The following is a 115,343-nucleotide window of genomic DNA, read 5'->3' on the forward strand; positions in this document are numbered from 1 at the left end:
TTTAAATAAGATTACAAAATCTTAGAAACTTCATTACAAAGCCATTCCAGCAATTCTAAATCTTCTTTCGTAAAAGGATCAATGGTGTGTGAATCGATATCAATCTGACCGATATTTTCTCCATTTTTAAAGATAGGAACTACAATTTCTGCTTTCGTGTCGATTGAACAGCTCAGATAATTATCCTGCAAATGTACATCGGGAACGATAAAGGTTTCATTGGAAACAGCAACCTGTCCGCAAATCCCTTTTCCGTAAGGAATAATAATATGATCCGTCTCTGCTCCTACATACGGACCTAATTTCAACTCATCTTTATCACCGTTTTTAAAATAAAAACCGGTCCAGTTGAAATAAGCTATTTCCTGATCCAGTAGATGGCAGACTTTTTCAAGTTTCTCCTCAGTATTATGTTTTGGACTTTCCAGGATGAATGAAAGTCGTTTTTTTAATTCAGACATTTTAAATTTGTTTTAAGAAAATTGTTTTAGAGAAAGTTCCTGCTTATACCCGAACATTCCTCTTTCTTTTATCATTTCAGCAACACCTTCCGGCACCTGATTTTCCCAGCCGCTGACGTTGCAGGCTATTTTCCTCAGTATTTCCCGTGAATAGATTTCCAAAAACTCCGGATCATAATTTTTAATATCTACAATACGGTTGTTAAGTTTGAAATATTTATATAATTCTTTAAGACTTTCTTCAACTTTAAGATTGGCAGAATCCAGCAGTTCGTGGGTTTCAGGATCTTTATAAGGATAGAGGTAAACTCTCATTCCGTTACGGAAGAATTTACCGAAAGCCTCCAGGATTCCTCCTGACAGGTCTTTATAATATTTCTCATCGAATACCATCAGCATATTATTTACCCCCATTGCTACTCCGATATCACCATTCGTGTAATGGGAGAAATAATCAATCAGTCTGTAATATTCTGAAAAGTTTGAAATAATTACGGTATATCCCAATTTACCCAGAACATCTACTCTATCCAGGAAATCCCGCTCGTCAATATCTCCGTCTGCACGAAGGTTGGAGATGGTGATTTCTATCAGAACTTCTGTCTCTTCATGGGTGCAGATAGCGTCTTTCAGGAACATATCCATCCCGTTTCTGAGCATATCAATATTTACTCTTGTCACCGGTCTGAAACTCCCGCGAACAGCAAAAATATTTTTTTTGTATAAAACGTCAGCCGGGAGCATATTGTTTCCCTGAGAATTGAAGATCACAGCATCAGTCATGTTATTCTTCACCAACTGCAGAGACATCAGCCTGTTGTCGACATAAGCGAAAGCGGGACCGCTGAAATCAATCATATCAATCTCAAGATTGTCCGTAGCCACATCGTCATAAAGTGATTCAATCAGTCTCCGTGGATTATCAAAATAGGTGAATGCCCCAAAAATAAGGTTGACACCAAGATTCCCCAAAGTTTCCTGCTGCAGGGTGGCATCATTTTCTTTGAATTTTACGTGAATGACAACTTCGTTATAATCCTCGTTTTCTTTTACCTGAAAACGGATTCCTACCCATCCGTGACCTTTCACTGTTTTGTCGAAGTTAATGGTAGTTACCGTATTGGCATAAGAAAAAAACTTTCTGTTCGGACTGTTTTCTCTGGAAATCCTTTCTTCAATCAACGAAACTTCATAGCGAAGCATTTTCCGAAGCCTGTTTTGTGTTACATACCTGTTTTTTACCTCTTTTCCGTAGATGGCATCACTAAAATCTTTGTCGTAAGCCGACATTGCTTTAGCAATCGTACCGGAAGCTCCTCCTGCTCTAAAAAAGTGTCGTACAGTTTCCTGTCCTGCTCCAATTTCTGCGAAAGTACCATAAATAGTAGGATCTAGATTAATTGTTAATGCTTTTTGTTTAGGAGTTAGTTTCTGATACATTAGGACATTAAATTTTTCGTAAATTTACCAAAATTAAACCAACCTCAAAACAAATGAAGTTGAAATTTTTAGGAACCGGAACTTCCCAGGGTGTTCCCGTTATCGGGTGTACCTGCGAAGTCTGCACCTCCCCAAATCCGAAAGACAACCGTTTCAGAGCATCTGCAATGGTAACCACCGATGAAAATAAAAAAATCCTCATTGATTGCGGTCCCGATTTCCGTCAGCAAATGCTGATCAACAAAGAAAATAACATCGACATTGCACTGCTGACCCACGAACATAACGATCATGTGATCGGACTGGATGATATGAGACCCCTGATTTTTAAAAGCGGAAAAAACATGCCGCTGTACTGCAGCGAAATAGTAGGAAATGAAGTTAAAAACCGTTTTCAGTATGCTTTTGCAGATGAAAGATATCCTGGTGCACCTGCATTTGACCTGCACACTATTGACAACAGTCCATTTGAAGTTTTAGATGTAAAAATCACCCCTGTTGAAGTGATCCATTACAAAATTCCTGTTTTGGGATACCGGTTTAAGAATTTAGCCTACATCACAGATGCCGGTTTTATTTCTGAAACAGAAAAACAGAAATTACAGGGTCTGGATGTCCTTATCTTAAACTGCATCCGTAAATTTGATCCACATCCTGCCCATTTCATATTACCGGATGTTATTGAGCTCTTCGAAGAACTCAAACCTAAAAAATTATTTCTGACCCATATCAGCCATCATTTTGGTCTGCATGATATTGAAGACAAGTTACTTCCTGCAGGAATCCACCTTGCCTACGATGGTTTGGAGATTATTTTTTAATCAAAATGTTTCAAAAAGTTTTTGAAGATTAAAAAAAGTTCCTATATTTGCACACCAATTAAAAACAAGCCCAGTTGGCGGAATTGGTAGACGCGCTAGACTCAAACTCTAGTATCGAAAGATGTACCAGTTCGATTCTGGTACTGGGTACAAGACCGGAAAGAGGTGATCAATCACTTTCTTTCCGGTTTTTTTGTTAATAACTTTATTGTTAACCTAATAGATACAAGACAGTAAAACGCTTGTTTAAGTAGTTTGATAATGATCTTAAAAAAATATCAATTTTTCAGAGAACATCGAACTTATTATTTGAAGTTTTAAAGTAATTACACACTTAAACTATCATTTAATAATCCATTTATCCTCCTAAATTCTGTTAAAAAAAGAGTTTTTCAGATAAACATAATTAGCTAATGAACTTTATAAAAATGCACACATGCAGATCACTAAGGTTTAACTTAAAATTTAAACTTTAATTTTGGCAACGAATTAAGAGTTGCTTTTAAAATCATATCACCACTATTTACCGGTCCATATTTTCCAATATTTCTTAGTAATTCATTAGTTTCTCTTGGTCTGTATTGTACTTGATTATCTATTGTCGGCAGAGTTTTTTGATATACATCGACCTTAAAATCCTTGCTTCTCGTTTCAGCAAGGTCAGTAAAAATATTTTTTTTCAAACAAAAAGAAGTTGACTCTGATTTTGGAAAAACCTGGTTTGAGTTATTCTGAACTTCTGATTGAGCAAACAAAGTATCTAAACTGTTAAAAAGAAGTATACTGATAATAATTTTTTTCATAAAACAAAGATGATAAAAAAATGCAAAAATAAATATGATTCATCTTAATTCTTTAATTTTTTTTTACTATATCCTACCAAATGCTTAACAATCCTTTATAAAAGTTAACGAATTTTAATCTATTGAATTAATCAAAATTTGTATTTGCATTTTTATTTTTAAAATAAGAGTAAATCTGATGATTTCTGTAAATCACATCTCATCATTTTCAGTTAGAATTCTATTGACCTTAGTCTGATTTGTGAGAAAAGCAAAACAATACAGCTTATTTCATCAGGATAAGAATATAGATCAATTAACATTTAATGATTCTTGAATTAAAAATGACTAATTTATAGGAAAAACAAATCCCTTTTCCGTAGAAAAGGGATTTGTTTTTCCTATAAATATTTGCCTAATATAATTAAAGCAAAAGAAAAATCTTTCTTCAAATTATATAAAAGACAATCACCTTTTTTCTAAGAGTGGTATGATTTTTCTTTTGATCATTGGCATAGCATCTTTCCAATCGGGATCATTTTCATTATCCTTGTAATTGGTAACCAATACAGTTTGTCCTTCCTTATTGATCAATATAAATTTAGAAAAATCAGCAATATTCTCAAACTGGGGAGGGGTGATATCCGTTACAAATTGACGATTTCTCTTTTTAACACCTCCCTCATAAACTGCGTCTTTCAAAACTAACATTTTTGCATCAGGTGCATATTTTTCTATATAATTTATTCCATTAATGATCTTCCGATCAGATTCTCCTTCCACTAAAACAATATAAACATTGGTTTTAAAAAATTTCTCTAAATAAAGTGCCTGTAACAGATGCATTCTGCATGGTGCACACCAACTTGCAAATGTATAAAAAACAGTAATTGGTTGATCGGAATTTTTTGCAATACAAATCAAGTCCTCTTTATCCACTTTTTTAATGTTCAGAGATGTTGATTCAATTATTTCACATTTCTCTTGGGCAGTAAAAAATCCACTAACTAAAAAGAAATAAATTATATAAAAAAATTTCATAATTTACAATTGCTCAACAATGATTTTATACCCTCCATACTCACCTATAGAATTATCCAGTTGGTATTCTCCGGCTTTCAGAAGATAATTTTCTCCTGCATTAAAATCTTGATCAATGTAGAAAACAGTGTCATATTGATTAGGATCAACATTTTGATTTAAATAAATCAGCGCACTAAATTCATTATTTGGATTCTGGATAATGTCACCCACTAACGGTGTACTCTTTGGTGCACTAGTAGGAGGAAGGTCAATGATATCAATACTAAAAACAACCAATCCACAAACACCGAAACCTGCACATTCCTTTGAAACACGACCTAATGTAAATTCAAAACTACCAACAAATCCAGATGGAGCTCTTCTATCTGCGCTAGAAGTTTCTCGAGCTCCACTTCCCAAAAAACTTGCATTCAACTCCTTTTTTTCAACCATTGCATCATCAGAGTTCGCACATGAATTCAACGATAATGACATTCCAATTACTGCCGCAGCAAATAAAAATTTTTTCATAGTATTAGTTTTTGTTATATTTTTTTAACAGTGCGAATATAATTGTAAATGTAGATGCACGCAAGTGAATAGCATTAAATTTGTAAAATAAATCAAAAAAATATGAATAAAAATAATCAAATGGCTCTAATCATATAAAATCAAAAAAACTGATTTATAAAAAATTAGATAACCTCATCAGAGCAAGCATCACTTTTAAATTTGGCAATCCTATTTCAGGAAATTGGATAGATGCTATGGAAACTGTACAATGTCAATCGTATCCAGTATTGGTTTGTAATTGAAGATTATTTTTTAAAGCGTGAAAAATTATTACTTTTGATGAGTAATGAAAATGGAGAGCCTATATCATGACAAACGAAATTAAAATATTAGTTGACTTTGTAGAAGGAGTATTATCCGGAAATTTACAGCATCAAAAAATCGAAAGCTTTACTTTCAGACAAAAAAACTGGTATTAAACTAGCTCAGTTTTTTCCATATCAAGTAAACGAATCAAACCTATATATTTTCCAAAAATACAGTGGCAGAATAGCATATTTCTATTTGCGTAATGCACAAATTTGAATATCTTACGATATTTACAACATCTTCATGGAAAAGATCATCATATCTATTTCAATTATGTTTTCATTAACAGTAATCCCACTATTCTGGAACCAGCCCATTTTCAAAACAGTAAAAAAGTAATACTGATTAGCGGTTCAGAAACAGCTTCTATTATTAAAAATAATGAAAAAAGCCGGAAAAAATTTTACAGGAAATTTCAGGAATCGCAGGGATTATTAACTGTATCAAAAATTGGTTTCGACAATAAAAAAACTCAGGCTTTAGTCTATTATGGAAATCATTCTCATTATTTAGCGGGAGCAGGATACTTAGCTTATATCAAAATAAAAGGAGAGAACAGTTGGAATTAATTTCCTTAACTGAACTTTGGATATCCTGAAAAAACGTTGTACAGCAAGAGTTTCAGCCAGATTGATTCGAAACTGCAAATTCAGCTTTACTGACTTTTCCGGTATTTTACCTACCACGATTTTAGGTCAGTAAAAAGACTTTTGTATATCTTTACACAATTTATGAGTATGCAAGAAACTTTGTCCGATAAAAGCTTCAGCCTGGATTTAATTATCCAGGCACTGGCTTCGTCTCCGGCACCTACATCTATTTATTCAGGCAATGATATGATCATCCGTTTTGCAAACGAGGGCATGTTGGCGCTGTGGGGAAAAGACTCGTCTGTCATCGGTAAACCTTTGATGGAGGCAATTCCTGAACTTGAAGGACAACCTTTTTTAGCTTTATTGCAGGAGGTATGGCGTTCCGGAAAAACATATTCTGTCCATGAGGCGCCTGCCAGACTGATCAAAAACGGAGTGGAAAAACTTGATTATTTTGATTATGAATACAAGGCGCTGACTGATGAGAATAATAAGACATGGTGTATCCTCAATACGGCACTTGAGGTAACTTCACGCAGGGAATTTTTACAGCAGATAAAAGAAAAAGAAGAAATAGAAGATGCTCTTAATGAGGAAATGGCTGCCACACTGGAAGAGCTGACCTCCACTAATGAAGAGCTCAACAATTCTATAAAGCAGCTTGACCAGAGCAGAGAATATATCCGAACAATCATTGAACAGGCTCCTGTTGGAATTGCGATGCTGAAGGGGGCTGATCATATTATTGAAATCGCCAATCCTGCCATTTTGAAAATATGGGGCCGTACAGAAGCGGAAGTAATCGGCTACCCGCATGAGAATGCTCGTCCGGAACTGCATGGCCAGTCTGTAAACAGGTGGCTAAAAGAAGTCTACAGAAGCGGAAAACCAAAAATCAACACTGAGTTTGCGGTCAGACTGCATCATCCTGATGGATTGAGAGAAGCAATTGTCAATTCCATCTATCAACCTATTTTTTCTGATCGCGGCGAGATTTCAGGTGTTCTTGTTATTATTGAAGAAATCACGCAGCAGGTCCTGGCACGGCGAAAGAATGAAAACGACCAGTCGATGCTTGCCCTGGCGATCGATGCAGGAGAACTTGCTACTTTCTATTATCAGCCGGCAACAAACCTTTTTTCCGGAAACAATCTGCTTAAAAACTGGTTTGGCCTGTCTTCCGGGGAAAGTTTAGATCTTTCTCTTGCACTAGCGTCAATCTTACCGGAGGATCGGGATCGGGTTATTGCAGCGATCACGAAGTCGCTGGATAAAAATTCTGACGGTCATTATTTCATAGAATATAAAATACAAAACAAAATAGATCAGCAGATCAGGCTGCTACAGGCCAATGGCAGAGTTTTCTATGATCAGGAAGGCAATCCGCTAAGCCTTAATGGCACCTTGAGGGATATTACAAAACAAAAGGAAGAGGAGGAGCGCAAGGATGATTTCATGGGTATGGTCAGTCATGAACTTAAAACCCCGCTTACATCGCTGAAAGCCTACATTCAGATTTTACAACGAATGGAAGTAGGCCAGGATCACTCCAGACAGCAGAATATACTGGAAAAATGTCTGAAACAGGCGGATTATATGAACAGCATGATTAATGGTTTTCTTAATGTATCAAGACTTGATTCCGGACAGCTTCATTTGGAAAAAACATCTTTTGATTTCCATTTATTATTCTCGGAAGTTGAAGATGAAATACTTTCTGCCAACCCCAGCCGTAACTTTATTTTTAAGCCTTCCGGAACCGCATTCATACTTGCTGACCGTGAAAAAATATCACAGGTACTCCATAACCTTATTGGAAATGCGATCAAATATTCTCATTTCGGAACGCCTGTCACGGTAGAGTACATGAGCATTGGCGATAACGGTCTGAAAGTTAACGTTCAGGATCAGGGAATAGGAATATTGGCCGATGATCAGCAGAGAATATTCGACCGGTACTATCGGGTGAAGGATATGGACAGCAGATCCATATCTGGGTTCGGTATCGGACTTTATCTCTGCAAAGAAATTATTGAACTCCATAACGGTACTATTCAGGTACAGAGTTCCAAAAACGAACGGACCGTATTCTCATTCATTCTGCCGACAGATGGGCAGAATCTAATCGACTGATATAAGCAAAAAGGCTAAAAGCATCAAAAATGAAAGAAATACCTCCCGTTTTCCTGAAGGTATTTGCCTGTATAAAGATCAATTCCAACTACAGTTTGTAATCAAAATTCTGATCAGAAAACAAATCTGTCTTACTCATAATACAAGCGTCTCAAAATTCCAGACGCTTTTTTTGTTTAAAAATGTAACATTTTCTGTTTATCAGACTCTAAATTTCAAAACAAGACAATGCAGGTTTTAAACTTCGAAGAGATATACCATGATTACTGGAAGAAGATATTTCGTCTCTGTATGGGTTATGTGAATGATAACGATGCGGCAAAAGACCTCTGCCAGGAAACATTTGTGGCGGTTTTCCAGCAATTACCAAAATTCAGGCAGGAAGCTGCAATCGGTACATGGATTTACAGAATTGCCACCAATATCTGTTTAAGACAAATCAATGTTGAGAAACGGATGCCGAAAGATGAGCTGCCTTATCAGATCAATGATAATTCCTGCAGGGATGATAAGACTGAACAGGATAAAATGACCGATTTCCTTTATCAGTGTATCTCAGAATTACCCGAAATGGAAAGAATTATTATATCTCTTGAACTGGAAGAAATGAAACAGACTGAAATTGCTGAAGTTGTAGGAATTTCACCTGCAAATGTAAGAGTCAAAATACACAGGATTAAAGAAAAATTAACCCAAAAATTTAAAAATTATGCAGACAGATAACATCAATTTCACAGATATATGGAATAAGAAAACAATACAGATTCCTAATATTCACGAAATAAAATCCAAAGCTGACAATTACAGAAAAAAACAACTGAAAGCTACAATCTGCCACATGTCCGTTCTTCTTGCCACGGCTTTTGGGATAATTTTCATCTGGAATGTCATTGATTTTAAAATGATCAGCACCGTTGTCGGTATTGTTCTGATTCTCATCGCTCTAGGCATGTACATTTTCTTATCTTTTCAGAAAATCAACGTGATCCGAAAAATAAATCCTTCTATGAGTAATCAGCAGTATCTTGCTTCACTGAAAAAATTACATCTTCAGCAGAATTATATGCATACGAAAGGAATTGGTATCTATTATATCCTGCTGACTGCGGGTTTTGCCTTTTATTTTTATGAATTTGCACTGAAGATGTCAGCTTCAGCCAGAATTATGGTTTATGGATTAACGTTTTTATGGTTGGCAGTTACATGGTTTTTACTGCGTCCAAGACAGATCAGAAAGCAGAATGAAAAGATTATAAAGATTATCGATTCTTTGGAAACCATTGAAAATGTTCTGGAAGAGTAAAACAGGAAGGATCACAAAAAACGTTTCACACCATTTTGAATTGGATTTATTTTCGGTGCCCTGATGTTTAAAAGATCGGATGGAGAAGTTTTTTGGAAAATCAGGTAATAACTGATCACTGGTTAACCTGACTTTTACAGGTCGGCACAAATTATGGATAGATACCGTAAACTTTTTATCGGGGACATTGACCCATCGTTGCTTTTACAGCATGCTCTCTGCCTCCATAAAATAAAAACAATCCGCATGAAGTTAAGGATTGGTAACTTACATAAGGCAGCAAAAAAAGTTTATAATTAATCTTATACGAAATTAAAAAAAATGAAAGCAATCATTATTACAGAATTCGGTGGTCCTGACGTACTAAAATTTCAGGAGTCTACGATTCCGGAGATCTCTGGAGATGAGGTACTCATTGAAGTAAAAGCAGCCGGAGTTAACCGGCCGGACGTATTTCAGCGTGAAGGCGGTTATCCTGCACCTGATGGTGTTGCCGCTGAAATCCCGGGACTGGAAGTTTCAGGAACAATTGTAAAATGTGGACCTGATGCTGTAGAGTTTAAAGTCGGTGATCGGGTTTGTGCACTGTTGACCGGAGGCGGTTATGCAGAATATGCAGCAGTAAGAGAAGGTCAATGCCTTCCGGTTCCTGAAGGCCTCAGTTTTGCCGAAGCCGCAAGTTTACCGGAAACGGTATTTACGGTCTGGTCAAATGTTTTTAAAAGAGGAAAACTTGCGTCCGGAGAAACATTCCTGCTACACGGCGGCAACAGTGGGATTGGAATAACAGGTATCCAGATTGCCCGTGCTTTGGGATCAAAAGTGATTGTTACCGTTGGTTCGGATGAAAAAGGTCAGAAATGCCTTGAACTTGGTGCAGATTCTTATATCAATTACAAAACACAGAATTTCGAAACCGAATTGCAAAATGAAGGCGTTGATGTTATTCTGGATATGATTGGCGGTAATTATTTATCTAAAAACATAAATATTCTGAATCCGGATGGCAGATTGGTTCATATCAATGCCGTAGATGGCAGCCGGGTAGATCTTGATATACGGAAAGTAATGACAAAACGCCTGACCATCACAGGAAGCACTCTGAGAAGCAGAGAATATGCTTTTAAAAAACAGGTGGCCAAAGAAATCCGGATGAACGTATGGCCGCTGATAGAATCAGGGAAATTCAAACCAGTCATTTATAAAACATTTCCGCTTGCTCAGGCTGCCGAAGCGCACCGGCTCCTGGAAGACGGTTCACATACCGGTAAAATTATTCTTGTAAGATAACATCTGATACAAAGAGATCTTTTTGCGGGCGAAGCCGGAATTTGCCGTCTTTAAATCCAATACTTACAGATCAGAAATAAATACACCAGAGTAAAAACATTTTTCCTCTGATGTATTTATTCTTACAGGATTTTATTTTCAATATTTGCTCTACCCAAATCATGTCGGACTTAAAGTGAATTTTTAAAAACTGAAGTTGTATTTTATCGGGTGATCGCTAATAATCCGTTTTACCATAATCCGGTAATATAATCTCTTTTTTATCGTCTTTATTATTTCCTGAAAAAACACCCATTAACCATCTGACAGGCTTACTTCCGGCAATCGTGACTAATTTATTCAGCAAAGCAACTCCCCACTTTGATTTCGGATATACGATCCCAGGAATACCCGGTGGCAGTTTCTGGCATTCTTCTACGTATGGCCTCATTTTTTCTTCATAATTTCTGAGGGCTTCCTCATAATCTTCTGCCATTGAAAGCTCGCCGGCAAGAATGTATGCTCCTGCCATCGCCAGATCGGTACCTTTTCCTGCAATAGGAGTAGCACACCATGCTGCGTCACCGGTTATCACTACCCTTCCAATGCTCAATCGTTTAATTTTCACCTGGCTGACCCTTTCAAAATAGAGATCATTGGTGTTCTCAATTTCTTTGATAAGCCTTTCAGATTCCCAGCCTGCACCATTTATGCGATGGATAAGCGCTTTTTTTTGCTCCTGATCATCAAGGTCTTTAAATTCATTTTCCTTCGCCAGAAAAGTAACAGAAGCTCTTGTTTCACCGTAATTGTCCGGACGTAACATAAATACAATACCTTCCTGAGCATTATACCATCGTGCCCACCGACTGTCGGTTTCTTTTTTTGGAATAGTAAGATAGGCAGTATATAAGCCTAAATATTTAAAATCCGGACGATTGCCGAAAGCAAGATCACGAGTAGAAGAGCCTATGCCTTCAGCAGAAACGACTATATCATATATATCTTTCTTTCCGCTTGCAAAATTAACTTCTACCTCATTTTCTGTTTGCATAAGTTGGATGATATGATCTCCAAAAATATACTCAACGTCCTTTGCGGTATGATCATAGAGTATTTTAACCAAATCGCCACGAAGTATCTCAAGTTCCTGAGTCATGCTCATTGAACTCCCGGCTGGAAATTCTGCCAGAGTACGGTTACCTGAATCAACGAAGCGAAGCCCGATCTCTGTAGTATTGAGCGCGCGGATCTCTTCTACGATTCCCATCTTAAGGGCAACTTCTTTCGCAGGACCTTTCACGTCAATATTTTGACCGCCCAGCCTTAATTCAGGGGAAAGCTCTATCACAGTGACCTCAAAACCGTACTTATACAGCCAGTATGCTAAGGTAGGACCTGCAATGCTTGCACCTGAGACTAGTATTTTTTTATTTTTCATAGATTACTTAATTTTTTGTGACAGAATGTTTTTCTCTGTAATTTTAAGACAGATCAGTCAGAATGGTTTTTTCAGAGATATAACAAAATTCCATTCCGTTGTACGACCAAACCTTAACAGGAACCTGCTTTGCTTTACAGACCATGATATATAATTATTTCTTTTTACTGTCTGACCGCAGTTGTTGCACTTCTTTCCGGAACACGGTAGGAGATTTACCTGCAACTTTTGAAAAGAGCCTGATAAAATACTTCCAGTCAGCAAACCCCAGGCTGTACGCAATTTCCTTCACACTTCCGGTCGTATAAAGTAACTGACGCTGCGCCTCGGCTATGATCTCCTGCTGAATAAAATCAGTAGACGGAAAACCTGTAGTTTTTTTGACTGTGTCATTAAGATAGGTAACTGAAATGTTAAGCTTCTCTGCATATGATGCAGGCTTTTTCAGTTCTCTAAAATGCTTTCGGACAAGTCTTTTAAAGTCCTGAGTGATTTGTACAGGTCTGGAAGTGTAACTATCCGGAATATTCGTTCTTGCAGACCAAAACATCGTTGCTAACTTATAATAAACAATATTTACCATTCCGTACAACAGCTTCCTGCCAAAGGGACCATCTGATTTTTTGTCCGTACAGGTATATATACTGTCAAGAAAATTATTTAAAAAAGTCATTTCTACACCATTTACCGGAGAAAAACAAATCTCCTCAGTGGAGCATTCCAATGAGATTACTATTTCAGGATCGAGGATCTTCTCATCGAAAACCATTACCCATCCTTTGATATCGGTACTATCCACCGGCTGGTGAATCTGGCCTTTGGCAATAAGCAATACAGAAGATCCGGTCATGATCACATATTTATTATCAACCAGCATAGTTATGGAACCTTTTTCCAGCAGAAATAAGGAGATGTAATCATGTCGGTGTGCAACAGAAGTATCAGGCTCGCTTTCTGAAGGATTATATGACATCGACATTGGCGATATCATCAGGTCATCATTTTCACCGGAAAGCAAATGCAGCTGTATATTATCATTAAGCATCAGATCTATAATTTTCAATACAAAAATATTGTAATTTCACGGTTTTAAGTCTACCAATATGCTGCAATAGGTTCACAAATCACATGATATCATTTTGCTGCTTCTCTATATAATTTGCGGAGCATATTATTTTACATTTTTTATCTCCTGAATAAAAAAAGTGCAGATTTTCTCTCTGCACTTTGATTTTTTAAGAAAAAAACGGAGCTAATTAGTTGGCCATATCAATGACATAACGAAAGCGTACATCTTCATTTTTTATATGGTCAAAAGCATCGTTGATATCTTCGATTTTTGTCATTTCCACTTCCGGAGCAATACCATGTTCGGCACAAAATTCCAGGACTTCCTGCGTCTCTTTAATACCGCCGATTAATGATCCTCCCACAGACCTGTTGAATTTTGCTACTTCCATATTATCAAGCGGCTCCTTATATGCTCCAAGAAGTCCTACGGTTACCAACGAACCTTTAACACCTAAAAGCGGTACATACAGGTTAATATCAAAACCGTAAGGAATGGTAATTAATATAAAATCAAAGGCCAATTCACTGGCTTTCATCTCCTTTTTATTTTCTGAAACAAGCACCTCATCAGCACCCAGCTTAAGTGCTTCTTCCCGTTTTTCCTGCTTTGTGGTGATGGCAGTTACCTTTGCTCCCATCGCTTTTGCGATCTGCACAGCCATATGGCCTAAACCACCAATACCTACGATTGCCACAGTTGAGCCTTGTCTGATACCGGCATTCTTAAGCGGACTGTAAGTTGTAATGCCTGCACAGAGAATAGGTGCAGCGCTTGAAAGCTCTAATTTTTCGGGAATTGTCAATAAAAATTCTTTGTTTACAACAATATGGCTTGAATAGCCTCCAAAGGTATTATAATCAGATTCCGGATCATTGAAATAACCGTTATAGGTCATTGTAGCCCCATGCTCCCCTAAACATAACTGCTCTTCCCCTTTAGTACACGATTCACAATTCTGACAGCTGTCAATCATACAGCCTACCCCTACAATCTGGTCTATTTTAAAATTTGAAACTTCAGAGCCCGTCTCGATTATTTTACCTATCACCTCATGACCTGGTACGCAGGGATATCTTGTATTTTTCCAGTCATTATTCACCTGATGAATATCACTGTGACATACCCCACAGTACAGAACTTCAATGAGCACTTCATCAGATTTAGGTTTGTTGCGTATGATGTCCATCTCTTTTAATGTTTTACCATTGATAAAATCTCCGGAAGCGCCGAAGCCTTTCACACTGAACTTATTGTCATTATTCACAATACTTTTTTCCATAATAAATACTATTTTTTGTTTGGCATTAAATCTGAAATTATTTAAAAATATTTCTTCAGATATTTTTGACATCACAATTTTCAGACCAATACTTCATTCGCTTTATCTTTTCAGTTCAGGTGAATAAAGGTAGGGCAGTAATGACAGTTTCATCATCAAATTGGGTAATACAGTGCATCCGTTACCTGTAAACCGTCTTTCAAGTGCTTTTGCAGACACATCATTTACTCTGATTGGAATGGGCTAAAACATTTATTTTATTGTCTAATAATTTTTTTTTGGAGGAGGGGCAATTTCTTCGTTATGTTAATTGTAACTCCTAAGGAACCGTTATGTTTTCCTCAAACGGGTCAATACGGACGATAGAAGGAGCAGAAAACTTTCTGTGAGAAAAGTAGCGAAAAATGCTAAATTTATCTCTTAGTAACCTTCAGTATTACTACAGGGATTAAGATATGCTGTTGATTGCCAAAGTGGAATTTTATTTTGGAAGCTGTAAAAAAGAACTTACAGAAGCAATAAAACTTTTGACAGCGGACAGCACTCCTTATAAAGATGTTTTTCGCAAAAAAGGAAATATAGACTTTGGCATCAAGAAACAGTGAACTGAAAAAGCTGTTAAACCCTATTGCCTGTAGTCAATTAATCTCGCATCATTATTCTGCAAAAAGTCTGATGAGATCGTAAGTTTTCTTATCCCATTTGTAGAGGGATAATTCATTGTCAGTAATATTATTCCTCTGACGAAGGAAATAATTGAAATGATGGTAAAAGTCATTTCTATAGTGGAAAAGTAAAAGACAGGATTAAAATAAAAGAGGCAACAAGATTACCACAGCTAAAGACCCTATAGTCCCCCAAACGATTTCATAGAATACGGTCGGAAAAAACCAAATCTATCTACTTCCGACTTTTCCATACACCGGGGAAAGCCAAGATGATTTTCAGTGTTTTTGAATTATAAATTCTGAAAAAATCATTTAACATTTCTGTCACAGAAGAAATCTAAAATAACACACAGAATCTTAAAAATCTTAATCCTATCAGTCTTCAATCTGGATGAGAGAAAGCTTATCTGTCTGTGCTGAACGGGTTTTCGGATTTAAAAATTTTAATGAAAGTTTTGTTATCCTGAAATTATCCTCAGAATGTAATTTTTTAAATTGATGTTTCAATTTTCCTAAATGCTCGTCATAGATAATCAGAAATGCACCTGGTTTTAATTTATCTTCGTCTATTCTCGGTGTATTTCTCCGGGTATAAAAATCAAAATTCCAGGCCTCATAATCTGTCAGCATGTAGACGTTTTGCTTATTCAGCTTGTTTTTATTGACAAACTCTGCCATTTTCAGACTCGCCTGATACTGGGTAAGAACAGGATAAAACTGTGTATTAAGGAAAATATTTATGGAAATTGAAAAGATGAACGAGACCAAAATATACTTTCTGAAGAGATCCTGTTTTCTGAAAACAGTGCTAAGAAGAAAGATAAAAAGAAAACAGTACAAAGTATAAAAAAACATATTGTATATGCCTGTAAAAAAATAGGTCAAAAGCCCCACAGCTAGTGGAGAAGCAAAGACTAAAACTAATTGAATAACATACAGAATCTTCAATGTCCTATATAATTTATTTCTGTACAGATCAAAAAGATAGGCTGCACAAAATACAGAAAGAACAGCGATGAGCCCATTCAGATAATGAGGAAGCTTAAATTTTGAAAGTGAAAAAATAAGCATTACCATCCAAAAACCGCCTAAGGTGAGAAATTCGACCCCTTGAATCTTTGAAAACCTGTTTTTAATGAAAAAAACGGTCTTCTGTACAATCCCGAAATAAAATCCTAAAGAAAAGGGTAAAAATGTCCAGAGCAGGGTATGAAAGAAGAACAGGTAATCCGGGCTTGTCTCTTCAAAACCGCTCGCTGTGAGCCTGTTCATACTTTGGTTAAACAGGATAAACCTTATACCCTCCTCTCCAAACTGATGATGATAAGCATATAAGACAGGAAGAATTCCGACACTAAAACTGAAAGCAGCTAAGATAATTTTAAGATTAAAAAACTTTTTCCATTCTCTGGAATACAGAAGATATGCTAGAATACAGCACCCTATAATAACTACAGCCATCAGTCCTTTTGAAGAAAAAGCAAGGGCAGTTCCCAGTCCTGCCAATAAGGCATTGCTGCTTTTCCCGGCTTTTATGAAACCAACCAACTGCCATATAGAAAATATGATCAGCCCTGTAAGCACTGCATCTGTTCTTACATCATGAGCAGACAGGATAATGGTTTGCGCAGACAAAAAAATCAGGGAAGCGAAATATCCTATATTTTCTTTATTATATAAGATATCCGTCAGTTTTTTCGTGGAAAAAGCACCCAATGCAAGGGCAATCAAGGCAGGAATGCGATACGCAATTTGATTGATTCCAAAAATTTTCATCGAAAGTGCAGCGAGCCAGAAGTGTAGATGCGGCTTATCTAAGTAAGGACTGTCCCCTTTGTAAATATTGAAAAAATCATTGTTCAGGGCCATTCGCATAGCCATGGAGGCATGCTGTGCAGAATCATTTTCCATCAAAGGAATAAAAAGCCCTGATAAATAAACAATAAAAAAGCCGATATATATAAACAGAATTTCTCTCTGAGAAATTGGTAATATTTTGTTCATCTAAAAGTGCGTATTTTTTTATATTTTTACAATAGATAACGACACAAATCTAACAAAATATTACAATACAATAATGGATCGCGACAAATTTTATTCATTGGTCATTCCGATGTTTAATGAACAGGGAAATGCAGGACTTCTTATTGATAGAATTCGCGCCGCAATGAATAATTATTCCTATGAGCTCATTATTATTGATGACTGTTCCAGCGATCAGACTGTTAAAGAAATAATAGCTAAAAATGATCCGCGGGTTGTTTTGATCCAGTTAAAAAGAAATTATGGCCAGAGTTCTGCCATGATGGCGGGTTTTGATTACGCTTCAGGAGATTATATCATAACATTAGACGGAGATCTTCAGAATGACCCTTCGGATATTCCTGCAATGGTAGATCTTCTTGAAAATGGAGAATTTGATCTTGTTGTGGGGAAACGAGTTAAAAGAAAGGATTCTTCTTTGAAAACAATTCCTTCAAAAATAGCAAACCTGATCATTAAGAGTACCACCAAACTCAATATTTCAGATCAGGGATGTGCGTTGAAAGTTTTCACTTCCGAAACGGCTAAAGATCTTAATCTCTACGGTGAAAACCATCGTTTCATCAGTCTTATGGCTCATCTTAACGGAGCACGAATTGCAGAAATTCCTGTCAGGCATCATGCAAGGCAGCATGGAGAATCAAAATATAAGATTAACAGGACTTTCAAAGTCATCAATGATCTGCTCCTGGTTCTGTTTAACCAGAAGTACCTGGCAAAACCCATCTACCTTTTCGGAAATATGGGACTTCTCGTTTTTACGCTGGGAATGATCATCAATCTATATCTCTTAACGATAAAGCTTATGGGTCAGGATATCGGCACAAGACCTCTGCTGATTCTTGGAGTCATTCTAGTCTTTGTCGGTATCCAGTTTTTCATCACTGGTATTATTATCGATATGCAGATGAAAACCTATTACGAATCACAGGATAAAAGAGCCTTTAATATCAGAAAAACAATAGCATTCAGTGAAAAGCAATTGGAAAAAAGCATCTCTTAAAGGACTTAAAATCGTCATCAGTGCAGCCCTGCTCTATTTTGTCGTTCGAAAAATCCCTTTTAAAGATATTATTCAGATCTGGTCAGCCTTAGATATTTTTTATCTGATTATGGGTGCCGTTTTTTTTCTTATATCACAGATTATATCTGCCAAACGACTTGAGTTTTATTTTAATGCTCATCAGTTTAATTTAAACTTTTCAAGGAATCTTACGCTGTATTTTTTGGGAATGTTTTATAACTTTTTTATTCCCGGCGGAATTGGCGGGGATGCTTATAAAATTTATATACTCCATAAAAATCATGGCTGGAGCGTTAAAAAGCTCACTGCCAGTATCTTCAATGACAGACTTAGCGGTTTACTGGCAATCTGCTGTCTCATTCTTATTTTTTCAACCAGCCTGTTATCAGGAAAATGGCTTTTAATCAATCTGGCGTTACTGGCTTCCGGAGTTATTGTCGGTTACCTGATGTTGAAAAAAATATTTCCTGTCTACCGAAGAATTTATTTTAAAACGCTCTCTATCTCGTTTTTAATCCAGCTTTTGCAGTCTGTAAGCTTTGTATGCTTGTTAAAAAGTTTACAGATAACAGAAAATTTCACAGTTTATATCATTGTTTTTCTCTGTAGCTCTATTCTCAGCCTGATCTCTTTTGCTGGCATCGGAGCCCGTGAATTTCTTTTCCTCAAAGCATCTGCAATGTTTCATTTCAGTTCTGAAATTTCAGTTTCCGCTTCTCTTCTTTTTACGTTGGTTACTGCATTTTTTTCCTTGACGGGATTATTTGTCATGCTGCAGAACCGAAAATTATGACTTGCTGATAAATATTCTCTTAGCAACAGCTGAGAGAAACAGTGTTTGGCTAATATCAAATGTTTCGGGTATAAACTGCGTAATTATTTACATAAACTATATAATTTTGCATACCCGTGCATAATGATTAACTTTACTTTTGACCAAATTAATCATCTCATGAAAAAAATCTTCTTTTTTATTTTACTGACCTTAATCTTGACAGGTTGTGCTGAAGATTGCTATAATGCTCCTCAGCCGATTGTTTTTGAGTTCGTGAATGCTGCTGATGAAAATCTGATTACCAACGGAACACTCACTGTCTTCTCTGTCACCGATGAAAATCAGACAGGCGTAAAGCTGACCAAAACCGATGACGATAAAGTTGTTTTAGAAAATGTAGGAGCTTATAACGGTACAAAAAACTATACCTTTTATTCTTCGGTTAAAAATTTTGATTTTTCAATACAGTCGTCCGAATTCAAGGGAGGATGTGATGGCTACCAGATTAATAAATTAACATTTACCGGAATAGGAATCGATGTAACTGATGAAAAAGGATTTTATAAAATCATACTAAAGTAAATAAAGGGAATATTTTCACAGACAGTACCGCTGCGTGAAAGCTGACCTTTAACTTTTACTGATTTCCCTGAATTTACGCTGGTTCCATTTCCTCCTGAAAGCTTTACCTTCTTCGAACCTGTAAAAATAAGTTTCTTTTTCTCTTTCGTTGGGCCTGATCAATGTAAAACACTCCCCCTCAGGAAGTTCGACAATCTCATGGATGGTGTCTGCGGGTACAAAATGAGAAGTTCCTTCTTTTCTGTGGTGTTCTGATGTATGATAGGTTCCGTCTTCAAAGATTTCATAAATCCTTTCAATGTAACTGCCTTTCAGGATATGTGTTGTGAAACTGAATGGATGGTCATGAATATGTTCATTCTGATCTTTTTCGCTGAAATGGTGAATGACTGCATCGAAAGGCAATCCTTTCAAATGATGTTTCATAAATACGGCATTCATTTTCTCACGTCTGATCTTTATCGTAATCATTTTTTCTAAATTTCTGGATAGGACCATTTAAATTTCTAAGAAGAATTTCTTATTAATTTTAGAGCTAAGATGGTAGGAATAAGAATGAATACAAAATTTTCGCTCCTGATCCGGATTATATCCTATAAAAATAGTAAAAAAATAAGAGTAAAACCAGTGACCGCATTTTTTGTTTAAACATAAACAGTCAATGTGCAGCTAGAATACTTTTTTCAGCTGAGCTCCCGGCGGGTACTAAATAGTATAAATAGAAAGACAGTAAAATTACATCTCAGATACCCTGTAAGAAACCAGTGCAGATGTATTGCTAAGCGGAATAAAAAAATAGAATAATAATAATAATAATAATAATAATAATAACAATAATAACAATAATAACAATAATAATAATAATAATAATAATAATAATAATAATTTTAATTCCTTGTTTTATACTGCTTATTGGTATCAGAATTGCAAATATCTGACAACAGTTTTCTTTCTTATAATAAGATTTCATCGATAACCAACAAAGTAATATATCAACGAAAACTTTTAAAATACAGTACATGGCTGACTCTACAGAATATTCTCATAATTCCTTTTTCGCAGAATTTAAAATTTTACCTGATGTTAAATCAAGTATTGTCATTCCTGTAAAGGATGAGGAATCTTATATTCTAAACACACTTTCGTCATTTGCTATGCAGGTTGATATTTTTGGTGAGCCTTTAGATCCCGGGAAATTTGAGATCTTAGTTTTTGCCAATAACTGCTCCGATCAGTCAGTAAAATACATCAAAGATTTTCAAAGAGATCATCCTGACCTCAACATTTATTTACAGGAGATTATGCTGTTGCCTGATCAGTCTAATATTGGGTATGTACGAAGAAAACTAATGGAGTGTGCTTACAAAAGACTCTGTAATAATGGCGGAGGTATTATTCTGACTACAGACGGAGACACCATGGTAGAACCGGACTGGATCGCACAGAATCACTGGGAAATTAATAACGGAGCTGAGGCCGTTGGGGGGAGAATACTGTTATATGCAGATGAGCTTGAGGGCTTAGATGAGTTCACTTATTTGCATCATTTCAAAGATGAGAAATACCAGCTGTTAATTGCTGAACTTGAAGGACTCATCATCGATTCGAATTATGATCCACTTCCCAGGCATCATCAGCATTTTAACGGTAGTTTTGCCATTACCACTGACTGTTATGCCCGGTCAGGGGGAGTTCCTGTTGTAAAGTATCTTGAAGACTGTGCTTTTTTTGAACGGCTTGAGAATATTGACGCAAGAATACGGCATAGTTACAGAGTGACTGTACAGACTTCTGCAAGATGCATAGGACGTACTGAGGTTGGGCTCTCCTATCAGCTGAACGTCTGGAAAAATTTAGGAGACAAAGCAGAAAAATATTTTGTTGAATCCTGTGATTCCATTGTTACCAGGCTCATCGAAAAGAAAAGCCTTATGAATCTTTGGAAATTAAAAGATCAGAATAATCCGGACTTCTTTTTGATGATAAAAAATAGGGTTCCTGATCTTCTGCTCACTGAAGAAGTTTACAGTTCAATGCATCGGACGCCTTATTTTGGAGAGTGGTACAAAAAACTAATGAATCTTCAGACAATAAGTTATCGGGAAAGATTTCCGGATGTGGGTATTGATACAGCTATTAAGGATTTACAAATAAAGCTTGAGGAGATCTCAAACTATGATTTTTCCCAGACATCAATTCTATAATTTTCAGCTCTGTCGGTGAAAACTTTTGTCAGTTTATCCTGCATCAGTTTTTCAAAACTGTCATGGACCTGATCGCCTGTCTGTGGATAATCATGAACTTCAGGCAGCCAGTGAACCAAAACAATATTTGCGTTCGTTTTCATCATATTGTACAATTTCTTTACTGCAAATTCCCAGTCAGCAGATGAAAGATAATAAGCCACTTCGGAAATCATAATCAAATCGTACTGATCTTCCGGCAGTTCTTTTGGAAAACTGAGCTTTTGAAAAGATATATTATTTAAATCACTACATCTTATAGCAGCTGCATCCAATGCTTTCTGTGAAACGTCAGTCGCAAGCAGATGACTGCACCTCTGTGCAAGTCTGCGGGTAAGAACTCCAATGGAGCAACCAACTTCCAAACCATTTTTATAATGATTTACCGGCAGTGCAGCGATCGTTTCATCGTATTTTGCCGCCTCGTATTCGCTTGTTTCAAAGTTCCACGGATCATCATTAGCATCATAGACATCCTTGAAGTATTCAGAATCTAAAGATTGTTTCTGTTCCATTATTTTGAGATAAAGAAGGTTTCGTAAGGTACATTAAAAGAATTCATCATTTCCGGGGAAAGCTTGAATCCTTCAGGATCGTCACTGATAAGATCCGAAATCTGAGAAAGGTGTTTTGATACAGCATCATTTTTTTTATCAAGCACACTGCTTATATTCAGACGAAAAGGCATCGACTCTTCAACAGTTGGCAGATCTCCGGCTTCTCCAAGCGCTCCAAGCCAAACTGGATATTCATATATTTTTGCATTCAGGGTATCAGCAGCATTGATCAGCTGAAATGCTGCCTTATGATCCGGATGTGGATCTCTTCGCCAGGGAACAAAAATACTTTTAGGTTTAAGCATATTCAGCATTTTAGATATATTTTCTACGGAAGCTTCGAATGCTTCAGCCTTAATGGAAGGCACATTACGATCTTTAAACCTGCAGAAAATAATATTTTCTGCAGATACTCCAAGCACATCTGCCGCATCAATCAATTCCTTTTCCCGCAGATCTCTCAGCTTTTCAGCAGGGTATTCCAGGCTGTTCGGGTGTGACAGTGTTCCGTCACTCAGCAAAAGGATATATACTTCCTGCCCGTATTTCCGCAGCAATGAAATCACCCCTCCACATCCCAGACTTTCATCATCGGCATGCGGAGCAACGATGAGCGTAGTTCCGAATCCCGTCACGCATTGCTCAGGAGCCAGTGGAATGGTGTCAAAATTTATTTGATTCATTTTTTTTATTTTTATCAGCGTTTAAATTGAAAATATTATCTGAAGAAGAAACAGGCTTCAGTACATATCCCCCAACATCAGCCAATGCTAAATCAGGTGCAGGTTGACGCAGGTACATACTGAGGTCCCTGATGATTCTTTCAAAATGATAAGGGGAATTAAGCCCGCGGGCACCGATACATTTTTGACAGAGTGACATTACTTCGGTACAGATCTGTTCGATGGCTGTCCGCATCATATTGATATACATAATGAGATCTTCGCACATGCTTTTCTCAGGTTGTTTCATATATCTGTCCATTCTGTCTGCTGAAGCGTATAACCATTGAATTCCTGATTCTACGGCAATTGCCATTTGGCCCAGGCGCATTTTCTGAAAAGGATCCTGTGTACGGTTCAGACTGATCAGATATTTTTTTGTTTCATTAAACAGCCTTTCAGCTCCTCCCAGTTGTACTGCTGCAAATCGTACGGCACCGCCACTGAAACCAGGCTGCTGATAATATTCTCCTGCCGATCCTAATAAATTAATTTTGGGGACAGGAATATTTTCGAAGTTTATTTTAAAACTTCTACTGGACTTCATCCCCATCGGATTCCACCATACGGACTCAATTTTTACATCTGTATTATTTAAAGGTACAACGCACATCTGCCATGACCCATCTTTCATTGCAGCAGTTACGACCGGCCTGGTTACATAGCCGGTTCCGGTTGCAAAAATCTTTGCACCCGACAAATGATGTTTACCTTCTTTTTTCCGCGACAATAAAGTACCGTCTTGAGCCTGGGTATTCCAGACACCAAACAGGTGACCTTCAAATGCTTCTTCCGCAAAAAATTTCTTCTGCGCCTTACTGCCAAACTGGTTAATCAGAATCTGAGCATTGATATGTCCCTCCAATACTCTCCCCATTACTAAATTCCCGCTACCTATGTTTTTAAGAATAGTCAGCATCGCAAGATTTGTACCCGGTACAAGTCCTAAGTTCATACCTCCATATTTAACCGGAATACTTGCTGTAAGAAGATTTGCGGACTTCAACTTTCCAAGGGTTACTTCAGGAAATGAGTGCACTGAATCCGTATCAGCTGCTTCTTTAAGAGATGTTTTGCCAATATCTTCAGCAGATATCACTAAATCCGACAGTCTGGATTTATTTAAAGTATTACTGTTTCGCTTCAAATGTTTGCTATAAGTATTATTAATGTAAAAAGAATGTCAGTTGTCCTGTAGGGCCAAGTTAGTTTTGAAGCTCCTATCTAATTTTTGTCATAAGACCGCTGAAACACCAGATTTAAAATCATCATTGTTTTTTTCTGTAATATTTAAAAATCTTAAAATATATGCTTAGTGCTTTCATATCAAAACCAAATGATTGAAAGATTTAAATGAGATAACAGACTTTATTAAGATTACAGAAGACTTATATATCAAATAGAATAACTTACAAAAAACGTAACATTAGGTCGTATCCAAAAATAACTTAAAGAAATACCAATTGTTATGACTGAAATCACAAAAAATTGAAATATTATTCAATTAATTATCAATAAAAAATTTAATAATAAGATTGGCTACCGTATGAAACAGATATAAATTGTAATTTTTTCCGGATATACTGATTTGCTGTTTAAAAATTAAGCAGAAGCAGATCTCTTATTCGAAGTGTTCGCACTGTGGAAATTGTTGTAGGTATGGTAAAGATCTTTAAAATAAATATCAGCATCCATTTCAGATGTTTCGGGCTGTATCGGAAATAGAGTTTCTTTTTGATTCTTACCTAATGAAACAGTCCGTAATGAATTTGCTTTTTTAAGACAATTACAATGCCGGTGATCATTTGCCTGATGCTCTGAAAGCTCTATAATTCTGATTTCAGTATTCAGAAACTGAGTGTTCTCTTCAAATGAAGTTTTGCATAATGTGAAATGAGGCTCACCATGATAAAAATAATGATCAATTATCTCAGGATGATTAGAATCTTCCATTTTATCAGGAGTTGCTGCATAATATCCTTCACATTCTGTACAAAAAGCCACCTTAACATTGATCTGTTCCATATTTTTATTTTTTGATGATTATGTATTTTGTATTACAGAATTTATGCCATTGATCTTTTTATCCTGTAAAAATCTGTTATCATTTAAATACGGTAAGAGGAAATCCACAAACGCATTCATAAATTAATGAAAATCACCCTTATAATCTATGATAATTACAACTATTGAATAAAACAGAGGTTTTACAAGAATTTACAGGAGATGATATGTGGAATAATCTTTGACTCATTCCTCAAAATATAAATTTAAATCCGTATCATGAAAATAGCAACCTATAATGTTAATGGAATTAATGGAAGGCTTCCTGTTTTACTCAAGTGGCTGAAAGAATCAAAACCGGATATCGTCTGTTTACAGGAGCTAAAATGCCCACAGGAAAAGTTTCCTGTTCAGGAAATCAATGAAGCGGGATATCAGGCAATCTGGAAAGGACAGAAAAGCTGGAATGGGGTCGCTATTCTTTCGAAAGGCCATGAAATTCAGGAAGTACAGAATATACTTCCGGGTGACTCTGACGATCTTCAAAGCAGATATATTGAAGCAATTATTGATCAAAAAGTAATCTGCTGTATCTACCTTCCCAACGGAAATCCTTGCCCGGGTCCCAAATTTGATTACAAACTTGCATGGATCAAACGCCTGAAGAGAAGAACCAATCAGTTAATCAAAATGGATCTTCCTGCGATCATCATAGGCGATTTTAATATAATCCCGACTTCACAGGATGTATACAAACCTGAAAAATGGGAAGATAATGCACTTTTCAGAAAAGAAGTAAGAAAGACCTACAAGGAATTTATAAAAAAAGGCTGGACAGACTCTGTACGCAAAATTTTTCCTGAAGATCAGATTTTTACCTTTTGGGATTATCTATATCACTCTTTTGACAGAAATGCCGGGATGAGGCTTGATCATCTGTTGCTTAGTCCTTATCTTAAAAATGATCTGATTAATGCCGGAGTCGACAGATATGTAAGAGGATGGGAAAAAAGCAGTGATCATGCACCTGTCTGGATTGAGCTTGAGTAAATCACAGAGGTTTATTCTGATTTTTATTATTTCTACAGATGTGGTATAAACGAATTAAGTCCCGCAATTGCGGGACTTAATTCGTTTATTAATTGAAAGCTTTAATTATTTTGCTTCAAAATATACTCTTCTGTTTGCTCTGTTTTTCCATTCAGGACATTTTGTAGCAGGATCACATTCAGGATATTTCAAATCATTCTTACCTTTTCCTTTTGCATCTAACTTTGTAGATTCAACTCCATTTTTGATAAGATAATTTTTTACACTGTTTGCTCTCTTCTCAGATAAATTCTGATTGTAACTTTCAGAACCTCTCGTATCTGTAGTACCAATTACAGTATAAGCTCCGTTTGAAGAATTGATGTAATTTACAGCGTTGTTTAGAATTGGTGTATTTGAAGATAAAATTCTGTCTGAATTCAAATCAAATTCGATTCCGTCCAATTTCGTTTCAGCTTCTGTAACTGCGCCAGAATTTGCTGTAGTTAACGGACATCCGTTATTTTCTACCGGTCCCGGAACGGTAACACACTTGTCATATAAATCAATTACTCCATCCAAATCAACATCTAACGCAACACCTGATCCGTCAACTCTTGCACCTGCAGGAGTATCAAGCTGTCTGTCCCAGTCATCGCAAACTCCATCATTATCAGCATCTCCACTTTTACAAACTTCAATATCTTCGTTTTTAGCTGCCAATACATCTAATTTGTAATAGATTTCCTGTAATGGGTCATGCCACATTAAATGAGAGTCATGTTTTCCTAACTTAACAGATAAACCTAAAGTTGCATTAAAGAAATTATCTGAAATCTGATCTTCTCTTCTGTTGATAGCGCTGTATTGGTCACCACCTCCGTCAAACTGATCATCTGTAGTAACAACATACATTACTCTACCTTCAAGATCCAATCTGTTGTTGATCTTATACTTTAAACCTGCACCTGCCTGTCCAAAGAATGAATTTAGTTTGAAAGGTTTTATTTCCGTCATCAGTCTCTGACCAGACTCATCTTTTAGATATGATCTGTATGCAAGAGTTCCGATACCAGCATAACCGTGTAATGCCCATCTGTAAGGTGATTTGTTATCAACACGTCTCATTAGGTTTGAGAAATTGATATCCCCTAAAATTGAGATCGCATCATACTGTGTTCTCGCACCTTCCATTCTATTTGCAGATGCGTTAGCCGATGCTGCATCTTTGGTATTAAACCATCCCTGTCTCGTTTCTCCCCTGTCATACTGAAGATTAATTCCAAATGCATGAGTGATTGCTTTATCAATACTTACGTAAGCAGAATAACCAAAAAGATTTTTCCCGTTTCCGTTTTTGATAGAAGTCAAATCTGCAGACTGTACTAATGGTACCCCTGCACCAAAAGAAACTGACCAGTCATTGAATCTTTTAGACTGTTGAGTGAAAGGACTTACATTGGCAGAACCTGATGTAAATGTGTTTGGGTATTCACCATTTGATACTTTTAATGTATCCTGTGCCATTACTGAAGCAGGCAAAGCTAAAGCTAATGAAAAAACTGCTAAACTTAATTTCATATTTTAATCGTTTTAATTTATTATTAAAGTATTGTTACTTCTTATAAAAGTTCCCGGAATATCAATTATTCCCAAACTGTCTTCTGCAGGACATTTTCGTACGTGCCTACTTACTTGCAACTTGCATACCAATAAATAAATTATGTTAAATTAAATTATATTTACATAAGAATACAGATAGAGATTATCAATTTTCTGACATCTTAGTAATCTGATAAATAGTTTATTACAGCTTCATAATAATATTATGCTAAGAATAATAATATTTTTAATTTTTAAGAATTGTCCACCCTTTATTTTTGAAAATATTAACTATAATCAAAAATTCATGGTAATTTTTAATCTGATATACGCATAAACAGGTAAAATCACACTGATAATGCCCTCGCTTTAGCACCAGTTTTTTTGATTGCAGAAATACTTTCAGCATTACCCTTATCTGCAAATATTATTCTGAAACAATGACTGTACGCATTAGTAAATGTAAAAGTATCTCCGGGAGTAAATCTGATTTTCTGATTTTCACAGAAGCCGTAAAAATCAGACATGGTAATATTGTCCGGCAGTTTTCCCCAAATACTGTATCCTCCATCCGGCTTATGAAAATAAGAACCGTCCGGAAAATGCGCTCTAAGAAGATTCAGAAATCCTACAGCCTGTACTTCCAATTTTCTCCTGACCGTTCGCAAATGCCTGTCGTAGGTATTGCCTTCTAAAATTTTTATCATCAGTTCCTGATACAGAGGAGAAACAGATCTGCCTAAAGAAAATTTAATTCGTTCTGCCTTTTGAGAAAACCTTCCGGCGCAAAGCCAGCCAAGCCGTATTCCCGGCGCCAAGGTTTTAGAAAATGATGAATAGGTAAGTACCCAGCCCTGAGTATCAAAACTGCCTATTGTTGAAGGTCTCTCATCCCCGAAATAAAGATCTCCATAGATATCATTTTCAATAACAGGAATTTTATAATCTTTAGCAATTGATGCGATCTCCTTTTTCGACTTGTCCGACAGAAGAATACCTGTCGGGTTATGAAAGTTGGGAGTAATCAGCACTGCACAGATCATATGCTTATTGATGGCCTCCTTCAAATAATCTATATCAAAACCATCTTTATAATGAACGGGAATTTCCACTATCTTCAGTTTTAGATTTGAAATTACCTCCAAAACAGAAAACACACACGGACTTTCTACAGCGACGATATCTCCTGCCTCAGTAACAGATGACAAAGCAATATAAAGTGCCTGTAACGCACCATCGGTAATAACCATTTGCTCTGCATCCATTCTGGAACCCAATCTTGATGTGCGGGAAACGATCCGGGTTTTTAATTGTTCTGAGCCGTTTGATGGATAATATCTGAGTATCGCAGTTGATTTCTCCCGAATCACTTCCTGCATTTTTCTCAGAATTAATTTTTGGGGAATCATTAAGTCACCGGGAGCAGCAGCGCTAAAGAGAGCATGTTCAGAACCTCCGTCCATATCTGAAGTCAGCATTACTTTTCTGTCAAAATCTGAATCACGGATTATGAAAGGGAATTTAGAAATATTTTCAGGGATAGAATCATTTTTTTTGAAAAGAACAAAATAACCTGACCTGGGCCGGTTTTCGACATATCCCTGTATAACCAGATCATCATAACCTCTCTGAACTGAACTGGTACTCAAAGCATATTTCTCCTTAATTTCTCTAACTGAGGGCAGCCTCTCCCCTAAGCTGAATGCTCCGCTCTCAATCTGTTCTTTGATGACTGATGTAAATACTTCATACTTATATTTCTGCATATTTTTTAATCTGTTCTGATCAAATTTACAAAATTTAAATCTGTACCGCTCTAAGTATTACCGGCTGTACTGATAATGACTCCGACAAATCATATACCTTTGAAAAAAATTAAAATGGAAATCATTTCAAAATTTGTTATAGGCTCAGATCAGGGTATTGATGAGCTTTTTGAACTTAAGAAGGCATATATCCGGCATTCATACAGTAGAGCCGTTTCGTCAGAATTGATAGAAAATTATATCAGAGAAAATTTTGACAGCAGAAAAATGATCAATATTCTGAATGATTTTTCCAATCAGGTCATTATGGTGTATGCTGATCAACAGCCGGCAGGTTACTGTTTTTTTAAAAGCGGGTCATCTTACAGAGAAGATACTGAGCAGAAAATGACAGAAATCACAGAACTGATAATCCTCAGTGAGTATGATCTACCGGAAGTAAAAAAATCTCTTTGGAATAAAGTAAAAACGGCCATTCAATTCACAGAAAATATATGGATTAATTTGTATGATCTTGACAAACAGATTCCCTTTTTAGAAGAAAATAAATTTCTATTTGTTAAAAAGGCTGTTTCAGAACCTTTCAGCCTTCCATCATCAGTTTATGAGCTTACAATAAAGAATAAACATTAATTATAGATCCACATTAATACTGGTTTTTTTGAGTTTTGAATAACAGGATCCAATTCACGCATCGCATTATTTGAAATTGTAGGACATCCCCAACCTTCCGGTGATCCTTTGGGAAATACTTCTCTATCACTCATAAGATTCCATGAATTGAAAACGATGAATCTTTTCAATGCATTACTGTTGGTTGGTTCCAAACCATACATGAGATATTTAACATTGATTCCCCAATCGCTGTGGCCCCGTCCTGACAGTTTATACTTTCCCAATGCTGAAAGATGGCTTCCGTCATCGTTACTGAACTCTGGATTTTCTTTGGATTCATCGCTGCTCCAGGAATTTGTTCCACAGCCATGACCCACGAGATAGGTTTTTGAAATTTTATTTTTTCTGAAATCCCAAACGGCAAAACGGTTACCCCTGAATGAAGGCTCATATCGATCAGAATACAGAAATCGGTATTCATATTTCTGCTTTTACAGAAAACCATGGCCTCTTCTGCTTTTTTCTCTGTCCTTTGCAGGTCTAATTCCGGCTTTCTGATTTCAACACTCTCTCTGTTTCCTGAAAAAACAGCATCAAATGATATCTTCGGTTCATTCTTGCATGACGAAAAAAACATTCGCAATCAAAAAAAGATAGAAAAGTCTCACTTTATTATTTATAGTGAATAAAAATCCCATAGTCGGTAGGGGTCCACCATGCTGCTTTTTGCCCCGCAGATTTAAGGGCATCATTTGACCATGTATTACAGGTATTCAGAAAGCTGTAACTTCCCTTTGCATCATAAAATGCATCGTTATCACTATATATCGCATCGGTGGGAATCAACTGATAATTACCGATGGCGTCTTTATCAAATTTAGCATCAATAAACCTGACAAGATCCAGATACTGTTTTTTGCTGATCATTATTTTCCGGCAGTCTGAAGCCTCAGTCATCGTCTTATAATAGGAACAGTGCATAGCAGATTCGCTCATCCAGAAGGCAGCCTTTACTGCTGTGGAGAATTTAAGGTCTGCCCATGTAGGGGTGTCAAGATAAAAACCTTTATCCCCCCATCCGATTCCTACAAAATTGTAGTCAGTTCTTTGAGACGTTGTATTGGAAAATGGAATTTTAGAGCTCCAGTCATGAAGTTCATTACGTACCGGCATTACAATATCGGTATGCACCCCGTTAGTATAAATGTAGATAGGAATTTCCTTTTTTTCACCATCGTCTTTTGCAGACACTTCAATAAAGGGAAGCAAAAATCCCAAAAGTGCATACAGCACCACAATTCCTACAAGGATTCCAATCGCCTTAAGAGCATAAATTAATATTGTTTTTGCAGTCATATTTTTTACTATAGGTGAATAAAATTTAATAATCAATTTTTCGTAAAAGTATTTGTTTTATTCGGAAATATCAGTAAATTTAATCATCAAACCCTCACAAATATGCACAAAAATACGAAATCGCAAAAAAGATTTAAAGTAAGAGTAAAAACAGCTCCTAAAAGAACTCAGAAAAAACGATGATTTTCTTAAAGATTTAATCTTTTAAAAGTCATTTTTCTTTAGCAGAGTTTGCTGGTAGATCTTACTGATTAACTTCTTTTATTTCTTTAAAATTATAATTTTAAGGAACGGTATCATAACCACTTTATTTTTGGAAAGTATAATTTCTGAACAGTTCTTTTGTCCTTTAAGTTTTATCAATTACTATTTTTGCAATCTTTATTTTAATTCAAAAAGCAATCCCCAAAATATTTACTTCAATTTCTCTGATGACTGATTTAAAAATTCAATATTCCTTTTCAGGCCTGTAAACTTTGTACGCTTAACAGGTGATTTGCGGAATATTTCCGAATATATTTCCTGGGTAAGTTCTTTCCATTCTCCTTTTTTAAAATTTTTAAGATAATCATTAGGCTTAAATCTGTTTTGCATGTTTGGAGCGGAAAAACGATTCCAGGGACAGACGTCCTGGCAGATATCACAGCCAAACATCCAGTCTTCCATCCTGTCTTTAAAATGATCAGGAATTTCAGTTTTCAGTTCAATGGTTGCGTAGGAAATGCACTTGCTTCCGTCAACAATTCTTTCAGAAACGATAGCATCTGTAGGACAGGCATCGATACATTTTCTGCAACTTCCGCAATGATCACTTGTAACATCATCCTGAATTAAATCAAGGTCACAGATAATTTCAGCTAAAAAATAAAATGAACCACTCTGTTTCGTGATCAGATTGGCATTTTTCCCCACCCATCCGATTCCTGATTTTTTGGCCCAGCTTCTTTCCAGAACAGGTGCAGAATCTACAAAAACACGAAATCCAAAATCTCCTATTTCATCCTGCAGTTCAGCAACCATATCGCGCAGGATATCTTTCACCACTTCATGATAATCTTCAGCATAGGCATATTTTGAAATTTTAAAATTTTCCAGGCTTGAAATTTTCTCTTCCGGAAAGTAATTGTAGGACAGAGAAATTACAGATTTAGAACCTTCCACCAATAATCTTGGATCAAGACGTTTATCAAAATGGTTCTCCATATATTTCATCTCACCATGGAAGTTATTTTTCAGCCATTTTTCAAGATGATGCGCATCTTCTTCCAAAAAATCAGCCTTCGAAATTCCACAATTCTGAAAACCAAAACTTATAGCTTTAGCTTTTATCAGTTGAGAATATTTTTCGGCGGCAGTATTCATGATTTTTACATTGCAAAACTAAGATTATTTTATAAATTTGTTGGGACTTGGGCTGAAGAAAAAATTCACGATCCAATTTATATTTTTAACTTAAAATAATTAAGACTATGTCATTAGCAGATGTACTGAAAGCAGGAAATTACCAATTGATCGACGTTCGTGAACCAATGGAACTTGAAATGGACGGACATATAGAAGGTGCTAAAAATATCCCTCTGGGTGAAGTAGAGGACCGGAAAGAGGAGATTCTTTCTGTTGAAAAACCCGTAGTTCTGTTCTGCAGAAGCGGAAACAGAAGCGGAAAAGCTTTAGACTTTCTTCAGTCTGAAGGTTTAAAAGATGGCTACAACGGTGGCGGATGGGCTGAATTGAAAGCACATCTGGAAGCAAATCAAGGAACTTTTTAAGTTCCTTTTTTATTATTTTAAATATGGATTTAAAAGATCTGTTCTTCCAGCGATGTTCTCACTTTAATATAGATGAAATTCTTGTCAAAGGTTTCTGGTATGAAATTGAAAAAAGATATTCACAAAAAAACAGGTATTACCACAATCTGACTCATTTGGAAAATATGTTTTCTGAACTGAAGTCGGTAGAGAATAAAATTTTAAATCTCGATGCTATTTCATTTTCAGTTTTTTACCACGACATCATTTACGATGCAACTTCAAAATCGAATGAAGAAAAAAGTGCTGAATTTGCAAAAGACAGACTTGAAAGAGCCGGTTTAGACGCACATCAGATTAACGAAATCTCAAAGCAGATCATTGCAACAAAATTACATCAGGCATCGGAAAACAGTGACATTAACTATTTACTGGATGCTGATTTATCAATTCTGGGGAAAGATGATGAATCTTATTTAGTGTATACCAAACAAATAAGAAAAGAATATTCCATTTACCCTGACTTTCTCTATCAGCCGGGAAGAAAAAAAGTCCTGCATCATTTTCTGAATCTGGACAGTATTTTTAAAACCGATTATTTTAAGGAAAAATATGAAGTGCAGGCAAGGAAAAACATCGGGATTGAATTGAAAACTTTTTGAGTATGGCCTAATATGATACTGATTACAAACAAAAAGCAATATCGTGTTCCTGATTTTTTGAGGTTTAATACATTTTGAAATATTTTAAAGCAATTCAATCAATTTTTTTTGAATTTTCTCCATCTCTCCTGAAAAAGAGATTTTAACATACTACTCTATTACAGAATGTATAAATTGAATAGATTTGTGCAAAACAATCTCCGGAGACTCTTTATGTGGCGTATGTCCGGTATGGGGAATAATGAACTTTTCTGCAGTACCGCTCACCTGACTGATCGTTTGATTTACCTGATCTAATGTTCCGTAGTCGTCATTTTCACCTTGAATAAACAAAAGCGGACTTGTAATGTTTTTTAAAAGATATTCTATATTCCAGGTTCTGAATTTCTCGCTCAGCCAGATTTCCGTCCAGGCTTTTACAATTATTTCAACTTTATCTCCATGATATTTTTGGAGACGTTCAGGGAGATTTGTTGTTTTATAAGCCGTGAAAGTTTTATTAACTCCTCTAACGGTAATATCTTCAACAAATATATGTCCTGCTTCACAAATAACAGCTTTGATTTTTTCGGCATATTTTGACGCTGCTATTAAAGCGATTGTCCCTCCATCACTATGTCCGAAAAGAATAGCATCATTTATATTTAATTCTGAAAGAAGATCATTTAATACATCCGCTTCCGCTTCCATGTAATTATTTTCTCTTTCGTGAGTAACCATTGGAAAAGATTTTCCATAGCCCAAACGGTCATAAACTAAAATATTACATTGTGTAGCTTCAGCAAGATTTTCAGGAAAATCTCTCCAAAGCTGAACTGAACCTAAACTGTCATGCAAAAATACAATCGCAGGCTTATTTTTATATGAAAGATTATACTTTACAAATAACTTTTTCCCTTTGACATCAATGACTTCTTCTATCATTATTTACAGGGTGGGATTATCGGTTTCATCAAACTCTTTCAAAAGTTGTTTAAACACCGTCTCTACCGGTAAAACCTCATTAATCAATGCTGAAACCTGGCCGATCTCAAGTTCGCCTTCTTCCATATCCCCTTCAAACATTCCGCGTTTAGCTCTTGCCCGTCCTAAAGCTGCAACGAGTGATTCGGAATTTCTACCGACATTATAAATTTCTTCCAAATCATTGAAAAATTTATTTTTAACCAACCGCACCGGTGCAAGTTCTTTCAAAGTCAGATGTGTATCCCCCTCCTGCAATTCGGTTATTTTCTTCTTCCAGTTATTGTGAGCGCTTGCTTCTGTTGTTGCAGCAAAACGGCTTCCAATCTGCAGTCCGTCAGCCCCTAAAATCATGGCCGCTTTCATCTGTGAACCTAAAGCAATTCCGCCAGCCGCAATAAGTGGTTTAGAAATATGTTTTTTAACATTGGGAATAAGGCAAAAAGTAGTAGTTTCATCTCTTCCGTTATGACCGCCCGCTTCAAATCCTTCTGCGACAACAGCATCTACCCCGGCATCTTCACACTTTACAGCGAATTTTGTTGATGAAACGACATGCGCAACCTTTAATCCTTCTTTTTGGAGTGTTTCTGTATAAGTTTTAGGATTTCCGGCAGATGTAAAAACAATTTTCACCCCTTCTTCGAGAATAATCTGAATAATTTCATCTACATTAGGATACAGCATGGGTACGTTCACTCCAAATGGTTTATCCGTCGCTTTCTTACATTTCTGAATATTCTCTCTCAGGATATCAGGATACATACTTCCTGCACCAATTAAGCCCAAACCTCCACAGTTTGAAACAGCAGAGGCCAACCTCCAACCGGAATGCCAGATCATGCCCGCCTGAATAATAGGATATTTAATATCAAAAAGCACGGAGATCCTGTTTGTGCTTTGCTGCATCTCGTGAAGTTTTTTTGCTGAATTGAAATCTATAAAATTACTCATCCTGTAAAAATACTAAAAACGCAGATTTTAATATACATCAAAAAAAAAATTTGCATAAAAAAAAACCTTCAGAACTTTCTGAAGGTTTTTAAGTTATTTTTTCATGGATTCTTTTTTCCAGTTTCCTTTAAAGTTACATGTATCGTAACGGCTGTCAATCGAAATAAATGTCGTTGAAAGTTTTGAATTTACAAATTTCTCAACCATTTCTCCCTGTTTCTTTCGCAGAGCCATCTGCTTTATTCTGTCATAGTCAGTTTCCAGAGTAATCTGATGCGACGGAATTACATCTTCAATCTTCACAATCTTGATGATTTTTCTTTTTCTTTCATCCTCATCATCAAAAGCAGTTGTAATGTCTCCTTTATTCAATCCTGCCAATTCATAACTGATTGTTCCCGGAATACTTTCTCTTTCGATTTTGTTAGAACCGTCGCCTCCTGAAATTACACCAGCATTAAATTTCGTCTTCTTATCATCTGAATATTTGAAAGCGGCATCTTTAAAAGTTATTTTTTCAGCCAGAATAAGACCTCTGATACTGTCTAATTTCTTTTTTGCTGTTGTGATTTCTTCTGCTGTAGGAGTTGCCATCAAAAGAATATGTCTTGCATCGTATGCTTTTCCTGATTTTTTCACCAACTGGATAATGTGATATCCAAATTCTGATTCTACAGGATCAGAGATCTCTCCTTCCTGAAGGTTTAAAGCAGCTGCCTCAAACGGTTTTACCATCTGGCCCTTAAAAACATTTTTCATTAATCCTCCGTTCGGGGCAGAACCCGGATCTTCAGAGTAAATTCTTGCCTGGCTTTCAAAACTTTCTCCCCCTGCGATATCCTGTTTTATTTTCTTTAATTTATTGATCAACTCGTCTTTGTGAGCTTCTGTCAATTTCGGATTCATAACAATTTGCGAAAGAGATACTTCATCCTTGATTTCCGGTAACTGTGATTTGTAAAGGTTATAAAAATCTGTCACTTCGTTAGGAGTAACATCAGCTTTTTCGGTAATTCTCTGATATTTTGCCTGACCGTAATAGGTATCTGTATCGATCTTTTCGATCGCATTTTTCATTTCATATCCGGTTCTGAATTTGTAAGCTGTCAACATTGATTTTTCGTCAGGAAACTGGGAAAGCAACTGACTGTATTTTGCATTCGCCTGCTCTTTGATTGCAGCAGAACGGTTTTCAATCATTGTATCTTTTTTAGCTTCAAAAACAAGAAATTTGTTATTGATAAGATTTTCAAGAAAGTCACATTTGTCGGTAGTACCAGCACCCTGCTGCTTCCCGTAATTCATCTGTTCCTCAACATCAGATTCCAGCACAATTTCATTGCCAATCACTGCTGCGATCCCGTCAATTAACTGACCCGGTTTCAGCTGGGCATTTACTTTTGTTGAAAACAACAAAGTAAAAATCCCAAAAAGAAAAGCAATACTTAATTTATTTATCATTTTACTATTTTAAACGAGTTGCAAATTTATAATTCTTAACGAATTACACTCAATTTTTTATTATAAATATTTCTTAAAAAAGCCTGTTTGATTACAACTCAACCGTAAAAGTGGTCAATTCTTTAAATTGATTGATTCTCTCCAGCATATCGGCTTCGCTAATCTCTTCAATTCTTTCTGTTCCGAATTTCTCCACCGTAAAGGACGCCATTGCAGAACCTACAATCAACGCAGATTTCATCGTTTCAAAATCGAATTTTCCTTTTTTAGCAAGATAAGCAGCAAATCCTCCTGCAAAAGTATCACCTGCACCGGTCGGATCAAAAACATCTTCTAACGGAAGTGCCGGAATGGCAAATATTTTATCATCATGGAAAAGAATAGCACCGTGCTCACCTTTTTTGATAATTACAAATTTAGGCCCCATCGTGTGAATCTTCTTCGCAGCTTTTACCAAAGAATATTCACCGGAGAGCTGTCTTGCTTCTTCATCATTGATACTGATCACATCAGTTTTAGCAATCATATCTTTCAAAATCTCCAACGCAGAATCCATCCAGAAATTCATGGTATCCAAAATAACCAGTTTAGGACGCTGGTTCATTTTTTCAAGAACAGACAGCTGAACACCGGGATGAAGATTTCCCAATAACAAAATCTCTGCATCCTGCATAGATTCAGGAATTTTTGGGTCAAAATTTTCAAGAACATTAACTTCAGTTGCTAAAGTATCTCTTGTATTTAAGTCATTATGGTATTTTCCCGACCAGAAGAAAGTTTTTCCCTCTTTTACGATTTCCAGGCCTTCGATATTAATATCTCTTTTCGTGAACATATCCAGATGTTCCTGAGGAAAATCCCCTCCTACTACAGAAACAATCCCTGATTTAACTCCCATTACGGATGAGGTGATCCCAATATATGTGGCTGCTCCTCCCAAAATCTTATCCGTTTTTCCAAATGGTGTTTCTATTGCATCAAACGCAACACTTCCTACAACTAAAAGTTTCATATGTATTTTATATTTCTTTAACGGTCATATGTAATCTTAATGATTTCATATGTATTTTATATTTCTTTAACGGTCATATGTAATCTTAGCGATTTCATATGTTTTATATTTTTTCTCAAATGCAATCTTACTGATTACTTATAATGATCAGTCTATTTAATATTAATTTTTCCACTCAAAAGTATCCAGCATATGCAAAATATCTTTTTTGATATAGTCAACTGCGGGAGCAAGAGAGTCCGGTTTTGGTCTTGTATCAAAATACAGATAGGCCGTTACAAAATGCTTTGTACTGTCTGTTGCGTAAAATTGCAGATTGGAAGCACTCTGACCTTTGAGTTCATAAAAGTTTCCATATACTTTTCTGTCAGGGTACTGAAAAGATTTAGCTTCAATGGAACTTGCTTTTATCGTATGCTCATAAACCATTTTTTCAGATTCTCTGACGTGATCAGCAAAATCACCTTTCACAGGAAAGTAAGTTATAAAAACTTTCGCTTTCATTTTCGGATACGTCATATAGTACCAGCAAGGTCTTTTTGCATCAACAATTTTAGCAAAATCTGAATATTCAAAATCGTACGAACAGTTTTTATCAAATTTCTGATACTTCGGGGTGGGATATTCTAATCTCAATTCACCAAAAGGTTTTGGTTGAGTCTCTTTCTCACAGGAAATCAGAAGCAAAGAAGCAAAAATAAAAATGACTTTTCTAATCATTTGGCAAAAATACAAATTACATTTTAGATTTTGGGACACAAATTTCAGCATTTCAACGAGTTTACAATTGAAATTTATAGTTCTGTAAAAGATTTCAGTAAGGCCGCTAAGAAAAATATTATTTTCAAAATAAACTTTTAGGCTCCCAAAACTTTTATTTCATAAGATAAATGGCAGGCATGAAAAATCTCTTTCAGATCCAAACATTAAAGAATTCTGTATGCAGTTTCATAATTCTGAATATAATTTTCCAGTGGTTTTGGAAATGATTTTCCGGAAGAACCCTTAACATCAGTAATGAGGTAGTCATTTTTTCTATTAAAGTTTTCCCATATTTCCTCCGAATTAACCTCAACATTAAAAATTTCTATGCTTAGGTTTTTGTGGGTTAATTTATGACTGACAGTTTTAACACTTTTAATAAATGGTATTAAATCATCAGAAATTTCAGACGGGAACTCGAACAGTTTTTTCCAGATGAAATCATCTCTTCTCTGCTGAATTAAAAATTTCCCATCTCTGTGAACGAAATAATATTTCAAATCCAGATCCTTCGCACTTACTTTTTTTGTTTTAACCGGAAAATCTGAAATCTTATTAAGAGAAAATGCCAGACAGTCTTTACTGACCGGACATTCTACACACAGAGGATTTCTCGGTCTGCATATTTCAGAACCCAAATCCATCATTGCCTGATTGAAATCACCTACATTCTCAGGCATGATCAAATGTGCCAACTGAGAAAAATAGTTGAACGCTCCTGAATTTGTAATATCAAAATCATCAGCAAAAATACGGCTCAAAACCCTGTAAAAATTTCCGTCAACAGCCGGCATTTTCCCATTAAAACAAATGCTTGAAACAGCAGCAGAAGTATATTTACCTATCCCCCTAAGTGTTAGAATATCTTCATACTGATGAGGGAATTCCCCATGATGGTCATTCATGATCTGCTGTGCAGCCTTATGAATATTAATAGCTCTTGAATAATAGCCTAAACCTTTCCAATATAACAAAACCTCATCTTCCTGAGCGTCTGCTAAAGTCTTGACGTCAGGAAATCTTCTGACAAAATTATTATAGTGATTTAATCCCTGAGCAATTCTGGTTTGCTGAAAAACAATTTCGCAAATCCATATTTTGTAAGGATCTTTTGTATTTCTGAAGGGTAAATCCCTTGCATTTTTATCATACCATTTCAGAAGCTTGGTTCCGATGTGAAGAAAGTCTGATGCTGTTCTGTTCTTTTCCAAAAAGCCGTCTCATTTTATCTGCAAAGATAATTTATTATTTGTCCTGTTTTATTCTTTTCTAATCATAATCAGTCAAAAGGGACGATAGAATTTCATTAAAAAAAAAGTAAGATAATTCTTTTCTACTTTATTTTTCAGAGAAAATTGGTTTTCAATACCACTTAACCTACAACTTGATTTCACAAAAAAGCCGATATAATTTATACATCGGCTTTTTGTTATTTTTAGAATGATCAGTCCTGAATGTATTCAGCATCCCACTCATTTCCGTCATCTCCTTTATGACCGTCAAGTTTGATAACAAAACTTTTGGTTGGGAAATATGGAGTTAGGCGAATATCCAACCATACTCTATCTTTATTTACCTTATCCTGTTCGAAACGAACAATTTTAAACTTTTCTATCAGCTTATCTGCACCTTTAATGCCATCAAGAAATGTAACAATCTGCCTTCTCAGATCATCTTCATTTCTTGCATTCCAGTTCTCAAAGGCTCTTCTGTTCAAGAAATCCAATAAAACTTTAGTTACATAATCGAATACGCGAACTACAGAATAAGTCTGAAGGCCAATGTTATCTCCTGTAAACAATGTTTTTGCTGAGAAAGCCATGATCTTACCATATTCATTCACCATGGGAACAAGACCCATTTTTTCCAATTGAGAAATTTCACTCTTCTTCAATTCGAATTTTACAGCATCTACTTCGTTGATATTACCGTGTTTTTTACCTGCAGCAACCTGAGACATTAAAGTCTTATGAATTTTACCCGCCAATGAAGTGGATGGTGGAAGTTCTACATTCTCTTCCTCACCTACCTCTTCCGCTCTTCCACGTCCGACTAGCCAGTTACAGGTCATAATGACATTACTTCTATGCAGTTCACCACCCGTAAGATTTGCGGAATGGAATAAATCTACCACATCATCCGGTTTATCTAAATTGGCAAAATCAGTAACCATCATGACTTTATTTTCATTACAGATTTTCGCCCACTTTTCGATTACCTTATTGGACCCCAAATATCCGGGAATCGCTAAAATCGAATAGTTATCACGGAGATCCAGACGGTCATAATACTGCTTGAACTCTTCAGCAACGGCATCAATAAACAGAGGATTATCCAGGTCTGATACCTGTTCCAAAGTTGCATTGACGATGCTTACGTTATCAACTTTATCTAATTCTGTATTTTTATAAAACTGTGCAACCGTTCTGTAACTGGTCTCAAGCTGACGAACGGAGTCAAGTGTATTTTTTAAATTTGTCTTTAAATTCTGATCTGCAGCCTGTGCTTTTGTTTTGCACGTATCTGCCATTTTTTCTGCAGACTCGTTGCTTCCTAAAAGTTCAACCCACAAATTTATTTTCTGAAGCAATTCTTTTCTTTCTTCAGTTTTATTACTGTCAGTAAGGAAAATTTCTTTTCTTGCTTTTCTCGTAGGGTTCATATTGGCAATTCCGTCAACAACCGATTCGATGAAGGCAAAACCGCCAATTTTGCTTAATTCCTCAACGGGATTACCTTTTGGTTTTCCGGATTGCTGCTGTTGATTATGCTGTTGGCTTTCTGCAGCCTGTAATTTACTATCCATAATATTTTGTGTAGGTTCTTAGTTTATTTTTCAAGTTCTTGTGCTACATCCTTTAATGCTTCGATAAATGCAGCTCTGGTCTGTTCATTTTCCAGCATGTTGCGCAGAATTTTATTGGTTTTCAGCTGACGCACAATTTTATTGTACTGCTCCTGCTCCATGCTGAGCTGCTGAAGATAATCTGATTTCTGCACAAGATTTTTGGGAGTAAAGTCTGCAAGATTCTGAAAACGGAATTCTTCTTCTACAACATTTCCGTCTTCTGTCTCATGCTGTACAGCTACAGAAGGCTGAAAATGCCTGAAGACATCTTCTACCGTTTTTAGTCCTGTTACAATTTCGGGAACATATGATTCATCTGTGGTAAGCTGGCTTACAATGAGTGATTTGTTTTCCTGAATTTCCTGAATAGCTTCATTAGCGTCGACTTTGACTTCGTTTCCGCCAACACCATAATTAAACATTGCCATATTATTATTATTTTGAGATTGTTGATTTTGGTTTGGATGAGCAAATTTTTGACCAATCCATTGTTTAAATTTATAAAAAAACTGTTACATAAAAAATTTTGCGATCATTTTTCTTAAAATTAATCAATTTACCCATTCTAATCAAATGATTATTAATACTTTTTGGTATCACTAATCTATGAAAAATAAATAAAAAAACGCATCAAATGATGCGTTTTTAATATTACGGTTTTAATAACTTTCTTACCAGATTTTAATTCTTTCTTCCGGTGCTTTATACAGTTTATCTCCGGGTTTGATATCAAATGCTTTTATAAATGCATCCTGATTGACCAAAGGTCCGAATGCTCTGAAATATCCCGGCGAATGGGCATCCGTTTTTACCTGATTTATCATATACTGATCTGTAGATTTTGTCCTCCAAACTGTCGCCCAGCTCATAAAAAACCTCTGATCCTGATTAAATCCGGATATTAATCCTGGATTTCCCTTATCTTTCAGATACATCTGAAGTGCATCATAAGCTACTGCTACTCCGCCCAGATCACCAATATTTTCTCCGCTTGTGAATTTTCCGTTGACAAAACTTCCTTTTACAGGCTCGTAAGCATTGTACTGGGAAGCCAACTGCCCTACTTTTGCATCAAAGTTCTTGCGGTCCTGCTCTGTCCACCAGTTGTTCAGGTTTCCGTCTCCATCAAATCTGGATCCGCTGTCATCAAAACCGTGAGAGATCTCATGTCCTATTACCGCTCCTATCCCACCGAAATTAACTGCTGCGTCAGCTTTAGGATTGTAGAAAGGCGGCTGAAGAATAGCTGCAGGGAAAACAATTTCGTTGTTTGAACCGCTGTAATATGCATTAACAGTTTGTGGAGACATTCCCCACTCCGTTTTATCAACAGGCTTTCCTACTTTTTCTAAACTTTTCTGATACTGCCATGCTGATACATTCTGTAAGTTAGAATACAGTGTAGCTCCCTGAGCCGGAGCTTCCACTTTCAGTTTTGAATAATCTTTCCACTCATCAGGATAAGCAATTTTCACTGTAAATTTAGAAAGTTTTTCCTGTGCTTTCACTTTGGTTTCATCAGACATCCAGTCCATCTCGGTAATATGGTTTTTAAATGATTTTAAAATGTAATCAATATATATTTCCATCTGCTGCTTTGATTCTGGAGTAAAATATTTATCTACGTACAACTTACCGAATGCTTCACCCAAAACACCATTTACCAGTGCCAGACCTCTTTTATCCATGGCACGCTGCTCCTTCTGTCCCTGAAGATATTTGGAATAAAAATCAAAACGGATGTTGTCTAAACTTTCTCCCAAATTGCTTGCATTACCGTTAACCACATGGTATTTAAGGTAATCTTTCAGCAGGGGAAGATTTTTTTGGTTAATGAACTGATCCATATTCTGATAATATTTCATTTCACCAACAATTACTTTATCAGTATTGACTCCCGCATCTTTAAGATACTTTTCCAAATTTACATTTTTGACCAAACCTGAAAGTTCAGATACATTTTTAGGATTATATCTTAAATTCGCATCCCGGTTCTGCTCCAATGTCAAAAGATAATTGGCCAGCTGTTTTTCAAAATCAACGACATTTTTCGCAGTGGAATCACTGTTTTTATATCCTAAAACGCCGAATAACTGTGCTACATATTTTTGGTATTCAGCTAACGTTTTGGTATTCGCTTCATTCACTTTCTGGTAGTAGTCTCTTCCTAATCCAAGATCGGGACCGCCAAGATACACTGCATTCATTTTAGAATTTTTCATATCAGCACTGACTCTCCATCCGTAGAAAGAATTATCCCCGAGTTTTGTAGCTTCAAGAAGATACTTCTGCAGGTCATTTACATTTTTAATGGCATCAATTTTTGCCAGATCTCCTTTGATCGGATTCAGACCGTCTGCATTTCTTTTGCTGACATCCATAAACGAAGCATATAGATTCTGAATTTTCTGACCTTCTGACCCTTCAGCGTATTTTTCAGTTAAAATCTTATTTAAGATCCCCAATGAAGCATCATCAACGTTTTCTCTTAATGCATTAAAAGACCCCCAGCTTGCCTTATCAGAAGGAATCTGAGTATTTTTGACCCAGTTTCCGTTGACATAACTGAAGAAATCATCCTGCGGACGAACACTGGTATCCATGTAGGATAAGTTGATCCCTTCTTCTTTAGTTTCTTTCACAGGTTCAGCACTTGCTGTAACAGCAGGTTCTGCTTTTGAATTTTCAACGGTTTTTCTGGCTCCGCATGAATTTAAAAATACAATACCGGAGAGCGCAAGTACCGCAATATTTACGTTTTTCATTAGATTAATTTTGATTTGTAAAACAGTTAGATCAAATATAGGGAAATATGTTAAAAGAGATCTGGTGGCTTCGAGAGCCTCAGCCACCATTCGAGAGCCTCAGCCACCAATTTGAGAGATTCAGCAAACAATTCGGGAATCTCAGACACAAATTTGAGAGACTCAGACACAAATTTGAGAGACTCAGACACCAATTGGGGAACCGTAGACACCATTTGAGAGTTTCAGCCAGCAGTGAGGTTTGGTGGCTTCGAGATCCTCAGCCACCAATTCGAGATCCTCAGCCACCAATTGGGAGCCTCACACACCATTCGAGAGCCTCAGCCAACATTCGAGAGTTTTAGCCACCATAGTAATCAAGAGTTTCAGATCACCAGTTCGGGGGCTCAGCTGTTTATTAAAAAACACCAATAACTGTTTAAATCCTATTTCTATTTTGAATGAGAGATCAATATAAAATAAAAAAAACCGCTCATTTCTGAACGGTTTTGATATTGATTACCAGATTTTAATTCTGTCTTCCGGTTTTTTGTATAATTTGTCACCCGGTTTTACATCAAATGCTTTATAAAAAGCATCAACATTGGTCAAAGGACCGAAACTTCTGAAATATCCAGGAGAGTGAGGATCCGTTTTTACCTGGTTCACCATATATTTTTCACTGGATAAGGTTCTCCATACGGTTGCCCAGCTTAAGAAAAATCTCTGATCCTGTGTATAACCGCTGATTACTCCAGGATTTCCCTTATCTTTCAAATACATCTGTAATGCATCGTAAGCAATATTTACACCACCCAAATCTGCGATGTTTTCACCGTTTGTAAAAGTTCCGTTCACGAAAGTTCCTTTTACCGGCTCATATTTATCATACTGCGCTGCCAAAGCTTTAGTTGCTTTTTCAAAGTTGGCTTTATCTTCCGGTGTCCACCAGTCCACCAGGTTACCTTCTGCATCAAACTGAGCTCCTGAATCATCAAATCCATGACTGATTTCGTGACCGATTACAGCACCAATTCCACCAAAATTAACAGCAGCATCAGCTTTTGGATTGAAGAACGGAGGCTGAAGAATAGCTGCAGGGAAAACAATCTCGTTAAACACCGGATTGTAATATGCATTTACAGTCTGTGGAGTCATTCCCCATTCTGTTTTATCAACCGGCTTTCCTATCTTAGCCAAGTCTTTATTATACTTCCATTCTGCAATATTCTGAAGGTTTGAATAAAGGTTTCCTCCTTTCGATTCAGGAGTGATATTTAATTTGGAATAATCTTTCCAGGTATCAGGGTAAGCAACTTTTACTGTAAATTTATTCAGTTTGTTCATTGCTTTCTCTTTCGTTGTAGAAGACATCCATGTCAATCCGTTAATGTGAACTGCGAAACTTTTCTTTAAGTAATCGATCAATTCTACCATCTGAGCTTTTGCTTCAGCCGGGAAATATTTCTCTACATATAATTTACCGAAAGCCTCACCCAAAGAACCGTTGATCAGCTCATATCCTCTTTTGTTCAAAGCTCTCTGCTCCTGCTGCCCTCTTAAATATTTACCGTAAAAAGCGAATCTTGTATCACCCAGTTTTTCACTTAAATAAGATGCTCCGCCATTGATCATGTGAAACTTAAGATAATCCTTGATTACAGGAAGATTTTTTTCATTTACCAGCTGATCGAAGTTTTTGTAATACCCCAATTCACCGATTATGACTCTGTCTGTATTCACCCCTACTTTTTTAAGATATGAAGCAAGGTCTATATTCTTCACCAAAGATGACAGCTCAGCAATCGTTTTTGGATTGTACTGCAGCGTATTGTCACGGCTCTGTTCATTGGTCAGCAAATTTTTAGCAATACTTTTTTCATAGTCAACCACTCCTTTTGCAGCAGCATCAGCATTTTTGTATCCTAATTCTTTTAACATTGATGCAACATATTTCTGATACTCCGCCAGAGCTTCAGTGTTTTTTACATCCACCTTCTGGTAGTAATCTCTTCCCATTCCTAATGAAGCATCCCCTAAATAGACTGCATTCATATTTGAATTTTTAAGATCAGAATACACTCCCCATCCATAGAATACATTATCTCCTTCTTTAGTAACAGAAGTCAGATAATTCTGCAGGTCGGTAAGATTTTTAATTGCATCAATTTTATTGATATTTTCTTGAATAGGCTTGATCCCATCTGCATTTCTCTTCTGCATATTCATGTACGTTGCATACAGGTCCTGAATCTTTTTACCTTCACTTCCGTCTGCAAATTTATCCTTCAGAAGAGAATTCAAAATGGTCATCGAATTGTTATCCGTATCGTCTGCCAGTTTATTAAAACTCCCCCAGGTTGGTTTATCAGAAGGAATTTTAGCAGTTTTCATCCAGGTTCCGCTAACATAATTATAGAAGTCATCCTGTGGACGAACAGATTTATCCATCAGGCTGATGTCTAAACCTTTATCGGCTGCAACTATAGTTTTTGCAGATTTTGCCTGAGCGTTCAGTGTGTTTTGCGAACAGATTCCTGCAAGTAAAAACAAAGAAAGGGTTAATTTTTTCATATAGAAACTTTTTATTTTTGTCATAAGCAATTGCTTCTGTTTTCATAGCTTTTCTGCCAATGCCAAACACTGCAATTTCATCGTGATAATTATTTATACAATAAGTATATCTTATTTACATTTTGTTACGCTAAAGTTAATTTTTTTTATAAATCGGATTGTCAAAAAATATAATCTGTGGAATGAAAAAAATTTGACAGTTCTTTTTATACGCTGCAGTTTTAAAACCAGCAGAGAAATTGTCATCAGAATATAAAGAATAAGGATTTATTTATTAATTAAAATTCCAACAAGATCCTGAATAATTTTCTGTGAAACAAAGTAGATAAAATCCTGCCTGTCCAAATGAGGAAGATGAAGTTTAAATGTTTCTGATTCATTACGGACATTGATTGTATAATATACCAGACCGACCTCTTTGCCATCCTCTCCTTTTCCGGGTCCGGCTACTCCTGTTGTGGAAATAGAAATATCAGATTTAAAAAGACTCTGGCACCCGTCTGCCATTTCTCTTGCGACTTCCCGGCTGACTACGGTAAATCTTTCTATAGTCCCTTCAGAAACATGAAGAATATCGGTTTTCTTTTGTGTGGCATAGGCAACGACTCCGCCGACAAAATATCTGGAACTTCCAGGGTTGGAGGTCAGCAGCTGTGCGAGTTTACCCCCTGTACAACTCTCAGCTGTAGAAACCGTCAATTCTTTTTCATTTAAAATTTCACCTAAAATTTTCTCAATTTTATCTTCTGAAACGGCGATGATATTATCGCCAATAATCGGAAACAATTTTTGAATTTCATTTTCGAGCTGGCTCTGCAGGAATTTTTCATTACTCCCTGTTGCGGTGAGTCTCAGCTTGACTCTTGTTCCAACCGGAAGATAAGACAAAGCGAGATTTTCTGGCAGTTCAAGTTCCCAGCTTTCAATTTGGTCAGCCAGAATACTCTCCGGAATTCCAACTACAGAAACAATTCTTGTGGAAATATAATTGAGATTAAATTTATCTTTCAGATAAGGAATAATCTGGTCTTTCATTAAAGGTTTAACTTCATATGGAACACCGGGAAGACTGAAAGAGAGTTTACCGCTATTTTCAATCATCATGCATGGAGCTGTTCCGTAATGATTCTGAAAAACAACAGATTTTTTAGGTACAAAAGCCTGTTCGCGGTTCCTTTCCAGAATTTCGATGCGCCCACGTTTTTCCATATAGGCTTTAAGATGTTCGAAGGTAACATCATCCAAAGCGATTTCATCATCAAAAAATTCCGCTAAAGCTTTTTTAGTCTTATCATCTCTGGTGGGTCCCAAACCTCCTGTAGTAATCACCAGATCTCCCATTTCGAAGGCATATTTCAGCGTATTTTTAATAATTTCTATTTCATCCGAAATAGTAAAAATCTGCACTACTTTAATTCCGATATTTTTGAGTTCGGCAGCAATGAAATTAGAATTCGTATCTACGGTATTACCGGAAAGAATTTCGTCACCAATGGTGATAAGAACTGCATTTTGCATTTGTTTAATTTTGAATAAAATCCAATACAAATGACGTGAAAATCTCTGTAGTGAACAAAAGAAAATGATTTTTTATATCTTTGGTTTGTATATAATATTTTTACACCGTAAAGGATACAAAAGATGTTGTTCAAATTTTAAAATTTCAGACGCTGACGGTAGTATCTGCTTTATTTTAAATATTCATATAATAAACTTTTTAACTTTGTTTTCACCATTTACTTTTTTGAAAAAAATCATTTATATAATTAAAATAAGAATATGACTAAATATGATGATGCTTCCTGGCATTACGGAGGTGATTTCCCGGAAGGACTTTCAGAAAAAAACGGCGCAACACATACCGGAATGTTTTTAAACTGGTGTATCACCAATGATATGATTTCGAGTGAACTGAAGGAAGAAACTTCTGATGACATTGAAAAACTGAAACGTCAGGAACTCACCGGTGCAGAATTCATAATGAATATACTTGACGGCAAGTTTTCTGAGTATGAGCTGAATGATCTTGGAAATGCTTTTGCAAAAGATTATTATGCAGATGAAACGCATTTCGCCAATCAATTCAGTTCATTTGCAACGGATTACATCAATATTTTTGATACCGTAGCAGAAGAAAGTTATTTTGAATATGAAACTTTTTATCACATCGAAGATAACTACGAAAATTACAATATAATGAGGCAGGTGATTGATTATCGTTTTGAGGAATGGAGGGAATGGCTTCGAGGGCCTCAGCCACCAGTAGGTAGCCTCAACAACTATTAGAGAGCCAGAACCAGCACTAAAGGGTTTTAGGTTACGGATTGTGGCTTCGAGAGCCTCAGCCACAATGAGGAAAACTCTGCCGCCATACTAAAGCCACTGCCTGCTTTAATATAATATCAAAAGAGTTGAGATTCTAAAATTTTTACTATAAAATCGATATCACAGTTGGTAGTTGAGGTTCTCGAAGCCACCATTAAGACAATATCACAGAAAGCTGAGGTTCTAAAAATTTCATACTAAAACTGATATCACAGTTGGTGGCTGAGGTTCTCGAAGCCACCTTACATGTAAAATCTAATTTTGTTTTACCCAGATGAGTTCATCTGTTTTGTAACCTAATTTTTGTGCTTTTGCCAAAAATCGTTCTCTGATGCTGTTTGGGATTTCTTTGTTTCTTGATAAAATCCAAATATATTTGGTGCTGTTACCGACAACTAAAGCATTCTGATAATCATCATCAATATCAATAACATTATATCCCGCCCAGATAGGTTTAAAAAATGATACTTTTAATCTTGCTTCTGATTTATCGTTAACAAACCTTGCTTCTCCAACTGATTCTTTCCATTCTTTTTTAACGTAATTATAACCTCTGTTCTGAACACGGATTGTTCCATCAGGATTTAATGAATATTCAGCCGTTACCTGATCCATATTTTTCTCGAATTTATAATCAAAGCGGGCTATTTCGTACCATTTTCCGAGATATTTTTCTGAATTGAAGCCCTTAATTGCTGTTGCACCCTCAGGAATTCCCACTGAACAGGAATTGAAAAGAAATAATCCAATGATCCCTAAAGAAACAGGGATGGCTATTTTCTGAAACGTTTTCATAATGATTTATTTAATATTAAGAAAATTCAAAAATGATGCCTAAAGCAGGACAGGTGTGAGGCCTACCGTTATCAACAGCTAAAAAGCCAACCGTATATCACGAAAAGACTTTTAAAAACTGTTCTTTAAAACCTGCGGAAACCTCTACTTCTGTATTATCCGATAAAGTGGCGGTACCACTTTTATGATAGGATTTCACAAAAAACGTATTGATAATATGCGACCTGTGAACCCTCACAAAAGGATTTTCCAGTAAATCATCAAAATGTTTTAAAAACCGGCAGACCATCTTTTTCGAACCGTCCGTAAGGTAAACCTGAGTAAAGTTTCCATCAGCCTGAAGCCGTACGATATCTTCTGTTTTTACTACATCAAAACCCTGAAGTGTCGGCAGAATCAACTGCTGTTTTTCCGGTTTTAGTTTTAGATTCTGCAAAAGAATTTTATTACGATTGAGTTCGTCTTTCTGTTCTATACTTTCCGCAACTTTATTCACGGCTACAATTAGCTCCTGAATATCTATAGGTTTCAGGATATAATAACTGGCAGATTTATTCAGAGCCTGCAGGGAATATTGAGAAAATGCCGTAATAAAAATGGTTTCATAAAAAAACTCCGATGTCGCTTCCAGTACATCAAACGCATTTCCGAAGGGCATTTCTACGTCCAGAAAAACGAGCTGCGGCTGCATTTCTGCAATCAGAAGAACAGCATCCTTACTATTTTCAGCTTCGCCTAAAATTTCGATCTGCGGACAGTATTTTGTAAGATAACTGCGAAGAACATCTCTTGCAATTTTTTCATCGTCAACGATTACAGATTTTATTTTCATGCCTGCAGATTTTAATTTTTAAGTTGTAAATTAATTTTTCAGCGGATCAATTTGTACGTGATCTCTACCAAAACACCATTTTCAGAGTCTTTTATGAGGCAGGTGATGTCTTTTTTATACAAATCATTCAGCAACCTGATTCTTTCCAGCGTATTTTTCATTCCGCGGCCTTCACGGTTCTTCTGATGTACCGTTTTCTGCTTTTTACTTTCCTCAATTCCGATTCCGTTATCCTGAATGCTGATCTTTAAATGTTGACTATCTTTTTTTAAACTGAGTTTCAAAAACCCTTTTTCACTTCTGTAGCGCAGTCCGTGCCAAATGGCATTTTCCAGGAATGGCTGCACCATCATTCCCGGAATCTGAAGGTTTTGCTGATCTAAATTTTCATCAACCTTAATTTCATAATCAAATTTATCTGCAAACCGTGTCTTTTCCAAAGCTAAATAATTCTGAAGCAGATCCAGTTCCTGCTGAAAAGATATAAAATCCTCAGCAGAATTTTCCATTACGCCACGCATCAGTTTTGAGAATTTGGTTAGATACTGATTGGCTTCCAATTCATTATTGGTTGCGATAAACTGATTTACGCTGTTCAGACTGTTAAAAATAAAATGTGGATTCATCTCCCGTCGAAGCGACTGCAAAGCAATTTTTTTATTTTTAACCTGTACTTTTTTCAAGGTGAGGAATATAAAAATCACTAATGCAGATAAGAGCACCAGAACTGCAATCAGACTGTAGTTAAAAATATTTTTCTTGCGGATCAATTCATCTTTGAGCTGTTTTTCTTTTTCAAGCTGTGATATACGCTGTTCTGTATCTTCAAGAATTTTATTATCCACTAAGCTTCTGTCTTTGGAAACCAGATCAGGTAATTTTCCCAGAAAATCACGGTATAACTGTACTGAAGCATCTGTGTTTTGAGAAATTGCGTATAAACTGTCGAGTTTTTTTACACTTATCTGGGCTTCCAGCGTGTGTCCTTTGTTTAATGCAATATCATAAGCATTTTTTAATAATACAATTGCTTCTTCAGGATCATTTTTTTTGATGTATATATCAGCGAGTTGCTGAATCTGCTCTACTTTTTTCTGAGAATTATTTTTGACGAAATCTTCACTTAAAACTTCTTTTTTAGCGGCAATCGCTTTGTCAAAATTTTTATTATCCACATAAAGATCTGTCAGTTTCTGATTGATTGCCAATGCCTGCTGCGGAGCATTTTCTTTAGAAATTTTATACGCGTTGCTGTAGTTTTCCTCCGCTTTGGGAATATTTCTCTGTTCTATATTGACATCTGCCATCTGGCTGTAGCCAGCCGCAAGATCTTCCTTATTGTTTTCTTTCTGACTGATCTGAATATTGCTCTGGATAGCTTCAGCCTTACTTTCCGCAGCGGGTGATGCCAGTCTTGAGGCATCGTTTGCATTTAAAACTCTTTTCGATTTGGTAGATCCGATATTAGATGCTTTTTCATAATTGTTCAGTGCTGATTTCAGTTTATTCTGATTTTCCTGGGACTGCGCTAATTTGCGGGTTACTTTTTCAAGGTTCTGCGTATCATTCAGCTTTTCGTAGATGTTTTTAGATTTAATAAAGTATTCTTCACTTTTCGGGAAATTCCCGCTATTGAAATAGGTTTCTCCAATATTATAATACGAATCTGCTTCTGCAGATTCGTTTTTGGTATCGACCGCTTTTTTAAGCTTTGAAGACTCGGCTACAATTTCTTTCGTATCCCGGCTGCTCTGCGAATACAAATTATTCGAAGAAAACAAGAAAAGAACAAATATAAAAAGCCCTATGAATTTCATAAGACAAAGATATAGATATATTTAGTTCGTCAAAAGCTATTCGCCAAGTGAAAAGACAGGTTTACCAAGTTTGTCTTATTTCAGCTTACTAATGAAATTAAGTTTGCATTATAATTTTAAGTACTATTATCATGAAGAGCAATTCTACAGTTTTCACAACACAAATGACTACATTTATTCTATTGTTATTTTTTAATCTGCTGATGTCACAGGCAAAAGGGAACTCAAATTACAGAAATAGGAACTCACAGGATCTTGTGAACACATTTTATTCAGAGACGAGACATTTTTACACCACAGATTCTACATTGGTTATTAGTGTCAATATTTTACAAAATCAAAAAGCAGATCAATTTAAAATCACTTTAGGAGTGAATGAAGAAGCCGAAAATCCTAAAAAATCGATTGAAAATATCAACAAACGAATAGACGGTTTTATAAAAAGAATTGCCACTTCAGGTATTAGGAAAGAAGATATTTTTGTTGATTTTATCTCACAGACAAAAATTTATGATTTTAATGTAGAGACCGATCAGAAAATTGTCACCCAAAAAATTAAAGGTTTTGAAATTAAAAAAAATATTATCATCAATGTAAATAATTATTCATTACTGGAAAAAATCATTTATGAAGCTTCAGATTTTCAAATTTACGATGTGATCAAATTTGATTATATCAGTACGTATCATGAACTGATACAGAATAAAATGCTAAAAGAGGCTGATGTCATTTTAAAAAGAAAAAAAGAAGAATATTTCAGTCGATTTCAGAAAGAAATTGTCGGGACGCCGACTGCAAATATTAATTTCTCTTATGTTTTTCCTAAGAGCCAATATCAGGAATATACAGCTTATGAAAGCTCAGAGCTGGATTTTTTGAAAGGAAATTACAATAGTGATAATTATCTTAAAAAACTTGAACGAAAAGGTAAAACTTATTATTATGAAGGTATTAATTATGCCGGATATGACAGGATAATTAATGACCGTAGTTCTGAGATAGGTATTCAGTATATGCTAAATCTAAGTGTAAAATATGATCTCAAAAAAAATAAATAATTTGGACACGAATTTAATTATGATTGAAAAAAGTCGATCACTGCACAACAAAGTATAAATCAGTAAGAAAAACAATTCATATAAGCAGGATTTACTTATGGTTTTTTTCGAGTGTCCTGCTTAGCATTGAATACCGCTTTTATTAAAATAAGCTTTTTATCATGATCAATCTGATAAAAAATAATATAAGGATATTTTTTTAATAATAATCCTCTAAAGTCTTTATAATAAATTTGAAAAAGTGGATTTTCTACTATTTTCTGTAAAGTAAGCTCATAATCCTTTAAGAAATTTTGCGCAACCTTTACTGAAGCTTTTTTCTTGTAATAGGCTACTGCCCGTTTTATATCTGCTTTAGCAATTGGAGAAACTATTGCTTTATAAGCCATACTCTTTTCTTAGCTTATTCAAAAACTCATCGCTACTTTCATATTCAGAAATCTCCAAATTATTCTGACTTTCTAAAATTTTCTTTTGCTCTTCGGAAAGTTCAAAAAAATCATCTTTTTCTTTTTTATACTGTGCTCCTATAAGCTCCAGAAATTCCAGAAAAAAAGAATTTTTATTATCGGGAATGGAAACGTTATATGTGGTCATATTCAAAAAATTAAATAATTCTATGAACAAAATTAAGAAAATAAAAATGTAAAAAACAGATATTTTTTTGCTTTGCCATTTCACCAAGCCAAATCCTCCATTCACCAAGTCTCCCCGTTTTCGCTTTCCGATTAATTCTAATTTTACTTTAGAAATTTAAAAAAGGAAATTATGAAACTGAAACACTTATTATTAGTCGGAATTTTTGCAGCAGGAAGTTTAATGAATGCGCAGGAAGTGAAAAAAAATGCAATTGAAGTAACAGGAGTTGCTGAAATGGAAGTGGAACCGGATGAAATCATCTTTAATATCGGTATAAAAGCCGACAACAAAAACCAACTTGCAGATAACGAGAAACTGTTATTTGAAACGCTGAAAAATGACGGTGTAAAAAACGAAGACATCAAATTCAAATCAATGTATCAGAACCTTTATTCTAAAACGACGAGGTTTACCAAAAGTTTTCAATTTAAAGTCAATGCAAAAACGAATGTTAGTAAGCTTTTTGAAGATCTTAACCAGAAATGGGTAAGCAATCTGAATATTGCCGAAATTAAAAATACGAAAATTGCAGACTTCAGAAAGACGGTTAAGATCAATGCATTAAAAGCTGCGAAAGAAAAAGCAGATTATCTTTTGGAAAGCATCAATAAAAAGACAGGAGATGCGATTGAGATTACAGAAATTGAAGATTATATGAGCGATTCTGTTCTTCCGGTTGCCTACAGAAGCAAAATGGCAAATGTACAGATAGAAGCAGCGGATCAGAATATTGATTATTCGTTTGATAACATTGAAAACATCAAACTGAAATACAGTATTAAAGCAAAATACGGGATTCTTTAGTGCACAAGACGGCGTTTTGAATGTTTGAGCCGTTTTTACCGCAAGAGATTGAAAAGAACTTATTGAAAAAACAGAATTTCAAAAGTTTAAAAATGTAGAAACAGGTTCACTGCGGATTATTTTATAATCTTCTGAATAACTTAAACTGAATAAAATCTTTTGTTTCTTTTGCGGTAAAATCTTATACAGCGACAGTCAGAAATGGCTGTCTTTTTTTCGCTCAAAACTTCCACCAAGTGAAAATGACCGTTCACCAAGTCTTCAAATTTCCGGTTCATAACCGAGGTAATTTTACCGTAGAACTTAAAACAATAAACAATGCGACACTCTATTTTAATACTCATTTTTATGGTTTCTTTTTTTAAATCTCAGGAAATCAAAAAGGAAATCAATGTAAAACAAGTGACTGTATTTCTGCAGGGTGCAAAAGTATCAGGAAGCACATCCATCAATCTTCAAAAAGGAAGAAATCTGGTGAAAATCATTAATTTGCCAAATGAACTTGATGAAAATACCTACAAAATAAATCTTGAGAAGAATACAACACTTCTTTCCATTACGCCTCAAAGTAATTATCTGAAAAATGAAGAATTATCTGAAGGTGAAAAGAAACTGGATGATGAAAGAAAAAAAATTCAGAGACAGGTCAACTTACTGAATATTCAGATTAAAAATCTTACAGGCGAACAAAATATCATCAACGATAATCTGAAAGTTTCCACCAATGATAAATCTACTCCGCAGGAACAATTAATCAGGCTGACTGATTTTTACAGAAAAAGAATGCTGGAAATTGATAACCAGGTTTTTCTTTTGGACGAACAAAAAACTTTGCTGGATGAAAATATCACCAAAATCAACAAACAGTTTTCTGAAGAACAAACTCATAAAAACACCAACAGAAAGGAACTTATCCTCGAAATTCTTGCTGAAAATGAGACAAATTTAAATCTTGGGGTCAGCTACATTGTTTCAAATGCAGGTTGGACTCCCTCTTATGATTTGCGTGCAATGTCAATAAAAAAACCGCTGGAGATGGTCTATAAAGGAAAAATTCATCAAAAGACCGGTCAGGACTGGAATAATGTAAAATTATATGTCTCAACGTACAGACCGTCATACAATCAAAACAGACCTGTACTATCACCTCTGTATGTTGCTGAATACACCACTTACAGCAACGAAGATTCAAAAACAGGTTACAACAAGAAAGCAAAATCGGAATTAACCAATTCTTATCAGATGCGGGCCGAAGAAGTTGTAGCAAGTCAGACTCCGGTAGCAACTGTTTCTGATAATCAGATGAATATACTGTATGAATTGAAATTTAGCCAAACCATTGTCAGCCAGGAAAAAGAACAGTATGTGATCCTGGATAAAAAAGAGGTTGACGCAGCTTATAAGCACCATACTGTTCCGAAGCTTAACAATCAGGTTTTTCTTATGGCGTTTGTAAAAAACTGGCAGAACCTGAATCTGATTTCGGGAGAAGCCAATATTTATTTTGAAGATAATTATATCGGAAAAACAAATATTACGGGTAATTATGTCAAAGAAGAGTTTCCGATTTCACTGGGTGTTGACGAAAGAATTGTTGTAAAGAGAATCAAATTACAGGATAAGACTTCGCAGAAAGCTCTCAATGCAAATAAGTGGGAAACCGAATCTTACGAGATCACGGTAAGAAATAACACAAAAGAAAATATTGAACTGGAGATTCTTGACCAGCTTCCATTAAGTGAAAATTCGAAAATAACGGTAAAATCCCTGGAAACGGGTGACGGAATTTATGATGAAAAAACAGGAAGCGTCCTCTGGAACCGAAAAATAAGCAGCGGAGCTACAGATAAGATTAATTTCTCTTATGAAGTAAAATATCCGAAAGAAATGCAGATTCAATATTACAGCCGGTAATAAAGATTTAGAGTACTTGATACGAAGGATTTCAGTTTTAGGATTCTACAATAAATGAACAAATCCAATGATTTAAAAACCTGAATCAATAAGTCAAGACTCAGATAATGAACTCAAAGTCTCACTACGGTATGACAAATCTTATAATCTGAACCACAAATGCCTTACCCTAAAAAAAGAAATCATTAAAAACATAGAATATGAGCACCTTAAAAGTTTTAACAATAACCGCAGGTATAACTGCTTTACTAAGTGCAGGAAAAATCACAGAAATCCATTGCAGCAAAAAGGGCGACAAAAGAGCTGTTGAAAGTAACCACTCATTTCATTCTAAAACTTCTGTTTTGAAAGAGAATAAAATTCAGGTGGCTTTGCTTCTGGATACATCCAACAGTATGGATGGGCTGATCGATCAGGCAAAATCAAGACTCTGGACTATTGTCAATACCTTAACGACTTTAAAATATAAAGGACAGGCTCCTCAAGTGGAAATTGCTTTATATGAATACGGAAATGACGGTTTGAATGATGAAAATTACATCAGGCAGGTGACTCCGCTTACCCAGGATCTGGATCTGGTTTCCGAAAAACTTTTTGCGCTGAGAACCAATGGCGGAAGTGAGTATTGCGGAGCCGTTATCCGTGATGCTTCGATGAATCTGAACTGGGACGGAAATGATAAAAGTATGAAACTCATTTATATTGCAGGAAATGAAGCTTTTGATCAGGGAAAGATCAATTACAGGGAAGTGATATCCAAGGCTAAAGGCAGGAATATTTACACCAATACCATTTTCTGTGGCAGCCGTGAGGAAGGTATTCAAACCTATTGGCAGAACGGTGCAGATCTTGGTGACGGAAAATTCTTCAATATCGACAGTAACCGTAAAGTGATGTATATTGGAACACCTTATGATGTGAAAATTTCTCAATATAATTCTGATTTGAATAATACGTACATTTCTTATGGACTCCAGGGATCGGAATACAAAAACAAACAGTCCAAACAGGATTCAAATGCAGAAATGCTTTCGCCATCCAGTGCTGTAGAACGTGTAGTAAGTAAATCTAAAAAAAATGCATACAAAAATGACCACTGGGATCTGGTTGATAAAGCAGAAAAAGATAAATCTTATTTGAATTCAATAAAAGAAGATCAGTTACCTTCTGAACTTAAAGGAAAAAGCAGAGAAGAAATTAGTAAAATTGTTGCTCAAAAATCAGCAGACAGGGAAAAAATTCAGAAAGAAATTGAGATTCTTGCAGGAAAAAGACAGGAATTTCTTGAGTCTGAACTGAAAAAACGAGGCCGTTCCGAAGCTGATGATTTAGGAAAAGCCATTGAGAAATCTATTCTTGAACTGGCAAAAAAGAATGGGTACAGCAGCTGATATTCAGATCTGGAATTCAATAGATTAATCGGATAGTTTACAGGTTATGAATCGGATATGACAGTTTACTGATTCAATGATATATAGCATATATGAATATACTTGATGAACCTGCAGTTTTAATGTTGTTTATTAGTTTCGTGATTTGACAAAGCCAAATCACGAAACTTTTTCTGTATTAAAGTAAAAGTAAATTATCTCCCAAATTTAAAATATTCAGTAAGGTGATGTTTTTTATTTTTCATAAAATCGGAAGCCATTTCCATCCCTGTTACAGAGAAGGTGATGCCGTTTCCTCCGAAACCCAGAACAAAATAAGAGTTTTTAAAATTTTCATGAGTTCCGATATAGGGAAGCCCGTCTTTTGTTTCTCCAAAAGTCCCGGCCCAGACAAAATCTGTATAAAAATGATAATCAGGTTTTATCCTTTTTAAGTTTTTAAGAATTTCTTTTTCTTTTTTATTGAGCAGTGAATCTCTTTTTTCAGGATCTGAAAAATCTTCGTCCCCGCCGCCAATCAAAAGCCTTTCATCATCAGTTGACCGCATATAAATATAAGGATCATCGGTATTCCAGACGAGGATCTGCTCAATATTCTTAAATTTATCTTTATCAACCTCGGAAACAATTGCATAAGTACTTTTCAGATTGACAAAATCTTCTTTAATCATCGATTTACTTTCGTACCCTACACAGTAGATTATCTTTTTTGCTTTGATACTGAAACCATCTGTCGTCAGAGCAAGATTGTGATCCCGCAGATATTTTACTGATCTCATTTCTGTCTTATCAAACACTTTTAATCCTTTATTGACATTAAATCTCAGCAGTTCGTGAGCAAATTTAAATGCATCAATACTTGCGCCCTGTTTAGACAGAATTCCGCCATAGGTATTTTGAAATCCAAATTTTTCTTCAATATCTTCGATTCCCAGCCAGCTTACCTCAAATCCTGATTTTCTCCTTATTTCATATTCTTTTTCAAGCCATACTGCATCTTTTTTTTTGGATGCGAAATAGAGCGACTGTTTTCTCTTAAAACCGGATCTGGCTTTTATTTCCCTGGTTATCTTTTCGAGATCATCTATAGACTTTGAACAGGCTTTGTAACTTTCGACCGCTCCTTTTTCTCCAATCATCCTGATCAATTCATAAAGAGGAGTATCAATTTCATACTGCAGCATTGAGGTCGTTGCTGAGGTACTTCCGTTACAGATTTCACGTTTGTCAATCAAAATGGTATCATATCCGTCTTTGATCATCTGATGTGCAATGAGACTTCCGGTAATTCCACCTCCGATAATGAGAACATCACACATTTCGTCTGATTTAAGAGATGGATAGGAGGAAACAAGGCCGTTTTTCAAAAGCCAGAATGGTTCATTAGATTTCAGATCCATAGAAATTATTTTTCAAATCACTATCAATAATTGCGCCCTTCGTAACGCGGTTATCAATTATGGTTTAATTATTGATAAAATAACACCATCCAGACCAAATAAAATATAAATTATGATAACAATTATCAATGACGCTCCGGAGAACGTAGCGGCTTTCAATGCCACTGGCGACATAACAAAAGAAGATTTTGAAAACCTTGTCATTCCTTATGTCAAAAGTAAGGTTGAACAGTTCGATGAATTAAATTACCTTTTATATCTGGATACAGATTTAGGTAATTTCACAATGGGCGCATGGCTTCAGGACGTTTTTTTAGGGTTAAAAAATCTCTCTAAATGGAATCGCGCTGCCATTGTAACTGATAAAGAAGGTGTTCAGAATTTTACTGATATTTTCAGTGTCCTGATGCCGGGAGAATTTAAATCATTCCCTAAAGAAAACCTGTATAATGCTTTATACTGGTGCCAGAATGGCAATGAAGTCGTGGAGTAGAAAAGAAATAAAAAAGAGAAGCTGTTGCTTCTCTTTTTTATTGGTCACAGGAAACACATTCTCGCGCAATTTTCTTTTCTGATATCTTTGAGGATCGGTACATATAAAAATAAATTATACTGATGATCAATCCAATAACCGTCATCCCTACACCGACAAGTGATGGATAATTATAAGGCAAACCATGTTCGAGAGGGATTCCACCAAAGAAAGCTCCCATTGCATTGGCTATATTAAAAGCTGCCTGCATAAACGCCGCTGCCATCATCTCACTTTTCGGAGCCGCTTTCATCATCATGATATTGATCGGAGCTGCTACTGACATAGATAAAGCTCCGCAGACAAAGGTCAAAATCAACGAAATACTTTGGTATTCTGACAAAAAAAACACTCCAGACAAAGAGCACATCATCAGAAATAACAGTAAACAGCAAGTTTTTTCTGGACCCAGTTTATCTGAAATATACCCTCCGGCTAAATTACCTACCACCATTCCGGCACCGGCAAGAATCATCACATAGGCCATAGAGCTGCTTTCAATTTTTGAAACTATGGTCATCAGTGGGGTAATATAGCTAAACCAGGTAAATAATCCTCCAAAACCTATTGCCGTAATCATTAAAACCAACCATGGCTGTCTGCCTTTCAGGAATTTCAGTTCTTCCAGAAAATGACTGTCCTCTTTTTTTTCCAACACAGGAAGCCAGATTTTTAAAGCTGATAAAGTTGAAATCCCAATTACTGCAACAATGGCAAAATACCACCGCCAGTGAAATTCATGTCCGATATAGGTGACCAAAGGAACCATCGCAAGATTGGCAACGGTCAGCCCGGTAAACATAAGTGAAATATATAATGCCTCCTTCCCTTTTCCTGCCATTCTTGAGGCAACCACCGTTCCTACTCCGAAGAATGCTCCATGGGGTAAGCCCGACAGAAACCGTATAATGAGCATAGAATGATAGTCGGGAGCAACAGCAGATAATGCATTAAAGACTGTAAATATGACCATCAAAACAGTCAATACCTTTTTTGGGGGAAATTTCACGGAATATCCAATCAAAAACGGGGCTCCAATCACAACTCCCAAAGCATATGCTGCGATTAAATGTCCCGCCTGGGGAATCGTAATGCGCAACGTTTCAGCAATATCAGGAAGCAGTCCCATGATGGTAAACTCTGTAGTTCCTATTGCCAAACCACCAATCGCCAAAGGCAAAATTCTCTTATCAAACATCTCTTACTATTTCAGGGTGCAAAATTCGAGAGAAATAATGGTTTTCATTTGTTCTGAAATGATTCCTTATTGCTCTGTATTGACAATTTTAAATAAATTTGCAAGATCAATCAATCAAAACAGAACCTAATGAAAATTCAGAAAGAAATTATTGATTTTGAAAGTGGTAAGTCTTTTAAAATTATCGAACCATCCATGAGGCATCGCTTTTTCTGGCATTATCATCCGGAGATTGAATTGGTATATGTTGAAGCTTTAAACGGAATCCGCCATGTCGGGAAAAACATTTCGGGTTTTATGGATAGTGACCTGCTGCTGATTGGTGCCAATGTTCCACATCTTAATTTTGATTACGGGATTGAGACGGAATACAAACAGATCGTATTGCAGTTCAAAGAAAATTTCCAGCAGGAAATGATGTTTTCAGTTCCTGAATTTGATGATATTAAAAAACTTCTGGACCGCTCTTATTTAGGATTGTCATTTTCCGGTGAGACAAAGGAAACGGTTGCAAAAAAACTTCATTCCATTAAAACAATGTCTCCTTTTGAATCCCTCATTGCTACGCTGGAGATTCTGCAGACTCTATCCCAATCTACTGAAGTCACGGAGCTGAACAGGGAAGATACCCGGGTAAAATGGTTTTTAAATGACAAGATAAGAATGGGAACTATTTATGATTATATCAGTGAAAATTATGATAAAAACCCTAATGTAAATGTGATTGCGGAAACGGTAAGCCTGAGCACATCAGCATTCTGCAGGTATTTTAAAAAGCAGACCAACATGACCTTTACGGATTTTGTAAACAATTACAGAATAAATCAGGCGAAAATACTGCTTCTGCAGAATCTATGTATTACTGAAGTTTGCTTTCAGGTCGGTTTTGAGAGTATCTCTTACTTTAATAAATTATTTAAAAATCATATCGGAGAGACCCCAACAGCTTTTAAGAAAACGCATTTGAATAAAATGAACGGATGATCGCCTGATTGATCTTACAGTTCGTTACGGATGTGTGTCTTTTCAGTAGTGAATTTTTAGAATTCTGTATTTAAAAAATTACAAATTTCTTTTTAAATTATACAGAAAGGTCTTAGATCTGATATTTCTGAAAAATCTTATTCCCATAACGCATAAAAAAATCGCTTCAAAAATTTGAAGCGATTTATATTTTTAGTGAATATGTTTTTCTGCGTGGTAAGAACTTCTTACCAGAGGTGAACTTTCCACGTGTCTGAAACCTAAATTTCTTGCAAAATCCCCGAATTCATCAAATTCTTCCGGAGTGATGAATTTTTTCACAGGCAGATGTTTCTTAGTTGGCTGCAGATACTGACCCATGGTGATAATGTCAACATTCGCATTCCTGATGTCTTCAATTGTACGGAATACTTCATCTCTGTCTTCACCCAATCCCAGCATCAAACCTGTTTTTGTTCTTCTCTGTCCTGCTTCTTTTAAATATCTCAAGACTTCAAGACTTCTTTCGTATTTAGCCTGAATTCTCACTTCTCTCGTCAGACGTTTTACCGTTTCCATATTGTGAGATATCACTTCAGGAGCTACATCGATCATTCTGTCAAGATGTTTTGTCAGTCCCTGAAAATCAGGAATCAATGTTTCCATCGTTGTTCCCGGTGAAATTCTTCTAACTGCATTTACTGTTTCGCCCCAGAGAATAGAGCCCATATCTTTCAGATCATCACGGTCAACTGAAGTTAGAACCGCATGTTTGATTCTCATCAATTTGATTGAACGTGCAACCTTTTCAGGTTCGTCCCAATTCACATCCATTGGCTTTCCGGTTTTCACCCCACAGAAACCACAGCTCCTGGTACAGATATTTCCAAGAATCATAAATGTTGCCGTACCTTCTCCCCAGCATTCTCCCATATTCGGGCAGCTTCCACTCTGGCAAATTGTATTTAATTTATATTTATCAACCAAGGTTCGGAGTTCTCTGTAATTTTTCCCTGTAGGAAGTTTTACACGAATCCATTTTGGTTTCTGAACGGTAGTATCCTGAACTAAATTCTCCATTTATTTCTAAAATTGACTTCAAAGTTAAGGATTTTTTTATCGAAACAATCAAAGATCACCATTGACGGAAGCCATAATCTGTGCATCTTATCCCTGAATCTTAATTCCAACCTTATTTTATCTAATCTAAATATCTTAATAACTTGCGGATTATGAATTTCAATATTAACTGATCTGAAATGCTGCCGACAGGTCTTAATTATCTTCAAATTCATTATTTTTAAGTAGTTCTGCAAGTACTTTTTTAGCCCGCATTACTCTGACCTTTGTGTTGGCCACGGAAATACCCAGCTCTTCAGCAATTTCTTTGATACTTTTCTCCTCGAAAAACCGCAGTTTGATAATATCCTGGTAATTCATATCCAAAGACTCGATGGTTTTTATAATTTTTTTCTGTTCTTCATCAGAAATCATGAGCTCTTCAGGTGATTTTGCATAATGATTTTTCACTTCATCCAAATTTTCCGTAGGATCCTGATTTTCCCTGCTTTTCCTCCTCCAGAAATCGATAATTGTGTTTTGTGCAATTGTAAGGATCCATGTTTTAAACTGAAAGTGAGGATCATACATATCCAGTTTTGATAAAACTTTTGAAAACACATTAACCGTAATCTCATCTGCATCATTCTCGTCATGTACTTTTTTCATGGTAAAAGAAAATACATCCACCCAAAAGACATTGATGAGTTTGGTCTGCGCCTTCTGGTCTTTTTCCTTTGCTTTCTGGATAAGCGAAAATAACTGTTCGTCTTTCATTATACACAAATATAGCTGATTTCAACTGAATATCAAACGGAATACAGGGTGCAGGTTATGTGTTCAGTGACTTTTCTGTCTACTTACTGAGGAATACGCCTGACTGAGGATTTTAAATTTTAAGTATAATGGTTTTAATGGTGTAAAACCTGAAACCCAACTGAATTTCTTATCTTTGCTCATTAAATTTTAAACAAAAAATAATGAACTCTTTTATTGAAGAACTGAAATGGCGAGGTCTGTTTTCTGACATGATGCCGGGAACTGATGAACAACTGAATAAGGAGATGACGACTGCCTATATCGGTTTCGATCCTACCGCAGATTCTTTACATATAGGAAGTCTTATTCAGATCAAAATTCTTGCTCACTTTCAGCAGCACGGTCACAAACCGATTGCTTTGGTTGGTGGTGCTACAGGAATGATCGGTGATCCTTCAGGAAAATCTGCAGAAAGAAATCTCTTAGATGAAGAAACACTTCTGCATTATATAGAATGCCTGAAAAGCCAGCTTTCCAGATTTTTAAATTTTGAGGGAACCGAATCCAATAATGCTGAATTGGTCAATAATTATGACTGGATGAAGAAAATTTCTTTCCTTGACTTTGCTAAAAATGTAGGAAAAAATATTACGGTCAATTATATGATGGCCAAAGATTCTGTTAAAAAGAGACTTACGGGGGAAGCAGGTGTTGACGGAATGAGTTTTACAGAATTTACCTATCAGCTGATTCAGGGATACGATTTTTTACATTTATATCAGAATAATGGGGTAAAACTTCAGATGGGAGGTTCTGACCAGTGGGGAAATATCACCACCGGAACTGAGCTGATCCGAAGAAAAGCCCAGGGAGAGGCTTTTGCCTTAACCGTTCCTTTGATTACCAAGGCAGACGGTTCGAAGTTTGGAAAATCTGAAAGCGGAGAAAATTACTGGTTAGACAAAAAGAAAACCTCACCATACAAATTCTACCAGTTCTGGCTGAATGCTACGGATAATGATGCCGAAAGATTCATCAGATTTTATACATTCCTTGAAAAAGAAGAAATTAATGCACTGACTGCGGAACATCAGACTGCTCCTCACGAAAGAAAGCTTCAGAAAAAACTTGCTGAAGAGGTAACCGTATGGGTTCACGGGAGAGAGGAATACGAAAAGGCTTTAAAGGCTTCTGAAATTCTTTTCGGTAAATCTACGGCAGAAGACCTGGTTCAGCTGGATGAAGAAATTTTCCTTGAGATTTTTGAAGGAGTACCTCAGAAAGAGATATTAAAGTCTGATGTTCTGGGAATCAATATTGTTGATTTACTTTCTGAAAAATCAGGATTTCTGAAATCCAAAAGCGAAGCAGCAAGAGAATTGAAAGGAAATTCTATTTCTGTCAACAAAGAAAAAATCAATGAAGTTTATACTGCTAATGAAAGCGATCTGATTGACGGTAAATTTCTCTTACTTCAAAAAGGTAAGAAAAATTACTTTATTGTTAAAGCAATGTAATGGCTGCTATATAATCATAAAAAAACCGCCACAAGGCGGTTTTTTTATGATTATATTTATTTAATTACAACTCCAAAAAGCTATAATCAATAGAGGCATCTTTTGTTCCTGCTCCCTTAGCTGTATCAGATTTTGCAACCACACCGTCAATATATAAAGTAACGATCAATTGAGAGTCTGCATTGGTAAGTTCTGCATTGGCATCCAGGTTAAGCTGAGACTGACTTGAATTCACAAAAAACTCATCGCTTGACCAAAGGGTTCCTGGAGAATTAAAAATAGTATTTTGGCTCACTCCAACCTGCGTTACAATAGTTTTAAAAGCAGGCGCTGCTGTTCCCGTTCCTTTTACAAGTTTAGCTTCAAACTTGACAAGGCGTTCCTGAAACTCTTCTTCGTCATCATCTTTACAAGAATTCATAACAGATACGACTGAAAATAATGCGACTACTAAAAATGAAAGTCTATGTAAACTTTTTGATTTGTAAATTTGCTTCATTTTTCCAAATAGATTTTTAATGTTTCAAATATAGGATTTTTATCAATATAAAATATGTTTTATGAAAATTTTCCAACAAAAATTTACAATTAATAGCAAATCAACAAAAGGATGATAAGTGATTTTACTCTTATATTTCTGATTACGCTTAGTGACTATTTGTGAATTTTAATCAATCATTATTAATTATCTTTGCTGTCTAAATCGATTTGCTTCTCATTTAAAAAAATCAGGACAGCCATTTTATTAATTAAATAACAGATTCTTAATATATGAATTTAGATTACATCGTAAGAGAACCGGAACATATAACCCCTCAGACTCCTGTGCTATTTTTGCTTCACGGTTACGGAAGTAATGAACAGGATCTTTTCAGTTTCAGGGAAAGTCTGCCTGCTGACTGGATCCTTGTAAGTTTCAGAGCTCCCAGACCCACAGAATTTGATGGATATTCATGGTTTGACATTGATTTTAATAATCCTGAAGAATTTATCAATATCAATCAGGCAAAAGAGGCATTGGAAAATGTTTTAGAGAATATTATGGCTATTACCAACAGGTATGGACTTACAGACAACAAGACTCATCTTTGCGGCTTCAGCCAGGGTGGAATATTATGTTACAGTTTAGCTTTAAAATATCCTGATCTTTTTAATTATGTAGCCTGCCTGAGCAGTTATCCAGAAGAAAAATTACTTACCGATATTGTAAAAGATAAGAAAAGACTTGAAAGACTCCGGTTTTTTGTTTCTCACGGTACCGATGATGCCATTATACCGATGGAATGGGGACGAAAAGCCGCAGATCTCCTGTATGACTTAAGCTGCTACTTTACTTTTAGAGAGTATATGAGCGGCCATGGTGTCAATCAGAAAAACTATATTGATTTGATGGAATTCTTTTCAAAATAAAGACATTTACTAATTTACTACAAACATTCTCAACAATTTGAGAATGTTTTTTTTATTCTTTAAGTTTTATTTCTGTAATTTCAGTAGATGAAACTGACTCTTATCTTTTTATTTTTCATCTTAAGCTTTTCCGGGAATGCTCAGAATAGTTTTGAGATAACAAATGCAGAAAAAGCAGTAATTCCTTTCAGACTCATTAATAATTTAATTTTTATACCGATCACGGTAAATGGCGCAGAACTTACCTTTTTACTGGACACAGGTGTTGCTGAAACAACTATTTTCAGTCTCGAAAATAAAGAACTGCGACTTTCCCCTCTGGAAAAAATGAAATTTTCAGGACTCGGAGGAAATACAAGTATTGAGGGATTTAAATCTGATCATAACATCGGAAAAATCGGTGAAAATTTTATCAATACATCTTTTACACTCTATATCATTCTTGATCAGGATTTTAATATTTCTTCCCATGTCGGCATTCCTGTCAATGGAATTATCGGTTATCATTTTTTTAAGAACTACCCTGTTGTTATAGACTATGCTTCAAAGAAAATAACGGTTTATCATCATGGTCGGTCATTCCTGAAAAGAATTAAAAAATTTGAGGAATTAGCCATTTCCGTCGAACGGAATAAACCTTATATTTTTGCTGACATAGAAATGACGAATACTAAAAAAAATTCAAAACTTTTAGTTGATCTCGGAAACAGTGATGCTATCTGGCTCTTCCCTGCCTTGATTAAAAATTTCACCTACAATCGTCCTAATATTGATGATTATCTTGGAAGAGGCTTTAATGGGGATATATTTGGAAAAAGAAGCCGTATCCATAATTTTCATCTTGGTAGTTTTACATTTCAAAAACCGCTGACTGCAATGCCTGACGAATTTTCGATTCAGTATGTAAGTCTCGTCGGCGAAAGGAAAGGATCAGTAGGCGGTGATATCCTCAGAAGATTTACAGCTGTTTTTGATTATCCCAATCAAAAATTATATTTAAAGAAAAACAGGAATTATAATGACCCTTTTCATTTTAATATGAGCGGACTGGATTTTCAGCAGGACGGAATGCAGTGGGAAAAGGATTTGATAAATCTTGAGAGCAAAAAAAAAGAAGAGCGTCTTGGAGAATCTACTGTAATAAGTAATACAGTACAGTATAAGTTTGTTTTAAAACCTTTATTTTCGATTGCCGGTGTAAGAAAAGATTCACCGTCTGACAAAGCCGGATTACAAAAAGGGGATCAGCTATTATTTATTAACGGAAAAAAAACAGCTGACATGACCCTGCAGAAAATAATGGATATGATGAAATCTGACGAAGGCAGAATAATAAATATGGTAATTATGAGAAAAAATCAGGAACTTCGCATCAGCTTTACACTGGAAGATCCCATCCCTTATCAAGAATAACATGCAAACAGAAGAAACAACATTAGACAAAATTAGAAACCGTCCAAGATTCAAGATGTATACACATTTGAGTAAAGAAATGTATGCCGAAAATCTTAAAAAATACCTTGCTGAGCACAAAGGTGAATTTTCAGGAAATATCAATAAGGAAATGGCTACAATCTGTGTAGAAACTGAATACGAACAATACTGGCAGCCCCAACTTTCACTGCGTACAGAAATTGAAGATGAACATACAGTTATCAGAGGTGTTTTCGGACCGAGTTCCGGAGTATGGACCTTTTTTATGTTTCTTTACTTTCTTTTTTCGATTCTATGGATGACATTTTTCACCATGTATTATGTAGAAAAACAAATCAAAAGTTTTGAATATCCATGGGCTCTGAATGCATCATTTGTCATGTTGTTCTGTATTGCAGCAACATATGCAGCTGCAAGAATCGGGCAGATAAAAGCTAAAGAAGAAATGCTCAAACTCAGAAAATTTGCAGAGGAATCTACGCTGCAGTTCGAAAAGAAAATTTAATTGGCACCTTCAGATTCTTCTGCAGGAGCAGTAATTTCCATTGATTTTGCTGCTTTTATAGAATCTGAAACCTTTTCCCTGTTGGTCTGTTCTTTCATCATTTTTTCAACGTGAGGCTTAACAAGATTAGTCATTTCTTCTACAGAAATATTATTGGCATTCGGATCAGTTAAAAGCTTTCTCCATGGCTTTCTTTTCCCCCACGGGTAATCTCCAAAAACAATGACAGGGGTGCCGTTTGCTTTTGTAGTAGCGCCTCCTGGATTTAAAATCCATGTATCCGCATAGCTGTACAGCCAGACTGCATCTTTCATCAACAATCTCAGGCATGAATGTGACGCCGGATAACCCGGAAGGTCATATTGATGCCATCCGATCCCATGGGTATTGTGAATATTGAAATTATATGGGAGTTTCCATTCGCTTTTTACTGTTGAAATCGCTAATTTCTTTTTCCAGTTGGCAAACATTAATCCTCTTGTCGTCTGAGCAGATTTTTTTCCCATGCTTGTTGGTCCCCACTTTACTAAAGTACCATTGGAATACACTGCATAGGCCTGAATCGGATAGGAGAAAACAACAAATTTTTTCACCTCACTCAAAACATCAAGCTGCATTGGAAATGGTGAATACGCCATCAGCGTAGTATCAATTTTCACTGGAATTACCAGTGTATCTGAATTAAACTTACTCTTGGAATCTAATCTGTTGAGCGCAAGAATTGCATACCGTTCTTTTTCTGAATATTTTTTACTGAAACCCGCATAAACGGAATCTCTCTTCTTCTTATCCTTAGGTAATGCCAATGCATTATAAAAACCATTTTCCTGTACCGCGGGCGGTACAGATTCTTTAATTTCAGTTTTTGTTACAGTAGAATCGGATTTTTCTCCGTTTGGCAGTGTTCCTGAGGAAGTCTCCTGTGACTGACTGTCAATTTTTCCGTTATCTTTCTTACATGCTGTAAGTAATAACATAAAGAGAAAAGTGTAAAAGAATGATTGTTTTAAAAATAATTTTTTCATAGATCAATAGCGGTCATTGAGTTTGAACTGAATATACAAATATCAGACCTAAAAATTTTCAAACTGAAAAAATATTTCCCCAAGTGATGTATTTAAATGAGTGCGAAAATTTTAAATCATTAAAGAGAGGCTAAGATGACAAAAGTCCAATAATATTAAATCATATATACTCGTTTTATCTTTATGATAAACAATATCTGAAATATTTCATATTCGCTCACAAGTAAAAATCAAGTTGGATTCAATAATGTTGTAAATATGCGTTAATAAAATAAAATTTATGCTTTCTTAAAGTTTAAATGTGAAAATACTGTAAAATAAAAAATTAATATAGCCTATTGTGTTAAAGTCTACCTATTGCTGAATCATACAACTGTTTTAAAATTCAGAGTAATCACTTTTCATTTTTCGTGAGATTTGCTGAAGGTGATTACCTGAAATTAGTGTATATTTTTTCATATCGTTAAAGCCTTCAGGCATTTGAAAAGCAGGAAAAGTTGTTTACAGAAATAAAATATTGAGAAATCTCTACAGCTCTCCTCAAAAAAAAGAGGCTCCCGAAAAGTAAGGGCAGCCTCTTTTTACTAAAAATCCGGGAACAGTCAGATTGTTTGGAATAATCTATTTCCAGTAGTTCCATACTTTACCATCAAAAACCGCTAAAGAATCTGAATCTGTATCATAGCATAATGTTCCTGCAACCGGTGATTTCACCGTTATGTGGGGGCTGGCTACATTTGGTAAAATAAGTGCTTTATCATCTGATTCAAGTACCAGAACACCTGATGCTCCTGAAGAAGTATTTCCATTACCGTCTACCTCTCCTATAATAACCCCTTCACCTGTTTCTTCGCTTTCGTTGAAAACTGCAGCAGTACTTAATGGATTGTTACTTTCATCAAACTGTACCGCTATACTCCCTTCTTCACTTAATTCAAGCCAGCCATTTTCCTGGAATACTTTTACTTTGAGATCATTTTTATCCATCAGCATAGAACCGTTGGCATAGGTAACCGTTTCTGATATTTCTGCGATCGGCAGGATAATTCCTTTGTCATTATCACTTCCAAAATCCAAGATCCCTTTAATCTCTACAGAATCTTTTCCTATGGCTACCTGCGCTGATACAACGCATGTGAATAACATACCCGCCGTCAACATTATTTTTTTCATAATTGTTATAATTTTTGAAGTTAGAATTCCCCTGCTGTTTTTAACAGCAGGGGAATGCAATTAATCATTACAGGAACGTTCGATACATTTCCATTGCTTGCCGTTATATATACTGACACATTTTTTGTTATCACTGATATCAAATATAATCATTCCTTTTATCCAATAGGATGCTCCGATCAGGGCTGGTGTAGTTCTGGTAAGAACCATTCCTTTTGTACCTGCTTCCAGGACAAGATATCCGTTAGGAACATTTTCCGGCCATCCATCAGTTTTTTCTTTCATGACTGAAATCCCTGTTTTTGAACGTTGGGCAATACCACCAACAGAAGGTTTTGTACACGAGCTGCAGAATGAAAGATCAATAGTTCCATTTGCATTTGCTGTTGCTGAAGACAAACAGTCATCTGAAGATTCGCTGTTCAGGTCATACCCGAAACTGACATCACCAGGAGTAAAAGTAACAGGATTAATTTCATAATCTGCTATATTTCCTGATGCTTTCACCTTGAATCTTATCCAATGTGTACCTTCCGGAAGTGTAAAATTGTCAAATTCCATACTTCCCACTTCTCCTGTATCATTAGGTAATGTAAGTCCTGATGAGGTTTGGAAACTGTTTGGCAAAACAGTAAACACCTCACTGTTATAATCCAGTGAAAGCAGCATTTCGGAAATACTGAAAGTATTTAGATTATTAATATTCAGGGTAACTTCGATTTCGCCGTCTAACCTGAAACAACTTTTATTCATTGTCATTGAGGTTATGACCTGCTCGGGTCTTTCAGAAACTGTTGCGGCCGTTTCTGTAAATGCGTTTCCTGTGAGTCGGTCTGAACTTGATAAAATAACAGCTGTTCCTAATCTGTCATAGCTCAGGAAAGCCTGATTCTGATAGACTCCTTCCAGTGCACTATTGTTGAAAACTGCGCTTGCACGGAATATATAGCTGCTTCCACCACCCGGAACCAGCAAGCCTGAAACGGTAATTGTCTGTGTGCCGTAACCACTGATATTAGAATCATCGAAGTCAATTCCTGATGCTGAGAACGAATTGTTTACCCAAACCATACCATCAGGCAATGTATCCTGAAAAGTCACCTCTTTCTCTGCACAGTTGATATTGACTGCACGGAAAGTATAGTCTACTACTTCACATAATTTGATCTCCTGAGGTCCCTGTTTTGTAAAAATTAAACCTTCTTCATCAGGTGCAGGCAGTGGCTGCGGACAGTAGAATTCCATGGGGCCTACGCCTATATAGGTTGTTAAGTTTGGAAGCGTACTTACTGTTTTGTAAACAATATGTACTTCCTGTACTGCATTTTCAAAATCAACGAAAACCCTTCCTCTTCGATCAGTGTATTCTGAATTTCCATTAAACTGGGTTCCTATAGGTTTAGCTGTTGCTTTACCATCGACTCCTATAGTGTAGCGGCTTCTTTGAGGCCTGTTAAAGGTATAACTTAGTTTTGGATACACTGGTGAACCATTACAGTAACCGATAACCTGAATGTCATCCGGTCTGCTTCCCGTACGGTCAATATCATACAATTCAAAAGATACTGCCGCCGCAACGGATGCCCCGACATCATCGGTAAAAACAACTTTTGTAGTAACTGCTTCAGTCCCGCTTCTTCTCTCCCTCAACGTTCTCTGAGAGGATGATCTAGGATAACCGACTGTCATTCTGTTATCAGGATCTTCAACGGTTACAGCCACATTGAAATCATTTCCCAAACTAAAATCCTTTGGTCCCAGTTCTCCTCTTACCGGCCAGTTTCCTCTTGAAAAGTCCAGTGATTTTAATCCATCAAACCTACATCCATCACAGCTTCCCACGAGTTTGGCGCCAAAGGTAAAATAGGTGTATTTATTGGCAAATTTATAGTTGGCAATATGTTTATTATCTGCAAATGTCATAGGAATGATCTGATCCCACTGATTAGCAGCTAATTTTGTAGCACTGTCTGCAATCAATAAAAATACCTGATAATTTGCGCTATTATACGGAAATAGAGAACCATAGGCACTTACTATCATTTTCTGATCAAAATTGGTGTTATCTGCAAGCCATACTCTACCTTCGATACGGGAATCCAGTGCCCCACATATATCCTGATTGCCGATGAGAGAAAGGACCGCAAGAGATCCGTCATTATGTCCCCAGGTAACTGCTGTTTTATCATTGATAATTTCTCCGAGAATTGCATCACACCCTAATCTTGAACCGATCCCCATGTGTACAATCGCTCCGGTATCGGTAGATCTTGACTGCCTGTTGTACAGCTCGGCATCCTGATCCCGGATAACAGATGCGACATTATGATGATAACTTTGATGAATACTGTCATCACCATTCCATACAGAAGTATTGTCTGAAAGTAAAAAATTAAAATTAACAAAAGGGGAAGTTTTATCTAAATCTGCTGTCAGTGCGTATTTTAATCCGAGATAAGCATTAATCTTATGTCTCTCATCAGCAGAAAGCAGACTTTCATAAGCAATAACTTCCGGCATAATTCCATTAAGATAATAAGAATTGGACGAACTTCCTAAACCCAGCATTCCGGGACCGTTCATCACAGCAACACTGGATGTATGATTGACGGTATTTTCGTAGGCATCAAAATCGAAGGTTATACTGTTGCCCCTCGTCCAGTGAAAACCAGCTATCGTAGTTGCCCCGGAATTGAATAAAAATGTTGAGCTGTTACTGAGGCCTGTGGATCCGATCCTTCCATATCCTCGAGATAGATTGGTACCTGAGCCTCTGAATACTCCGAAAGAAGGTCTTCTTCCATTGGTTTGAGCCGTAGTAGCCCCAAATCCTATAAAATAAATTCTGTCAGAACTGTTGAGATTATGATTAACAACTGCATACAATGATGAATTCGCAGGGTCTGCGACCGAAAAAGGAGCTTTATTGGTTATCAGAGCATCCTGCCACTTCCTGAACAAAGGGGTAGGATGGAAATTTGTACGTTCATCACATTGTAAAAATAATGGAGCACCCCTATTATTTCCTGTTGCATTTCTCTGAAAATAAGTGGCTCCGAATCCTGCATTATCGCTCCAGTTGACCAACTCTCCGGCACTGTTGAGTGTAATGGTATTTTCCTGCGAGGCATTCAGCCACATTCTCAGACCATTGGTAACCCCACCTGGGGCTTTTAGGTAGAAAGCAAAACCTATATAATCTCCGTCATTGATCACCAGATTTTCCACTCTGCCGTCTTCCACTTTGTAAATTCTTGTATTTGAAGGTAAAAATTCCGGGTCAGAACTTATCAAAATCCACTCACCCTGACCTGGTCTGGCATTGACGGTAAAAGACGATTGACCAGTCGTTTTGGCTCTAAGTTTATTGCTGAAAATTGAAGTTAACTTTTCCGTTATGACCACTCCTGTAACCGGATCAGTGACAGTCTGAAGCGTATAATTCTGGAAAGATGTCCCTACATTGTAAGTATAGGATGCATTTCCTGTTTCTCCTGTGGCTCCAAACATCAAGGCACTTTTATCCGCCATTGTCGAAGTATTTTCTGCATTAGTATCTGCAAGAATACCTAAAGAGACCGTTAAAGCAGGATTATCCGTACTCATCGACTGCTTTTGGTATAATCCACTTGCATCATCACGTACAATTCCGAAAACATCCCTGCTGTACTGATTATACCCGTTATCACTGCTGTTGTATACTGCTGTACCGTCAGAAAGAATATATTCTTTCTGAGATTCATTCAGGGTAATGCCGTATTTTATAGCAAGGTGCGAATTTATCTTTTTCAACTCATCGACAGTTAAAATGTTTCCTGTACCCTGTTTAGACATTACAATGACTTCCATTACTTCACCAAAAAAATAATTTTGAGATCCTGTTTCTGTTGCCGTTGTTCCGATGACGCTTTGACCGCTGTTGATACCCCAAGTACGCCCGACCATATTGGTTGTACTTGCGAGAGCATTCAGATACTGCTGCTGAGGATTTATTGTGTTATTAGGCAGAACTGCCACTCCTATTCCATAATTTCTTTCTGTTAAATTATTATGAGTATAAGCGGTTCCCCTTGTGCGGTGCCATAACCTTCCTGCATTCGTCCAGCCATACTGATTACCATTCGTATTGCCTGAGCCTGAGCCTGAATTCAGGCCAAATACAGATGCACTTGATGCCGAGTTTTCACTATCCAGCCTGGATATCCAGATCACGAAATACGATCTTGCAGCATCAGGTACAAATTCAGTATCAGACAATAATTTTCTTCTGCGGTTATTGACTACACTGGGGCCGCCTTCTGCAGGACTCAGCATATAGAAATTCACGGCCGAATGATAATTCATTGCAGATTTTATAAACTTTGGAAAGAAAGGATTTGCTTCTGTATTGCTGAAATTTCGTGCATTAGGAGATCTGTCTTTCCAAATGGTTACATCTGCACCGTCATCAGGTAATATGGCCGAAACCTCATCTCCCCTCAGCCAATAATCTACCGAGATTCCCTGAACTCCTCCCGGAGTCTGTGAAAGTGCACTGGCAGACCACAAGATGAATGAAGCCGCTGAAATACACCTGTAAAATGTTCGTAATATTTTATACATGAGATTGTGTTTAACTTTAATTTAATGAGCTTAACAGTGCAGCTAGTAGTGCAGAGATAAGTTTTACCATTTTTTCTATCATAATATATGACGAGGAGGACCACGCTGTTTCTGATTAACAGCATAATCATCTTTTAAAGAGAGGTGAAAATCAGTGTATGAATCCCTTCCTGTACAATTATCATAAATTGACAGTTTAGTATTTACCGGATCTGAACAGTTGTTTTTGGGTGTTTTTGAAGATACGTAAGAATTTTTCTTTCCAGTGATAGTGATCAGGGATTGCCTGCAGTTATGATGACTGTTACGAATATTGACACGTCCAATATATTTCTGCAAAACATTTTCAGCATGAAACCTATTTACTGAAGTAAAAACCTTGGTGCAGGTACGGGCCCATACTGCTGTAATAAAGGAAATAAGGAAAAAGAAAATGATGCCTAGTCTACTACAGGATTTTTTCATATCAGATTTGTGTTTTAATTAAGCAAAATTAAAATTTTGCTTCTTCAACAAAGTAATTTTCAAAAACAATACATCATCAGAAAACTAATAAAAAAAGAATTAATCTTTAAGAAATAATATATTATTTTTCAACGCCTATGTAATCATCTTGTTTACAGAACGTACATGTCAATAAGTTTTGTATGACACTTTAATGATCTATCAATTTTCGACAGTAAAATCTTAATTAGCTTCTATTTATATTGTCTGAAATATTTTACGAATATAGTACATATTCTAAATTGTTACAAGTTCTTATAACATTTAATTTATGAAAATTTCCGCCTTTTGCATAAATAAATTTAATATGACTGAAAAAAACAAAGCATTGGCGCAGTTTGGAAATCACATACGCAATCTCAGAAAAAATAAAAACCTGAGTCAGGATAAAGTTGTGGCAAACAGTTCAACATTAACCAAAGCAACAATCAGTGAAATCGAAAACGGAAAAAGAAATCCGGAATTCACCACTATTTTAGATTTAGCGAAAGGATTGGGAGTACAGCCATATGAATTATTGGATTACGACCATAACGAAACAAAAGATTAACAGTTTGTTCCTGTCACGTCAATAGGCATTTTGCAATTTTATCTCCATTGTAGAAATAATTTCATAGCTTTGTTCTGTGAAGTTATTCGGACTCCTGCTATCTCTGTTTCTTGTCTTTCTGATTACTATGCCATGCAGTGATTCAGGTTCTGATGTATCTTCTTCTGAAACAAAAGTTACCAGCCATAATCAAAAAGAAGACAGTAAGCATAATGATTTATGCTCTCCCTTTTGTATCTGCGCATGTTGCGGCATTCACACCACTGCACCTGTATACCCTGCTTTTCAGCTGAGCTGTAGTCCTTCACAATATAACGACAGGATTAATGATCTTCATTCTTCAATAGAACTGGATTTCATCTATGGTATCTGGCAACCGCCAAAAATTTAATTTTTATTGATCTGATGATTTTTTTTCATCAAAACTTTAGAGGATACTCTGCAATATGATTGCATGGTCTTTTCAGTCATTTTTGTAACCTGTAAACCTCATCGAATTCAGATGTGATATTCAGTGTTTATCAATCAATAAAAATTAAAAATATTATCACGTGTTAGATACCATTATAAAATTCAGTATCAGGAACAAGATTGTCATTGGTATAATGACTTTGTTACTGATCGTATGGGGAGTCTGGAGTGCATCAAAATTACCTGTTGATGCTGTACCGGATATCACCAATAACCAGGTTCAGATTATCACTTCCTGTCCTACTTTAGCAGGACAGGAAGTTGAGCAGCTGGTCACCTTCCCTATTGAACAAAGCATTGCTAATATTCCTGATATTGAGGAAGTACGGAGTATTTCAAGATTCGGACTCTCTGTCATTACTGTAGTTTTCAAAGAGAATATAGATGTTTATTTTGCCCGTCAGCTTATTAATGAAAAATTAAAAGAAGCAGCGGAAGAAATACCTGCAGGTACCGGAACTCCTGAAATGTCGCCGGTAAGCACGGGTTTAGGAGAGGTTTATCAATACATTCTCCATCCCAAAAAAGGAAGTGAAAAAAAATACACAACCCGCGAACTTCGCTCCATGCAGGACTGGATCGTGCGAAGACAGCTGAACGGAACACCCGGTGTAGCAGAAATCAACAGCTTCGGAGGAGAACTTAAACAGTATGAAGTTGCTGTTGATCCCAGCCGCCTCAGGGCAATGGGGATCAGTATCAGTGATCTTTTCATTTCGCTGGAAAAAAACAATGAAAACACAGGTGGTGCCTACATCGACAAAAAGCCGAATGCTTATTTTATCCGCGGTATTGGTATTGCAACTTCCCTGGAGGATATTAAAAATATCGCAGTGAAGAACAGTACGGGAAGCCTTCCCATCTTTATAAAAGATGTTGCTGAGGTACGTTTTGGGAGTGCCGTACGATACGGTGCTATGACTTTTAACGGGAAAGTGGACGCTGTAGGCGGTATTGTCATGATGCTGAAAGGTTCGAACAGCAATGAAGTTGTCAAAAGCATTAAAGATAAAATCCCGACGATCCAGAAATCATTACCTGAAGATGTGATGATTGAGCCGTTTCTGGACAGAACTGATCTGGTAGACAGGGCTATTAGTACCGTTGAAAAAAATCTTATTGAAGGCGCATTGATTGTCATCTTTGTTCTGGTTATCTTCTTAGGGAATTTCAGAGCGGGATTAATCGTGGCATCGGCAATACCGCTGTCCCTGCTTTTTGCGTTGGGGATGATGAATGTTTTTGGAGTAAGCGCCAACCTGATGAGTCTGGGAGCAATTGACTTCGGTCTGATCGTAGACGGTGCAGTTATTATTGTTGAAGCCACCCTTCATCATCTGGGACTCAGAAAATCAATACATACACTTACACAGGCTGAAATGGATGAGGAGGTTTTCCTTTCAGCATCAAAAATAAGAAACAGCGCAGCCTTCGGAGAAATCATCATTCTGATTGTCTATATTCCGATACTCACCTTATCCGGTGTAGAAGGCAAGATGTTTACGCCTATGGCAAAAACAGTAGGGTTTGCTATCGTAGGAGCACTGATCTTATCTCTTACTTATATTCCGATGATGAGCGCTTTGTTTTTATCTAAAAAGATCTCTCATAAAGAAAGCTTTTCAGATAAACTGATGAATAAACTGCAGAACCTGTATCAACCGCTGTTGCAGAAAGCACTCAGAATTAAGGTTATTATCGTTTCGGCTACGGTTGCGGTATTTGCTGTAAGTATATTCGTATTCAGCAAAATGGGCGGTGAATTCATTCCTCAATTGCAGGAAGGAGATTTTGCTTTTCACTGTATTCTTCCGCAGGGAAGTTCACTTTCCCAGAGTATAGAGACCTCAATGCAGGCCTCAAGAATTATCAAAGAATTTGACGAAGTAAAAATGGTGGTAGGAAAAACGGGATCTGCAGAAGTTCCTACTGATCCAATGCCGCCTGAAGCCACCGATCTGATTATTGTACTGAAGCCGCAGAAGGAATGGAAATCTCAAAAGTCATATAATGTTTTAGCGGATGAAATTTCAGAAAAACTCGAATCGATTCCTGGTGTATTCTTTGAGAAGAACCAGCCTATACAAATGCGCTTTAATGAATTGATGACAGGGATCCGTCAGGATGTAGCAGTGAAAATTTTCGGAGAAAATCTGGACTCGCTTGCTATCTATGCAGATAAAGCCGGTAAAGTCATCCAGAGTGTTGAGGGAGCAACATCTCCTCAAATTGAGAAGATCAGTGGACTGCCACAGATTAACATTGAGTATAACCGAACCAGAATGGCCAATTACGGATTAACCATTGAGGATGTTAACAATGTCGTAAGCACTGCATTTGCAGGTAAAAAAGCGGGACAGATTTTTGAAAATGAGAGAAGATTTGATCTGGTCGTCCGTCTGGACAGTTTGTACAGAACAGATATTGATGATGTCAGTAATCTCATGATCGCAACAGATTCCGGTAATCAGATTCCTCTATCGCAGGTGGCTGATGTCAATTACAAACTGGGGCCTGCACAAATCAGCCGCGATGAAGGGAAGCGCAGGATTGTCATCGGTTTTAATGTAAAAGGCCGTGATGTGAAGAGTGTTGTAGAAGATATTCAGGCTCAACTTGAACAGAAGGTCAGGCTTCCATCGGGATATTATTTTACTTATGGCGGACAGTTTGAAAACTTACAGGCCGCAAGCAAGCGACTGATGATTGCAGTTCCTGCCTCTCTGATCCTTATTTTTATACTGCTGTACTTCACATTCCGGTCTTTTAAGCAGGCTGTATTAATCTTTACGGCTATTCCGATGAGTGCCATCGGAGGGGTTTTCGCTTTGACTGTGAGAGATATGCCGTTCAGCATCAGTGCCGGAATCGGGTTCATTGCTTTATTCGGAGTTGCTGTTCTCAATGGAATCGTATTGATTGGAACGTTTAATCAGCTTGAAAAAGACGGTGAAAAAGATATTCTTAAGCGGGTATCTGAAGGCACCAGAGTGAGACTCCGTCCTGTACTGATGACTGCCGCTGTAGCCTCACTGGGATTTTTGCCTATGGCAATTTCCACCGGTGCAGGTGCAGAAGTGCAGAAGCCTCTCGCAACAGTCGTGATAGGCGGACTGATTACTGCCACTTTCCTTACCCTTTTTGTACTACCTATGCTCTATGTTATTTTTAATACAAAAATCCGAAGAAAAAATATCAGAATACCCCGTATAACGCCCATTGCGATATTGTTTTTACTGATGGCAGGACAGACTTACAGTGCGCAAACTACCAGGATGTTATCCGTAGAAGTTGCTGCTGAACTGGCCGTAAGCAATAATATATCGATCAGATCTAAAGATCTGGATATCAAAACTTCTGAAGCTCTCCTGCCGACATCAAAAGAATTACCAAAATTTAATTTTGATGCTCAGCTGGGGCAATACAACAGCCGGAATTTTGACCAGTCATTTTCGATCTCACAGAACATTCCTTTTCCCACTCTTTTTAAAGCGAGGAAAAATCTTATTAATGAAGAGATCAAAGCAAAGCAGATCAACAGGGAAATTTCAGTTAATGAACTCTTAAAGCAGGTCAGAACCTATTATTACCAGATCGAATATCTTCAGTACAATCAATCCCAGCTTCAAAATCTGGACAGTCTTTATCAGGACTTTATCCGTATTGCTACCGTAAGATTTAAAGCAGGTGATATAAAAAAAATAGAAATCAATACGGCAGAAACTGAAAAAGGGGAAATTAATCTTTTGCTGACGCAGAATAAGGTTTACCTGAATAATGCTTATAAAAGTTTAAAGACGCTCTTAAATATCTCCGATGACATCCGGGTTCCGATCAATAAAAAATTTGAACCACTGAAAACAGAATCCGTATTAGACCGTTCATCTGTTTCCAGCCATCCTACGGTCCTGGCTTTTTACCAAGATATGGAAATCGCAGAGAAGACGAAGCGTGTAGAAAGATCGCAGGGTCTCCCTGAGTTTAACCTGGGATATACCAACCAGTCACTAACCGGTTTTCAGACCGTTAATCAGCAGGAACGGTTTTTTAACTCCGGAAACAGGTTTCATTACGGCAAAGTTGGAATCGCAATTCCTCTGACTTTCGGAGCAACAAAAGCGAGGATTCAATCTCTGGAATATCAGAAACAGACAGCAGAATCCAATGCCAGATATCTGCAGAAACAACTGGAGGCTCAGCTGGAAAATACGTTTAACCAATATCAGCAGAATATTCTGCAATATGATTACTATGTTAATCAGGCAATCCCTAATGCTGATAAAATTGTGAAGGCCGGTCAGCTAGGTTATAAAACCGGAGAAATTTCTTATGTTGAATATCTTTTTGCATTGCAGACCGCAACCCGGATCTACCTGAAATACCTGGAAACCATTCAGCAGGTCAATGAATCTGTCATTACCATTAATTCTATAATCAATCAATAAAATGAAGATCAAATATCATATCATTCTCATCATACTGACATTTCTTTTTATTATCAGCTGCGGAAAAAAAGACTCTTCATCTGAAGGCGGTGAAACCGACAAAACAGAAAAAAAAGAAGACCGGCATGAGGAAACCTTACCAATCATTGCTACTTTAAGTGAGGAACAGATCAAAACTGTCGGGATATCTTTAGGCACTGTTGAAATGAAAGAGCTCACCTCCACGATTAAAGCCAATGGAGCACTGAGAGTTCCGAACAATAATAAAGCTGCCGTAACATCCATGTATGGAGGAATTATAAAAACCCTTAACGTACAAATCGGTGATTTTGTCAAAAAAGGACAGGTAATCGCATCGATCAGTAATCCTGAATACATTCAGCTGCAGGAGCAGTATCTGACGGTTAAAAGCAGACTGTCTTTTGCCGAACAGGAATACAGGAGACAGAAAGAACTTTATGATAACGATGCGGGTGCCAAAAAAAACCTGCAGAGTTCAGATGCAGAGCTCAGAACGTTAAAAACACAGAGGTCTTCTCTTCAGAGACAGCTTCAGATCATGGGGATCAATCCTGCTCAGGTCAATAATGCAAATTTAAAGTCCGGCCTTATGATCAAATCTCCGATCAATGGGACGATCAGTACCATTTCTGCACAGATAGGCAGCTATGTTGATATTTCTTCTCCGGTTGCTGAGATTATTGATAACGGATCCCTGCATCTGGACATGCAGGTTTTTGAGAAAGATCTTCCAAAGATGAAAACAGGACAAACCGTTCATTTTAAATTAACCAATAATCCTGAAACTGAATATGATGCAAAAGTTTACAGTATCGGTTCATCTTTCGAAAATGAAAGCAAAACAGTTTCTGTTCACTGTACAGTCACCGGAAACAAAGCAGGATTAATAGATGGAATGAATATCACGGGAATCGTCAGCCTTGATCAGGTAACTACACCCGCAGTACCTGACGATGCGATTGTGAATGCAGATGGAAAATACTATATTTTCTTTCAGACCGGCAGAAAAACTGATGATCATCAGCATCAATCCAAGGAAGAAAGTACAATAGAAGCAACAGAACATGAGGAAGAGAAAGGCAGTGTAAGTTTTGAAAAAACAGAAGTGCTGAAAGGGGTATCAGACATGGGATATACTGCCGTCACCTTTGTCAAAGAAATTCCCGCCAATACAAAAATAGTGATCAGAGGAGCCTACTTTGTCAATGCAAAACTGAATAATACAGGAGGGCACGAACATTAAGCAGTCAGCCTGCAGTTAACTGTATAACTTATAGTTCAGGAAACACATGCTTTTTCCTGAACTATTTTTTTCAGACAGTAAAATCCAAGAAAGCCTGTTCTTATTGAAAATGAGCAGCCTGCAGCATTAAATAATGTAAGTCTGTGTTTTTCATATAGGGTTTAAGAAGTTCACTTCCGGGACCAAACATGGCGAGTTCTACATAATCTCCGGAATGATCCATGCTGATCCAACCCACAGAATTATGTTTTTTCTGAATTTCGGAATAAGCCCTGAATGGAAGCTTTTTATAATTATACAGCCCTTTTTCCTCTTTTTCAAGCCCTGTGTAAAAACTCATCAGATAGCTGACTTCATCATCAGTCAGTTTTATTTTATTGGTTTCATAGATCCAGTCTCTCGCCAGCTGAAGACTGAAATCAGAGTGGATCGAATTGAGAATATATTCGTTACTGTATTTGTAATCTGAAATGCTGTTAAATTTCTGAGTTGCATTTTCTCCATACATCGTTCCGGGATTTGCATTACCATGGTCAGTTGTTATGATCACCAATGTATTTCCATCTTTCTGAGCAAAATCCACTGCCGCTTCCACCGCCTCTTCAAAAGCGATCTGATCATGAAGCAATGCGCTGATATCATTGGCATGTGCCGCCCAATCTACTTTACCGCCTTCAACCTGTAAAACAAAACCTTCAGGATGATCCTTCATTTGGTTAATGGCATTACGGGTCATTTCAGCTAATGAGGGTGTGACTTGTAATTCCGTGATATTTTCCCTGTCAACAGAATAAGGCAAAGCTCCGGTATTGAATACTCCCAAAATTTTTTTTCCTGATTTTATGCTTTTCAGATCTTCTCCTTTTTTAAGGATTTGATAACCTTTCTGTTCATACAGACTATAAATATCTTTACGATCTTTCCTTTTTAAAGGATTGAAGAACTCATCTCCTCCTCCCATCATTACATCCAATCCGATTTGGGAATACATTTCTGCTATTTCATTTTCTGCATTTCTGCTGTTAGAGTTGACACAAAATCCGGCAGGGGTCGCATGAGTAATACTCACTGTCGTTACACAGCCGGCTTTTTTACCGGCTTTCATGAACTTTTGCCAGATTGGTACATGGAGCTCTCCGTTCAGACCAACATTCAGCATCCCGTTCTTCACCCTGAAACCACCTCCGAAAGCTGAACTGGCTGCAGCAGAGTCTGTCACGATGGAACTTGCTGATGCAGTATCCATCAACGCCTGGGAGACCATATTTTCCCTGTACAAACTGATCCATTTTCCTTTTCTTCCCAATATATTTTGGGAGTACAGGTCTGCCATCGTCAATGTTCCGGAACTCATTCCGTCACTGATCAGGAATATAATATTTTTAGCTTTTTTATTTTTGTTCTGAGACAATCTATTCTGAGCCGGAAACAGATCCCCTGGGTTTAATGTCAATGCACCGGATAACAGGGCGGTTCCCTTTAAAAATTTACGTCTGTCCATTTGATGTAATCATTTAGGTTTTCAATGTGAAGCACAAATCTTAACAGCTTATATGTTTTGGGGGAAAGGATCTGTAAACCTTTCATTTTCAACTATATATTTTTCTTCCTCATTCTGGATCAGACAGTATTCCAGATCAGCTGTTATTTTTTCCCTGTCTAAATCCTGACCGATAAAAACCAACTCATTTATCCTGTCTCCCCATTTCGCATCCCAGTTTTCTTCAATATTTTTTTGATTCCGGATAAAGTAATCATGCTCAATTCTATATTTCATTGGCATACTGCACCACCAAACTCCCGCTTTTTCTAGTCTGAAAGAGCCTCCTGCCTGGGAATAATTCAGTGCATCATCAGGTCTTGATGCAAGCCAGAACAGACCTTTTGCACGAAGTGATCCCTGAGGATAATCCTCGTTCAGAAATTTCCATAGCCGCAAAGGATGGAATGGTCTTTTATTTCTGAATACAAAAGAGCCAATACCATATTCTTCGGTTTCAGGGGTATGATTTTCTGACTGCAGTTCCTTTTGCCAGCCTGCAGCATATTGAGCATTTTCAAAATCAAAAAGTCCGGTATTCAATATTTCTTTAGGGTCTGCATTTCCGAATTCTGATTTTATGATTTTAGCTCCGGGATTTAATTTCTTTATCGCTGCATTGAGAAAATCAACTTCTTCCGAATCTACCATATCTGTTTTATTGAGTATAATAACATCTGCAAATTCGATCTGGTCAATCAGAAGATTGACGATCGTTCTGTGATCACCTTCAATATTGGTAAGCTTCCTGTCCGTTAGGAATTCATTTGATCCGAAATCTTTAATAAAATTAAAGCTGTCCACGACAGTCACCATCGTATCCACATAGCTGAACCTTGAAAGATCAATTCCGCTTTCTTCATCAATATATGAAAAAGTCTGAGCAACAGGAATAGGTTCGCTGATTCCGGTGCTTTCAATAATCAAATAATCAAAACGCTTTTCTGCTGCCAGTTTTTCCACTTCTATCATCAAATCTTCCCTCAGGGTGCAGCAGATACAGCCGTTACTCAGTTCTACAAGTTTTTCTTCAGTTCGTGATAAGGTATTCTGATTTTCAACAAGCCGGGCATCAATATTTACTTCACTCATATCATTGACAATAACCGCTACCTTTAAACCTTCTTTGTTATGAAGAATATGATTTAAAAGTGTTGTTTTTCCTGCTCCTAAAAATCCACTGAGAACCGTCACCGGCAATTTTCCTGTACTGTTTTTCATATCGGTTAATGCTTATGGCTTTTAAAATTGATAACATGTCCGGCAATAAGCCCCAAAGCACCCACATAGATCAGTGGCAGATGAACTTCAAAAATAAGATCACTCATCACAGAAACTGTTATTAAAGCAACAGATAACCAAAGAAAAATATTCAGCCATTTTGTGGTATTTTTTCTCGTAACCCGGTAAACCACAACGGTACCGATTGATAAAAATACCAAATCAATATAAGGATTGTGCGAGATCCCGAAAGGAAAAATCATTAATATAGGAAAAGCAATACAGTGAATAAGGCATAATACAGCTGCTGAACCTCCTATTACATCAAGAACATTCGATTTCATAAAGTTTTATTTTAAATCTGTTATAGTAACTCTGTTGCAAAAGTAAATATAAAAACACAAATAAAGCAACTTTGTTGCGTTAAATATAAAAGAATATTCCGGAGCCAGATTATTTTATCTAATTCTTTAAATGGGAAGTGCTATAATGACAAAATATGGAGAGCATCCTGACTGTACAAAAGTGCGGTAAAGGACATCGGATCTACTTTCTCTGGCTTTTCACCTGAGAAAAATTTATGATGTGGAAAATCATTCAGTTATGAACCTGTTACAGGGTCTTCATTTACTCCCGCTGAATGCGGATATTCCTGAAACTGGGAAAAAAAGGTGTCCAAAAAATCCCGGACACCTTTTAAAATTTATTTTTACGAAAGATGAAATTTCATGTTCAGATATACAGCTTAAGAATTATTCTGAAAAAAATATCATCATATTCTCAGCTTAAACAGTATACTGAATTTCCATTATGGTTTTTCTAAAATTTCATTGATGATTATTTTTTGAACCTGCCCGGCTTCTTCTGTTAATACAGAATGTCCCGCGTTCTCAAATATGAAAATATTTTTTCTTGGAGCTTTTAAACTTTCGAAATATTCTTTTGAAACATTGAAATTTGTCTGTCGATCTTTTTTTCCCAAAAAGAAATACACGGGACAATTGATTTTGGGAAGTTCTCTGAAAAGATTCTTTTGCATTACTTCATTCCAGGTCGGCATCCATGTTTTTGACCAATCCTCCATAAACTGTTTCAGGAGTGGAAGATCTTTTTCCGCAAACGGGTGCCCATCATAGCTGAACATCCATTTTCGAAGATAGTACATCTGCTCGTAATCCGTAAAAGGAATTTTAACCATGTTCAGTTCCTCCTGAGCTTTTGTATCCGATTCTGATTTTGCCTGAAGTTTTAACTGATCAAGAAGCATCTGTTCGCTCTTCGTCTGATTGATCACCGGGCTGAAAGCAATATACGCATTCAACAATTCCGGATGTTTTTCTGCCATCCTGAAACCCAGAACCGTTCCCCATGATTCTCCCACGAGATATAATTTCTTCTGACTGAATTTTTTTAAAAGTATTTTAATGATTTCATAGGTATCATTTTCCATTAATTGCAATGTTACAGGAACCGGGGATTGATTTAAAGCGGCTGTTCTGCCGGCTCCTCTCTGATCCCACTGAACCACCATGAATTTTTTCTGAAGATCAGCAGAGAAAATATCAGCCTGTTTCATCCTTGAACTTCCCGGACCGCCATGTAAAAAAAGAATCAACGGAGCATCTTGGATGCCGCTGTAAGAGACTACCTGCTTTATATCTCCAACTGACAGCGTATCATATCTGGTCTGAGACTGTGCAAGTACATTATTGATCAGCAGCACCATTATCAGGAAGCTGAAAATTCTTGTTTTCATATTATTATCTGTTTTATTTCGGTGGGCAAGGTAAACAAAAATCTCAAATCTCCGGGATATATTATCACCTTAGCGTAAAATCGCCTGTCTGCCGATGATAAATATGATTTCAGAAAAAAACAGAGCCAAAACTATGATTTTCCTGATATTATTTTTGATTCGAGAGTCCGGTCAGAATTATAAAAGTATCTTAGTGAAAAATAATCCAACCATGAATATTATTAAGAAAATCAGCCTGGTCTGTCTGATCATAATGACCGGTACTTCCATCATCAATGCTCAGGAAGTAAAGACGACCGACATCTCAAAAACCGGTGATCAGGAAGCAGGCTATTCTATTATGATCGCTGACTATAATGGAAAAACCGAAAAAATAAAACCTGATTTTCAACCTGATTTTAAAGGTGGACAGGCAGCACTTAATCTTTTTATATCAAAGAATCTGAAATATCCTCCAAAAGCAGTTGACAATAATATACAGGGTGTCCTGGTCGTAAAGCTTGATATAGCAAAAGACGGCACTCCAAAATTAAATGAATTTATAAGAAAACTTGGTTACGGATGTGAAGAGGAAGTTCAGAGGTTAATCAAAAAAATGCCGAAATGGAATCCTGCATCTTTAAATGGTAAACCCATAGATTTTGATTATACTCTCAGGGTTACTTTTAAACTTACAAGTTAATTTTAAAAGAAATTTCAACGGAACAGAATTTCCTTTTTTATGATAAAAAAAGTATTTTAATTTTTATGGATGTCCGTTTTAACCATAACACTTACATCATCAGTCAATGACATATAAACCGTTAAAAACTAAGTTATTACTAATTACGAACATTCATTTTAATTTTAGGTGATTTCTGATGTCCAACCAAAAACCACAGAACTAAAAAATGGAAAATAAGTTTTCAGTAAAATTAATACAACTTGCGGAATATGACCTGTCTGTAAGAGAAAAATTAATGGAACAAAACAGACTTGAAAAAGGCTATCATCCTGAAATGGAAAAAGTACACCGGAAAAATGCCGGAGAGCTGCGGAATATTATTTCTGAAATCGGGTTTCCTACCATCTCTAAAGTTGGCAGAGAAGCCAGTAATGCAGCCTGGCTGATCATTCAGCATTCTATAGGTGAACCTGAATTTATGAAAGACAGCTATAATCTGATGCTCGAAAGTGCGGACGACCTGGAGGCAAGAAATCTTGCATACCTCCTTGATAGAATTCTTTTTTTTCAGGGAAAACCTCAAAAGTACGGCACTCAGCTGAATGCCGACGGAACGATCTATCCTGTTATCCGGAAAACGAAATTAAATGAATTAAGACTGAAACATAACCTGCCTGCCCTCTCCGGCGAAGACATTGATAAGATTCCGCCATCAGAAGCAATAGAACGCCTTGAAAATGAAAACCCTGATTATATTGAATGGAGAAAGAAAGCAGGCTGGAAATAAAATATAACTCATCTGGATTATCCTAATCAAGCAGAACGATCCATCATTCCACAGCATTGGGTTCACAATTTACTTTAATCGCTTGATTGGAAAAATCATTTCTATGCATTCATCCGGAACCATCGTCTTTCTTTTGATATCTCTGATCTCTCACTTGCTAACGTCCAATACCATGGAATGCCGGGATTCAAATATTCACCAGGCTAAGTCCTGATAATTTATTCGAACTTATCTTCATCGCATTGTCCGGTTGTTCAATTTGGATCATCCGGAAACAGAGCGATAAAACTGAATGTATTTATATCATCTCAATAATCAGGTTCAAAATGGCAATTCTATGATACTTTATAACTAATTCTGTCGAAAGCCTTTTCATTTTTTTAGAATCACAGGCATAAACTGTTATTTCATAGTTTCCGGTCTGGAAAAAAAAGAAAATCCTCTTCAAACAGATTAGATTGGCTGAAACTAAATTAAGATCAATCTTGTGATCTGTTTTCCATCGTTTTCAGATAATTGCTTTTGCACCAAATTTTTCCGGGTCCTAAACAACCTTCTTTATCAATAACGCATCCACATATCATGACAATAGTAGCCTGCACTGATCTCCACTGATTGATTTTAATGGGGTTTATTGATAACCTCTGGTTTTTAATTAGTCAATAAAAATGCAGGTTTCACCAATCAAAATTAAAACAAAATTATAATTAATTAATTAATTAATTAATGTTTTACGATAATTAATTATATATTTGCATTAACAATTAATTACAAAACTTATGAATCAGAGCAAAAGCATTTCAAAAGTTCTCTATTATTTATGTATCTTATTATCGGCAGGCTATCTCATTACCTTTTTTTATTCGGCATTTTGTCTGATAACCGGTTTTGCCATTTCGCCGTACAAAGAGAATTTGTACCTGCATATTCATTATCCTCTTACAGAAAAAATATTTCTTATTATTGAAAACAATTATCCGTATATCATCTTTTCATTTTTATTGGTTTTACTGACATACGGGCTGTTTTTCGGGCTGTCGGCAAAAGTGTTCAGAGTTTTTTTTCAGTCAAAATTATTTACTGCAAAAAACATTGCACAACTTAAAGCATTTTACATTTATAATATTTTCTTTCCTTTGCCACTTGCCCTTACAGCAACCTTTTTTGTAGAAGTGGAAAGTATAATCTGGGGATTGGTGTTCATCCACTTCATGCTAGGAATTTTCTGTTTTTTCCTTGCCAATATTTTTAAACAGGGGCTACATTTGCAAAACGAACAAGACTTATTTATATAAAATGCCAATTATCGTCAACTTAGATATCATGCTTGCCAAGCGAAAAATGCAGAGTAAAGAATTGGCAGAGAAACTGGGAATTTCCCCTGTCAATCTTTCGATTCTTAAAACCGGAAAGGCTAAAGGTGTAAGATTTGACACCCTTGAAATGATCTGTCAAATTCTGGAATGCCAGCCGGGAGATATTTTAGAGTACAAAGCTCAATAATCAATATCTCAAAGAGCTTTTTTGATTTGGTTTTACATTAAAGCTTCCCATACTGTTTCTCTACATCCTCAAAAGCAATGGAAACGTTGCCATGGATTCCTATGACCTAAATTCAACAATATGAATACTCTCTTTATCAACAACCTCAACCTTACTTACAACAATGGATTTCAGGCGATCAAAAACATTTCGATGGAAATCGGGAACGGAATGTTTGGCCTGTTAGGACCCAATGGAGCCGGAAAATCATCATTGATGAAAACCATTGTGGGTCTACAGAAACCCAATTCCGGCAATGTCACCTTCAATGGAACCGATGTTTCACAAAATCCGGATTACATGAAACAAAATCTGGGATATCTTCCTCAGGATTTTGGCGTGTATCCTAAGGTTTCTGCCTACGATCTTTTACAGCACATCGCTATTTTGAAAGGTATTAAAGACAGGATTGACCGGAAAAAACAGATTTTAAACTTACTGGAAAAAGTGAATCTTTCTGATTTTAAAAATAAGGAAGTACACACCTTTTCCGGAGGGATGCGACAGCGGTTTGGTGTCGCTCAGGCTTTACTGGGAAATCCTAAAATCATTATTGTAGATGAGCCTACCGCCGGTTTAGATCCTGAAGAACGAAACCGCTTCAATTCTTTGCTTAATGATATCAGCAGCGAGGTGATCGTCATTCTGTCAACACATCTGGTTGAAGATGTCCGTAACCTCTGTTCAAAAGTGGCGATTATAAGTCAGGGACAACTATTCAGACAGGGCAATCCAAACCAACTGATTGCTGAGCTTGACCATAAAATATGGTCAAAGCCTATTGATGTGATTCAATTGGAAGAGTATCAGTCCCGTTACCGGATAATCAGTCAGCAACTGATTGAAAGAATACTTTATATCACTGCATTTTCAGAACATCAGCCTGAAGATTTCTCAGCAGTCACCCCGACACTGGAGCACGTTTACTTCCATACACTTTCCCAAAAATAATTACGATGAACGCTTTACTTTTATTTGAGGTCAGACGCAGTATCAGTCGCTGGCCCATCTATCTTATTACCTCAGTTTTGATCCTTGCAGGCGTTTTCTGCGGCAATCAGTTTAACCTCACGGTCGGGGAAGGAATTTACTTAAATTCACCTTACACTATTGGCTTCATGACAGGGATCCTGAGCCTGATTATCATCTTTCTTGCGATCATTTACGCAGGTCAGATCCTTTTCAGAGATTGGGATTCAAGATTTGACGTCCTTATTTTTTCATATCCTATTTCGAAAAGAATTTATCTGCAGGGCAGGTTTCTAGCTTTTTTTCTTCAGACTTTTTTAAGTTTCATCTTTTTGATAACAGGTTTTGTGATCGGACAGAATTTTCGTGCAGGAAGTGAAATGCAGCCCTCTTTTAATTTTTTTCATTACCTGTACCCGCTCCTGGTTTTTGGCGGCACCAATTCTTTTTTGATATGCAGCTTTTTATTTTTTGTTTCATTCAGCACAAAGAAAAAGCTTCCTGTCGTTATCGGTGGACTGTTTCTTTATGTTGTCTATATGATCATTCTCATATTCTCCAATTCTCCGTTCATGTCAGGAAGTTTACCACAGTCACAGGAAGCTCAGCAATTATCAGCCTTAACTGACCCATTTGGAATTTCAGCTTATTTTTTTGAAGCCAAGAACTTATCAGTAAGTCAAAAAAATGAGTTCCCAGTGCCATTTTCAGGATATTTTCTGATCAACAGAATGATCTTTTCAGTTGCTGCCATATTGTTTTTACTTTTTTCCTACAGATTTTTTTCTTTCTCACCAATTGCCGTAAATAAAAACAGAAACAGGATCAGAAGCAATACGGCTCCGTCAGCCATGCCCTATAAAAATATTTCAGAAGGTTTTACGGCAACAACATCTTTATTTGACTTTAAAGCAGAGATCGAATCTGTATTATCATTCGCAAAAATCGACCTTATTTATCTGTTTAAAAGCATTATTATTATAGCTGCTTCTATCCTGCTGTTATTTTTTATAGGAATGGAAATGTATGCAGAAATTGAAAAAGGAATCCGCCTGCCTCAGAACTATGCAAGCTCGGGATTGATGTCTGTCGCTATCCTTGAAAATTTCTACTTTTTCGGTATACTGATCATGGTTTATTTTATCAATGATCTCTACTGGAGAAGTCATTCTTCAGGATTTTCACTCATTGAAAAAAGCAACTACTTCTTTACAAGTAAACTGACCGGTCATTTTCTTTCTGCCAATATCCTGTTATTCTTTCTCAGTTCTCTGTTGATTATGGAGGGTGTAACATTCCAGCTGGTATACGGCTATTTTCATATTGACTGGAATGCCTATGCAGGAGTTATTCTTTTTAATACTTTTCCGCTGATCATTTTCGCAGCTTTCATCTTATTGGTTAATGACAATATCAAAAACAGATTTGCTGCTCTTGGAGTGTCTGTACTAATCGCTTATACTTTGACAACGCCGGTCTCAAAAAAAATCATCGTTTATCCATTATTAAGAATTTTTTCAGATTACAGAGGTACTTACAGTGATTTTAACGGATATGGAATTTATGTGCAGTCTTTTGCGGAAAAACTTTTATTTGGAGTGGGCTTACTCTCATTTCTATGGCTGGTCAATGAATGGACCAAAACCAAAAAGCAGAGCAGCAAAAAAATCATCATACCCTTTATTTTGCTGGTTGCAGGAAGTTTTGCCGGACATCTTTTTATGAAAGATTATATCCCTGAAAACGAAGATGATAAAATTTTACAATCCGTCAGATACGAACAGAAATTCAAAAAGTATGAACAGCTTCCGCAGCCAATCGTTACGGATGTGGTGACGCAGATTCACCTTTATCCATCAGAAAATTCATATACGGTTAACGGAACCTATCAGTTAATCAATCAGACCGAAAAACCTGTTCAAAAAATTCTTATTAATTTTCATCATGACCTTAAGGTAGAATCTGCTGTTTTCAGGACAGCTTCCGAATCAAAAAAAATTGATCAGCATATCAGTGAAATTTATTTAAAACATCCTTTAAAACCTGGAGAAAAAGCAAATCTTGATTTTAAAATTTCCTATCATTGGTTTGCTGTGAATGGTCACGACCCTTTTAACGCCATCATTGCAAACGGATCTTTTATGAGAATTAGCAGGTACTTTCCTGCATTAGGTTATCAGAATAACAACGAGATTGACGATAAAAAGAAACGGTCAGAATTCAAGTTGCGGAAACAGCCGGAACTGAAAAGATCAGACGCTCCTGAAGTATTTAGAAAAGATTTTATTAATCTTGACATGACTGTTTCCACAGAAAAAGAACAGAGTGCTGTGGGAACCGGAGATTTAATTGACAGTTACAGTAAAAACAACAGGAATTATTTTCGGTATAAAGCTGGTAATATTCCGTTTCGGTTTGCCGTTTCTTCAGCAAAGTATCTGGTAAAAAGTATTGTTTACAAGGGAATAACGATCAACGTTCTCTATCATGAAAAGCATTCAGAAAATGTAGAACATCTGATTGAAAACGTAAAACGAACTTTGGATTACTGTACCCGTAATTTTGATAAGTACCCATACAAAACGGTAAACTTTGCAGAAGTTTCATCATTTACGCAAGGTTTTGCAGCAACTGCTTATCCTTCTGCGGTTTTCATGACGGAAGACCTGCTTTTCCATGCTAATATCCACGCAGATAAGCAACAGGATGTAATCAATGAACTTGCAGGGCATGAACTGTCTCATCTCTGGTGGGGAAACAGCAATATAGATCCTGATGACAGGGAAGGTGCAGTGATGCTCACAGAAACCTTAGCCATGTATACCGAAATGATGCTTTACAAAAAAATGCACGGCAGAAAAAAAATGATGGATAAAATACAGATGCACCAGCAGATTTATGACAGTGAAAAAGGGCTTTCACAAAATCAGCCACTCTGCAAAGTTAAAGCTGAAAATACTCATATTTCCTATTCCAAAGGTGCAGTTGCGATGGTCAGACTAAGTGATATCGTCGGTGAGGAAAAGGTCAATAAAGCACTCAGGAATTTTCTTTTAAATAATCAGTATCCTAAAAAACCATCTTCATCAGACCTGCTCAGAGAATTCTATGCAATAAGTCCTGATGAATCTGTACGGAAAAAAATCAAAATTCTGTTTGAATCTGAATAACTTACGGCCTTCCCAATGTGGGAAGGCTTTATCAGTTTGAGAATAATATTTCAAAAATGAAATCTGACTATTTTTCATCTCTCCCTTTTTGTTTGTAATTTTGATTCTTTTATAAAATTTACTCAATGTAAAAAAGTATATTGTGATCATGCTTGAACAGATTGGAATTTTCTCTAATGCCGAAATACAGTTATTCAAAAATAATATCTGCAAAAAATATCTGGATAAAAATCAGATACTAAGCAAAGAAGGAGATGTCTCCGGATCCCTGTTTTTTATCGAAAAAGGGGCTTTTTATCAATTTTACAAGGATGAAGATAATGAGAAAGAAATCATTACTGATCTTTACACAGAAAACGACTGGGTTTTCAATGCTGAAAGCCTGGCCGGTCAAATACCCGCAAAGGTAACCATAAAGGCTTTTGAACATTCTGAAGTACTGGAGATCACTTTAGAAAAAATGCATGAGCTTATTTCGGTTTCCCAAAGATTCCTTCAGTTCAACAAACTGCTCATCACCAGTTCTAAACTGATTTTCTATGACCAAAATCTGACTCCGGCCGAAAAATACCATCATCTGCTTACTACAAAACCACAGCTTTTACAAATATTTCCTCTCACAATGATTGCCTCTTATCTAAAGATCAGACCTGAAACTTTGAGCAGGATCAGGAGCCGTATCTCTTTTTGACTTCGATCAAGTGTATTATTGCAAGATTATTATCATTTTTGAATAAAAAAAATATGATCACAGCAATCATCCCAAAACTGCCGATGCGCAACAAAGAGATCACCAGCAATTTTTATGTCCGGTTAGGATTTGAAACATCTGAAAATGATTATGATGGCTATCTTATGGTAAAGATGAATGGCCTGGAAATTCATTTTTTTGAATTCAGAGATCTGATACCCGGCGAAAATTACGGTCAGATCTACATCCGAAGCTCTGACATCGAAATGCTCTACCAATACTGTATTGAGAACAACATCAAGATTCATCCTGCAGGAAATCTGAATAAAAAAAGTTGGGGACAGACAGAATTCTCAGTTCTTGATCCTGATCATAATTTGATAACATTTGGCCACGCTTCAGAATAAAACCCAAACTTGACGTCACTAAAAATGCTGTCAATTAGAAACTGAAATTTAATATGAGTGAAAATGTAAGAAGACAGTTAACCCTGTTCATTGATGATCGGTACGCTAAGAAAATTGAGGAAATCAGAAAAAAATATAACCCTGTTCAGTTTAATCTGATCAGATCTCATGTGACGCTTTGTCGTGAAGATGAAATTGAAAATCTCAGTGAAGTCAAAAACAATCTGAAATCACTTAAGGCAAAACCGATTATTATCAATTTTAAAAAAATCCTTCGATTTTCCAATGGTAACGGAGTGATGATCCCTGCAGTTAACAACAATCTGCAGTATGATCATTTACGAGATCTTGTTTTGAAAGATCTCAATGTTAAACGACAATTTCCTCAGCCTCATATCACTTTATTACACCCCCGAAATTCCATCTGTACAGATGAGATTTTCAAAGAAATAAAAGAAGTTGTATTTCCGGCATCTATCTGTTTTGATAAAATTTCACTGATCGAACAGGTAGATTTTAGTACATGGAGAACAACAGCAACTTTTCAGCTGTGAATTCCAGAACACTATAATTAATTTAAGTACTTTGTATTGCATAGTATTTAAAAATAAATATATCTTTGTATAAAATATATACCAAGATGCAAAAATTAAGCTTACTGTACTTGATGATGATGCTTTCGATCTCCTCGTATGCACAAAATTTCGACAGGAAAACTGACAGCCTGATTCAGTCTGAATTCAGGGAACCAAACGGGCCGGGAGGAGCTTTTCTTGTCTCGCATAAAGGAAAGGCTGTTTATAAAAAGGCCTTTGGAATGGCAAATCTTGAACTGAATGTAAAACTGAATACGAATAGTGTTTTTCAGATTGGCTCTATGACGAAACAGTTTACTGCTGTAGCTATCCTCCTGCTGGAAGAGCAGGGAAAATTAAAAGTGAGTGATGCAGTTTCAAAATATATTCCTGCCTATCCCAATGGCAGTCATATCACAATTCAGCATCTTCTGACCCACAGCTCAGGAATCAGGGATTTTACAAAAATGAAAAACCTTTCAGATATTGCACAAAAGGAAATGACACCGGAACAGATGGTCGATTTTTTCAAAAATGAGCCGGTTGATTTCGCACCGGGAGAAAAATTTGACTATAACAATTCAGGTTATATTGTTTTGGGATATATTATTGAACTGACCTCAGACGGAACCTATGAAGAATTTATTAAAAAAAATATTTTTGATAAGGTCGGAATGGCCCACTCTTACTATGCCAGTGACAGAAAAATAATCCCGGGAAGAGCATCTGGCTATCATAAGAAAAGCTACGGATATGTCAACAGAACTGTTATTAATTTCAGCGTCCCCTTTTCCTCAGGCTCATTAATGTCCACGCTCGATGATATGCTGCTGTGGCAGAATGCACTTACTAATGATTTACTTATAAGTTCAGAAAACAGATTAAAGGCTTTCACCAAGTATCAGCTGAATAACGGACAGGAAATAGAGTACGGTTTTGGCTGGCATCTGAAAAGCATCAGTGGAATTCCAACCCGTGAACACGGAGGCAGCATTTTTGGATTTAAATCGATGGCAGTCTATGTGCCCGGCGAGGATCTCTACATTTTAGGTTTTAGCAACTGTGACTGCAACTCTCCTACCCAGCTGGTAAAGGATATTGCGAAATTAGCGGTAGAAAATCTTAAAAATAAACAGAAATTGAATCAGCAATATAGTGAAAGTCCTTCATCAGCCTTAAAATAAATTTAATCATTCACTGTAAACGATTATCATTCCTATCTTTGACCTTTTTTAATTTTAACCAATAACCAGTCAATCAAACTCAACTTAAATGATCCATCTCCTTAAAAAACCGTTCACAATAATTTTACTGTTTTTCTGTACCCTCTCCGTTTTCTCTCAGACAGACAATATTGATCTGTTCATCCAAAATCAAATGCAGAAACGTAAAATTCCGGGACTGGAATTAGCAATTGTGAGGCATGGTAAAATCATCAAAACAGGCTACTACGGATTGGCCAACATTCAGGATTCTGTTGCAGTGAGTAATAGATCTGTATTTACCATCAATTCTATTACGAAAGCTTTTGTCGGTGTTGCCATACTTCAACTTGTGGAAGCAGGAAAATTACAGCTGGATGCACCGATTTCAGATTACCTGACTGATATCCCTGAAACCTGGAACAAGGTAAAAGTTCAGCAGCTTCTGTCCCATACATCCGGAATTCCTGATCTTGTAGATGAAGAAGAATCCGTTATGATTGCAGATAATTTTGACCTGGCCTGGAAAAAGGTCACAGCAATGCCTCATGATTTCAAACCTGGTGAAGAATTCAGATACAATCAAACCAATTACTACCTGCTCGGCCTGATCATCAATAAGCTGAGTGGAATGTCCTTTCAGGAATTCATCACCAAAGAGCAGTTGCAGAAGGTGGGGATGAGTAAGACAATCCGTTCAGGTTTTGGAGCAACAAAAGAACTGGTACCCAATGCGGCGGACAGTTATCAGTTTTCGAAAGGCAAACTCAACAATATGTTTTTCTCACTTCCTTCCCCATTACAAACTGCTGCAGGAATGAGCTCTACCGTAAACGAACTCGCAAAATGGGTCATCGCCTTGCAGAATATGGAATTGCTGAAGCAAAAATCCAGCTTAGATGCACTTTGGAAGCCTGACGTCCTGAATAACGGAAAAACAGGTGGATTCAGCGGACTTCTTAATGGTTATGCTGCCGGCTGGCCTGTGATCGACAGAGCAGAACATCCCGCAGTGGCACCTGTAGGCGGTGGGCGCTCCGCTTTGTTTATTTATCCGCAAGATGATCTTTCCATCATCGTATTAACCAATTTATCAGGCGGATCTCCTGATGTGTTCATTGATGAACTGGCGGGACTGTTTATCCCTGATATGAAGGAAGCCAATGGTTTCGGAATGTCAGCTTCAGCGAAATCATTAAAGATGGTTTTAGATAAAAACGGATATCAAAATACCATCGGAGCAGTAAAAAAGCTGAGTTCAAAAAGTAAGGATTTTAAGCTGACCGAAAATGAAGTCAATACCTGGGGTTACAAACTGATTTCCCAGAAAAAAGTGAAAGATGCATTGGAATTATTCAAATTAAATGCATCACTTTACCCTTCAAGCGCTAATGCTTTTGACAGTCTGGGAGAAACTTATGCCGAACTTGGAGATAAAGCGCTGGCTGTTAAAAACTATGAAAAATCTTTTCAATTAAATCCGAAGAATAAGAATGCAGAAGAGCAGATTAAAATTCTGAAATCCGGTAAATAACTATACTCACTCCCATAAAGAAAATGGGATTATTTAAAGCAGTAAACATTCATAGAAAGTCTCCAAGAGTATTAAACTTTCTATGAATGTCTTTTTTTATTTGAAAATGACTTCGGGTTACAATCAGTCTGTTATTTCAAAATTTTGAGATAATTTTGTATCAGAACTTCCACCGGCCATTACTTTAAAAGTTCCGGGTTCCACTACAAATTCGTGACGATGATTATAAAATCCCAGTTCGGCATCACTAAGTGTAAAGCTTATCGTTCTGCTTTCTCCCGGTTTCAATTCTACAAGTTCAAAACCTTTAAGTTCTTTTACCGGTTTGACAACAGATGAAAATTCATCGTGGATATACAGCTGTACAACTTCTTTACCAACAAGGCTGCCTGTATTTTTAAGGTTTACACTTACCAGTACTTTCTCTCCTTTAGAAAAAGATTTCTTATTAATTTTAAGATCAGAATATGCAAAAGAAGTATAACTCAGGCCATGTCCGAAAGGATAGAGAGGTGTTTTTTCTACATCTGAATAATGACTCCAGAATACATTGTTATCTTTATCTGTAAATCTCCCGGTACTGTAATGGTTATAAGAAATAGGTACCTGACCTACATTTCTGGGAAACGTCATCGGTAATTTTCCGCTTGGATTGTAATCCCCGTAAAGAACCTGTGCAACAGCATTTCCTGTCTCTGTTCCCAAATGCCATGCTTCTACAATTGCCGGAATATGTTCAGCTGCCCATGGGATGGTAAGAGGTCTTCCATTATTGAGAACCAAAACGATATTAGGATTGACTTTATAGATTTCTTCTAAAAATTCCTGCTGAAGCCCCGGCAGATCCAGATTGGTCCTGCTTCTTGCTTCGCCGGAACTGAAGCCATGTTCTCCTAAAACCATTATTACAACATCTGCTGCCTCAGCTGCTTTTCGGGCTCCTTCAAAGCCGCTTCTGTCTGTTGTATTGTACAGAACTTCTGTGAGAAAACCAGGTTCTGTCGTTGTCAGTTCAAGACCTTTTACATAATTCAGGATATTACCTTTATAATTCTTCATTCCTTCCAGAACCGAAACCGCAGTATTATTATCCGCAGCAATTCTCCAGCTTCCTAAGGGAGAGTTTTTGCTCTCCGCCAAAGATCCCAGCAATGCAATTTTTTGCCCTGATTTTTTCAGTGGTAACAGGTTTTTATCATTCTTCAGCAAAACGACAGATTTTTTCGCCATATCCAGAACAGCATCTCTGTTGGCTTGACTACCTATGACTTCTTTTTCACGCTTTTCATCAAGAAAACGATAAGGATCATCAAATAGGCCCAACTCATATTTTACCCTCAAAATCCTGCGGACTGCATCATCAACATAATCCTGTTTTACTTTTCCCTGTTTTACCAGATCAATTAAATAAGGAAGATAAATTCCGCCTTCCATATCCATATCAGTTCCTGCTTCTACAGCAGATTTTGCTGCAGCATTTTCATTTTTTGAAAATCCCCAGGGAATCATTTCCCTGATAGAAGCCCAATCTGAAATTACAAATCCTGAGAATCCCCATTTATTTTTCAGAACATCCCTCAAAAGATACTGATCTCCCGAAGCCGGGATCCCGTTGATCGTGTTAAATGATGTCATAACACTTCTCAATCCTGCATCCACAGCAGATTTGAAAGGTGGAAGTACCTGATTGTACAGTGTGTTGAAACCTATTTCTGAAGCATTATATTCCAGAGCTGCATCAACAAAACCATAGGCCGCAAAATGTTTTGCAGTTGCTGCGATTCTCAGAGGCGATCTGAAAGTATTGTCTCCCTGAAAACCCTTTACCCTGGCTACAGCCACCTTGCTGCCAAGATATGGATCTTCACCTGCACCTTCCATCACCCTGCCCCATCTTGCATCTCTGGAAATATCCATCATCGGTCCGAAAGTCCAGTTGATTCCTGAGGCGGCTGCCTCGGAGGCAGCAGTTTCCGCTGACTTTTCGATGGCCTTCAAATCCCAGCTTGCCGCTTCTGCCAAAGGGATCGGACTTATGGTTTTATATCCGTGAATAACATCAAATCCGATGATAAGAGGAATTCCAAGCCTGGTCTGTTCTACGGCAATTTTCTGTAAAGACCTTACTTCTTTCACCCCGCGTACCGTAAGCATTGAGCCGACCAATCCTTTTTTTATGTTTTCGTATTTCTTCTCAGCAGTTCCTCCAACCGGAGCGGGACCTGTAACGTCCCAAAATCCATTATACTGATTCATCTGTCCTACTTTTTCTTCCAAAGTCATTTTAGACATTAATGCATCAATTTTTTTTTCGATTTCGGGGTTCAGCTTTTGCTGAGCATTGATCGTCGTAGCAGTCATTACACTTATTATAGTTAGGGTGAAAAATTGGGTTATTTTCATTGTATTTATTTAAAAAACCTTCCGGTCTGTATATTATTTTTCGCTGTTAAAAACAGAGGCAGGTAATCCTGACTGGTTGAATAAGTCCGGAAATGCGCTATTACTCCAATTATATCGTACAAAAGCAGGATTTTTCACGTCCTTTGCTTCTACAATGATTTGATTTCCTTTAATTTCCGCTTTTGCTTTTACATAATTTTTATCAGTTCCGGCAATTTCAAACTGGTCAGAAGTCTTATTTTTAAAATGCAGCCCATCAGCAAACTCCAATGTTAAAAAAGCTTTATTCCCTTTAAATTCAACCGATGTCCAAATCGGAAAACTGGCGGGAATATTTTTTTTATAAACGTCTTTCAGCACAAGATTGGCAAGCCTGAGACCAACCGGTTTTTTATCCTTAGGATGAATATCATCCGTCATAGAGTAATCCGAAATCACAACCAAACCTGAATGCTGAACATTTTGAGAAACTTTTCTCTGGATATTTTTGATTTGTGCTGTTGTGTCACCCCATCCTTTGTACGATGCCAGCTGGATAATATAAAAAGGAAATTCATATCCCCTGTTTTTTCTCCACGAACTTATCAGTGAGGTCAGAAGTTTTTCGTAAGAGCCGGGATTTCCAGTATTGGTCTCGCCCTGGTACCAGGCAGCTCCTGCAATTTTAAAATCATTGAAAGGCGCAATCATCGCATTATATGCAGCAGCAATTCTGGTGGGATAATATTCATTTTCTGAAGACTGTATGGTTTTAAAACTTTCTGACAAATCAGGTTCCTGTTCAAAAATATTTTTGGGCACCCAGATCTCTGCAGCACTTCCACCCCACGCAGAGCAGATAATACCAACCGGAATCCCCCCTAATTCCTGCTGCAGTTTTTGGGCGAAAAAGTAGCCGACTGCACTGAAATTTTTAGCAGTATCCGGTGTACAGATATTCCAATTTCCGATGACCTCTTTTTGTGGAAAATCCGCAGAAGATTTTCTGACGGTAAACAGACGAATATTGGGATAGTCTGCTTTCTGCATTTCAGCATCACCGTCTTTGATTCCCCATGCGGCACTCATTTCCATATTGGACTGCCCGGACATCAGCCAGACTTCTCCCAACATCACATTTTTGAAAACCACTTCGTTGTAACCTTTCAGGGAAACCGTATAAGGACCTCCTTCTTTTGGTGTTTTAAAAGTAATTTTAAAGGTGGCATCACTTGAAGCTTTCACTTTATATTCTTTATCCAGAAAATCTGCCTTCAGTGTGATTTCTTCTTTTGGGTCAGCATTTCCCCAAATGGTTACTTCTGCGTTGCGCTGCAGTACCATATCATTTGAAAAAATAGCCGGTAAATGGATATTCGCAAAGGAAAATCCTGTAATGAACAACAATAGAATATTAAAAGTGGGTCTCATTTTACAGTCTTAATGATTAAGTAAATTTTTATAAAAAGGAAAAAGCAGGTCTGCCATTTTTTTGTCGTCTGATGAACTTGGATGATAGCCACAACCTTCAGGTTTCATCTCCGGGAACTCAAAAATTTCGATGGGTTTGTGCTGCTTATCGTTTTTAAAAAAATCTTTTATTTCCTGCAGACATTCTAATAAAAGTCTGTTTCTGTCACCTCCCACCATCGGGCTATTGAGTAGTGCAATTCTGGTATTCGGATATCTTTTATAGGTTTTCTGAATAAATTCTATATAATTTCCAATAAATTTATTTTTATTGAAAGGCAATCTTGCTTTCTTACCATCACCTTCAGACAAATCATTTGTTCCAAGACAGATACTTACCAGATCCGGTTGATAATCATTTTCAAATTTTTCCGGATTGTCTTTTCTTAAATATAAATAAGGATAAACCTCCGGCAAAATGCTTTCTTCTGCCTGTTCAGAATTCCAATTGCGGTACATCCCATATCCTGAAACTGAACTCAATAGAAAATCTGTTCCCAACATTCTGGAAACCACGGGTCCGTAAGCAAGATAGGCGTTGTGCTGGTCAAACCACTGTCCTTGTCCGCAAGGAAGTCCTGATTCATCATTTCCAAATCCACAGGTAATCGAATCACCAATGAATTCTATTTTTTTTCTTGAAATTAATTGATAAGGAAGTGCATCAATTCCTGAAACATCAACCACGAGTTCGCCCATTGCGGCTTCGGTAGCTTTAAATATTTTTATCGTATGGATCGATTTTGTTTTATCCGAAACATGAAAGGTAAACGTTTTGAAATCATTATTATCCACTTTAAATCGTCCTGTATATTTTCCGTCGAGCTCTACAGAAAAATAGTTGTAATAACCTTGGAATGGATTATTTTTTAGCTTGACACTTACAGAGTTTTCTTTGAACTGAAACTCTACCGATGAGCCGGGACCAGAAAGTTTGGCTGTTGTGTTGGAGGTTTTTTCTACACGTCCTTTCCATACAAATGTGGGAATGTATTCACCTCTTTGGTTAAACTGTCTTATATATTCTCTGGTTTTAACTCCTGATTCATTTAGATCTGAAATCTTCCAGTTTCCTGTAGATGAAGCTGATGGAAGAAGCATCGAGCACGTTTCTTTTTTGTCTGAAACCGACCAGGTAATCCAGCTTAATTTTCGCTTCTCCATCCAGTCAAAATATTTCTGCCATTCCTGATAATCAAATTTTCCGTCACCTGTTGCTTCCATTCCTGCAGATTCTGAAATAAATACCGGTATGCCAGCATCAATCGCATGATCGGTTCTGTCACGCAGTTCAGATTTGTGCGTACCCGCATAGAAATGCATGGTGTACATTACATTAGAAACATTTCTGATCGGATTCTTCTGTACCAGATCCAGCCTCTGGTCCCATTCAGGGCACCCTACTAAAATGATATTATCAGGGTCATTTTTACGAATTGTTTTAATGATGTGTTCAGCATAATCTTTGACCTCTTCCCATGATTGTTTTTCAGGTTCGTTGAAGATTTCGTAGATCACATTGGGATGTTTTCCATATTTCCTTGAAACCTTATCAAAGAATTTTTCAGCCTCATCAGTATGAATTTTATGAGCGTGCCAGTCAATGATCACGTAAATGCCTTCTTTGATTGCGGCATCTACAACAGTTTCTATGCTTTTGTAATTTTTTTCAGGATTTTGGAGATAGGCTCCATCGGGGTCAATACCTAATGCTGCACGTACGATATTTACATGCCAATCGTTTTTTAACCATTTTACAGTACCCTCTGTGTAGAATCTTGAATGCCAATTGTTCCAGCCAAAGCTCGTTCCTACCAATCTAACGGGTTTTCCTTTCTGATCAGACAGCTGAGTTCCGATCACTTGTAACGGTCCCATTTCTTTGACAGGATTTTGCGCAAAACCGAAAGAAAAAATGAAAACAGTATAGAGTAAAATTATTTTTGAAAATTTCATAATAGTAGATTTTGTTTTTCAGATCTGACCGATTGATAAGATGCCATTTGAAAGTTTGCTGCGGCAAAATTATACTAAACAGTGTAAAATCAGTTGATTTTTAAAAAAAACACCTTTTTAGAAAGGATAAAACTGACAAAAACATTATTGATAAAGTTTCATTTTCTTGGCATCCTTCTCAAACCAGTTTTTCCTGTCTTTACAGAATTTTATAAAATCTTTTTCTGCGGGATGCCCTTTGAACGGAAGATAATATTCCACTTCACTGTTACCGGGTTTAAAGCCTGCATTTCTCCAAAATAAAACATAAGAAAAACGGTGTCTGTCAAATACAGGTTTTAGAATTTGGGTAAACCACTGCGAATCCGGAATCTGATTATATCCCAGTTCTCCAACCGCTGAAATTTTATGGTGCTGAACCGCCGCCTTATTCATTGCTGAAAGTAGGGTGTCCAGCTGCTGAGCAAACTGTTTGCCTCGATCTGCAGAACCCCGTTGATAAGCATCAAAAGAAAGTATATCAACATAATTATCTCCGGGATATCTTGTAAGAAATTCTTCCGGTGTTCCATATTCTACACTTGTATTGTAACAAAGGATGAGGTTATGAATGTTCTTTTGTTTTCTGAGATAATCTGTCGAAAACCTGAAAAGCTCTTTATACTCTTCATCTGATGCGGATTTTACCCCCCACCAAAACCAGGTTCCTGTGTGTTCGTGAAAAGGTCTCCAGATAATGGGAATTACTTCACCCTTCTCACCTTTGAGATCCTGTAAAAATGCTGCAATTCTGTCTAAGTAATCAACAAATATTTTATGTTTTTCACCATTGGGCAAAATACTTTTTATTGAAGTATTTGTGTTATCCCACGCATTTTTACCGGTTATCGGATTATTGGCATGCCAGCTTACTGTAATAATACCGCCCCGTTGGTAGGCATCTTTTATGAACTGTTTCATTTTATCAAACGGGACACCGTCAAGATTTTTATCTTTACCAAGCTCCAAATCTCCCAATTCCCAACCGTAAACAGCCGGATAATCCTTTACCACGTCTTTTACATCACTTCTTCCTTCCTGATATTTCCAGTAAACGCCATAAGCCAGATCATCCTGATGCCCAACGAAATAACCTTTTTGCTGAGCTTTCACCAGATTACTGTAAAGATTGACCGTTTCAGGAGTAGCTTTCTGATCAGACAGTTGATATTGTGCACTTAAAAGTGACATTAAACTGACAGAAATGATGGTATAAATATTCTTCATGTTTTACTACTGATCTCTATTATTCTAAAATATCTTTCTATTCTTCTGTATTCAGACTGTTGATTCTTCATTTGGCTTTAACCAGTCTGAACATCAAAACATCTTTTGGCGGAACAACCGCTTCCAATGTTTTTTTTGTGGTTCCGGATTCTTTTTGTTTCCAGAGATCAACAATCTTATAATTCATTGAAACGGCATCAAATGTTTTTTTTGAAACTTCTTCATCTGTAAAAGTATTATTCTTCCAGTCGAAAGATATTTTTTTAGCTGTTTTATCCCTGTTCAGGAATACAACAGCCCAGTCTTCATTCTCCAGCGGTTTAAACCAGATTTCAAATTCGCCTTCGTCTCTGTATTTTAAAGCCTGAACTCCCAATCTGTCCTGATTGATGGCAATGACATTTTTATTGGTAAGGACATTTTTAGTTTCTTCAGTCATGTTTCTCAAATCGTTTCCGGCGATAAGAGGAGCCGCCAGCATCGCCCACATTGAAAAATGTGCACGGTCCTCGTTTGATGTCAGGGCACCATTTCCGATTTCAAGCATATCAGGATCGTTCCAGTGTCCCGGTCCTGCATACTTTCGAAGCCCCTCCTGCTTATCAAGAATCTGCATCGTTCCGAATGCCTTCCAGCTCCCATGATCTTTTACACAGTCGAAACAGTTGTAAATATCCCCGGTTGTTCTCCAGAGGTGTCCTATATTCTTCCCCCAGCTCCATGGCTGATTATCTCCCCACTCACAAATACTGAGCACAACAGGGCGGCCTGCTTTTTTCAGGGCTGCAGTCATGGTCTTGTAAGCACCTTCCGCTTTCAGGCTTTCGGTATTGCACCAATCATATTTTAAATAATCAATCCCCCAATCTGCGTATGTTTTAGCATCCTGAAATTCGTATCCCCTGCTTCCCGGTCTTCCTCCACAGGTTTGAGAGCCTGCATCTGAATAAATCCCCATCTTTAATCCTTTAGAATGGATATAGTCTGCCAGAGCCTTCATCCCGGACGGAAAACGTTTAGGATCCGGGTGTATAAAACCATTTTCATCCCGGTATCCATGCCAGCAGTCATCAATATTGATATAGGTATAGCCTGCCTCTTTCATTCCTGAGGATACCATTGCATCCGCTGTTTCTCTGATCAGGTTTTCATCAACATTACACGAAAATTTATTCCATGAATTCCAACCCATAGGCGGGGTGGGCGCCAGATCAGGATATTTGGTATAGTCCTGAACATAATTATTCCCCTGAGCATAAAAATGCAGACTCAGGCCGATCAGAAAGATTGATAATGAAGTTTTCATTTTTTATTTTTTTTGGTCTTATTTTCTGATTCGAAAATAAGATCATTTAAAAACGATCGATTAAGCTCTGTTGTAGTCGTCCTCTATTCTGACGATATCATCTTCACCGAAATACGTCCCATACTGTACCTCTATGAACACTACCGGCTCAGAAGTCTTATTTTCAATTCTGTGGTGTGCTCCCTGCGGAATTTCAGCAACCTCTCCTGTTCTGTAATCTCTTATAGAATCATCGATCGTAATCGTTGCCACACCTGATACAATTGTCCAGACTTCTCCTCTTTTATGATGATACTGCAATGAAAGTCTTCCTCCGGGATTCACCTGAATTTTTTTCACTTTATGAGTATCTGCATCCTGTAATACCCAATATTCACCCCATGGTCTGATATCGTGTTCCATAATTTTTTTTGTTAATTATATTTTATTTTAATTCTCTCTTGAATATCTGTTATTTGTAAAGATGTTTAATTTAGCGCAAAGTGATACAAAGAATTTTTACAATTTAACTGTTTTTCAAGTATACAAAGGCGTAAACTTAACAGTGAAATACAAAGTTTTTTCAGTTATAACAAATTGCAGACGATCAGAAAATTCTCTTTACTTAAATTTTACCTGAACATCATCAACATACATTATTCCAGTCGCCTCACTTAGAGCCAGCATGATTCTGTACTTTTTAGATCCCTGAGGGATTTCCAGGGTTTTTGAAAATTTTTGCCAGTCTTTTGTATCAGAGATCATAAAAACAGACTGATCCTGAGACGTTTTATCAGTTCCATCGGCTGTAAACTCCACGATCATTACCCCTTTATTCCATTCGTTTTTACCGGGTTTCAGATCTTTGGTTTTTGCAAAGGCAGAAACTTCAATACTTCCGGCACCGGCAGGAATATCAGCAGTCTGATCTGCTCCCGTCCATACAGGATTTTGAGAAGACAGTTTCAGACTTTTCTGACCTTCATATTTTTCGTCACCCACAATTTCGGTACTTCCTCTCCATCCCTGTGCACCGGTTTCAAAATTTCCGTTCATCAGTTTTACAACTTCCGCAGGAGTATCGTCAGAAATGACTTTCACCTGATTTTTCCGGGTTTCTGCTTCCGTGATCCTATTATAATCTTCCTGAGACAGAGGCGTTATCTTAATTTCATCAAAGATAAAGCTTCCTGTACATTCAGATAATGCTAGCATCAGTCTTCCCGAACGGTCTTTATTGAGAGGAATCACTTTTTTCACCAGCTGCCATTGTGTAGTTCCCTCCAATTCTGCAATATTTTCATTTTTGCCATTTAATTCGACAACCATCACCGCTTTGTTCCAGTTGTTTTTTCCCTTTTCTACACCGTCCGCCTTCAGCCATGCAGAAACCTCTAACGCTGCTGTGTTTTTCGGGATACTAAAATTCTGATCTACCCCTTTCCATTGTGGAGAAGTAAATTCAAAAATGCTGCCCGCTTTGTCTCCCGCTTTTTTTGTGTAAGGATTGATATTAAGTATATTTTCTCCATTCCAAGACTCTGCATCTGATTCGAACCCTCCGTTTCTGATAAGGTTTTTCTGTCCGTAAGAACCGACTGCAGAAGCGGTCAATATAATCAAAATGATCTTTTTCATCTTAGTATTTTAAGGTAACGTATATAATGAAGTAGCGGTAATATCTTTCTGTAATGCAATTTTTGCCTGTTGGCTAAAGCTTTTGAAATCTGCTGAAAATGGTGTGGCTGGTGTTGGCAGGTAATAGGTATCACCATTATTTGACCAAAAAACAGCGTATGCAATTTTTATATTATTATTGGTTATGGAAGGATAAACAAGTGATGTAAAATGATTCAGAACTCTCGGTGCGGAATTTTTATTAGAGTATCCTGTTTCTGTGAGCGCCGCAATTTTATTTTTCTGAACTGCCAGATCTGAAATCATCTTAAGTTTATTATTGGCATCGGTTACCCCACTGGTACTCTGTGCAGTAAAATCAGAGTAATTGTCCATTCCTAAAATATCGGCATATTCATCTCCCGGATAGCGCTGAAGATATAATGCAGAACCGGAATAGGAAGTGTCGGGAGAATATGCATACAAAAGATGATGGATATTTTTTGTATCACGCAGATAATTCACGGTAAATTTCCATACCTGCTTATATTCATCAGCTGTGCAGTAATCTACTCCCCACCAAAACCAGTTGCCATCCAGCTCATGAAAAGGGCGGAATATGACCGGAATATTTTTACCGTCATTTCCTTTCAGCTGACTCAAAACCGAGGCCAGCTTATCTAATTTAAGCTTGTACCAATTGTGATTGCTTCCTCCGGGAATAATGCTTTTAAAAGCATTCTGTTTTTGAAAATCACTCATTTCCGAGGTATAAAAAGACTCCTGATTAAAAGGCTCTCGCAAATGCCAGCAAAAAGTGACTGCCATTCCTCTGTTGTAAGCCTCTTTGGCTGCGGAAATTAGTTTTTGTTCCTGCTGATAATACCAGTTGCTGCTGTTTTCCTGATAATTTTTATCGGTAATAAACATAAAATCAAGTCCTATCATTGCTGGATCCGAACCTGTCGTTTTTTTAACGTCAGACATACTGCTGTCATTTTGATAATAGGTGTAAAATGCATCCTGATGCCCGATTAAAATTTTATTCCCTGAATTTTTATGAAGGTTATAGAATAATGCCGAGGTTTCTGCAGTAGCATTTTTATCAACCAAAAATGACCTCACATTTTGTACTGTAATTCCATTTTCAGGATTTTGAACAACAGGATTTGCCGTACTGTTTTCGGATTCATTATTACCTGAACACGAAAACAACACAAAAATAACCATCCCGAAGAACATACAGTATTTTTTAATCATTTCTTATCTTTTAAAGCATTTTTGAGATTCATTCCGTAACAGGGTAATAAAATTTATTTTTTTTAAAAAACATTCATTATCTTCTTATTTTCAGCTTACTTACAATTATTTTAATCTTCGGATTACTTCAAGACAGGCTCTTCCGTTATGATATGGACATTTCCAAAAACCTGTTTTGTCTTTTTGCATCTTTTGATAATTTTGATCAACTCCCCAGAACCATTCTCCGTTTTCATGGTCGATAATATATTCATTAACAAAAGCCCAGTTTTTGTATACAGTGTTCATGTAATCGTTATTTCCTGTAAGCTGGTAAGCGTTTATAAATCCAATCCAGAGTTCTGCCTGCGGCCACCAGTGTTTTTCGGCCACCAGATAATTTTCCTGAGGATCATATTCGTACCAGAGTCCTCCATCTTTGTCTAATCCTTCACAGGTCACATCGGTCATTTTCACAGCGTAATGCCTGAATTTTCTGATTAATCCTTCATCTTCAGAAACTTCTGCACACCATTGTAATAACCATGCTGCTTCGATATCATGTCCGTAAGAGACAACATCTTTTTTCTCATTCCAGTTTTCATCGAAAAACAGTTTGAGATGCCAGTTTTCCTTATCAATAAAATACTGATCGATTGTCTGCAGAATCCCTATGATATTCTTCTTCAAATCCTGGTCCTCCCAAACAGTATAAAGATTGGCAAATGCCTCTGCGATATGGAGATGTGTATTCATTGTTTTCTTCTCGTTGGCATCTTTATTACTGAGCCTTACATCTTCGATCTCTATCCAGTCTTTGGTGTATGCTTCGAAATATCCTTTTTTATTCCTGTCAAAACTATGCCTCTGAATGCTTTGATATAAGGTAATGGCCAGATCTAATGACTCTCTGTTTTCAGAAATTTTATAGAATTCACTCAATCCGTAAATCACGAATGCTAAAGCATAAACCTGATTTTTGGTATCTTTCGGTGTACCGTCTGCATTGATGCTCCAATAAATTCCGTTCTGAACAGGATTATAAAACTTCATTTTAATTTCTTCAAATGCTGTTTCTGCAATTTTCAGATGTTCAGGGTTTTGGGTAACAGGATATGCTGCAGAGAATGTCCACAAGATCCTTCCATACATGACCGAACCTTTTTCAGCTTCCGGATTTTTCTTTTCATTAAAATCAATTTCTCCGATGAATCCTCCATTGATCCTATCGATTGTATTTTGAGCCCAATAATCAAGAATGTGAACAAGTTCTTTTTCTACTACTGTGATGAATGCTGATGAAGACATTTTTTATTTTTAAAATTAAATCTCAGAAAATGTACTGTTATGATTTTTGAGGCATAACAGTACAAGCACAAATAATGAAAAAATTATTTTACAAAATTATTCTCCAGGATGCCGATGATGGTCTGCACCGATTCATAGGAGGTTAATTTATCTTCCGGTGTATTGATACAATAATCCAGTAACTGATCTACAGAAGAAACTGCAACGTGCATTCTGGTGTCTGAAGAAGCATAATAAATAAAAACTTTCCCATCTTCATCGGCAATCCATCCATTGGTAAATAAAACATTGGAAACATCTCCGATTCTTTCAATACCTTCAGGGGCCATAAAGTAACCGGCAGGTTTGTAGATTACTTTTCCAAGTTCATTAAGATCAGTCATAAACATATACAAAATGTAGCGCAAACCGGCTGCTGTATTTCGAACGCCGTGAGCGAGATGAAGCCATCCCTTTTCAGTTTTGATAGGGGCAGGTCCCAAACCGTTTTTGAGCTCATAAACCGTATGATATGTTTTTCCGTAAATGATTGCTTCATCCAGAACAATAGGATTTGTCATATCTTCAACGTATCCCAGGCCGATTCCCCCTCCGTTTCCTACATCAATAAAACCATCCTGAGGACGGGTGTACAATGCATATTTTCCGTCAACAAATTCCGGATGGATCACCACATTTCTCTGTTGTCCTGTATTTGAAACCAGGTCCGGCAGCCTTTCCCAGTCAAGCAGATTTTTAGTTCTTACAATCCCTGCGTTGGCGATCGCAATGCTGGTATCCCCTTTCGGCGAATCCGGATCTTTTCGTTCTGTACAGAAAATACCGTAAACATAGCCATCCTCATGCTGAACGAGGCGCATATCGTATACATTTGTGTCAGGGTTTCCCTCTATTTGGGGAATAACAATTGGTTTTTCCCAGAATCTGAAATGATCGGTTCCGTTCGGAGATTCCGCAATTGCAAAGAAAGATTTTCTGTCGTACCCTTCCACTCTTACAGCAAGAAGGTATTTATCCTGCCACTTTATCGCACCGGCATTGAAAGCTGCATTGATCCCGAACCGTTCCATTAAGAAAGGGTTTTTTTCTGAATCAAAATCATAACGCCACTCCAGAGGTGCATGCGCAGCAGTTACCACAGGATTTTTATATCTCGTGAAAATACCATTCCCAGCTTCCTGAGCGGGTGAATTTTCTTTTGTAATCAAATTTTCAAATTCTTCCTTTACTGCATTCAAGCGTGTCGTAAATAAATCGCTCATTGTACTTCTGTTTTTTGTTATTATTGAAATTATTTTAAACTGCTCCTTCGGAGTCTGTAGTATTTTCTTTTTCAGAGAGTCTTCTTTCGTTTAATTCTCCGGTGATGTTTTTCAATTTTTCTTCACTCAAGGGATAGATGGAAATAAACAGCATTGATATGCCCGCTCCCACTGCCGGTAAAATACTCAACATCAACCTGATGCCTGTTTGTGCAGATTCTGATTGTACGATATTGGCCTGAAATCCGAAGTACGCCAAAAGCCATCCTGTTGCTGCACCCCCTAAAGCCCAGCCTAATTTTTGGGACATTGAGGAAGCAGAAAAAACCAAACCTGTTGCCCTTCTCCCCTGTTTCCATTCTGAATAGTCTGCCGTGTCTGCATACATTGACCATAAAAGAGGGAAGATACAGCCCGCACATATACTGATAAAAAACTGGAATATTAAAATAAGGATAACTTCATTTTTTGTAAGAAAATAAAAAGCAACACTCAGGACAGCAGCCAGGAACATGGCCCCGAAAAATGTTTTTTTCTTCCCAATCCTGTTGGCTAGCGGAGTAGCTAAAACAACTCCGATAATATTCGCAGCCTGCCCTAAAACCAAATAAATCGTGAGATAAGACATCCCTGTTCCCAAGCCAAAAATCGAGAAAGTCTCCTGATCAGTTTTATTTAAAAAGTATTTAAAATAATAGATAGCTCCACCGTCTCTGATGGTATTGAAAAGCAATGTTGCTACGCCGGCTCCCAAAAGGATCCACCAGGGTTTATTTGCCAGAAGATCATTGATATCTTCTTTCAATGATGACTGTTCTTCTTTAATGGGTTTAATTCTTTCACGGGTCCAGGCAAAACATCCCCAAAACAGCAGTGTCGTAATACCTCCGAAAATAATGATGGTATAAAACCATCCATTAGATGAAGTAAGGGTACCATCTCCAAAATATTTTACCAATGGCTCAATAAGCCATAATGCAATAAGGCTACCCCCGAAAGCAAATACCATACGGTAGGATGCCAGTGTTGTCCTTTCCTTTCCGTCTGAAGACATCACTCCGAGTAAAGAAGCATAGGGTACATTAATCAGAGAATATACCATCATCATTAATGAATAGGTTACGTAAGCATAAATGAGTTTTCCGTCATGGTCAAAATCCGGGGTGTAAAAAGTAAACACTCCGATAATCGCAAAAGGAACAGCCACCCAAAGAAGAAAAGGCCTGAATTTCCCCCATTTTGTATCCACTCTGTCTGAATATATACCGACGAAAGGATCAAAAAAGGAATCCCAGACTTTAGTGATCAAAAACATCGTTCCTACAGCAGCTGCAGTTAATCCAAAAACATCGGTGTAGAAAAAAAGCAGATACATACTGAAGATTTTCCAGAACATCGAAGATGCGGCATCTCCGAATCCATAGGCAATTTTTTCTTTTATTTTTATTTTCTCGAGATTCATACTTTTTATTTTTCTATACATTGATTACCCAACGGTCGGACCTGTTCGGTTCTGTTATATTTTATATCATTATATTACTTAACAAGTATCCAGTGAGCTGATCATCATTTATTGATTGTTGATTTTAAAAATAACATTTCTTTCAGCTACTTATATATGTTTTCTGTTTTAATATCCTTCAGGAAGAGTGTTTTTTCAAGGTTATAAAAATCTTTAAAATCCTGTTCGTTCGGATGTCCTTTATAGGGTACATAGTAATGCATTTTATTTTCTTGAGTCAATCCGTGATTTCTCCATGCTAAAATGTAAGAAATTTTATAATCTCCGACCGCATCCATTAAAGTCCGGGTCCAGAATTTATTGTAAGGAATCTGTTCGTATCCGGTTTCTGCCAGTGCAGGAATTTTGTGATGTTCTTTTGCGATTTCGTTCATTATTG

99 protein-coding genes and 1 tRNA gene (1 of these 100 running past the window's edge) are annotated in these 115,343 nt (G+C 36.8%); 41 read left to right on the forward strand and 59 right to left on the reverse strand.

What is annotated here, in order from left to right:
* Positions 1 to 11: 11 nt before the first annotated feature.
* Both AC2A07_RS11465 and AC2A07_RS11470 read right to left on the reverse strand, forming a co-directional pair.
* Positions 12 to 461, reverse strand: a complete 450-nt coding sequence (locus tag AC2A07_RS11465) for a GAF domain-containing protein (RefSeq protein WP_484050518.1) — start codon at positions 459 to 461, stop codon at positions 12 to 14.
* 12 nt (positions 462 to 473) lie between these two features.
* Positions 474 to 1,901 carry a TonB-dependent receptor gene (locus tag AC2A07_RS11470; protein ID WP_314497006.1) on the reverse strand — a complete coding sequence of 476 codons (1,428 nt, stop codon included), beginning with the start codon at positions 1,899 to 1,901 and terminating at the stop codon, positions 474 to 476.
* A gap of 53 nt (positions 1,902 to 1,954) precedes the next feature.
* Here AC2A07_RS11470 and AC2A07_RS11475 point away from each other — a divergent pair, with 53 nt between their 5' ends.
* Positions 1,955 to 2,722, forward strand: coding sequence for an MBL fold metallo-hydrolase (locus tag AC2A07_RS11475; protein ID WP_484050519.1), 768 nt, complete (start codon positions 1,955 to 1,957; stop codon positions 2,720 to 2,722).
* 68 nt (positions 2,723 to 2,790) lie between these two features.
* A tRNA-Leu gene (locus tag AC2A07_RS11480) sits at positions 2,791 to 2,872 on the forward strand.
* A 308-nt stretch (positions 2,873 to 3,180) separates the two neighbouring features.
* Here AC2A07_RS11480 and AC2A07_RS11485 read toward each other — a convergent pair.
* The 3 genes from AC2A07_RS11485 to AC2A07_RS11495 all read right to left on the reverse strand — a co-directional run bounded on the left by AC2A07_RS11485 (position 3,181) and on the right by AC2A07_RS11495 (position 5,058).
* Positions 3,181 to 3,525 (reverse strand): hypothetical protein, encoded by a 345-nt coding sequence (locus tag AC2A07_RS11485; RefSeq protein ID WP_314495667.1) that lies wholly within the window; start codon positions 3,523 to 3,525, stop codon positions 3,181 to 3,183.
* 447 nt (positions 3,526 to 3,972) lie between these two features.
* On the reverse strand, positions 3,973 to 4,545 hold the full coding sequence (locus AC2A07_RS11490; RefSeq protein ID WP_314495670.1) for a hypothetical protein: 573 nt from the start codon (positions 4,543 to 4,545) through the stop codon (positions 3,973 to 3,975).
* Between the two features lie 3 nt (positions 4,546 to 4,548).
* Entirely contained in the window at positions 4,549 to 5,058 is a 510-nt protein-coding gene (locus tag AC2A07_RS11495) for a hypothetical protein (RefSeq protein WP_484050520.1), read from the reverse strand.
* A 563-nt stretch (positions 5,059 to 5,621) separates the two neighbouring features.
* Here AC2A07_RS11495 and AC2A07_RS11500 point away from each other — a divergent pair.
* The 5 genes from AC2A07_RS11500 to AC2A07_RS11520 all read left to right on the forward strand — a co-directional run bounded on the left by AC2A07_RS11500 (position 5,622) and on the right by AC2A07_RS11520 (position 10,728).
* Positions 5,622 to 5,978, forward strand: a complete 357-nt coding sequence (locus tag AC2A07_RS11500) for a hypothetical protein (protein ID WP_314495675.1) — start codon at positions 5,622 to 5,624, stop codon at positions 5,976 to 5,978.
* A gap of 168 nt (positions 5,979 to 6,146) precedes the next feature.
* On the forward strand, positions 6,147 to 8,135 hold the full coding sequence (locus AC2A07_RS11505) for a PAS domain-containing sensor histidine kinase (protein ID WP_484050521.1): 1,989 nt from the start codon (positions 6,147 to 6,149) through the stop codon (positions 8,133 to 8,135).
* A gap of 228 nt (positions 8,136 to 8,363) precedes the next feature.
* On the forward strand, positions 8,364 to 8,858 hold the full coding sequence (locus AC2A07_RS11510; RefSeq protein WP_314495680.1) for a sigma-70 family RNA polymerase sigma factor: 495 nt from the start codon (positions 8,364 to 8,366) through the stop codon (positions 8,856 to 8,858).
* Entirely contained in the window at positions 8,845 to 9,438 is a 594-nt protein-coding gene (locus AC2A07_RS11515; protein WP_484050522.1) for a hypothetical protein, read from the forward strand. The genes AC2A07_RS11510 and AC2A07_RS11515 overlap by 14 nt, the downstream gene beginning before the upstream one ends.
* A 321-nt stretch (positions 9,439 to 9,759) precedes the next feature.
* Complete coding sequence (locus AC2A07_RS11520; protein WP_484050523.1) at positions 9,760 to 10,728, forward strand: NAD(P)H-quinone oxidoreductase; 969 nt, start codon at positions 9,760 to 9,762, stop codon at positions 10,726 to 10,728.
* A gap of 217 nt (positions 10,729 to 10,945) precedes the next feature.
* Here the strand turns inward: AC2A07_RS11520 and AC2A07_RS11525 are convergent, their stop codons facing one another.
* From AC2A07_RS11525 to AC2A07_RS11540, 4 genes are all read right to left on the reverse strand, one after another.
* Entirely contained in the window at positions 10,946 to 12,148 is a 1,203-nt protein-coding gene (locus tag AC2A07_RS11525) for an FAD-dependent monooxygenase (protein WP_484050524.1), read from the reverse strand.
* A 154-nt stretch (positions 12,149 to 12,302) separates the two neighbouring features.
* On the reverse strand, positions 12,303 to 13,211 hold the full coding sequence (locus tag AC2A07_RS11530; protein WP_484050525.1) for a helix-turn-helix domain-containing protein: 909 nt from the start codon (positions 13,209 to 13,211) through the stop codon (positions 12,303 to 12,305).
* Positions 13,212 to 13,404: 193 nt separating this feature from the next.
* Complete coding sequence (locus tag AC2A07_RS11535) at positions 13,405 to 14,499, reverse strand: NAD(P)-dependent alcohol dehydrogenase (protein WP_484050526.1); 1,095 nt, start codon at positions 14,497 to 14,499, stop codon at positions 13,405 to 13,407.
* A 1,043-nt stretch (positions 14,500 to 15,542) separates the two neighbouring features.
* On the reverse strand, positions 15,543 to 17,171 hold the full coding sequence (locus AC2A07_RS11540; protein ID WP_484050527.1) for an ArnT family glycosyltransferase: 1,629 nt from the start codon (positions 17,169 to 17,171) through the stop codon (positions 15,543 to 15,545).
* A 73-nt stretch (positions 17,172 to 17,244) separates the two neighbouring features.
* Between AC2A07_RS11540 and AC2A07_RS11545 the strand changes: the two genes are divergently transcribed.
* The 3 genes from AC2A07_RS11545 (at position 17,245) to AC2A07_RS11555 (ending at position 19,591) form a co-directional block, all read left to right on the forward strand.
* Positions 17,245 to 18,213 carry a glycosyltransferase family 2 protein gene (locus AC2A07_RS11545; RefSeq protein WP_484050528.1) on the forward strand — a complete coding sequence of 323 codons (969 nt, stop codon included), beginning with the start codon at positions 17,245 to 17,247 and terminating at the stop codon, positions 18,211 to 18,213.
* Complete coding sequence (locus AC2A07_RS11550) at positions 18,182 to 19,027, forward strand: lysylphosphatidylglycerol synthase transmembrane domain-containing protein (RefSeq protein ID WP_484050529.1); 846 nt, start codon at positions 18,182 to 18,184, stop codon at positions 19,025 to 19,027. Before AC2A07_RS11545 ends, AC2A07_RS11550 begins: the two co-directional genes overlap by 32 nt.
* Positions 19,028 to 19,186: 159 nt before the next feature.
* Entirely contained in the window at positions 19,187 to 19,591 is a 405-nt protein-coding gene (locus AC2A07_RS11555; protein ID WP_314495702.1) for a lipoprotein, read from the forward strand.
* 48 nt (positions 19,592 to 19,639) lie between these two features.
* Here the strand turns inward: AC2A07_RS11555 and AC2A07_RS11560 are convergent, their stop codons facing one another.
* Entirely contained in the window at positions 19,640 to 20,062 is a 423-nt protein-coding gene (locus AC2A07_RS11560) for a hypothetical protein (protein ID WP_484050530.1), read from the reverse strand.
* Between the two features lie 548 nt (positions 20,063 to 20,610).
* Here AC2A07_RS11560 and AC2A07_RS11565 point away from each other — a divergent pair.
* Positions 20,611 to 21,795 carry a glycosyltransferase family 2 protein gene (locus AC2A07_RS11565; RefSeq protein ID WP_484050531.1) on the forward strand — a complete coding sequence of 395 codons (1,185 nt, stop codon included), beginning with the start codon at positions 20,611 to 20,613 and terminating at the stop codon, positions 21,793 to 21,795.
* Here the strand turns inward: AC2A07_RS11565 and AC2A07_RS11570 are convergent.
* The 4 genes from AC2A07_RS11570 to AC2A07_RS11585 all read right to left on the reverse strand — a co-directional run bounded on the left by AC2A07_RS11570 (position 21,765) and on the right by AC2A07_RS11585 (position 25,138).
* Complete coding sequence (locus tag AC2A07_RS11570) at positions 21,765 to 22,349, reverse strand: class I SAM-dependent DNA methyltransferase (protein WP_484050532.1); 585 nt, start codon at positions 22,347 to 22,349, stop codon at positions 21,765 to 21,767. The genes AC2A07_RS11565 and AC2A07_RS11570 overlap by 31 nt on opposite strands.
* The gene (locus AC2A07_RS11575) at positions 22,349 to 23,074 is read right to left on the reverse strand and encodes a PIG-L deacetylase family protein (RefSeq protein WP_484050533.1); all 726 of its coding nucleotides are present in this window, start codon (positions 23,072 to 23,074) and stop codon (positions 22,349 to 22,351) included. Before AC2A07_RS11575 ends, AC2A07_RS11570 begins: the two co-directional genes overlap by 1 nt.
* Entirely contained in the window at positions 23,055 to 24,260 is a 1,206-nt protein-coding gene (locus AC2A07_RS11580; protein ID WP_484050534.1) for an acyl-CoA dehydrogenase family protein, read from the reverse strand. The genes AC2A07_RS11575 and AC2A07_RS11580 overlap by 20 nt, the downstream gene beginning before the upstream one ends.
* A gap of 455 nt (positions 24,261 to 24,715) precedes the next feature.
* Positions 24,716 to 25,138 (reverse strand): hypothetical protein, encoded by a 423-nt coding sequence (locus tag AC2A07_RS11585; protein WP_484050535.1) that lies wholly within the window; start codon positions 25,136 to 25,138, stop codon positions 24,716 to 24,718.
* Positions 25,139 to 25,396: 258 nt separating this feature from the next.
* Here AC2A07_RS11585 and xth point away from each other — a divergent pair, with 258 nt between their 5' ends.
* Positions 25,397 to 26,167, forward strand: coding sequence for an exodeoxyribonuclease III (xth, locus tag AC2A07_RS11590; protein ID WP_484050536.1), 771 nt, complete (start codon positions 25,397 to 25,399; stop codon positions 26,165 to 26,167).
* Positions 26,168 to 26,272: 105 nt separating this feature from the next.
* On the opposite strand, the gene AC2A07_RS11595 is transcribed toward xth, so the two are convergent.
* Both AC2A07_RS11595 and AC2A07_RS11600 read right to left on the reverse strand, forming a co-directional pair.
* A complete protein-coding gene (locus tag AC2A07_RS11595; protein WP_484050537.1) occupies positions 26,273 to 27,727 on the reverse strand; it encodes an OmpA family protein in 1,455 nt (484 codons plus the stop codon).
* Positions 27,728 to 28,095: 368 nt separating this feature from the next.
* Positions 28,096 to 29,514, reverse strand: a complete 1,419-nt coding sequence (locus AC2A07_RS11600; RefSeq protein WP_484050538.1) for an aminotransferase-like domain-containing protein — start codon at positions 29,512 to 29,514, stop codon at positions 28,096 to 28,098.
* A gap of 114 nt (positions 29,515 to 29,628) precedes the next feature.
* Here AC2A07_RS11600 and AC2A07_RS11605 point away from each other — a divergent pair, with 114 nt between their 5' ends.
* Positions 29,629 to 30,147 carry a hypothetical protein gene (locus AC2A07_RS11605; RefSeq protein ID WP_484050539.1) on the forward strand — a complete coding sequence of 173 codons (519 nt, stop codon included), beginning with the start codon at positions 29,629 to 29,631 and terminating at the stop codon, positions 30,145 to 30,147.
* Here the strand turns inward: AC2A07_RS11605 and AC2A07_RS11610 are convergent.
* The 3 genes from AC2A07_RS11610 to queG form a co-directional block, all read right to left on the reverse strand.
* Complete coding sequence (locus AC2A07_RS11610; RefSeq protein ID WP_484050540.1) at positions 30,144 to 30,506, reverse strand: murein L,D-transpeptidase catalytic domain-containing protein; 363 nt, start codon at positions 30,504 to 30,506, stop codon at positions 30,144 to 30,146. The genes AC2A07_RS11605 and AC2A07_RS11610 overlap by 4 nt on opposite strands.
* A 295-nt stretch (positions 30,507 to 30,801) precedes the next feature.
* On the reverse strand, positions 30,802 to 31,485 hold the full coding sequence (locus AC2A07_RS11615; protein ID WP_484050541.1) for a TIGR02117 family protein: 684 nt from the start codon (positions 31,483 to 31,485) through the stop codon (positions 30,802 to 30,804).
* A 414-nt stretch (positions 31,486 to 31,899) separates the two neighbouring features.
* Positions 31,900 to 32,847 carry a tRNA epoxyqueuosine(34) reductase QueG gene (gene queG, locus AC2A07_RS11620; protein ID WP_484050542.1) on the reverse strand — a complete coding sequence of 316 codons (948 nt, stop codon included), beginning with the start codon at positions 32,845 to 32,847 and terminating at the stop codon, positions 31,900 to 31,902.
* 107 nt (positions 32,848 to 32,954) lie between these two features.
* On the opposite strand from queG, the gene AC2A07_RS11625 reads away from it, so the two are divergent.
* Both AC2A07_RS11625 and AC2A07_RS11630 read left to right on the forward strand, forming a co-directional pair.
* Positions 32,955 to 33,254 (forward strand): rhodanese-like domain-containing protein, encoded by a 300-nt coding sequence (locus tag AC2A07_RS11625; RefSeq protein ID WP_314495741.1) that lies wholly within the window; start codon positions 32,955 to 32,957, stop codon positions 33,252 to 33,254.
* A gap of 23 nt (positions 33,255 to 33,277) precedes the next feature.
* Entirely contained in the window at positions 33,278 to 33,895 is a 618-nt protein-coding gene (locus AC2A07_RS11630) for an HD domain-containing protein (RefSeq protein WP_484050543.1), read from the forward strand.
* A 150-nt stretch (positions 33,896 to 34,045) separates the two neighbouring features.
* Here AC2A07_RS11630 and AC2A07_RS11635 read toward each other — a convergent pair whose 3' ends face one another.
* From AC2A07_RS11635 to AC2A07_RS11685, 11 genes are all read right to left on the reverse strand, one after another.
* Complete coding sequence (locus tag AC2A07_RS11635) at positions 34,046 to 34,819, reverse strand: alpha/beta fold hydrolase (protein ID WP_484050544.1); 774 nt, start codon at positions 34,817 to 34,819, stop codon at positions 34,046 to 34,048.
* Between the two features lie 3 nt (positions 34,820 to 34,822).
* On the reverse strand, positions 34,823 to 35,812 hold the full coding sequence (locus AC2A07_RS11640; protein ID WP_484050545.1) for an NAD(P)H-dependent flavin oxidoreductase: 990 nt from the start codon (positions 35,810 to 35,812) through the stop codon (positions 34,823 to 34,825).
* A gap of 93 nt (positions 35,813 to 35,905) precedes the next feature.
* The gene (locus AC2A07_RS11645) at positions 35,906 to 37,273 is read right to left on the reverse strand and encodes a peptidylprolyl isomerase (protein ID WP_314495752.1); all 1,368 of its coding nucleotides are present in this window, start codon (positions 37,271 to 37,273) and stop codon (positions 35,906 to 35,908) included.
* 91 nt (positions 37,274 to 37,364) lie between these two features.
* Positions 37,365 to 38,285, reverse strand: coding sequence for a PfkB family carbohydrate kinase (locus tag AC2A07_RS11650; protein ID WP_484050546.1), 921 nt, complete (start codon positions 38,283 to 38,285; stop codon positions 37,365 to 37,367).
* Positions 38,286 to 38,447: 162 nt separating this feature from the next.
* On the reverse strand, positions 38,448 to 39,005 hold the full coding sequence (gene gldD / locus AC2A07_RS11655) for a gliding motility lipoprotein GldD (RefSeq protein WP_314495758.1): 558 nt from the start codon (positions 39,003 to 39,005) through the stop codon (positions 38,448 to 38,450).
* A gap of 206 nt (positions 39,006 to 39,211) precedes the next feature.
* Positions 39,212 to 40,258, reverse strand: coding sequence for an A/G-specific adenine glycosylase (mutY, locus tag AC2A07_RS11660; RefSeq protein ID WP_484050547.1), 1,047 nt, complete (start codon positions 40,256 to 40,258; stop codon positions 39,212 to 39,214).
* Positions 40,259 to 40,491: 233 nt separating this feature from the next.
* Entirely contained in the window at positions 40,492 to 41,853 is a 1,362-nt protein-coding gene (locus AC2A07_RS11665) for a DUF5458 family protein (RefSeq protein ID WP_484050548.1), read from the reverse strand.
* A 23-nt stretch (positions 41,854 to 41,876) separates the two neighbouring features.
* Positions 41,877 to 42,323, reverse strand: coding sequence for a type VI secretion system contractile sheath small subunit (locus AC2A07_RS11670; protein WP_484050549.1), 447 nt, complete (start codon positions 42,321 to 42,323; stop codon positions 41,877 to 41,879).
* A gap of 243 nt (positions 42,324 to 42,566) precedes the next feature.
* The gene (locus AC2A07_RS11675) at positions 42,567 to 44,660 is read right to left on the reverse strand and encodes a M13 family metallopeptidase (RefSeq protein ID WP_484050550.1); all 2,094 of its coding nucleotides are present in this window, start codon (positions 44,658 to 44,660) and stop codon (positions 42,567 to 42,569) included.
* 498 nt (positions 44,661 to 45,158) lie between these two features.
* Positions 45,159 to 47,213 (reverse strand): M13 family metallopeptidase, encoded by a 2,055-nt coding sequence (locus tag AC2A07_RS11680; protein ID WP_484050551.1) that lies wholly within the window; start codon positions 47,211 to 47,213, stop codon positions 45,159 to 45,161.
* A gap of 267 nt (positions 47,214 to 47,480) precedes the next feature.
* Positions 47,481 to 48,731, reverse strand: a complete 1,251-nt coding sequence (locus AC2A07_RS11685) for a CinA family nicotinamide mononucleotide deamidase-related protein (RefSeq protein WP_484050552.1) — start codon at positions 48,729 to 48,731, stop codon at positions 47,481 to 47,483.
* A gap of 261 nt (positions 48,732 to 48,992) precedes the next feature.
* On the opposite strand from AC2A07_RS11685, the gene AC2A07_RS11690 reads away from it, so the two are divergent.
* Positions 48,993 to 49,499: a DUF7832 domain-containing protein gene (locus AC2A07_RS11690; RefSeq protein ID WP_484050553.1), complete on the forward strand. Its 507-nt coding sequence runs from the start codon at positions 48,993 to 48,995 to the stop codon at positions 49,497 to 49,499.
* Between the two features lie 294 nt (positions 49,500 to 49,793).
* Here AC2A07_RS11690 and AC2A07_RS11695 read toward each other — a convergent pair whose 3' ends face one another.
* The 3 genes from AC2A07_RS11695 to AC2A07_RS11705 all read right to left on the reverse strand — a co-directional run bounded on the left by AC2A07_RS11695 (position 49,794) and on the right by AC2A07_RS11705 (position 52,982).
* Positions 49,794 to 50,333: a lipocalin family protein gene (locus AC2A07_RS11695; RefSeq protein ID WP_484050554.1), complete on the reverse strand. Its 540-nt coding sequence runs from the start codon at positions 50,331 to 50,333 to the stop codon at positions 49,794 to 49,796.
* 97 nt (positions 50,334 to 50,430) lie between these two features.
* A complete protein-coding gene (locus AC2A07_RS11700) occupies positions 50,431 to 51,165 on the reverse strand; it encodes a LytR/AlgR family response regulator transcription factor (protein ID WP_484050555.1) in 735 nt (244 codons plus the stop codon).
* A gap of 38 nt (positions 51,166 to 51,203) precedes the next feature.
* Entirely contained in the window at positions 51,204 to 52,982 is a 1,779-nt protein-coding gene (locus AC2A07_RS11705; RefSeq protein ID WP_484050556.1) for a sensor histidine kinase, read from the reverse strand.
* A 131-nt stretch (positions 52,983 to 53,113) separates the two neighbouring features.
* Between AC2A07_RS11705 and AC2A07_RS11710 the strand changes: the two genes are divergently transcribed.
* Entirely contained in the window at positions 53,114 to 54,040 is a 927-nt protein-coding gene (locus AC2A07_RS11710; RefSeq protein ID WP_314495786.1) for an SIMPL domain-containing protein, read from the forward strand.
* A gap of 95 nt (positions 54,041 to 54,135) precedes the next feature.
* Here the strand turns inward: AC2A07_RS11710 and AC2A07_RS11715 are convergent, their stop codons facing one another.
* Positions 54,136 to 54,429, reverse strand: coding sequence for a type II toxin-antitoxin system RelE/ParE family toxin (locus AC2A07_RS11715; protein WP_484050557.1), 294 nt, complete (start codon positions 54,427 to 54,429; stop codon positions 54,136 to 54,138).
* Entirely contained in the window at positions 54,419 to 54,745 is a 327-nt protein-coding gene (locus AC2A07_RS11720; RefSeq protein ID WP_484050558.1) for a hypothetical protein, read from the reverse strand. Before AC2A07_RS11720 ends, AC2A07_RS11715 begins: the two co-directional genes overlap by 11 nt.
* Positions 54,746 to 54,808: 63 nt before the next feature.
* Here AC2A07_RS11720 and AC2A07_RS11725 point away from each other — a divergent pair, with 63 nt between their 5' ends.
* The 3 genes from AC2A07_RS11725 (at position 54,809) to AC2A07_RS11735 (ending at position 58,788) form a co-directional block, all read left to right on the forward strand.
* Positions 54,809 to 55,483, forward strand: coding sequence for an SIMPL domain-containing protein (locus AC2A07_RS11725; protein WP_484050559.1), 675 nt, complete (start codon positions 54,809 to 54,811; stop codon positions 55,481 to 55,483).
* 348 nt (positions 55,484 to 55,831) lie between these two features.
* The gene (locus AC2A07_RS11730) at positions 55,832 to 57,397 is read left to right on the forward strand and encodes a DUF4139 domain-containing protein (RefSeq protein WP_484050560.1); all 1,566 of its coding nucleotides are present in this window, start codon (positions 55,832 to 55,834) and stop codon (positions 57,395 to 57,397) included.
* 200 nt (positions 57,398 to 57,597) lie between these two features.
* Positions 57,598 to 58,788, forward strand: a complete 1,191-nt coding sequence (locus AC2A07_RS11735; RefSeq protein ID WP_484050561.1) for a vWA domain-containing protein — start codon at positions 57,598 to 57,600, stop codon at positions 58,786 to 58,788.
* A gap of 194 nt (positions 58,789 to 58,982) precedes the next feature.
* Here the strand turns inward: AC2A07_RS11735 and AC2A07_RS11740 are convergent, their stop codons facing one another.
* Positions 58,983 to 60,188 (reverse strand): FAD-binding oxidoreductase, encoded by a 1,206-nt coding sequence (locus AC2A07_RS11740; RefSeq protein WP_314495802.1) that lies wholly within the window; start codon positions 60,186 to 60,188, stop codon positions 58,983 to 58,985.
* A 112-nt stretch (positions 60,189 to 60,300) separates the two neighbouring features.
* Here AC2A07_RS11740 and AC2A07_RS11745 point away from each other — a divergent pair, with 112 nt between their 5' ends.
* Positions 60,301 to 60,681 carry an STAS/SEC14 domain-containing protein gene (locus tag AC2A07_RS11745; protein ID WP_314495805.1) on the forward strand — a complete coding sequence of 127 codons (381 nt, stop codon included), beginning with the start codon at positions 60,301 to 60,303 and terminating at the stop codon, positions 60,679 to 60,681.
* A 37-nt stretch (positions 60,682 to 60,718) separates the two neighbouring features.
* Here AC2A07_RS11745 and AC2A07_RS11750 read toward each other — a convergent pair whose 3' ends face one another.
* Positions 60,719 to 61,918, reverse strand: a complete 1,200-nt coding sequence (locus tag AC2A07_RS11750; protein WP_484050562.1) for an MFS transporter — start codon at positions 61,916 to 61,918, stop codon at positions 60,719 to 60,721.
* A 129-nt stretch (positions 61,919 to 62,047) separates the two neighbouring features.
* Here AC2A07_RS11750 and AC2A07_RS11755 point away from each other — a divergent pair, with 129 nt between their 5' ends.
* Positions 62,048 to 62,902 carry an AraC family transcriptional regulator gene (locus tag AC2A07_RS11755; RefSeq protein WP_484050563.1) on the forward strand — a complete coding sequence of 285 codons (855 nt, stop codon included), beginning with the start codon at positions 62,048 to 62,050 and terminating at the stop codon, positions 62,900 to 62,902.
* A gap of 192 nt (positions 62,903 to 63,094) precedes the next feature.
* Here AC2A07_RS11755 and lipA read toward each other — a convergent pair whose 3' ends face one another.
* Positions 63,095 to 63,961, reverse strand: a complete 867-nt coding sequence (gene lipA, locus AC2A07_RS11760) for a lipoyl synthase (RefSeq protein WP_484050564.1) — start codon at positions 63,959 to 63,961, stop codon at positions 63,095 to 63,097.
* 195 nt (positions 63,962 to 64,156) lie between these two features.
* Entirely contained in the window at positions 64,157 to 64,717 is a 561-nt protein-coding gene (locus AC2A07_RS11765) for an RNA polymerase sigma factor (protein WP_484050565.1), read from the reverse strand.
* A gap of 203 nt (positions 64,718 to 64,920) precedes the next feature.
* Between AC2A07_RS11765 and tyrS the strand changes: the two genes are divergently transcribed.
* Positions 64,921 to 66,216, forward strand: a complete 1,296-nt coding sequence (gene tyrS / locus AC2A07_RS11770) for a tyrosine--tRNA ligase (RefSeq protein WP_484050566.1) — start codon at positions 64,921 to 64,923, stop codon at positions 66,214 to 66,216.
* Positions 66,217 to 66,280: 64 nt separating this feature from the next.
* Here tyrS and AC2A07_RS11775 read toward each other — a convergent pair whose 3' ends face one another.
* Positions 66,281 to 66,715, reverse strand: coding sequence for a hypothetical protein (locus tag AC2A07_RS11775; protein ID WP_314495820.1), 435 nt, complete (start codon positions 66,713 to 66,715; stop codon positions 66,281 to 66,283).
* A gap of 272 nt (positions 66,716 to 66,987) precedes the next feature.
* Here AC2A07_RS11775 and AC2A07_RS11780 point away from each other — a divergent pair, with 272 nt between their 5' ends.
* The 3 genes from AC2A07_RS11780 (at position 66,988) to AC2A07_RS11790 (ending at position 69,565) form a co-directional block, all read left to right on the forward strand.
* Entirely contained in the window at positions 66,988 to 67,626 is a 639-nt protein-coding gene (locus AC2A07_RS11780) for an alpha/beta hydrolase (RefSeq protein ID WP_484050567.1), read from the forward strand.
* 87 nt (positions 67,627 to 67,713) lie between these two features.
* Complete coding sequence (locus AC2A07_RS11785; RefSeq protein ID WP_484050568.1) at positions 67,714 to 69,039, forward strand: PDZ domain-containing protein; 1,326 nt, start codon at positions 67,714 to 67,716, stop codon at positions 69,037 to 69,039.
* 1 nt (position 69,040) lies between these two features.
* The gene (locus AC2A07_RS11790) at positions 69,041 to 69,565 is read left to right on the forward strand and encodes a hypothetical protein (protein ID WP_484050569.1); all 525 of its coding nucleotides are present in this window, start codon (positions 69,041 to 69,043) and stop codon (positions 69,563 to 69,565) included.
* Here AC2A07_RS11790 and AC2A07_RS11795 read toward each other — a convergent pair.
* The 3 genes from AC2A07_RS11795 to AC2A07_RS11805 form a co-directional block, all read right to left on the reverse strand.
* A complete protein-coding gene (locus AC2A07_RS11795) occupies positions 69,562 to 70,542 on the reverse strand; it encodes a L,D-transpeptidase (protein WP_484050570.1) in 981 nt (326 codons plus the stop codon). The genes AC2A07_RS11790 and AC2A07_RS11795 overlap by 4 nt on opposite strands.
* 669 nt (positions 70,543 to 71,211) lie before the next feature.
* On the reverse strand, positions 71,212 to 71,763 hold the full coding sequence (locus AC2A07_RS11800; RefSeq protein WP_484050571.1) for a hypothetical protein: 552 nt from the start codon (positions 71,761 to 71,763) through the stop codon (positions 71,212 to 71,214).
* Positions 71,764 to 71,823: 60 nt separating this feature from the next.
* Positions 71,824 to 76,365: a DUF8202 domain-containing protein gene (locus tag AC2A07_RS11805; RefSeq protein WP_484050572.1), complete on the reverse strand. Its 4,542-nt coding sequence runs from the start codon at positions 76,363 to 76,365 to the stop codon at positions 71,824 to 71,826.
* Between the two features lie 811 nt (positions 76,366 to 77,176).
* Here AC2A07_RS11805 and AC2A07_RS11810 point away from each other — a divergent pair.
* From AC2A07_RS11810 to AC2A07_RS11825, 4 genes are all read left to right on the forward strand, one after another.
* Complete coding sequence (locus AC2A07_RS11810) at positions 77,177 to 77,419, forward strand: helix-turn-helix domain-containing protein (RefSeq protein WP_314495838.1); 243 nt, start codon at positions 77,177 to 77,179, stop codon at positions 77,417 to 77,419.
* A 76-nt stretch (positions 77,420 to 77,495) separates the two neighbouring features.
* Entirely contained in the window at positions 77,496 to 77,810 is a 315-nt protein-coding gene (locus AC2A07_RS11815) for a DUF6660 family protein (protein WP_484050573.1), read from the forward strand.
* A 160-nt stretch (positions 77,811 to 77,970) separates the two neighbouring features.
* Positions 77,971 to 82,335: a CusA/CzcA family heavy metal efflux RND transporter gene (locus AC2A07_RS11820; RefSeq protein WP_484050574.1), complete on the forward strand. Its 4,365-nt coding sequence runs from the start codon at positions 77,971 to 77,973 to the stop codon at positions 82,333 to 82,335.
* Position 82,336: 1 nt separating this feature from the next.
* Positions 82,337 to 83,599 carry an efflux RND transporter periplasmic adaptor subunit gene (locus AC2A07_RS11825; protein ID WP_484050575.1) on the forward strand — a complete coding sequence of 421 codons (1,263 nt, stop codon included), beginning with the start codon at positions 82,337 to 82,339 and terminating at the stop codon, positions 83,597 to 83,599.
* A 100-nt stretch (positions 83,600 to 83,699) separates the two neighbouring features.
* Here AC2A07_RS11825 and AC2A07_RS11830 read toward each other — a convergent pair whose 3' ends face one another.
* The 4 genes from AC2A07_RS11830 to AC2A07_RS11845 form a co-directional block, all read right to left on the reverse strand.
* On the reverse strand, positions 83,700 to 85,100 hold the full coding sequence (locus AC2A07_RS11830; protein ID WP_484050576.1) for an alkaline phosphatase: 1,401 nt from the start codon (positions 85,098 to 85,100) through the stop codon (positions 83,700 to 83,702).
* Positions 85,101 to 85,148: 48 nt separating this feature from the next.
* Positions 85,149 to 86,360, reverse strand: coding sequence for a GTP-binding protein (locus AC2A07_RS11835; RefSeq protein WP_484050577.1), 1,212 nt, complete (start codon positions 86,358 to 86,360; stop codon positions 85,149 to 85,151).
* Between the two features lie 5 nt (positions 86,361 to 86,365).
* A complete protein-coding gene (locus AC2A07_RS11840; RefSeq protein ID WP_484050578.1) occupies positions 86,366 to 86,704 on the reverse strand; it encodes a MerC domain-containing protein in 339 nt (112 codons plus the stop codon).
* A 464-nt stretch (positions 86,705 to 87,168) separates the two neighbouring features.
* A complete protein-coding gene (locus AC2A07_RS11845; protein ID WP_484050579.1) occupies positions 87,169 to 88,116 on the reverse strand; it encodes an alpha/beta fold hydrolase in 948 nt (315 codons plus the stop codon).
* A gap of 193 nt (positions 88,117 to 88,309) precedes the next feature.
* On the opposite strand from AC2A07_RS11845, the gene AC2A07_RS11850 reads away from it, so the two are divergent.
* The 11 genes from AC2A07_RS11850 to AC2A07_RS11900 all read left to right on the forward strand — a co-directional run bounded on the left by AC2A07_RS11850 (position 88,310) and on the right by AC2A07_RS11900 (position 99,657).
* Positions 88,310 to 88,798, forward strand: coding sequence for an energy transducer TonB (locus AC2A07_RS11850; RefSeq protein WP_484050580.1), 489 nt, complete (start codon positions 88,310 to 88,312; stop codon positions 88,796 to 88,798).
* Between the two features lie 208 nt (positions 88,799 to 89,006).
* Positions 89,007 to 89,567: a DUF6624 domain-containing protein gene (locus AC2A07_RS11855; RefSeq protein WP_484050581.1), complete on the forward strand. Its 561-nt coding sequence runs from the start codon at positions 89,007 to 89,009 to the stop codon at positions 89,565 to 89,567.
* A 779-nt stretch (positions 89,568 to 90,346) separates the two neighbouring features.
* Positions 90,347 to 90,862 carry a DUF2975 domain-containing protein gene (locus AC2A07_RS11860; RefSeq protein ID WP_484050582.1) on the forward strand — a complete coding sequence of 172 codons (516 nt, stop codon included), beginning with the start codon at positions 90,347 to 90,349 and terminating at the stop codon, positions 90,860 to 90,862.
* A gap of 1 nt (position 90,863) precedes the next feature.
* Positions 90,864 to 91,070: a helix-turn-helix domain-containing protein gene (locus AC2A07_RS11865; RefSeq protein ID WP_314495869.1), complete on the forward strand. Its 207-nt coding sequence runs from the start codon at positions 90,864 to 90,866 to the stop codon at positions 91,068 to 91,070.
* A 120-nt stretch (positions 91,071 to 91,190) separates the two neighbouring features.
* The gene (locus AC2A07_RS11870) at positions 91,191 to 92,060 is read left to right on the forward strand and encodes an ABC transporter ATP-binding protein (protein WP_484050583.1); all 870 of its coding nucleotides are present in this window, start codon (positions 91,191 to 91,193) and stop codon (positions 92,058 to 92,060) included.
* 5 nt (positions 92,061 to 92,065) lie between these two features.
* Complete coding sequence (locus AC2A07_RS11875; RefSeq protein WP_484050584.1) at positions 92,066 to 95,248, forward strand: ABC transporter permease/M1 family aminopeptidase; 3,183 nt, start codon at positions 92,066 to 92,068, stop codon at positions 95,246 to 95,248.
* A gap of 148 nt (positions 95,249 to 95,396) precedes the next feature.
* A complete protein-coding gene (locus AC2A07_RS11880) occupies positions 95,397 to 95,939 on the forward strand; it encodes a Crp/Fnr family transcriptional regulator (RefSeq protein ID WP_484050585.1) in 543 nt (180 codons plus the stop codon).
* Between the two features lie 53 nt (positions 95,940 to 95,992).
* Positions 95,993 to 96,346 (forward strand): bleomycin resistance protein, encoded by a 354-nt coding sequence (locus tag AC2A07_RS11885; protein WP_484050586.1) that lies wholly within the window; start codon positions 95,993 to 95,995, stop codon positions 96,344 to 96,346.
* A 53-nt stretch (positions 96,347 to 96,399) separates the two neighbouring features.
* A complete protein-coding gene (locus AC2A07_RS11890) occupies positions 96,400 to 96,900 on the forward strand; it encodes a 2'-5' RNA ligase family protein (protein ID WP_484050587.1) in 501 nt (166 codons plus the stop codon).
* An 86-nt stretch (positions 96,901 to 96,986) separates the two neighbouring features.
* Positions 96,987 to 98,105 carry a serine hydrolase domain-containing protein gene (locus AC2A07_RS11895; protein WP_484050588.1) on the forward strand — a complete coding sequence of 373 codons (1,119 nt, stop codon included), beginning with the start codon at positions 96,987 to 96,989 and terminating at the stop codon, positions 98,103 to 98,105.
* Positions 98,106 to 98,193: 88 nt separating this feature from the next.
* Complete coding sequence (locus tag AC2A07_RS11900) at positions 98,194 to 99,657, forward strand: serine hydrolase (protein ID WP_484050589.1); 1,464 nt, start codon at positions 98,194 to 98,196, stop codon at positions 99,655 to 99,657.
* Between the two features lie 123 nt (positions 99,658 to 99,780).
* On the opposite strand, the gene bglX is transcribed toward AC2A07_RS11900, so the two are convergent.
* The 12 genes from bglX to AC2A07_RS11960 all read right to left on the reverse strand — a co-directional run.
* Positions 99,781 to 102,060: a beta-glucosidase BglX gene (bglX, locus tag AC2A07_RS11905; protein WP_484050590.1), complete on the reverse strand. Its 2,280-nt coding sequence runs from the start codon at positions 102,058 to 102,060 to the stop codon at positions 99,781 to 99,783.
* Positions 102,061 to 102,093: 33 nt separating this feature from the next.
* Complete coding sequence (locus AC2A07_RS11910; RefSeq protein ID WP_484050591.1) at positions 102,094 to 103,470, reverse strand: sialate O-acetylesterase; 1,377 nt, start codon at positions 103,468 to 103,470, stop codon at positions 102,094 to 102,096.
* Between the two features lie 9 nt (positions 103,471 to 103,479).
* Positions 103,480 to 105,465 carry a cellulase family glycosylhydrolase gene (locus tag AC2A07_RS11915; RefSeq protein WP_484050592.1) on the reverse strand — a complete coding sequence of 662 codons (1,986 nt, stop codon included), beginning with the start codon at positions 105,463 to 105,465 and terminating at the stop codon, positions 103,480 to 103,482.
* 144 nt (positions 105,466 to 105,609) lie between these two features.
* The gene (locus tag AC2A07_RS11920) at positions 105,610 to 106,731 is read right to left on the reverse strand and encodes a glycoside hydrolase family 26 protein (protein ID WP_484050593.1); all 1,122 of its coding nucleotides are present in this window, start codon (positions 106,729 to 106,731) and stop codon (positions 105,610 to 105,612) included.
* A 67-nt stretch (positions 106,732 to 106,798) separates the two neighbouring features.
* Complete coding sequence (locus AC2A07_RS11925) at positions 106,799 to 108,037, reverse strand: glycoside hydrolase family 27 protein (protein ID WP_484050594.1); 1,239 nt, start codon at positions 108,035 to 108,037, stop codon at positions 106,799 to 106,801.
* Positions 108,038 to 108,097: 60 nt separating this feature from the next.
* The gene (locus tag AC2A07_RS11930) at positions 108,098 to 108,439 is read right to left on the reverse strand and encodes a phosphomannose isomerase type II C-terminal cupin domain (protein ID WP_484050595.1); all 342 of its coding nucleotides are present in this window, start codon (positions 108,437 to 108,439) and stop codon (positions 108,098 to 108,100) included.
* Positions 108,440 to 108,637: 198 nt separating this feature from the next.
* Complete coding sequence (locus tag AC2A07_RS11935; protein WP_484050596.1) at positions 108,638 to 109,654, reverse strand: carbohydrate binding domain-containing protein; 1,017 nt, start codon at positions 109,652 to 109,654, stop codon at positions 108,638 to 108,640.
* Positions 109,655 to 109,663: 9 nt separating this feature from the next.
* Positions 109,664 to 110,893 carry a glycoside hydrolase family 26 protein gene (locus AC2A07_RS11940; RefSeq protein WP_484050597.1) on the reverse strand — a complete coding sequence of 410 codons (1,230 nt, stop codon included), beginning with the start codon at positions 110,891 to 110,893 and terminating at the stop codon, positions 109,664 to 109,666.
* A gap of 105 nt (positions 110,894 to 110,998) precedes the next feature.
* Positions 110,999 to 112,180, reverse strand: coding sequence for an AGE family epimerase/isomerase (locus AC2A07_RS11945; RefSeq protein WP_484050598.1), 1,182 nt, complete (start codon positions 112,178 to 112,180; stop codon positions 110,999 to 111,001).
* A gap of 83 nt (positions 112,181 to 112,263) precedes the next feature.
* Positions 112,264 to 113,442, reverse strand: coding sequence for a glycoside hydrolase family 130 protein (locus tag AC2A07_RS11950; protein WP_484050599.1), 1,179 nt, complete (start codon positions 113,440 to 113,442; stop codon positions 112,264 to 112,266).
* A gap of 34 nt (positions 113,443 to 113,476) precedes the next feature.
* The gene (locus AC2A07_RS11955) at positions 113,477 to 114,904 is read right to left on the reverse strand and encodes a glycoside-pentoside-hexuronide (GPH):cation symporter (protein WP_314495917.1); all 1,428 of its coding nucleotides are present in this window, start codon (positions 114,902 to 114,904) and stop codon (positions 113,477 to 113,479) included.
* 146 nt (positions 114,905 to 115,050) lie between these two features.
* Positions 115,051 to 115,343, reverse strand: partial view of a glycoside hydrolase family 26 protein gene (locus tag AC2A07_RS11960; protein ID WP_484050600.1) — the final stretch only. The gene runs 838 nt beyond the window's last position; 293 of the gene's 1,131 nt are visible here — the last part of the coding sequence; its start codon lies off the right edge, out of view; it ends in the stop codon at positions 115,051 to 115,053.

The sequence above is a fragment of the Chryseobacterium sp. HNCC26DJ238 genome (assembly GCF_057180465.1).

Coding starts and splice junctions, on each gene's coding strand:
- AC2A07_RS11465 (WP_484050518.1), bottom strand. CDS start 461: ATGTCTGAATTAAAAAAACGACTTTCATTCATCCTGGAAAGTCCAAAA.
- AC2A07_RS11470 (WP_314497006.1), bottom strand. CDS start 1,901: ATGTATCAGAAACTAACTCCTAAACAAAAAGCATTAACAATTAATCTA.
- AC2A07_RS11475 (WP_484050519.1), top strand. CDS start 1,955: ATGAAGTTGAAATTTTTAGGAACCGGAACTTCCCAGGGTGTTCCCGTT.
- AC2A07_RS11485 (WP_314495667.1), bottom strand. CDS start 3,525: ATGAAAAAAATTATTATCAGTATACTTCTTTTTAACAGTTTAGATACT.
- AC2A07_RS11490 (WP_314495670.1), bottom strand. CDS start 4,545: ATGAAATTTTTTTATATAATTTATTTCTTTTTAGTTAGTGGATTTTTT.
- AC2A07_RS11495 (WP_484050520.1), bottom strand. CDS start 5,058: ATGAAAAAATTTTTATTTGCTGCGGCAGTAATTGGAATGTCATTATCG.
- AC2A07_RS11505 (WP_484050521.1), top strand. CDS start 6,147: ATGCAAGAAACTTTGTCCGATAAAAGCTTCAGCCTGGATTTAATTATC.
- AC2A07_RS11510 (WP_314495680.1), top strand. CDS start 8,364: ATGCAGGTTTTAAACTTCGAAGAGATATACCATGATTACTGGAAGAAG.
- AC2A07_RS11515 (WP_484050522.1), top strand. CDS start 8,845: ATGCAGACAGATAACATCAATTTCACAGATATATGGAATAAGAAAACA.
- AC2A07_RS11520 (WP_484050523.1), top strand. CDS start 9,760: ATGAAAGCAATCATTATTACAGAATTCGGTGGTCCTGACGTACTAAAA.
- AC2A07_RS11525 (WP_484050524.1), bottom strand. CDS start 12,148: ATGAAAAATAAAAAAATACTAGTCTCAGGTGCAAGCATTGCAGGTCCT.
- AC2A07_RS11535 (WP_484050526.1), bottom strand. CDS start 14,499: ATGGAAAAAAGTATTGTGAATAATGACAATAAGTTCAGTGTGAAAGGC.
- AC2A07_RS11540 (WP_484050527.1), bottom strand. CDS start 17,171: ATGAACAAAATATTACCAATTTCTCAGAGAGAAATTCTGTTTATATAT.
- AC2A07_RS11545 (WP_484050528.1), top strand. CDS start 17,245: ATGGATCGCGACAAATTTTATTCATTGGTCATTCCGATGTTTAATGAA.
- AC2A07_RS11555 (WP_314495702.1), top strand. CDS start 19,187: ATGAAAAAAATCTTCTTTTTTATTTTACTGACCTTAATCTTGACAGGT.
- AC2A07_RS11560 (WP_484050530.1), bottom strand. CDS start 20,062: ATGATTACGATAAAGATCAGACGTGAGAAAATGAATGCCGTATTTATG.
- AC2A07_RS11565 (WP_484050531.1), top strand. CDS start 20,611: ATGGCTGACTCTACAGAATATTCTCATAATTCCTTTTTCGCAGAATTT.
- AC2A07_RS11570 (WP_484050532.1), bottom strand. CDS start 22,349: ATGGAACAGAAACAATCTTTAGATTCTGAATACTTCAAGGATGTCTAT.
- AC2A07_RS11575 (WP_484050533.1), bottom strand. CDS start 23,074: ATGAATCAAATAAATTTTGACACCATTCCACTGGCTCCTGAGCAATGC.
- AC2A07_RS11585 (WP_484050535.1), bottom strand. CDS start 25,138: ATGGAACAGATCAATGTTAAGGTGGCTTTTTGTACAGAATGTGAAGGA.
- xth (WP_484050536.1), top strand. CDS start 25,397: ATGAAAATAGCAACCTATAATGTTAATGGAATTAATGGAAGGCTTCCT.
- AC2A07_RS11595 (WP_484050537.1), bottom strand. CDS start 27,727: ATGAAATTAAGTTTAGCAGTTTTTTCATTAGCTTTAGCTTTGCCTGCT.
- AC2A07_RS11600 (WP_484050538.1), bottom strand. CDS start 29,514: ATGCAGAAATATAAGTATGAAGTATTTACATCAGTCATCAAAGAACAG.
- AC2A07_RS11605 (WP_484050539.1), top strand. CDS start 29,629: ATGGAAATCATTTCAAAATTTGTTATAGGCTCAGATCAGGGTATTGAT.
- AC2A07_RS11615 (WP_484050541.1), bottom strand. CDS start 31,485: ATGACTGCAAAAACAATATTAATTTATGCTCTTAAGGCGATTGGAATC.
- queG (WP_484050542.1), bottom strand. CDS start 32,847: ATGAATACTGCCGCCGAAAAATATTCTCAACTGATAAAAGCTAAAGCT.
- AC2A07_RS11625 (WP_314495741.1), top strand. CDS start 32,955: ATGTCATTAGCAGATGTACTGAAAGCAGGAAATTACCAATTGATCGAC.
- AC2A07_RS11630 (WP_484050543.1), top strand. CDS start 33,278: ATGGATTTAAAAGATCTGTTCTTCCAGCGATGTTCTCACTTTAATATA.
- AC2A07_RS11635 (WP_484050544.1), bottom strand. CDS start 34,819: ATGATAGAAGAAGTCATTGATGTCAAAGGGAAAAAGTTATTTGTAAAG.
- AC2A07_RS11640 (WP_484050545.1), bottom strand. CDS start 35,812: ATGAGTAATTTTATAGATTTCAATTCAGCAAAAAAACTTCACGAGATG.
- AC2A07_RS11645 (WP_314495752.1), bottom strand. CDS start 37,273: ATGATAAATAAATTAAGTATTGCTTTTCTTTTTGGGATTTTTACTTTG.
- AC2A07_RS11650 (WP_484050546.1), bottom strand. CDS start 38,285: ATGAAACTTTTAGTTGTAGGAAGTGTTGCGTTTGATGCAATAGAAACA.
- gldD (WP_314495758.1), bottom strand. CDS start 39,005: ATGATTAGAAAAGTCATTTTTATTTTTGCTTCTTTGCTTCTGATTTCC.
- AC2A07_RS11665 (WP_484050548.1), bottom strand. CDS start 41,853: ATGGATAGTAAATTACAGGCTGCAGAAAGCCAACAGCATAATCAACAG.
- AC2A07_RS11670 (WP_484050549.1), bottom strand. CDS start 42,323: ATGGCAATGTTTAATTATGGTGTTGGCGGAAACGAAGTCAAAGTCGAC.
- AC2A07_RS11675 (WP_484050550.1), bottom strand. CDS start 44,660: ATGAAAAACGTAAATATTGCGGTACTTGCGCTCTCCGGTATTGTATTT.
- AC2A07_RS11680 (WP_484050551.1), bottom strand. CDS start 47,213: ATGAAAAAATTAACCCTTTCTTTGTTTTTACTTGCAGGAATCTGTTCG.
- AC2A07_RS11685 (WP_484050552.1), bottom strand. CDS start 48,731: ATGCAAAATGCAGTTCTTATCACCATTGGTGACGAAATTCTTTCCGGT.
- AC2A07_RS11690 (WP_484050553.1), top strand. CDS start 48,993: ATGACTAAATATGATGATGCTTCCTGGCATTACGGAGGTGATTTCCCG.
- AC2A07_RS11695 (WP_484050554.1), bottom strand. CDS start 50,333: ATGAAAACGTTTCAGAAAATAGCCATCCCTGTTTCTTTAGGGATCATT.
- AC2A07_RS11700 (WP_484050555.1), bottom strand. CDS start 51,165: ATGAAAATAAAATCTGTAATCGTTGACGATGAAAAAATTGCAAGAGAT.
- AC2A07_RS11705 (WP_484050556.1), bottom strand. CDS start 52,982: ATGAAATTCATAGGGCTTTTTATATTTGTTCTTTTCTTGTTTTCTTCG.
- AC2A07_RS11710 (WP_314495786.1), top strand. CDS start 53,114: ATGAAGAGCAATTCTACAGTTTTCACAACACAAATGACTACATTTATT.
- AC2A07_RS11715 (WP_484050557.1), bottom strand. CDS start 54,429: ATGGCTTATAAAGCAATAGTTTCTCCAATTGCTAAAGCAGATATAAAA.
- AC2A07_RS11725 (WP_484050559.1), top strand. CDS start 54,809: ATGAAACTGAAACACTTATTATTAGTCGGAATTTTTGCAGCAGGAAGT.
- AC2A07_RS11730 (WP_484050560.1), top strand. CDS start 55,832: ATGGTTTCTTTTTTTAAATCTCAGGAAATCAAAAAGGAAATCAATGTA.
- AC2A07_RS11735 (WP_484050561.1), top strand. CDS start 57,598: ATGAGCACCTTAAAAGTTTTAACAATAACCGCAGGTATAACTGCTTTA.
- AC2A07_RS11740 (WP_314495802.1), bottom strand. CDS start 60,188: ATGGATCTGAAATCTAATGAACCATTCTGGCTTTTGAAAAACGGCCTT.
- AC2A07_RS11745 (WP_314495805.1), top strand. CDS start 60,301: ATGATAACAATTATCAATGACGCTCCGGAGAACGTAGCGGCTTTCAAT.
- AC2A07_RS11750 (WP_484050562.1), bottom strand. CDS start 61,918: ATGTTTGATAAGAGAATTTTGCCTTTGGCGATTGGTGGTTTGGCAATA.
- AC2A07_RS11755 (WP_484050563.1), top strand. CDS start 62,048: ATGAAAATTCAGAAAGAAATTATTGATTTTGAAAGTGGTAAGTCTTTT.
- lipA (WP_484050564.1), bottom strand. CDS start 63,961: ATGGAGAATTTAGTTCAGGATACTACCGTTCAGAAACCAAAATGGATT.
- AC2A07_RS11765 (WP_484050565.1), bottom strand. CDS start 64,717: ATGAAAGACGAACAGTTATTTTCGCTTATCCAGAAAGCAAAGGAAAAA.
- tyrS (WP_484050566.1), top strand. CDS start 64,921: ATGAACTCTTTTATTGAAGAACTGAAATGGCGAGGTCTGTTTTCTGAC.
- AC2A07_RS11775 (WP_314495820.1), bottom strand. CDS start 66,715: ATGAAGCAAATTTACAAATCAAAAAGTTTACATAGACTTTCATTTTTA.
- AC2A07_RS11780 (WP_484050567.1), top strand. CDS start 66,988: ATGAATTTAGATTACATCGTAAGAGAACCGGAACATATAACCCCTCAG.
- AC2A07_RS11785 (WP_484050568.1), top strand. CDS start 67,714: ATGAAACTGACTCTTATCTTTTTATTTTTCATCTTAAGCTTTTCCGGG.
- AC2A07_RS11790 (WP_484050569.1), top strand. CDS start 69,041: ATGCAAACAGAAGAAACAACATTAGACAAAATTAGAAACCGTCCAAGA.
- AC2A07_RS11795 (WP_484050570.1), bottom strand. CDS start 70,542: ATGTTATTACTTACAGCATGTAAGAAAGATAACGGAAAAATTGACAGT.
- AC2A07_RS11800 (WP_484050571.1), bottom strand. CDS start 71,763: ATGAAAAAAATAATGTTGACGGCGGGTATGTTATTCACATGCGTTGTA.
- AC2A07_RS11805 (WP_484050572.1), bottom strand. CDS start 76,365: ATGTATAAAATATTACGAACATTTTACAGGTGTATTTCAGCGGCTTCA.
- AC2A07_RS11810 (WP_314495838.1), top strand. CDS start 77,177: ATGACTGAAAAAAACAAAGCATTGGCGCAGTTTGGAAATCACATACGC.
- AC2A07_RS11825 (WP_484050575.1), top strand. CDS start 82,337: ATGAAGATCAAATATCATATCATTCTCATCATACTGACATTTCTTTTT.
- AC2A07_RS11830 (WP_484050576.1), bottom strand. CDS start 85,100: ATGGACAGACGTAAATTTTTAAAGGGAACCGCCCTGTTATCCGGTGCA.
- AC2A07_RS11835 (WP_484050577.1), bottom strand. CDS start 86,360: ATGAAAAACAGTACAGGAAAATTGCCGGTGACGGTTCTCAGTGGATTT.
- AC2A07_RS11840 (WP_484050578.1), bottom strand. CDS start 86,704: ATGAAATCGAATGTTCTTGATGTAATAGGAGGTTCAGCAGCTGTATTA.
- AC2A07_RS11845 (WP_484050579.1), bottom strand. CDS start 88,116: ATGAAAACAAGAATTTTCAGCTTCCTGATAATGGTGCTGCTGATCAAT.
- AC2A07_RS11855 (WP_484050581.1), top strand. CDS start 89,007: ATGGAAAATAAGTTTTCAGTAAAATTAATACAACTTGCGGAATATGAC.
- AC2A07_RS11860 (WP_484050582.1), top strand. CDS start 90,347: ATGAATCAGAGCAAAAGCATTTCAAAAGTTCTCTATTATTTATGTATC.
- AC2A07_RS11865 (WP_314495869.1), top strand. CDS start 90,864: ATGCCAATTATCGTCAACTTAGATATCATGCTTGCCAAGCGAAAAATG.
- AC2A07_RS11870 (WP_484050583.1), top strand. CDS start 91,191: ATGAATACTCTCTTTATCAACAACCTCAACCTTACTTACAACAATGGA.
- AC2A07_RS11875 (WP_484050584.1), top strand. CDS start 92,066: ATGAACGCTTTACTTTTATTTGAGGTCAGACGCAGTATCAGTCGCTGG.
- AC2A07_RS11880 (WP_484050585.1), top strand. CDS start 95,397: ATGCTTGAACAGATTGGAATTTTCTCTAATGCCGAAATACAGTTATTC.
- AC2A07_RS11885 (WP_484050586.1), top strand. CDS start 95,993: ATGATCACAGCAATCATCCCAAAACTGCCGATGCGCAACAAAGAGATC.
- AC2A07_RS11890 (WP_484050587.1), top strand. CDS start 96,400: ATGAGTGAAAATGTAAGAAGACAGTTAACCCTGTTCATTGATGATCGG.
- AC2A07_RS11895 (WP_484050588.1), top strand. CDS start 96,987: ATGCAAAAATTAAGCTTACTGTACTTGATGATGATGCTTTCGATCTCC.
- AC2A07_RS11900 (WP_484050589.1), top strand. CDS start 98,194: ATGATCCATCTCCTTAAAAAACCGTTCACAATAATTTTACTGTTTTTC.
- bglX (WP_484050590.1), bottom strand. CDS start 102,060: ATGAAAATAACCCAATTTTTCACCCTAACTATAATAAGTGTAATGACT.
- AC2A07_RS11910 (WP_484050591.1), bottom strand. CDS start 103,470: ATGAGACCCACTTTTAATATTCTATTGTTGTTCATTACAGGATTTTCC.
- AC2A07_RS11915 (WP_484050592.1), bottom strand. CDS start 105,465: ATGAAATTTTCAAAAATAATTTTACTCTATACTGTTTTCATTTTTTCT.
- AC2A07_RS11920 (WP_484050593.1), bottom strand. CDS start 106,731: ATGAAGAATATTTATACCATCATTTCTGTCAGTTTAATGTCACTTTTA.
- AC2A07_RS11925 (WP_484050594.1), bottom strand. CDS start 108,037: ATGAAAACTTCATTATCAATCTTTCTGATCGGCCTGAGTCTGCATTTT.
- AC2A07_RS11930 (WP_484050595.1), bottom strand. CDS start 108,439: ATGGAACACGATATCAGACCATGGGGTGAATATTGGGTATTACAGGAT.
- AC2A07_RS11935 (WP_484050596.1), bottom strand. CDS start 109,654: ATGAAAAAGATCATTTTGATTATATTGACCGCTTCTGCAGTCGGTTCT.
- AC2A07_RS11940 (WP_484050597.1), bottom strand. CDS start 110,893: ATGATTAAAAAATACTGTATGTTCTTCGGGATGGTTATTTTTGTGTTG.
- AC2A07_RS11945 (WP_484050598.1), bottom strand. CDS start 112,180: ATGTCTTCATCAGCATTCATCACAGTAGTAGAAAAAGAACTTGTTCAC.
- AC2A07_RS11950 (WP_484050599.1), bottom strand. CDS start 113,442: ATGAGCGATTTATTTACGACACGCTTGAATGCAGTAAAGGAAGAATTT.
- AC2A07_RS11955 (WP_314495917.1), bottom strand. CDS start 114,904: ATGAATCTCGAGAAAATAAAAATAAAAGAAAAAATTGCCTATGGATTC.